Origin of the sequence: Pedobacter ginsengisoli, from assembly GCF_030244015.1 — a bacterium.
Classification (GTDB): domain Bacteria; phylum Bacteroidota; class Bacteroidia; order Sphingobacteriales; family Sphingobacteriaceae; genus Pedobacter; species Pedobacter ginsengisoli.
On sequence record NZ_JASSYX010000001.1, the window covers coordinates 115,344 to 230,686 of the forward strand.

The following is a 115,343-nucleotide window of genomic DNA, read 5'->3' on the forward strand; positions in this document are numbered from 1 at the left end:
GATGAACTCGACCTGAACGGAATGCAGTGCAGATGGGACAAGATCCCTCCTCCGATGCAGCGTGATGAAATTGTAACCCTGCTGGCTGTTTCGGCCGGGGGAACTTCGCAGGCCCTTGCTTTAAAAAAGGTCATGCAGCAAATTGATAACATTTATGGTACACCTGAACAACGGCAGCCGATATCGCTGCCAAAACTCAAATTGACCACTACCTTTAATAAGTTCAGGACGGAGCGTCGTGCGGTAGCAGGATATGCCAGTCCATTCAGGATGGCGGGGATGTGGTTTAAATCGGTACTGGGTTATCTTTATTTTAAAACCCGAACAGGCCGGAAATATCTGCGGAGCCTGATAGAAATGTCAGATACGCTTGTTATCGACGGTAAAATAAATACAGTCATATCTGGTACGGAAGCACAAAGACGTAAGCTCCAGGCCGCTTTAAGTAAACTGGAAGAGCGGGGGGAAATCTTTTACGGTTTGTATGTCAGCCGCGAGTCTGTTATGTCTTGCTATGTGCGCGATATGGACGATGGCCACATTCATTTTGTAGATGGCGGGGAAGGGGGATATACCAAAGCCGCCGGTCTGATGAAACTGAAGCTTCAGCAATCCCCCTGACGATTAGTTTTTCACCCTTTCCACCTCGTTTCCGGCTCCGCCTGTATTGCGCTTCTTTGTTACGGAAGCCCCCTTACTGAAACTGTAGCTGAAAGAGAGGAGGCCTATCCGGTTGTCGAAAATATTGCGGTAAGTGGCCCGGGTCTGTGGAATGTTGAGTATTTCACCCTGCGGCCGGAAGCGGTTCAGCACATCACGTAAAGTAAATTTCAGGGTACCTTTATCTCCGAGGATTTTCTTCTGTATACCTGTGTTGATGTTGTAAAGCACTTTCGTTTTGAACTGCGCACTTTGGTTGGGTGTTACGTACATGGCACTCAGTTCTCCGCTCCATCCCTTTCCAAAATTAAACTGGTTATTTGGACTGACATAAAAGTAAAAGCTCTGTACCGTATTATCCTCATTGCCGGGCAAGCCGCTAAAATCAATTTTGACGGCTTCACTGTACATATTTAACGTATACCAGTTTCCTGCTTTCAGGTTCAGGTTAACGGAACCCCCGTAAAAATGCATCTTCCCGATATTTCCCGTCCTGCTGATGAAAATGCCTTTTTCCTGCTCGATGACTTCGGAAATCTTCGAAGAGGTAACGTTGTAAAAAAGATCAATGCTGATCTTGTTGTTGTGGTTAAAATTGAGATCGATCTTGTGGGCAAACTCCGGCCTGATGTAAGGGTTGCCGGCAAAGTAGGTGAACTTATCCAGTAAGAAAATAAAGGGGTTCAGGTCCTGGTAGTAAGGTCGTCTGACCCGTTTCCCATAGTATAATGTCAGTTTGTTTTTGGCGCTGTCCAGTTTGTAGGAAAGATAAACCGTTGGAAATAGATTGGTATAGTGCTGTGAAAAGGAGGAATCCGGGCGTAACCCATTGCCAAGCTGGTGTCCTTTCATATTGGTCTGTTCCATCCGCAGCCCGGTTTGTACACTCCATTTCTCCCATTCCTTGCTGAAATTCACATAGGCAGCGTTGATGTTTTCTTTGTACCGGAAATGATTGGTCTTTTCGTTGTCTACCAGCAGCGCATCCTCCTGACGGATAAAATAATCTGCAGTATTATCGGTGTTCACAAAGCTGGCCTTCACCCCGGCCGAGAATTTGGCTTTATGTGCCAGAGGCTGCTCGTAGTCGCCCTTTGCTGAATAAATGGCAATGTCTGAAGGAAGTTCAGCCAGCAGGTCTTCAGTCGTGGTACTGTTGTTTGCCGTATTAAAGATCCTGTTGGCAAACGACTGGTCCGTTCTGGCACTATACCTGATGTGGTCAAGATCAAAGCTGAGCTCGCGGCCCAGGCTGTCAAACTTATGGCTGTAATTGAAATTGATTCCGTTGCTGTTCAGTTTCGAACGTTCTGAATTCAGTGCGCTGATCAATGAATCCGTTTGTCCGGCAGGCCCTGTCGCAGCAGCTGTCACTTCTTTCCGGTTGCGGCCTTTGTTGTAGGATCCGGTAAAGACGAAACCCAGCGTGGTCTTTTCGCTGACGTAGAAGTCCATGCCTGCTTTGACATTTGGCGTTTTGTTCCTGTTGCGGAACACCGTACTTTGCATAAAAGCTGAAGTCAGCTGCTGGTCCTGATCGTAAAACCAGCGGTTGATGTCCAGATCCCTCTTGGTATCGGTTTTATTGTAACCGAGATTGGTAAATAAATTGAATTTATTTTTGCGGTAGTTCAGATCGATGCTCTCGTTGTGCCGCCAATTCGGAGAGTACCCTGCACCCATATTTATAGATCCGTTCCAGCCGCTGATCATTGATTTCTTCGTGCGGATGTTGATGACCCCGGCGCCCCCGGCCGCATCGTAGCGGGCGGGGGGATTGGGAATAAGTTCAATCTGGCTGATACTGCCCGAAGGAAGTGATTTCAGGTAGGCGGCCAGCGCGGCTACTGACAGGTAAGTAGGGCGGTTGTCGATGAGTACGACTACACCCTGCTGGCCTTTCAGGCTGATCTTTCCATCCTGATCCACCATCACCCCCGGGGCTTTCTCCAGAACCTCCAGCGCGTTGCTGCCCGCATTGGAGATCAGGGCATCAACGTTGACCACGGTACGGTCTATTTTGTGTTCTATAAAACTTTTTTTTCCGCTGATCTTCACCTCTTTAAGGTCTACCGGTTTCTTCAGGGTATCAGTTTTATGTGCCGTAGTATCTTTTTTTTGAGCAGGGTTGGATTGGGCTGTTGCTAAAATCGGGACAATAGTTATCCAGAGGATGAAAATCATCCTTAAAAAAGAGCTGGTCATATTTGTCTTTGTTTATTTAGTGTGGTAGCTGCTCACTGTACTTACCGATTTACCATCACGGTTATATGAAAAATCAATCGTGTCTTCCGGAGACTTCAGGAAATTCCTGAGTACAGCATTCTTTAGGGCTTCAGTCTGTTTTTTGCCATTTACGGTCAGTTCTTTATTGCTGATGTGGAAGCGGAACCGCTCACCTTTGGTATCAATGCCTGCTTTTTCCAGCGCCTTGATCAGGTCCTGGGTCAGATCTGAAGTCTTTGCTTCGACTTTTGTTAATGGCGAAAGCTTTACCTTTGGGTTTGGAGTGGCTATAGGGTTCAGTTTCACTTGCGGGTCTGCGTTAAGGGTTACCGATGAATAATGCAGACTGCTGTCTAATGCCATATTTATGGCACTGAGCACCGTTGAGGTCAGGTTCGAAGCAAAATTCTCGACGAGCTTATGATCTATGTTTACAGAGACATTGGCAGAGGCATTGGTATCGGTGTTGCTGTTTGAATTGATGCTTACAGAGATTTCCGGTTCGGTCTTATCTTCAACAGCAGCACCGGCTTTTGTTGTGGTTACAGAAGGACTGATTTTTGCGGCAGGTCGTTCCTTCTTTTGTTTTGGGGAAGCAGGTTTCTGCGTTGCAGCTGCAGGTCTGGCCGTGGATTTTTCTTTTTTCACAACAGGATCCTGAAATTTAACAGGCTGAACAGCAGAGTCTGTCGAGCGGAGTACGCTAAAACTGCAGAGCAGCATTACAGCGATCAGCATGCAACCCTTTTCAATAGAATTCAGTGTGACATTTTTTCGGTAAACCATACGTTTTACCCTTGTGATCAGATTGCTTTCTTTGGCAAATGCCATGGCATAGGCAGGGACGTTTAACTGGTATTCCTTAAACGACAGCAGCGCCTGGATATAGCTGTATTTTTCATCTGCATTTTGCAATACCATTTCATCACAGCAGTTTTCCCTTTCTTTGCGGATCATTGCCGAAGTCCACAACACTGCAGGGTTGAAGAAGAACAGCAATTCCAGTACATGCTGCAACATATTGACCAGGAAATCCATCCGTTTGATGTGCGCCAGCTCATGCAGTATCATCATTTCTATTTCCTTTGGTCTGATGGCAGTGATCATACCCAGAGGAATCAGGATCACAGGCTTAAAATGCCCGATGACAAGCGGTACCTGCGTCAGGCCGGATTGTACGATCCCGACAGCTTTATTCAAGCCCATCTGTCTGGACAATCTCAATACCTGGTCCTCCCAGTGTCTGCCTGCCGGATATATTTTCCGGGTTTTCAGATAGTGGAGTTCAAACAGATTGCTGCTGAGTTTGATGCTTTTGACCAGGACAATGAATAGCCAGATGAGCGCGATGGTCCTTGCGTTGTTGTCCATAAAATCCCTGCTCAATGTGATCAGGTCTTTAGTAACAGCACTTAATGGATCCCTGTCTGTTATGACCACATTTGGGGCGCCAGTTTCCTTTTGAGGCAATATTTGAGCGCCGGGAGCTTGTGCAGCAGTGTTCAGGCTGTTGAGCTTAAAAACCCCGGTTGCAACAATGCCCGCAGTAAATAAACCCAGTAATGTGACCAGGATGCGGTAGCGCAATATAGGACTCGCTGAGCGGGTAAGTGCCAGCGTAAGCCCTGTCAGTAAAGCCAGTACCAGGCCAAATGCCAGGGAGTAAAGTAAAATGGTGTTTAAGATCTGTTCCATAATTCAGGTGATTAATAATGGTTATTTTTGTTGATCCAGCTTGTTCAAAATGTCCCTGATGATCTTCAGGTCTTCAGACGAAGCATTCTTGTTGTCCAGCAGCTGCATCACAAGATTCCCTGCTGAGCCATCATAGATGTGGTTCACAAACCTGTCCAGTAAATGGCTTTTGGTTTTGCTTGGTTCTTCGGCAGCACTGTAAATGTGGGTCATGCTGCTTTCATCTCTGGTCAGCAAACCTTTTTCAGCCATGAGCTGCATTTGTTTTAAAGTAGTGGTGTAATTGACCTCTTTGATCAGTGACAATTGGTTGTGCACAAACCTGACTGTATTTGGCCCATGTTTCCAAATGACGGTCAATATGTCTAACTCTGCTTTTGAAGGTTCTATTTTAGGTTCCATAAAACAAACATACGATTAAAATCGTACGATGCAAATTTATTTAACATATTTTTTCTGAATCTGTGAATTTTCTGTCGCACTGAAACTCTTTGAGCGACTGTAAACCTTTCTATGAACGAGTTATTCCATATCTAAGCTGGATAAAACCACGGGTAAAAGTTTTGGTTTCAATCAGCTCAAGATCATTCATTGCACTTCCCTCTGTAAACAACCGGATTCCTTTTTCAAGGATAGCAGGGCAGATAATCAGCGAGTATTCGTCAATTACACCGCTGCCGTACAGGGATCGTACCAGGGTCAGGCTGCCCCAAATAACGATGTCCTTTCCGGGCAATTCTTTAAGCCGTGCGATCTCTTCTCTGGCATCAACAAAACTCAGGGTAGCGGGCTCAAAATCTCCCCATGGCGCCTCATCAAGTGTGCTGGAAAAAACGATCTTCTTAAGCGCATTTAGTTTAGGTGCGATGATTTCGGTCGCCGAAGGCCAGTATTGCCTGAACATTTCATAAGTGTTTCGGCCCATGATCATGGTATCCAGTGTTTCTATAAAACGCAGCTGGTTTTTTTCTGCAGTATTTTCCTGGTCATTCGGTGCCGTTTGGGGCATAAAACCTAATCCTTTGTCTTGTTGAGCCGCGAAGTTGTCTATGGTTACAAATTCCTGAACGATTACTTTTCTCATAACTAATTTTAAGATGTTTAAACGAACCTTAGGATTCTCTACTTAAAACAAACTTAGTGGGTTTTGGTGCTCAGATAAACGGGCAATAGTGACAAAAGCAGGGTAGAATGCGACCAGGGTCGTTGAGTTTATTCTACTTTTTTTTCCTCAACCTGTATAACGTAAGGCCCCCGGCAAGAACCAGTAATATGGAACTTACCATTGAGATCTTGTCTCCAACCAGATAAGAAGCGGGCTCAAACTTGAATTCCAGGATATGGCTTCCCCTTCCTAAACAAACCCCCCTCAAGATATAATTGGCCCTGAAATAATTAATTTTCTTACCATCCACATATGCATTCCAGCCTTTGTCATACCAAATCTCGGAGAATATGGCTTTGGCATCTCCGTCGAGTTCATATTTATACTTCATGTGATCCGGATGGTAGCTGAGCAATTCGATCTTGCCGGTTTTAAAAGGGGTTTTTGAAATGTACGCATTTGCCATAAAATTGGTCTTCTCCACAACGGCAGTCGTTTTCGGATCAAAATTGCCGATGGCTTCCATTTCCTCGTCTGCGTTCTTTACGACTTTCAAATCCTTTACAAACCAGGCATTGCCCAAAGCAGTTGGACGCCGCACAGCTTTCGGTACCGGAGAGGCGCTATCAGTTGCAATGATATACTTCGTGTTGAGCATATCCAGGATTGGTTCGTTGATCTTGCCATTAAACTGTGTGCTGACCATTTCGTCATAGCGCTGCAGCCTTGCTGAATGTCTTCCGCCTACAGATTTGTGAAAGTAGGAAGCTGAAGCATCAAAAAAAGGATTGCTCTGCGATCCCCTGGAAAGGTCAATTACGCGGTAGTTGAGCGCAGGGTCTGCCATAATCTGCTGATCTGCGGTTGTCGGCTGAAAATTCTGCTTCAGTTGGTATTTGTCATAAAAATTGCTGTTATTTAAATACCTGCGGTCTACGGCCCACATGTCGATGAGTATAGCAACGCCCAAAATGATGGCGGCTGCTTCCGTTTTTATTTTTGACTTCATCATGAACCAGAGCGTGCCAAATCCTATGCTGACAAAGATCAGTGAGCGCAGCGCATCTGCACGTGCAAGTGCTATTCTATCGCCGACCAGGCCTTCACCAATGGCGCTTGCAACTGTTGAATTGCCGCCAAAGGCCTGAGTAAGCTGTGCGAGAAATTCCTGGTGCGACGCGGTCTTAAAATCAAATAAAACACCGGGAACGAACAGGATCAGCAATAATATCCCGGCAGTAATGTAAAACGAATGCAGGAGTTTTTTGGGAAGTTCTTTACGCTTGTCTTTTTGGTCAATGAGTTCCTTTAAAGCTAAAAAAGCGAGCAAAGGAAACAGAAACGCAGGTACTGCCAATGCGAAATCAACAGATCTGAACTTATTGTACATCGGGACGTAGTCAAAAAACAGATCTGATACCAGTGGGAAATTCCTGCCGAAGGAAAGAAAGATAAAAAGAAAAGAAGTGCTTGCGATCCACCATTTAAACCGGTTGTTCACAATAAAAAGGCCGAGGATAAACAAGAAGATGACAATGGAGCCAAAGTACCATGAGCCCGCGGTGCTTGGCTTGTCTCCCCAGTAAGGTCTTAATGCACCGCCCTGATTAAGCTGATCTACGATCTGCTGAGCCTGCCCCTGGTCCATTCCGTTTTTAACCAGTGCTTTGGCAACTTCAGATTCTCCCGGAGGGAATTTGTCATTGGAAGCGCCGCCGTACATATTTGGAACCAGGAAGGTTGATATTTCACCGACGCCCTGACTGTACTGATACGCATAATCCCTGTCTAGGCCCGAACTTGCGTTTGGTCCTTTTTGCGTCAGGTTTGACTTGCCGCGGATGGACTCCTGACCATATTCCCAGGTTGACCAAAGCGAGCCGGCATTGATGGCCACCGCAAGCAGGACTGCTCCAGCCAGGCAGGCAACCGCCTTAAAAAATGTTTTACCCTGCTTTGTGGAAATAGCATGGTAGAGTTCTATCAGCATGAATATCAGGATAATGATGAACAAGTAATAGGTCATCTGGACGTGGTTTGTCCTGATCTCCAGTGCTAAAAAGAAGGCGGTGAGCACACTGCCGGGCAACAGATATTTTCCGCCCCGCATAGTCAGCAGGATCGAACCCAGGACAGGTGCAAAAATAGCCATAGCCATGGCGTGGTTGCTATGGCCTGCCAAGATGTAAATGAAGTTATAGGAACTGAACGTAAAGGCAACCGCGCCCGCCGCTGCCAGCCAGGGTTTCATTTTCAATACATTCAGCAGGAAGTAAGATCCCAGAAAAAAACATAGAATGGTGTCAACAGGATCTGGAAATACATTTTTCAGAAAATCGATTACATAGGTAGTCATGTTTCCCGGATATCTGGCCCAGATCTGAAAAGCAGGCATTCCGCCGAACATGGAATTTGTCCACAACGGAGCTGTCCCGGTTTGGGCTTTTACATCCATGATCTCTTTGGACATGGCCTGGGCTTCCATCACATCACTTTGGTAAAGTACTTTGCCCTGCATTGCTGGACTAAAGTAAATGAGGCACAAAGCCAGAAAAATGGCAATGATCACAAAATGAATATAATTGGACTGAAACCACTTTTTCATGGAACGTAATAGAATAAATTAAACTAAATGGGTTAAAACTTTCCGTAAAGAAAGTAAAATAAAATTCAAAACCTTAGCTGCCAGAAGAGTTCTTCAGCATTTTAAAAGAGAACCAACCCAGCAGAATAATGATGACGGCCATTAATCCCCAAAGCCAGGCTTTATTCTCAAATAAAGGTTTTTCAGTTTTTATGATATAAGCGGGGTTGTTTTGCTGCTCACCGACAACGATAGCGCTTACATTAGCCGGGATTTTCTGCTCAAATTTTTCGATGTCGTAACTTGGCGCCGCGACATCCGGGTTTCCATACAACAGGGCATAGGTGTATTTTGGGTCATCAAAGCGGGCTATCAACTCGTAGATATTGCCTTTCAGTTCCAGATCCCTGATGCGTAAAGGCTTGTTGTCATTGTTTTGAATGGTGATCCGTAATCTTGAAGCGGTGGTGTTGTCAAAATTGAACTCAGGTTTTTCCAAAGAGGTGATGTTGCCCTCATATAAGTCTGAATAATTGTATTGAATTCCCTTGTCTGTTTTAAAACTGTCGGTCGCGTATTCAATTTTGACCGCCCTGTAAAAATCGAAATCGCTTTGGACATTGATCTTCAGGTAGGAAACCGGGACCAGGCCATCTAAACTGACATCAATTGTGCTTGCCTTTGTAACGGCGTCTTTTGTGATCCTGAGCGGCCTGTGACTGATTTTTTTATAGACGCCTTTAACGGTGTCTGTTTTCGCAATTTTGGCGGACACCAATACCGGCTGAACAGGGCTTTTCAACAAGATTCTGAAGTATTGAAATTTGGCATCCGGAAAGTTTAATCTGGTAAATTCATAATCAGTATCGCTATTTTTGATCGACAAAATCCGGTAATTGTTCAGGATCTTAAACCATTCTTTATTGTCATTGCTGCCTTCCAGATTTGTTTTCCAATCGAAATTTGCCTGTTTAAAACTGAGGACGATCTGGTTGATGGTGTTTGCCGCGGGCGACTGAAAGGTGAAATAATATCCGTTTTCATTCACCGACTGGTTGAGCTGTTTAAAATCAATTTCAGTGCTGCTGATCTTATCGGCCCTCTGTTTTAAGATATAAGGGACCTCAAGGGTATCTTTCCCGTTGATTCCATAGATCCTGAGGTCTCCAAAACCTGGCTGTATGTGCTTTAGCATCTGGTCCGGCAACTGCAGTGTGTGCCAGGTTGCGGTCACTCCGCTGATCGCGCGTTTATATTTATAACTGTCCGTTTGCGCGCTTAACCCCTGAACAAGTATCATGCACAGTAAAAAAAGGTTAGTCTTCAGCTTTAGCATCATCAGTAATTAAATGTTTGTACTTGTTGTAAAGGAAAGAAATAATGAGCAGCAGTACACCCAGAGACACAAAAACAATGGTCTTTGCGATGGTATCGAGGTAAGCAATGTCATATAAAAAGAGTTTGACCAGCGTGATGCCGAAGAGTACGATGGCCCCTATGCGCAGGTGTTTTTTCTTTTTTGCCAGGCCCATACTGATCAGGAACAGCGCGTATACGCCCCATAAGATACTGAGTCCGAGTTTGTAGCTGCCATCTAAACCTGAGAGGGAAATGATATTGATCAGTTCACTGCTCAGTACCCAAAGCAGTGAAATGTACAGTAAATAGTCAAATGCACTGCGAAGCTTTTGTTTCAATAATTCTGAGCGGCTCAGGCGGTAGCACATGAGCAGGAGCAGGGCTAAAAATGCCAGCGAAACATACCTGATTACAATATTGACCGGGCCGCTGATGAAATACTTATTGCCCTGAAGCAGGTAACTGTCTCTCAGTACACTTAAGTTGTATAAGCCCTGTAGCAGGAAGGCCAGTATAACCAGCAGGCTGATCACGATATTCGCTGTTGCCAGGTTTTCATTCCTAAGCTTTTTCAGGTTGAACAGGGTCAGCGCAGCGGCAAAGAACAAGCTGTAGATAAAGATCCAGGCTGTTTTCAGCAATTCGTAATCGTAGTTGGACGCAAATGATGGATAATCCGTTTTTTGTGAAGGATTGAGCCTTATTTGAGTCTGCAGCAGTCTTCCATCAAAATATTTGACAATCTCGATCCTGAAAGTCATGTAGGCGACCAGCATCAGGATGGAAGGGATGGCAAAGGTCAGTATCCGATCGATCTTTACCGGTCTTTGCGGGTCGTCGATTTGCTTTCTGCTGATGCTGAGCATCCAGGTAAAGGCTGCAATGAAAATACAGGCCGTCAGAAAACCAACATTCAGAATGGGTTTTATCGTTTCCGGTGTATCCTCAAAAGGCTTAAAATATTCGGTCCAGTCTTGCAGCAGACTAAAAAAAGCCAGGAATATCAGCGGGAAAGACAGCCTTTCGTAAATGGTGATCTTCTTCTCACGGCCAAGATAAAACAGAACTGCTGCTTCTATAGCCCAGAATACTGTAACCCAGCCACCATTGAGCTGTACCGGAACCGCCATTGTAATGAAGGTGATCACCATGGCTAAAATCAGGTAGAAGAGCTTTTTATCGGCCAGCTTCTTTTTATAAATGATGAGGCTGACTATGAAATGGACAATGGCATTGATGAGTGTAAATATGCCCAGCAGTTCAGCGCCGGTTTTGTTTTCAGACAAAACAAAATACCCTATTCCATAATAGATGAACGAATTCAGCAGGATAACGACCACATCCCCAAAGGCAAAAGTTTCTGCTTTATTGACTTTGTATGCCAGGTTGGTCACATAGAATATCATAAAGAAAAGTGCGGAGAACAACAAGGAAGTATTGAAGTGGTTATCGTCCGAACCCAGATCAAGACGCCAGGCCAGAAAGATCAGCCAGGTTACCCCAAAAGAGACATAAAATAGTGGTTTCCAGTGTTTTTTAAAGCTCAGAACCAGGATGCCAGTGTTGATGATGGTCATGTAACTGAACAAAACCACTACTTTTCCGGATCCGTCACTCAGTAAAAAAGGCACCGCATATGCACCAACCAGACCAATATGTGCAATGATCTGTTTGTTGTATTGAGTGGCGGCAACGACTGCGAAGGAGGTGAATACCACCATCAGCCCAAAGGCCATCGTCTGGGGGATCAGCGTATAAAAATCGTATGCTGCATAGGTGATGAAATACATAATGGCAATGGCGCCGCTTACCAGTACAGCAGAGAAGCCTTCGTATTTAGCTTTAAGCTTTATAGCAAATGCCATCAGGCAAATACCCACCAGGTAGCCGAGCACAATCCGGGTCAGGGGACTGACCATGTCATGGTCGATGGCGTATTTTGCGCCAACACCTACGCCAAGGATCAGGATCAGGATACCCAGCTTGCTGATCAGGTTTTCACCGATGAACTTCTCAAAATCGGATTTTCCGAGGTTCTCCCGTTTAAACTTATCACTAAAGCTTGTTTGTGCTGAAGCTGCCGGCTGTGAAAAAACAGGTGTTCGTTCTGCCTGAGGCAGGGGTATATCAAGAACAGTTTCTGCGGTTGCAGTATCTCGCGATTGCAATGACCTGATCTCTTGTTTGAGTGCTTTGATCTCTGCTGCAAAACCTTCATTTCTGACCTGAAGGTTCTCCAGCTTGAGCAACAGCAGGTTTATTTGTTCGGAATGATTCATCCTGTTTAGTTTTTTTGAGCATTAACTATATTTCAATAAATATAGCAGGATTTTAACAGATGGCACCTTAACGGTTTTGTGTTTTTATTATTATTGCTTTAAAATACGCGCTCATGATCATTGAAGATAAGAAGGAAATTTCGAAACCCGTTTCAAACACAAAGACTAAAACAATCGGCGCTGTTGTGCTTTTGATCCTGATGATCGCAAGCTGCATTACAGGGATATATGCTAAAGTGATTGTCTCTGCAGGCTTTTTTGTTTTTGCCGGTACATGTGCCATAGCGCTGCATATCCTGCTGACTTTTTTTAAACTTTGGAACCAGCATCCCTGGAAAGCAGCTTTTACTCCAGGTATTGTATTTCTGATCTGGCTGCCTGCGATTTTTGGAATCTCAAAGCTACGGTCCGGCTATGAGAAGGGATTGCTCGCCAGGGAAGGGATGACTACTTATGGAAGGGTCACAGAGGTGTTTAAAAAACGTTCCGGCCGCCGATGGAACAAATATAAACTGGTCGCCAGACTGGAATTTCATGCCAACCACAAGATACTATCAAAAACAATTGGCAATCCAGCTCACTACCTTAATGTAGATGATACAATAGAGCTCATATATGCCGTTACGGATCCGGATATTTTTAGAGTAGTGGCCGTTAAAAAATTTAAGCCTGCATACCTGCAGTGAGAAACAGGTCAGGGGTATCAGCCTAAAATCGACTCACCTCCACAGTTTAAAGGTGGAATGGAGGGTTTTGCAAAATATCTGAGGGATGCGCTCCAATATCCAGCTGAAGCTTACGACAAACATATTGCCGGAAAGGTATACCTGTCTTTTGTGATACAGGAGGATGGCTCTGTTGCCGATGTAATGGTAGTTCGGGGTTTGGGCTATGGCTGCGATGAAGCAGCAGTGAAAGCGATCCGGAATTCACCAGCTTGGGTGCCCGGCATTCAGAACGGGAAAGCTGTAAGGGTGAAATACAACCTTCCCATATCATTTTCAATGCAGTGATTCCTTAAAGGATTCTATTTTATCGCCCCAAATGCGGCGAAACAAGAATTCTTGTGCAAGACTTCTGTGGCCCTGAATCCCACTTTTTTCAACAGTTCTAACTGGTAGTTCAGCGAGCGTGGAGTATCTTCATAAGCAATATAATCAAATACTTTCTGACGGTATTCCGGGCCGCCCAGGGTTTCCAGATAGGCGCCATATTTATCTTCAAAGAGTTTGCTGACTGGTGCGGCATCATGGGCGATCAGGTCTGAGATCCAGATGCTGCCACCGGGCTTCAGTGTTTTGTAGATCTTACTGAAAACAAGTTCCCAATCTGCATCACCACGTAAATGATGAAATGTGGCAGCAGCCAGTACAATGTCAAAATGAGCTTCAGGCAAGTCAAGGTTTCGCATGTCGTCTTGTATGGTAACAACATTGCCCTTAGTCTGCGCACCAGCCCTTTCTTTTGCTTTTTTCAGCATCGGAAGACTCAGGTCATTTAAAGTACAGTTCAGGTCCGGGATCTTGCTGAGCATTTTTAAAGTGTAGTTACCTGCACCGCAACCGATGTCCAATAGTTCTTTCGCATTTGGATTAACATATTTTGCAGCTTCGGTGCACAATTCCATGGTTAGCGGAGCATCAATGGTGGTCTGCTGTCCGGTTTCCAGGTTTGAAAACCGTTCTACATCATTGTCAAACCTTGTCCTGATCTCCTCGTTGTTCGCCTTTTCTGAATAATCTGTTGCCATATTTTTGATCTTTGATCAAAGCTAATGCTTTTATTGTAACTCTCCGTATTGTTACCGGCCAATGGAAATGGCATATTATTTTAATTGTTATATTAGAACGATAAAACCTAAATATAACCATGAATCGCAGAAATTTCATTAATCTTGGCGCAGCTGCAGCCTTAATCTCCGGAACCTCATCACTGGCACTTGGAAATCCCGTTTCGAAAACTGAAAGAAAAGATAAGCGCTACCAAAAAGGCGTAAGCCCGTGGCCAATCTGTCTGGACACCGCTACGATCAGACCGGCATCCTTAAAAGATAAAGTGAAAATTGCGGCGAAAGCAGGTTATGATGCAATTGAACCCTGGGACGGTGAGCTGCAGGAATTTGAAGCTAAGGGTGGAAACCTGAAGGACCTCGGGAAAGAGATCAAAGACCTTGGGCTATTTGTACCAAGTGTTATTGGTCTGTGGAATGCCCTGCCGCCAACCAGAGAACTGTTTGATGCGTCACTGAAAGATACCCGGAACCGGATGCGCATGGCGTCAGAGATCGGTGCACAGCATATTCAGACCATTCCAAATACAGCAGGAGACAACTACAATCAGAAATGGGTTGCCGCCAGATACCGTGACATTATAGAAATTGGCTTAAAAGAGTATAATATACAACCGGCACTGGTTTTTGTGAAATATCAGCCTGTAAAAACGATGGGACAGGCAATGGGTATCGCAATGGATGCCAATCATCCAAAGGCGATGATCATTCCTGATACTTATCACATGTACATTTCCGAAGGTGGATTTGAGGGACTGAAAATGATCGATGGCAAGTCAATCGCTATTTTCCAGTTTGGTGATGTACCATCATCACCATCCGCAATAGAAGATCTCGGTGACCAGCACCGGGTTTATCCCGGAGACGGTATCCTGCCACTGCCGCAGATCTTAAAAGATCTGAAAGCGACTGGCTTTAAAGGGTGTGTTTCGCTGGAACTTTACAACCCGAACTACTGGAAAGAAGATCTGCAGCAAGTTGCTTCGACAGGGTTAAAGAAGACGCTTGAAGTCATAAAAAAAGCCGGGGTATAAGACCCCGCTTTTCTTTTATTGCATCCTGCCTTTTTCTTCGTCCAGGGAATTGTCCCTGTGTTTGCTTTTCCTTGCGAAGGTTTCGCTGCCAAAACTATAGGTAAAGGCTATTCCGAATCTCCTGGTGTCTGATTCGCTGGTCTGATAAGAATAAGCTTGCTTCAGTGCTATGGAACGGTTTTCGTATTTCCAGCTGTGAAAAATATCATCCATATTGAACCTGATGCTCCCTTTGTCTTTCAGGATCTTTTTCTGCAGCCCTGCATTGGCGCGATACATGCCCGCAGTAAACGTTTGGCCGTTTAGGTCCCTGCTGGCATAATAAGCACTCAGTTCTCCGCTCCAGCCTTTCCCAAACTGGAACTGGTTCAGCAGGTTGATCCGTGCGACGTAAGTGCTGGGATTTAATTTTTCACCATAGGCCTGTCCGTCAAGTCCCATCTTTGAAAGCAGGACATCTGTGTTGGAATACCACCATTTGGCTGGCGATAAGGATACCCCGGTATTTAGCAGGAGCATATAACCCTCACTTACGTTTTCAGGTTTGGTAATGAAAATGTTGTCGACTACATTGGTGGTCCTGAAGATCACATTGGTGAAATGGTTATAACTCAAACCTATACGCAGGGTCTGTTTGAACTGATATTTAAGCTCATAGCGGTATTGATACTGAGGCTCCAGCTCAGGATTTCCGGAAGTATACGAATACTGGTCCCGGTAAAATACGAATGGATTGAGTACCTCATAGTTTGGCCGGTTGATTCTCCTGGTCAGGGCAAAGGCCAGTGTATTTCTGGAAACTGTGTCCAGCTTGTAGTTTAAGAATACGCTCGGAAAGAATTGGGTATAGCTCTTTGTAAAACTGCTGCCTGCTGTTGCGGAGTTTCCGAGCTGGATGCCTTCAGCACTCGTATGTTCAGCGCGGAGACCAAGCTGTATGCCGAACTGTTTCCATGCCTTCTGTGTGCTGATATAAGCTGCGCTAAAATCTTCACGGTACTTAAAATGGTTGGACCTGCCATTGTCTATGGTTTGCTGCTGGTCCTCTACCCGGTAATAATCAGATTTATTGTCATTCTTAACGGTGCTCCATTTGAATCCAGCTTCAATTTTTGCCTTGTTCTTTAGTGGATGGACATAATCAGATTTGACGGTGTAAATGTTCATGACGGCCGGGATGTGGTATATAAAATTATTGGTGCTAAAGGGTAGTTCACCGGGCTCGAAAACCTGGTTTTGAAGCGATTGGTTGCCTATACCTCTATAGCGCAGGTAGCTGGCATCAGCACTGAGTTCTTTCCCGCTTTTGCCAAACCTGTGGGTGAAGTTGAAATTGGTATTTAAATTGGTCTTGTCGTCCCCGCCGGTAGTATATCCCCTGCCAAGACTGTCCAGTGTGTCAAAACTGTAGTTATCGCTGCTGGAACTCAGGTAGCCGTTTTTTTTGTTCTTATTTAATCCCAGCTGGATTCCGTAGGTTGTATTTGGTGTTGCGGCATAGTCTATACCCAGGGTGGTATTGAGCCCGTCGTTTTTGTATTCCTGTTCATTGTTCAGAAATACTCTTGAAGCCGGCGCGTCGGCCGGGCTGAAAAAACTTCTGTTGTAGCTGTCTGAAGAATAATTTTTTTCATGGCTGTAGCCGATGTTGCTGAATACATTTATTTTTTTGTAGTTGTAGTTCAGGTTCAAAGAGTTGTTGTTCCTGGCAAATTTTCCCTGAGTGTAGCCCGATGACAGGTTCCCGGTAAACCCGCCGATCCTGTTCTTTTTCATCCGGATATTGATGATGGCATTGCCGGCCGCATCATACCTGGCAGGCGGGTTGTCCATCAGTTCGATCTTGTCCAGGTTCCCTCCGGGAATTGATTTCAGGTAACTGGCCAGATCTGATCCCCCCATATAGGTTGGTCTGCCGTCTATCAGTACCATCACACCGCCTCTGCCATTGAGACTGATGTCTCCGTTTGCATTTACAGTTACACCGGGTGTTTTCTCCAGCACTTCGAGCGTATTGCTGCTGGCGCTGCTGATCATCGAGGCTACGTTTACAACAGTCTTGTCGATCTCCATCTGGATCAGCGGACGTTTGGATTTGATGACCACTTCCTTTAGGTTGATGTTCTGATCAGCTGTTTTTGTAGTGTCTTTTTTCTGTATCGGGTTTTTATCTACTGTTTGCGTTAATCCTGCTATCGGGATGATTAATGCAAGAATAAGAAAGAGGCGTGTTTTCATTTTTATTTTTTTAAGTGGTGATTCGGTTATTGATGATGCAAATATTGAATGATGCGACTGGACGGGGAAAAAAATATGTTGTACCTTGGATACCAGATGACAGAAGCAGCAAATGGGGTGTCGAAAATGCCTGAAACCCATAAACGGTCATCTGTCACTCATTTTGGCTTTTTCGTCCGCTGGATTTTTATTAGAGCAGTGTGATGTCCAGATTTGTGGCATGGTTAAAATTGTTGCAAACAAAAAAGAGATGAATAAAGTAAAAGCGCGGTCGGACTTTGGTTTTTTTGGCAATAAGCTGTATCTCATACTGGCTTGCGTTGCAGGTATTCCAATCTATATCGCTGTAAAAGGATATGTTGAATCCATACAGGTATATGCAGATGATTCGGTTACTTTTGCCGCTACGGTTTTTTTCATCCTGGGCGTTTTTACCGGAAGGTACATTTCACAGGTATGGGCCTCCGGTTTAAAAACCTTTCCGAAGGATGTATTGGCCGGACTGGCTTTACTCATCATCGCCAGCCTGGCCTGGCTTTTCTTTCACGCCGATTTCCCGCTCCCGGGACGTACAGCTATCAATTTACTCTTGTTCTGGCTTCCTTTTTTACTGATCAGTATTGCCTCAGGGGTTATGATCAAGGTGATGCATGCGGTTACCCAAAATCAGCTGACTGAGGCCAAAAGCGAGGCTGCACATAGCCAGAGCGAACTCAATCTTTTGCAGTCCCAGCTGAGCCCTCATTTTTTGTTCAACACCCTAAATAACCTGTACGGGCTTTCCATTACAGACCATCAGAAAATACCTCCTTTATTGCTCAAATTGTCAGAATTACTGCGGTATTCCGTTTATGATGCCAGTGAAATATATGTGCCTTTGAGAAATGAAATGGCCTATATCAAAAACTACATCGAATTTGAAAAGATAAGGATCGGCGACAGGCTGGTGCTGAGCACAGATCTTGAGGAAATGATCGATCCGGAAATTAAGATTGCGCCCATGCTGCTGATCGTATTTATAGAAAATGCCTTTAAACATTCCAAGAACACAGCTTCGCCGGAGATATTTGTAGATATTAGCCTTAGAACATGGGGCAGTTCCATCCTTTTCTCCGTGAGGAACAGCTATGGGCGGGAAGAGGAAGAAAACAATATGCTGGACAGGAGCGGGGGTGTGGGGCTTCCAAACGTGAATAAAAGACTCGAACTGCTATATCCCAATGCGCATGAGCTCAATGTAAGAAGTGATGAGTTGTTTTACACGGTAGAACTTCAGTTAAAAATGAAATAAAGGATGAAGATCAATTGCCTGATTGTCGACGATGAACCCATAGCCAGGGATATTATCAAAAGCTATTGCGAACATTTGGAGATGCTCTATATCGTAGCTTCCTGCGGAAATGCGCTGGAAGCGAAGACCATCCTGCAGTCACAACACATCGACATTTTATTCTTAGACATTAATATGCCGGTCATCGACGGGGTTTCTTTTGCAAAGACGCTTAAAAACCAGCCCCAGATCATCTTTACCACGGCTTATAAAGAATATGCTGCTGATGCTTTTGACCTGGCGGCCTGCGACTACCTGTTGAAACCTTTTTCTTTTGACCGGTTTATCATCGCAGTGGACAAGGCATTTGAAAAGCTTCAGGCCAAACCGGATAAAAAAGACGAACAGGTTATCGCAGGTGCTTCATCAAAGACCGAAGATTTTATTTTCATCAAAACTGATGGCAAGATCTATAAGATCAGGCATGATGAACTGCTTTACGCGGAAGCTCAGGGCAATTATACCAGGATCGTAACGGAAAAAAGTGTCCTGATGCCCAAAATGCCCTTTTCAAATTTTGAGGAATTGCTGCCGGCGTCGCTTTTTTTGCGTACTCACCGTTCGTTTCTGATCAATAAAGCAAAAATTGGCCATATAGAAGGAAACCGTGTATTTATAGGCAATACGGAGATCCCGATAGGGAGTAATTATAAAGAATCACTGTTTAAAGAACTGGGCTTTTCGAAATGATAGTTATTTGAATATATTTACGGAGCAAAAAGAAACCAGTTTATATCCACAGCTATAGAAACCGCTCACTTCAAACAAGTATGAAAGTATTGACACGTCATTTATTGACAGCATTGCTGCTGTTCTTAGTTTGTTTTGCTGCTCCCGACGCAAACGCGCAGCAGAGAACATTAAAGATAATGACCTATAACATCCATCATGGGAATCCTCCCGCAAAGGAAGGCCTGATCGATTTGGAAGCAATTGCTGAGGTCATCAAAGGACAGGCACCCGACCTGGTTGCCCTGCAGGAACTGGATGTGCTGACCAAAAGAAGCGGAAATATAGACGAAGTGAAAAAGCTCACGGAGCTTACCGGCATGCAAGCTTTTTTTTCAAAAGGAATAGATCATGAAGGCGGGGAGTACGGCATTGCCATCCTGTCAAAATTTAAGATCAACAAGAGCGAACGCCATCCGCTGCCTTTTAAAGAAGGACTAAAAGCAGAGCAGCGTTCCCTTGCAGTAATTAATGTCACACTTCCGGGCCGGATCAAAGTTGATTTTGCCTGTACGCACCTCGACCTGAAAGACGAGCACAGGTTACTGCAGGTAGCAGAAATAAACAAAATACTGGGGTCGCGCAAAAACACTGTGATCCTTGCCGGGGATTTTAACCTCACCGCTGCAACCCCCGCCATGAGGATACTGGAACAACATTTCAGCCGGAGCTGCCAGACAGACTGCGCGCCAACCAGTCCCGACCTGAATCCCAGAAATGAAATAGATTTCGTCATGCTGAAAAAGGGAAGCCCCTTTGAGGTCAGCAGTCACCAGGTCCTCCAGAACATCCATGCCTCCGACCACCTGCCGGTAGTGGTCACTTACACAATTAAAAACTAAATATACCCGATATGAAGCGGACTAGCTTATTACTTTTTATCCTATTGTTATTTACAACTTCGGCATTTTCACAGGGTATCCTGAACATGATCGGCCGTTCAGAAGATTTTTTTAAACTCCTTTCAGAAGAAAAGTATACGGAGGCTTATGGTTTTTTTGATGCCAATTTTCAGGCTAAAGTTTCAGAGGACAATGTGAAACAGATCTGGATTAAACTGGCTGAAAAACTGGGCAAACTGGAAAATATCCAGGTGACCAGCAGTAAGAGCGAGGGAGAGCATTTTGTCGTAACCCTCGAGGGCAAGTTTACCAATGACAGTCAGGATTTTCTGCTCGCATTTGATAAAGCAGAAAAGATGGTTGGGTTTTTTCTTCAGCCAAGCCGCAAAGCGGCCGCCTATCTGACACCTGCCTATGCGGATACTACATTGTATAAAGAAAAAGAGATTTATGTGAAAACCGCAAAGCACAGCCTGGTTGGCATATTGACCGAGCCCAAAAAGGCAGCGACTTATCCTATTGTGGTGTTTGTGCACGGATCCGGTCCGCAGGACATGGATGAGACCTTTGGTCCCAATAAACCTTTTAAAGACCTGGCTTCCGGCTTAGCTTCAAAGGGAATTGCCAGTATCCGTTACGTAAAGAGGACCATGCTCTATACACGGGAATTTGCCGGGACATTTACTGTTAAAGAAGAAGTAATGGATGATGCACTGGCTGCAATCGCCCTGGCAAGGACCATTCCCGCTGCAAATAAAAAACAAATTTACCTGCTTGGCCACAGCCTTGGGGGTATGATGGCACCAAAAGCGGCTGTATTGGCGCCTGATCTTAAAGGCGTTATTTTGCTTGCTGCCCCGGCCCGGAAGCTGACAGACCTCATTGTTGAGCAAACCAGGTATATGTTTGAACTGGAGAAAGATACTACAAAAGCAGGCAGGTTACAGCTCGACAGCGTGGTAAAGGAACTGAACAGGTCAAGGATCACAAAGCTGGGGACTTTAAAGCCGGACTCGAGTCTTTTTGGGCTTCCAGCTGCTTATTGGGTCGATCTTAATCTTTACAATCAGGTAGCGACGGCCAAAAAACTGGTCAGTCAGCGGATTTTTGTAGCTCAGGGCGCAAATGATTCCCAGGTTTCCGTTGCGGATTACAACCTGTGGAAAACAGCCTTAGGTACAAAAAAATCCGCCACACTAAAATTATATCCTGAACTCAACCATATGATGATTGCGCAAAAAGATAAAAGCGATTTAAAGCAATACGGCGTACCGGCGAATGTATCTCCGGTTGTGATAAATGACATTGCGGCATGGATAAAATCTAAATAAGGGTAACAAATGCATTCGGTTATCAGATGTGGCAAAATTGTTGCTTAGGTAACAAATGTAAACCAACATAAAACGAATCGACAATGGTAAAAAGAATACATGTGCTTGAAGATGATGAGGATATAAGGTATATAATCGGTGTTTTGTTAAAAGACGAAGGTTATGAACTGCAGTTGTCATCCTCCTTTGCTGAACTAAAAAGTAAACTAAAAGACTCCGTTCCTGATCTGTTTATTCTTGATGTGATGATTCCGGACGGAGATGGTACAGATATTTGTACTGATTTAAAAGGCGATCCTTTTACCAGACACATTCCGATCATAGTTATGTCTGCAAATGATCAGAACAAACAAAAAAGTTTAGATGCCGGTGCCAATGACTACATCAGCAAGCCTTTTGACATTGATTATATTGTTAAGCGGATCAATAACCAGCTTAATAAGTAATATACCCTTGGAAAAAAGCCTTCCGGTGTAAAACCGGGAGGCTTTTTCAGTTTATTTTTTGGTAGATATTATTCAACTGATGATTGTGACGCTGCAGGTGATAGACCAGGAAATAGACCCATTCCAGCCTGGTGAACTTGCCAAATCCGGGCAGTTCAAACGCATTGTAAGTCGCTGAAAGATCTTGTGATGCGATGACCGCGGTCATCTTAGCTAACAAGTCATTTGATTTCTTAAGTAAAGTCTGCTGATCATGTGGCGGAGCGGAAGGCAGTACAAAATCTGGCGAACTCATTTTGGTGTCAACATTTAGGAACAGGTCTTTAATCGCTTCAATTTTTTCGTCCGGTTTTCTTTCTGTCGGTTCGGCCTGATCACTGATGACCTCTAATACACCGCTATAAGATTTCAGAATGTGTTCGGCGACCTGGCCCGCAGTCCAGCTTCCTTCAAAGGGAACGCTGTTGAATTGTTCCGGTTTAAAAGCTGATACCAGGTTTTGGAGATCAGCTGAGGCTTTTTGCAGGTCACTTAATGCTTGTGCTTTCATAATATTGGTTTTAATATCCAAAATTAAGCTGATTTCATGACTGTTTGAAGGCGTAAATGCGCCAAAAACAGGGTAAATTGTGACAACTATAACGCCGCAGGAGATATTAGGATTTTGTTATCTCGGCGGATGTAATTAACTTCATCACTAAATAAAAACGCTGTAATGTTAGACGACGCTATAAAAGGTCTTGTGCCACACGTGCTTAGCCATATAATTTCTGAGTACTGTAAAAATGGATTTATACTTGCCTATGAAAATGAGCTGTCTGACCTGAAAGGGCTGGTACAACCCGATTCTATATCTTCTGATGATTTTGAATTACTGGAATCTGTTGATGATCCGGTCGTTCAGATCCTGCTGAACTCTATTGATAAAGTTATTGATTGCAGTAAAACTTATTTCCTGATCAATAACCTTGACGAAATGGAGGTGATGGAGAACGAGGAATACAACCAGCTGGCATCGGATAATTTCTTTTGCTACATTATAGAATGGGAAAGTAAAACCTATAAAGATGTACTGTACAATCTGAACGCAGTTTATTTTTCTATAGCACAGCTTTTGTATCACACAAGCTGCCAGATCCGGTTAAACGAGATCGAGCTCCCGGAGGAGCTGTATGATGAATTTTTAGAAAAATATTCAGACCTGCTCATGGAAAAAGTCTACTCCAATGACAAAAATGTAGCCTTACTTTATGATCTCATTGTGACCCTGAATGAAGATCTGCTTGAAATTGACAAACTTTCCCGGGAGGAATAAAGCGGTAGAATTGGTTCTTAAAGCAAATTTATCTAAGTTTGGGGATTAAAATAATACCAGTATAAAATGTCAGATCAGAAAAAAGAAATATTTGAAGGAGTAGCACAGCGCTTAAAAATTGAAGGTTTTAATGTAGTGAACCGTGATGAGACCCGTCCATGGGGAGGTTTTTTTGTAATTGATGAAGATCAGGCCCAGCAGTTTGCCAACGTTTATTTTGAAGGACTGAACGTGGAAGAGCTGAAGATCTCCGGTAAACTGAGCCCTAAAATATTGGTCGTTGCTCCTGATACCCGTTTGTCCTGGCAGTACCACCACCGCCGTGCCGAAATATGGAGGGTAGTAAACGGAACCGTTGGCGTGGTAACCAGCGATACAGATGAAGAAGGTGAATTGCAGGAGCTTGCTCCAGGCCAGTCCATCAAGTTGAAGCAAGGTGAAAGACACCGCCTGATCGGTTTGAAGGACTGGGGTATTGTTTCAGAGATCTGGCAGCATACTGATCTGAACAATCCATCAGATGAAAGTGATATTGTACGTGTACAGGACGACTTTGGAAGATAAATAGAACTAAATACCGTTTATCTTCGTTAATACTATATATGATCATTTTACTGTTCTTCCTGGCCCACTGGTTTCTGTCGCTTTTTTCTCAAACATTTTTTCTGCATAGATATGCTTCGCATAAAATGTTTAAGATGAATCCCTTCTGGGAAAAGTTCTTTTACACCATTACCTTCTTGTCGCAGGGATCTTCATTTTTAAATCCCAGGGCGTATGCAATTTTGCACCGCATGCACCATGCATTCAGCGATACAGAAAAAGACCCTCATTCTCCGCATTTCGTAAAGGACGTCTGGGGAATGATGATCCAGACCAAAAATATTTACCTGAATTATGCCAAGTTCAATCACGAACCTGAAGAGCAGTTTAGAGACAAATATCCTTCCTGGCCGATAATTGATAAAATTGGTGACTCATGGTTCACAAGGATCGTTTTCATTGCGTTCTATGTTTGGTTTTACGTTACTTTCGCCAGCGCATGGTGGATGTACCTATTGTTGCCAATTCATTTTCTGATGGGTCCGCTTCATGGCGCTATTGTGAATTGGTGTGGCCATAAATATGGTTATTCCAATCATGACAATGAAGATCATAGCAAAAATTCTCTGCCATTTGACTTTTTAATGCTGGGCGAATTGTTTCAGAACAATCACCATAAAAAGCCCAACAGTCCGAATTTTGCTTCCAGGTGGTTTGAATTTGATCCTACATATCCGCTAATGAAAATGATGCACTGGATGCACATCATCCGCATCAGGAAAACTTAATTTTTCTTTTGGTCCATTAGCTGACGGGATTGTTTCCTTTTGACTTTCATGTGCTCGTGCAATACCGAGGTTTCATAACGCGGATGTTTCCGCAGTTCGTTGACGTTGATCCTCAGCTGGTGCCCCTTGCGCCACAAATATCCGCCTGCTGTTAATGTACTGCCTTTAATGGCGAGGGATATGTTGTCGTTGCCGATCCCCGTCTCCTTTGCTGCTTCCAGCCCGGTTTTGTAAGACTTGATCCACCTGCCGTCCAGGTCATATTGCGATATTCCGGATTTATTAGTGGCAATTTTTGGATCTACCTGGATTTTTTTTCTGATGGTTTTACTCCAGATGAAGCCGCCATAAGTTAAGCCACGTCCCTTGATCACATCACGAATGCCATTTTGATGTACGCCAACCGCCCTTGCTGCCGCTATGGTATTGATATGCGTTCTGATCAGGTTCCCCTGAAGATCATATTGTCCGACTGTTTGCTGTTGGCTTGCAAGCGGCGAAGAGCCATACCATTTTTTCTTTAATATAGGTTTTAAATCAATTTCCGGAGCATTTCCGCGTCTCCATATGTAACCACAAGCGGTATGAATTTTGCCGCTATCCCGGGCTGCGGTAGAAATATGCTGTTGTGAAGAGTTCATAGCCAGGGCGGCAACTCTGGCATTGGGATAAGTCTCCAGCAACTGTCCGCTTAGAGAATAGCGGCTGATATTGAAAGCATTAGTCTGTTTTTTATTTGGCATATCAAGTGTAAATATAAAGAATTCCGTACATTCTCTATTCCGTAAATAAAAAAATGAACTATCGTTTCCTCATTCATTTTGTTCAAGTTCTGCTTAAAACCTTCCTGAATAGCCGTAAACTGAAAAGATAGGTTAAACTTATATACTTTTGTGATATACGGAAGATCAGCTAAAGAACAGTTTATGAATGCTAAAGTTACGGAAGAGGAATATCGTTACGCCCTTCAGGTAATAGACCGTTACCACAGGGAGCAATTGGACAATGGGGAAACCCTGATAAAATTGCTGGAAGATAGCGGTGCTTCGAATCTTCTGATGGACCGGATCACCAGATTTTTGCAGGGCCTGGTAGATCGCGGCTATGTTCCCTTTACTTACATTACAGACATTACGGCATTGTATTTTATGAGTTCCTATACGAGACAGGACCTTTTGATGCAGCGAAGTGTGGGAAAACTTACTGTTGACGAATTTGAAAGGGTGATGTCGGTAAATGGGTATAAATTCGGAAACAGGAAGATTAAATAGACGCTCACATTTCATTTTTCCTTCAGCGAAAGGATATAAGTTACCATCAGCCGGGCATCCTGGGCTGTAATATTAGGATGGGGGTCCATTACAGGGTTGCCCCAGGCGCCAAAACCTCCGCTGATTATTTTTCGGGCAAGTAAATCGACGTACACCTGTTGTACAGGATACCTTTTGGCAATGTCTTTAAAAGCGGGTCCTTTAAACCTTTTGTCTTCTGTATGGCAAGTGTAACAATCGGAATAGGAAATTAAAACCTTTCCTTTTTGCACTGCTGATGCTGATAAGGTGTCGCTTGGCCCCTCTATCTTTTTGATGTAATCTACTACTTTAACAGGCCGTTTTGGCTCGTCTTTTTGGTTGCATGCAAGGATGCAGAACCCAACCGTTATTGTTAAAAAATAACATATTGTATTGATGTTCTTTATAATCTGTGGTTTAAGGTTCATCAACATTGCTAGCTAATACTTTCCATTAGCGCATCAAATTGATTAGGATCATTTTTTTTAATACGGTCCATAACAGCAATCGAAATTTTAGATATTTCGTCTACATCTATTGGTTCCATTCCTCTTTCAAATTGCTCTCCTAAATGCGAATACTCATTTATTACTCTGTTAATCAATGTAGTGGTAATGCTATCTTCTTCAAAGTATTTAATCAGTTTTTCATCTGGCGTCATTTTGTGGCTGGGAAATTTATAAAATAAATATGCCTCTAAAAATTTCCTCATGTTGTTGCCAAAATTATATTGGTGATGCTGAGCTATTGTGCTGGTGTCAGCAATCGAGCACTGATAGATCTGCTCAAATAGGTAATTGAATTCAGTAATATACTTTTTTATATATTCCGGAGCAGCCTTCAAAACGGTTTGATTTTTCTCTTTTCTCTCAATTAAAAAATATTGTACATCATCCACTTTTTTGCCATCAATTTTTATTTTGGGTATTGTCAGCCGTTTGAGATACTTCAGAAAATCCAGATTGTGGGTGGAGATAAAAAGTTGGCCATACTCTTTTTGTTTGGCGATGACACTTTCTATGAGACTATACATGAAAAAAATATGGTTGCTATCCAGACTCGAAATGGGGTCATCGATATAAATCAAAAGTTTGCTCTTATTATGTACATCCTTTAATTCATCCTCCATCTTTGCTATAAAATAACAAAATGAAATCAGGCTACATTCACCTTCGCTTAAATTGCTTGCAGGTTTACCATCCCGTTGGATGCAAAATCTCATGTTGGGAGTCTCGCCTTCTGCTTTTAATTTGAGCTCATTATGTCCAAAGAAATGACTCAGATGCTCGTTGATTAATTCAGCACCTCTGCTTTCATTTTTAGCTTGCGACTCGAGCTCACTTTTGCGATTTAAAATACTAGAGATATTCGTGGTCAGATCTGTAAGATCGTTAAACTCCTTTTGTAACCGCATCCTCTCATTTTCGATCTCCTCAGACTCTCGTGTGTAATTGATACTTGAGATAAAGTCTGCAATGTCGGAGTAGCGTAATGACTTTCTGGTTTCATCCTGATCTTTTGATAACGTATCTGTTTTTCTATTGTGTTCGGTTACTAATTCATTAAAATCTTTTATGGAGTTTAAAATAGATTCAGAAACGTCAGCAATATCTGGAAGCTCACGCTCTTTAAAAATATCTTTTTCTCTTGCTTTTAGCTCTTTTACAAGTTCATTGATACTTTCGTTATAAGTTTTGCTAACAGAGTTCCACTCTTTTAATACGGCTTCGAATCGAATGTGCAGACTTGCATAAAATTGATCTTTCTTAAGCGTTAAGAATTCTGACAGACTTTTTTTCGACTGCTCAAGAATATCAATTTTGCTTTTAATATCTGTTCTTAACTGCTCGGATTCTTTGCTGAAATGTTCATCCAGCTTTTTCCATAATGAGCTGTTTATTGTTCCGCCACAAAATCCGCACGTTGTTCTTTTATCCTTATGCCGGTCTATTCCCTGCCGAACCCATTCCTGCAAAATACTGTCGTTTATCAATTCAGCAATTGCTGCCGTGGGTTTAATCCTTCTAAGCAGAATTTCTTTACAAGAGTTATAGTTGTCAGTGAATCTTGGTTTTGATTCTGGTAAGGGATTAACGTCATCAAGAGCTACTTCTTTAAGTAATTTGAGCTTTTCAGCTACGCTCTCAGGATTTATGCCGTAACTTGATATATCCTTTTGGATTACAGTTATTTCATTTTTAATGTCATTGATTGTAAAACTTTTTTTTGTGGGAGAAGCAAGAAATAGGTTTGAGTTTATCTTAATATGATCATTAGCCCGTTTACGGAGTTTTTCTTCTAGGGCCTCAGCATTTTTACTGTGATGTTTTGTTTTTTCAGCAAAGTCTTTTGTCCTGACTGCATGATGATGAATTAATCCTGTTTGAGAAAATTCACTTCCTAACTCTTCGTCGATTTCAGAAATTAATTTGTCTAATTCTATGTTTTTAGCTCCCAAAATAGTAAATGGCTCAATCGATCCATCATTTTTATGGAGCCAGCTTAAATTTCGTCTAACGAAGTCTGTATTATATACCCTGACCTTGTGTTCGCTGATAAAGTCACCTACATTGCACTCTGTAATTAAATCCCCATTGTCCAGTAACATTGAAAAGTTGCAATCTGGATAGTCTTCATGCAAAATGGCATCTTCTATACATTTGAAAATTCGCGACAAAGTAGTCTTTCCAGAATAGTTTCTTCCATATATTATATTGAGCTTTCTGAACGTCTCCTTCTTGCCCAGAAAAGTTTCCCAGGCATATTCATTAAACAGACCGAATTTTGAGATGTCAATTTTTAAGATCATTAGCCTTAATGGTTTTTGTATTAACAAGTTCTTTTTACTAAGCTAGTTAAACAACTAATTAAAGACAATATACAATAATAGATTACTGTTAAATGCTTTTTTGCTTGTGTACCTTTAATTTAGCAGTCTCCCTAGGCGCTAGATCAAGAGGAATATAAATCAAAGGGATACGCTAGCGTATCCCTTTGATAACATGCCGGCTGATGTGACACATTAATTTCTAAACATCCTTTGAGCGGCTTTAATTTCGCTCGTTGCGATATTAAAGTACCTGTTTGGACCGTCTTGAATAGATTTGAAGCCTTCTAGTTCGAATGCCTTAATCAATGTATCATTGCCGCAATATTTGTAGCCGCCGTGATTTTTAATTATCGCCCGACTAACATGCTCCATAAGATGTTTTAGTCCGTATGAACTACTTGCGTGATAAATATTTTTGGCTTTTGTCGGAAATAATGCCTGAACAACAGCCCTTGCTTGTTCAACGGTATAATGTGGATGGGTTTCCTTTTACTGCAACCAAACTCCAAGTTATAATTCTCTATCATAAAGACGAATGGGGGGAACAATCACGGTGCAATTCATCCACAAATAGCGTTAGATTGACATCTATTGATTTAGAGAGTTTGTGACCTGATTATGGCTAATTATTTCTTTTTTTTAAAGCTGTTCACAATTGAGAATCTTATATTTACATCTCAATAATGAAAAAACTAATTTTTCCTCTGTTGGAATGCACATGTTATATTTTAGGTATAATATACTACATTCTGGCAATCCTGTCTCATTAACAGGAAGAGATTGAACAAACGGTAGGTCAAAACGAACTTGTAACAATACAAGAGAAAAACCCCCAGTGGAGTTATGATTCCACGAATCATAGATCGGAAGGGGCAGATCAATAGATCTGCCTCGACTGTCATTTGTACAACATAACCACGAAAAATTACTTAAATGCTTTCAAATTATTCAATTTTGAATATTAGGGATAGTTAAGCCCCCACCCACACGCTATCACTCACGCTTTTCCTGTCATCGGCCGTAAAAGCAATATAACACTCCATCTGCTTATTCAGCTGATTAGTGCCCAAGCCGACAAACCCCCGGCCTTCCCGTCTCTGCGGGCCACTTAAAACAAAGTCGGCACTACCCTCACCAGGAAAATACACCAGCAACATGGCCCGGTCGTTCCTGATCCCAAAATCCATATCTTCAGAAACCAGCCAGGTAAATTCGATGCCGTTAGCAACCGGACCCGAAGCACCACTAATCAGCGAAACCGCCGCCCCAATGGCAGGCTCCAGCGGCCCCATACTTACCAATGCCTTGCTGTAATCCATCACCAGATCCGGATACTCACCCATCACCGCATTTTTGGTGTTATATGAGGTAGCGGCGTTGTGCGGATGCTGATCTGTGCCGGCCACTATATGTTCAAAGCCCAGATTTATATAAGCCAGCATCGGTTTCAAAAACCGGGATACCACTTTTATCCGCCGTCGTACAGCGAGCTGGGGAAGTGTGGGAGGTTTATTACTTACTCCAATCTTTCTAACTACGGTTTTACCTTTTAGCTGGTACCGGACCAGATTGCCTATTTTTCCTTTAAAATTTCCAAAAGAACCATTGTCTCCAAGTGCCATATCATTTTAATTTAGTTTAATTGTCTGTGGGTTCGCTCTCCTCCTAAGTCTGGCCAGGTGTTAACAAGGCATTCTCCAGGTTTTGCAAGGGACAGATCCAAACCAACCCTTATGCAACACCCTGACAAAACGTACCCAACACCTTGTCAATACTATACGCAATACTAACCAGGCCTAAGCACAGGAGACTTGTTCACCAGCAAGTTTACGCCGCCCTGTCTTTCTAAATTTTTCTCATAATCTATTGGCGGTTTGGTTTATGTCGTTGAAATAGTTTAACATTGATAAACTAATTTGTTAACTTAGTACATAGGGGATACATTCATAAAAACGATGGCGGGTTACAACGCATATATTGATCAAGAACTGATTGTTTTGCTAAAACAAGGTGATCATGCTGCATTTACGGAGATCTTTAACCGTTATGACCGCTTGCTTTTTATTTACGCCTATAAAAAATTAAAGGATAAGGAAGCTGCAAAGGACATCGTCCAGGATGTATTTATCGTATTGTGGAGCGCAAGACAGAATTGGGAAATGAAGGGCTCTTTAGTTTCTTACCTTTATGCTGCTGTGCGCAACAAAGCGTTAAATGTGTTCAGGGATAAAGCTATAGGTGATAAGTACCTGGCATCTTTGGGAGATTTTATAAATAACGGAGCAGCAACAACAGATCATCTTGTACGGGAAAAAGAGATCAGCTCACTTATCGAACAGGAGATTTCGGCATTGCCTGAGAAAATGCGTCTGGTGTTTACATTAAGAAAACATCACTTTATGAGCAACAAAGAAATTGCCGAACAACTGGACATATCAGAGCAAACCGTTGAAACACATATGAAAAGGGCGTTGAAAACGCTTAGATTACGATTGGGTCTGGTCCTTTACCTGGTAGTCTATTTGGATCTGTGGCACTTTAAAAAATAACCTAACAAATATTTATTTTACACAGGAGTACCCACTCTGTACCGGTATTGTGTCTTAGTTGTATTGATGCAATAAATAGCTAAGAATAATGGAGCAGCATGACGCTAAAGTCTTATGGGATAAATACAAGGCAGGTGAAGCCAGCAAGGAGGAAGAGCAGATTATACTGAACTGGTTTCATTCGTTTAATAAAGATGAATTATTTGACCTGAATGAAACAGAGCTGGAACAAATTCATAAAGCGATGCTGCAAAATGTAAGCGAAAATATTTCTGTATTACCAGTTCGCAAAGCCTTGTGGCCGAGGATAGCCGTCGCGGCTGCAGCAGCAGTAGCCATCATAGTTTCCGGGTTATGGTTTTATAACGCTACCAGTGTGGAGAGTCGGCATCCTGAATTTATTTCAGGATCTCAAAACGATGTAGCACCAGGCAAAAACGGGGCAACGATTACACTGGCTAATGGTAAGGTTATCAAATTGAGTGATGCCAGGAGCGGGGTGATTGTTGGCGGTGGTAAAATAGCTTATTCGTCATTGCGAGCCGGCGAGGGAGCGCGGCAACCTCATCAGGATAGTCAAAATGAGATTGCCTCGATACCTCGCAATGAGGTAATGGAGTTAACGGCGAGTACTGCCAAAGGGCAGACGTACCAGTTTACTTTGCCCGATGGTACAAAGGTATGGTTGAATGCTGACTCAAAAATTGAGTTTCCATCCAGTTTTGTGAATAGTAAGACAAGAAATATTAAGCTTTCCGGCGAGGGGTATTTTGAGGTGTATAAGGATAAAGCGCATCTGTTTGTCGTAGAAAGCGAGGGCCAGCGGGTGGAGGTGTTGGGTACCCATTTTAACATTAGTGCTTATAGTGATGATAACGGTATTAAAACCACCCTATTGGAAGGTTCTGTTCGCGTTAATGCGGCATCTAACAAAAGCGCTGTAACCCTTAGGCCCAACCAACAAGCTACAGTTACAGCCAATGCCGGTATAACCGTAAAACAGGTAGACCCGGAAATGACCGTAGCCTGGAAGAACAACAAGTTTATGTTTGAAAGCCAGGGTATTCAGGAAATCATGAAAATGGTAGCGCGCTGGTATAATGTAGAGATAGTGTACGAAGGGGAAATGCCTACTGACAAATTTGGCGGATCTGTATCGCGCTTTGATAATGTATCGAAAGTATTAAGAGCTTTGGAAAAAACAAAGAACGTGCGCTTCCATATAGAAGGCAAAACCATTTATGTAAGCAAATAAAGAAACATCTTCTATTGATATATGCAAACTAACCGAACCATGAATTTTAAAACCGGAGATAGGAGAACGCTACGATAAGAAAGTGCAGAACTGAAAAAAGACAACCAGACCTTAAGAAGACCTGGTTGTTGTTTGGAGTATAATTTAACAAAATCATTTTTTAACCGCGGTTGCAACAAGTTTTCGAGGCAAGATGCAGCTGCAAGAACCAAACTGAACAAATGTACGATATTATATCACACATTGGTGTGCCTATGCGGCTATACCATAAAATACTGCTCATTATGCGACTTACCACCGTATTACTGTTGGCGTCCCTTATTCATGTTAGCGCGGCCGGGCTGGCACAGAAAATAAATTTGAAACAAACCAATGCCCCGCTTAAAACGGTATTGAAAGAACTGCGCTTGCAAAGCAATTTTGATTTTATATATACTGATAAAATGCTGAACGAAGCAAAGCCGGTAACATTGGATGTAAAAAACACAGAGCTTACAGAAGTGCTGAAACTGGTATTTGAAAAACAGTCGTTGACTTATAGCATTGAAGATAAGACGGTTACCATTCAGCTGAAAACGCCTTCCTTTCTGGACAACCTTATTGCTCGTTTTATTGATATTGATGTTCGCGGTAGGGTTGTGGATGAAAAAGGCCAGGGATTAAATGGGGCTTCTGTAAAAATAAAAGGAACAGACAGGGCGATAAGAACCAATGACAAGGGAGAGTTTTATCTACCAAATGTTGATGATAAAGCAACTTTGGTAATTGGTTATCTGGGATATAAAACTATAGAAATAAAAGCAGCGAAAGATGTTGGGCCGTTAAAGCTGGAAATAGAAACCAGTGAATTGGAGGAGGTAAATGTGAATACAGGTTACTACCAAATTCCTAAAGAACGAGCTACCGGATCTTTTGACTTAATTGACAGCAAATTGCTCAACCGCCGGGTAAGTACAAATATCCTAGACAGAATTGACGGAGTGGCCAGCGGGGTAATATTTAATAATGGAAGTTCCAGAAACCAGGGCAATGTCCCGCAAATTAGCGTACGGGGTCGTAGTACCCTGTTTGCAAATGCTGAACCTTTGATAATACTTGACAATTTCCCCTATCAAGGCGATTTCAATAATATAAATCCTAATGATATAGAATCAGTTACGATACTAAAGGACGCCGCTGCTGCTAGTATATGGGGTGCCTTTAGTGGTAATGGCGTTGTTGTTTTAACTTCAAAAAAAGGGAAGCGTAACCAAACAGCTCAAATCTCTTTAAATTCCAATATAACTTTGGGCCGTAAGCCGGATTTGTTTTATCCAAGGCAGCTTTCTAGTTCAGGTTTCATCGAGGTAGAAAAGTTTCTATTTGATAAAGGGGTTTATGACGTTTTTCTTGATTATGTGCCTTACCAACCTCAATCACCTGCAATTGAAATATTGGATTTAAAGAGAAGAAACATAATTGATAATCAAGAAACTGAGCGGAGGTTGAGTATATTAGGACAACATGATGTGAGAAATGATCAATTGAAATATTTCTATCGCACCAGTGTTAACCAACAACATAGTTTAAGTGTTTCTGGAGGAGGGCAAAATAATCAGTATTACATCAGCGGAGGATTTGACGATATAAAATCAAATAACCTTAACGATAATACAAAGCGGTTTACCATCTCTTCCCAATTGACAAATCACTTCTTAAACGACCATCTAGAATTGAATACAAGGATTCTATTTACAAGTCGTAAAGAGTCTCGACCGACAAATGGATATAATCCTACCTATCCTTATGAAAACGTTGCTGATGAAAATGGCAACGCATTGGCCGTCGTTAAAGATTATAGGTTGGGATTTATAGATACTGTTGCCCAAGGTAAGTTATTGGATTGGAAATATTATCCGTTAAACGAAAGGGAAGCCAATAGCGAATCAAATCTTTCTGATTACAAAGTTGAAGCCGGTATTAAGTACAAGATAATAGAAGGGTTAAAATTTCAGGTCAGTTATCAGTATGGAAAAGGTTTTTCTACTGGCAGTGGAATAGATGACGAAAGCAGATATATCTATCGAAATTTATATAACTTGTTTACCTCAATAGACCCCATAACCGGTACAGCAACTTATTCTTTACCAAAAGGAAGTATAAACTATATTGGGAGTTCTGAATATTCAAATACTTTTTTTCGATCTGGCTTCACCTTTAACCGTGTGTTTTCAAGCAAACACGATTTTAACGCAGTTGCCGGTTTCGAAGTTCGTAAAGCTGACCAGTTTGGAAGAAACAGCGTTCTGTATGGTTACGATTCTGTAACAGCGACAAACATTCCAGTAAGCCTTACGGAAGAATTTCCACAATTCTTTGGGGGAAGCGGAAAGATCGTTGATGGAACCTCTCAGAGGGGTACTGCTGATAGGTCGAGGGCATATTATATTAATGCAGCCTATTCTTATAGTGGTAAATATACATTGTCTGCCAGTGCACGTAAGGACGAATCCAATCTTTTTGGGGTTAAAGCCAATCAAAAAGGAGTTCCCTTATGGTCTGCCGGTATTAGTTGGGAACTATCAAAAGAACCTTTTATCAAATCATCTTTTTTTCCTTATCTGAGGGCGAGGTTTACTTATGGTTATAATGGGAATGTTGATAAATCAGCATACGCTGCGACTACTATTTCTTTTACTGATGGCGTTAATCAGTTTATCCAACCTGTAGCGAATGTTTTTAACCCAGCAAATCCATCCCTTCAATGGGAGAAAGTCAAAACTGTTAACGCAGCTATCGATTTTGGCATAAGAAAAAATATAATTAGTGGTAGTATAGAATTTTATAGTAAAGATGGAATAGATCTAATAGGGTATTCTCCCGTGGCTCCCCAGCTAGGTGTTAACCGATATAGGGGAAATGTTGCATCAACAAGTACAAACGGGATAGATGTCACACTGAACAGCATAAACATTAGAGGCTCTTTCCGATGGAATTCAGCTTTGTTATTCTCTTTAGTTAAAGATGAAGTGACAAAAAATTTAACTAAACAAAATAATAACTTTTCGTATGTACGTGTTAATGCATTAAATCCACTAGAGGGTAGGCCATATGCAGCTTTATATAGTTTTAAATGGGCAGGTCTTGATTCTAGTGGCGATCCTCAAGGGTATTCTGAAGGAACAGTCACCAAAAACTATGCACAAATTCTCAATTCTACAAATGCTTCTGAATTGATTTATAACGGATCCTTTTTACCTACACGATTTGGAAGTCTCAAAAATACATTTGGTTATAAAGCAGTGGAGTTATCTTTTAATCTCCTTTACAAAGGTGGACATTATTTCAGAAAAGAAGCCTTGCAATACGGTGCGTTATTTGGTGGTGGATATAAGCTAGCGTATGATTATCCTAATCGTTGGAAACAGATAGGCGATGAAAATACAACAACTATACCAGCAATGAAATACCCTAGTGATACAAGGAGAGATGATTTTTATAAATACGCAGAGATTAATGTATTAAAGGCAGATCATATTCGTCTCCAAGACATACAAATTTCATATGAGATTTCATCAGCTAATATTAAGAAAATAGGGTTTTCTTCAATTAATCTCTATAGTTATATCAACAATGTATCAATTTTATGGAAAGCCAATAAAGAAGGGTTAGATCCTGATGCCGGGAGCATTGGCGTTCCTGCACCAAGAACATATGCAGTCGGAATCAGGGCTGTATTCAAATAAATAGATTATGAAAAAGATACTACTTTTATTATTCATAGCAGCAATTCTGCTTGCTTGTAAGAAAAATTTTTTGGAGGAAAGACCATCAACTACCATAGCTGAGCCTAATACTTTGGACTTGATGATAATACTTTTAGACCATCCATATAACACCATGTTCAATGCCATAAATACAGCGTCTTCCGATGACTATTATATTTCTGACATAAGTGGTTTTGAAAGTCTGCCTATTGTAGATAGAAATGCTTATATCTGGAAAAAGGACATCTACGAGGGAGGAGTTAATGACGACTGGAATTTACAATACTCGGGAATACTAAATGCAAACGTTGTTTTGGGCGCCCTTCAAAAATTTCCACCATCGGTGTCAGATTTATCTGATGCAGATTATGTAAAGGGCTGGGCCTTATTTACCAGAGCTTGGGCACTAAACCAACTTGTTCAAACCTTTTCCCAGGCATACAATCCCGCCTCAGCTAAAACCGATCTGGGGGTGCCTATAAAGCTCACACCGAATGTGGATGAAGTTAATCAAAGGGCTACTTTAGAAAATACCTACGGTCAAATTTTTTCAGATTTACGTCGGGCAATTCCTTTACTGCCTAAAGCAATTCAAACCCAATACTTTAATCGACCAACAAAGGCAGCAGCATATGCGCTCGCCGCCAGAATCTGCCTATCTATGCGAGATTATGAAAATGCACGAAATTATGCTGACAGCTGTTTGAACATTCATTCTACCTTAGTAGATTTCAACAATCTCTCAAAAACAAGCACAAATCCTTTTGCTAATAACACTCAAGAATACTTACTCTACTCTGATAACAGCAACTGGATCATAAATGCATATTCAACAAGATATACCTTTATGTGCGTGGATTCTACGTTATACAATCAGTATAACAATGATGATTTAAGGAAGGTTATTTATTTTAGATTGAATAGTCAGGGAAACCCCTACCAAAAGCGAATTAACCCAATTGGCTTTTCCGCTTGTGGCCTACTTACGACTTCTGAAATGTATTTGATTAAGGCAGAGACAGAAGTAAGAAGAAATGAAGTTGACATTGCTAAAATATACTTGAATCGCTTGCTCGAGAAAAGGTGGGCAACAGGAAAATATCAACCGATTATAACAAGTGATCCTGAAGTTCTTTTGAACAGTATATTAAATGAGCGACGAAAGGAGTTGATTTTTAAAGGATTAAGATGGTCAGACCTGAAACGCTTGAATCTGGAAGGCAGAAACATAACATTACGAAGGTTGCTTAATGGACAAGAATACACGCTGGAACCCAATTCGCCACGCTATGTTTTCCCAATTCCTGATGAAGAAATTAGCCGTTCAGGTATTCAGCAAAATATCCGATAATAAGCACACAATTATGAGATTTAAAATTATTAAATTAACTATTTGCGTTTATGCATTGCTGTCCTTTTTGGGACATATCACAGTTGCCAGTGAATGGAAGCATAAAAAACCTAACTCTACGGAGATATCCTTTACTTTCCAGGAATCATTGAACGATACTATAAGTATTATTATATATGAGTTTGGAGAACCATATGAATATAAAAGCAAGGATATTCAAATGCCCATACATGGAAAAACAACTGTTAGCTTCAAGATTGACTTTTTGAGCATGCCAGGTAGATTTATGGTACAGATAGGCAATAAAATAAAAAGAGGTCCAAGATACTATATTTCCCCCGGTGAAGAATTGAAATTCGACATTAAAAAGCTGGGGGGAATCTATAAAATAACCTCTGCAGATTCCTATTATGCGAGACAATATTTATGTCTTCAAAAACTCTATAGATTAAGTAAGGGATTTGACGTTCTGTTTCGTGATGATTATAGCCTATTAGGGCCTCCTCTACCGAATGAACCATTTGAAGTAATTAAATATGCTGTAAACAATGGTAAAAGAATTTTTGATGCACAGTGGATCGAGCTTAATAAAAATCGAACAGCATTTTCATCTAGTACATTAGAACGTATTAAAGCAGATTTAATTGGAGAATATCTTGCGGATGCCTGTCATACGGTATATGCAAAATTCAAAGACAAAAGAAAAAGTATTGCTTCAACTGAAGCTTATTCTGCACTTGTTAATGAGATTTTGGCAGAAAAAAACATATATGGCATTAAAATTTATTCTAATAGATTTGTTTTTGGATGTTTGAGAATGCTTCGACTTAAAGAGGATGTTGCAGGATTAAATGTAGCAGATATGTCTGTTATGCTGCAAGCTATTGAGAAAAATTATTCGGGCGAGTTACGTGATTTATTGTATGCTCATTATTTATTAGAGGCAACTATAAAGAATCCAACTAAATTTACATATCACGCCAGGGAGACAATTTCGAAAATAACCAATTCTAAAATAAAAAAAGTTTTACGAGAAGATTTAGCTAAAAAGGAAGTGGGGGTAGACTTTTTTCCTTTCGAATTGACAAAGACCGATGGTAAAAAGATAACACTAGCTGATTTGAAAGGAAAGACAGTACTTATTGATGTGTGGTTTACTGGTTGTTCAGGTTGTGTTGGTGCGGCCCAAATGATGGAGGAAAAAATAATCCCTAGATACAAAAATAACAAAGATGTTATTTTTGTATCCCTGTCTACCGATAAGGATAAAGCCAAATGGCTGAAAAGTGTAGAAGGTGGCATCTATACCGCTCCAGAATCGTTAAATCTGTACACAAATGGTGAAGGTATGGAACATCCGCTGATGGAGTATTATAATATAAACGGAGCACCCCATTTTATGCTGATAAATGGAGAGGGAAAAACAATAAGTCCAAAAATAGCCCAGGCTGCAGATAAAATTATCGAAATGATTGATAAAGCTTTGCAAGCCAAATCAGGGACCCACCCTGATAAAGAATCAGACAACTTGGTAATGATTTTCCAAAGCGACAATAATCTAGAATTAGAAAAAATGCTGGGAAAGGATGATGTGAATAAGTGTTATGGTGAATATAGCCTGCTTTCACACGCCATTCGTTACGATGCAAAAAAATGCTTTGATTTTTTAATAAGCAAAAATGCAAATGTAAATCTGGTATGTAATGGTTATTTACCACCCCTCATGCACGCTGCAAAATATGGCCGGTTGGAAATGGCTAAAATCCTTATAGGAAAGGGAGCCAGCCTGAATTACAAGTATGAAGGTAATTATGAGCCTGCGGCTGGAGAAACGCCTTACACCTATGCTGTGAAATACGGAAAAACAGAAGTGGCGGAGTTATTGAAAAGCCAGGCTAAAAATTGACCCGTTAGCGATATGAGAAATCTGTTTATCATTATTCTTGCCTTATTTTTTCAGCAGGGTGCTGCACAGAAATTGCATGATGGGCCTTATGTAGTGTATAAAGAAGAAGAAGCTTTTGTCAAGCAAGTAACGGATTCTGTTGCAACTGAGAAGGAAATACCATTGGGAGGCGATGTTGCTGTAACATTTCCAGGTAACCCCAACTGGAACTTTTCAGTGCCGTTGCGCAAGGATCTGCAAATAGAACCTGTAGAAACACCATTACGCAAAAAACTATTCATTGTTTCAGACATTGAAGGAGAGTTTAAGGGCTTTCGTGAATTGCTGATTGCAAATAAAGTAATCAATGAAACCTATGAGTGGACATTTGGTAAAGGCCATCTGGTAATTTGTGGAGATTTATTTGATAGAGGGCTTAATGTACCTGAGTGCTTATGGCTGATCTACAAGCTTGAAGATTTGGCGAAAGCAAAAGGGGGCTATGTACATACTATTCTGGGCAATCACGATATCATGAACCTTTCCGGTGACCTGCGTTATGTGCAGCCTAAGTACTTTGAAAGTGCCAAACTGATGGAAATTGATTATATGCGCCTATATGATTCAAACACTGAGTTGGGCAGATGGCTACGCACTAAGAATATTATTGAAAAAATTGGTGATAACTTATGTACGCATGCGGGTGTTGCGCCGCAAATCAATAAGCTTGGACTTTCATTAAAGGCCATTAACGAAAAGTGCAGGCCGTATTATGATAAAGCGGGGAATGTTAAGGCTGCTGGTGATACAACTGCGGCTAAGTTTTTTGAAGGTAAAACCTCGTTGTTCTGGTACAGGGGATACTTCAGGGAGCCGAAAGCAACCGAGGAGGAAGTTGACGAAACATTGAAGCTGTATGATGTGAAACGGATTATTGTTGGACACACGATTGTACCCGGTAATGTTGGCCTTCATTACAATGGTAAAGTGTTGGGGCTCGATGTTGATCAGCATTCGGGGGATCATCAGGCTGCCTTGTACGAAAACGGAAAATGGTATAAGGTTAATGATAAGGGAAATAAAATAGAATTAAAAAACTAACCCCGAATTGATGCTCTCAATGAGTGGTTATTGAAAAGAGGTCTGGAGAAATGCCTTCATCCAAAAAGCTTCTCCGGTTTCTTTTAAAAGAAAAAATATGGAAAAACTGATAAAACTGACCAATAACGAAATTTTCAAGATGTTTATTGGCGATAAGCCTTTCAGGGTATATAATAAGGAAGTTGACAGACGGCTGGGGATGCCTGGACTTAGCAAGCTGGTGTTAAAAGTTACTGGCAATGCGTTAAAAGAAGATGAGGCTTACGTGTTCTGCGTGCGCAACCAGAACGCGGTAAAGATTTTGAGCAGGGACTATATGGGCATCAGTATGGCAGAAGTGTATGATTTGGATGCTGCAGGAATAAAGGAAGAATTTGTACAATTAGGCCAGTTGAAATGAAATTGCCAAAAATATAGAATCGCTAACGATAAAAATATGCAAAACGAACTATGCCGGATAGGCCAGCTGATCTATGACCTGAGGCGAAAAGCCTGCTTTAATCCGGGACAGGAAAACTTTGATTTTCTGGACCGGGAATTCGCAAGGATAACTTTGTGTCTTGGTGTGGAATGGGATAAGAAGGTGAGTGGCTTGCCTTACCTGCTGGAGTTTCACAAGGAAGAAACGGTCAGGCTGAGTAACCTGGTGGATGATCTGATCATTGAAGCGGCATTGCGCAGTAGGGTTTATGAGTTTCTGGATAAGGTATACCGGGAGCTGAGCAATCATTTTATAGAACTGCTGAGGCGTATTGACCTGATGATTGTCAATACCAGTTACAATTTGAATTAACAGAATCTTAAAATTAACGGACTCAGATTTGATCAGAAAAGATACCATTAGCGAAGCCAGCTATAAAATGCTGTTTGATTACCTGGCCTCCGTATTTGAAATGCCCTATATGGATTTCCAGCCCCACCTGCGCAAAAAGCTGGCAGGCTATGATTGCAAAGCCCCTGAACATTTGATCTGGGAACTCGATCCCGTGAAAAAGTGCTGGTTTATCGTGAAGGGCATGGTGCTGGTTTATTACAGTGATTTTAAAAAAGGCACGGTAGTGTACCAGCTGTTTGAAGCGGGTGAAATAGCGATACTTCATGACGAGTTTGTAAATGGCAAGCTTGCTGAATCGGGAATGATAGCGGTTGCGGGATCGGAATTGCTGGAAATCACCTCCAGGCAAATGGACGAGATCCATGAAATGTTTCCCAAAAGCATGAAGCTGCAGAATAAAATTATATCGGGTTTGTCTGGAAAGGTGCGCCAGCGTGAGGAGCTGCTGCGTATGGAAGCCAGGGATAAGGTCAGGGCTTTTTATAAGCTCTATCCGCAGGTGATGGGGAAGAAACGTAAGGCAAGGCTGCTGGATAAGGATGCGGCCAGCTATCTGGACATGACCGAGTTTACTTTTAGCCGCTTGGTAAAGGAGATGTATGGGGGGTGAAGATGAACGCGATTGTTTATTGGTAGAGTATTTGTTATATTTGTATTAGATAAATTTTTGTTTTATGCCTCAGGTAAGAAATCGTAAACTTATTTTTGAACTGTCTGCTCGTGAAAAGGCCAGAAAATTTGCAGGGCTGGTGTCAGCGGTTGTGGATAAGGCAAAATCGATGAATCAGCCAATCATTTATAAGAATGATTTATGTATCAAACGGAATATGTTTATTCATCAGTACCCTGATGGTCGAACAGAGCTTATTGAACAGGATATAGATACTTCAGTAGAAAGAATAATTCAAGTCTTGCACGGCTAGATGTCAGCACCAAGGTTATTTGTGGTAGCAGGTCCAAATGGTTCTGGTAAAAGTTTGTTTTCTAAAGAATTAACCGAGTCAGATTTTGAGGTTTTTGACGGAGATAAACATTTAACAGCGTTGCGTAAACAATATCCCGAAACAGGGAGCGACGCGCTACAATCTCACGTAAATGATACGCTGTTTGCAGCCGAAAAAGCCAAAGCAATGGCTTTGCGTCTCAACTATGCTTATGAAACGAATTTCAGCTTTTCTACTTGCATGAACACGCCTCACGACTTCTTGAAAGCCGGATATGAGATACATTTAATATTTATTGGTTTAGAGACTTTAGAAGATTCCATTCAACGTGTAGAGTATAGAGTTAAACTGGGTGGTCATAAAGTGCCGGAAGATTCAATTAGGTTCAATTTTGAGAACGGATTCAAAAATCTGTATAAATATTACTCGGATTTTAACTCTGTTACATGTTTTGACAATTCAATTGGTGAGGGCCCGGAATTTTCAACTCCAGTAGAGTTACTTCATATTGTAGAAGGAAAGCTATTTGTTACCTCCAAAGAATGTCCAGCATGGGCAAAACCTTTTCTGAAAGATATATAGGTATTTCATCCGCAGTTAATTAAACTTGTTTTGGCGCAATTCCCTGGTGCTTTAACATTCTTATTTTGTAAGTAGTCAAAAATTTGATAAATAACCCGATTGATAACTTAAACAGCAAAGCATGATCAGAACTTTTACTTAAAACCTCAGCAATTAACGCTCCTATCCTATCGTGATTTCTGAGGTACTTATGCACGCTCCATTCCCACAATTGAGCTCCGGAAACCACACCTAATTAACTTATTGATACTTACTAAAACGGCTATTAATCTGGCCGCAGGGTTTGCTGTGCCTTTCTTTCAGCAAGCAAGCTCAAAAACTAATTTAACATGGAAAGACTTATTGAGATTGTGCTCAGGATTGAAACGATGATCAGGGAGGTGTTTGAAGAATGGAAAAACAAGAATAGCACGTTGATGATACCTGCTGTAGTACCATTGAAGGAAAAATGGCTCAGCACATCGGAGGTAAAGTTTCTGCTGGACAGAAAGGAGCGGATGCTCTATGAATATGTAAAACAGGGCAAGCTGATTGCCAGGAAACGCGGTGGGGTAAATGTTTACCTGGAGGAAAGCGTGAACCGGTTTTTAAATGGGAATGAACCCTAGCACTGGCAATGAACCGTAGCTGCGGCCGGCAATCTGCCGGTAAAATAAAGCACTGTTCCGGCAAAGTACGGCAGTAAGGTTCTGTTTGTTAGGTTGTTAGGTGTGATCTGAATATGTTTGCATCGTTGACTTGCAAGAAAACGATTTAACAGATTTATTCATTTTAATATTTAACAACATGGGAAAATTAACAGGCGGTATCGATTACGATATGATCGGCCGCACGGGAAACCACGTAGGAAGAAGGGTTAAGGGTGTCAACATCATCTCTATGCGTCCTGCGAAATCAAACAGACCGCCGACGCAACTGCAGCTGAACCAGCGGATTCAGTTTGGCTTGATAACGAGCTGGCTAAGCTGGATCAGTTCTTTTATCAAGATCGGCTTCCAGAATTACGATGCTGACAAGTCACCGATGAATGCTGCGGTGGGCTACAATCTGGAAAAAGCCATTACGGGTGTTGCTCCAAATTACACGATTGATTATGAGAAAGCAGCTTTCAGCCGCGGTGTACTGGCCAAAGCGATGAATTTGGTGATGGCGACTACCGAGGACGCCCAGCTGGATTTCACCTGGGAGGTCAGCACAAATTCGATGCCGGGTGCGGCTACGGATAAGGCAGTGTTTATTGTCTACAATCCGTCAAAGCAGGAGTTTGTGATGTCGGGTACGGGGCCGGTCAGGTCCACGCTTTCTTATGACATGGCATTGCCCTCGAACTTTTCAGGAGACAATGTGCAGGTGTGGATGGTGTTTGTGAGTGCTGATGGTAAGAAGGTGAGTGATACGCAGTTTATTGCTGCGACGGTGGTTCAGTAATTTGTGAGAAAAACTGGTGAACTCCTCCTGGACTGGGACACAGCTTCGCAATGCCCCTATGTCCCATCGGAGTCACCAGTTTTTCTCTCTCACAACAAATTAAAACAACGAGTCGCAACATAAACAATGCGTAGTCACAAGGGGAAGGGGTAGTAGGGTAATTAAAAATTAAAAGAAAATTATGAAAGAGATATTAATGAACGGAGGTATACATCTCTGGAACCTCTTGAATGGGGTGAAGAAAGAGCACAGGTTGATGCTGTCGCTGATGGCATTGTGGAGTGTAGTGACGGAGTTTTTTAGCAGCCCGGAGATCAGTACGGGGATTAACCAGAGTGTGCCGATCATGATCGTGCTGAGTTTGATCAGCTTTTTAGCATTGGTGCATTTGTGCTGGTGGTTGCTTCAACGGTTTTGGCTGAGTGTGGGGTTGCCGGGTTTGAGCAGTATGGTTTTACAGTTTAGTTCGCTTGAGTTATGGAAACAGTTAGGGTTTTTCTGGTTGTCTTTTGCCTTGCTGCTTTTAACAGGTTTGGGATGTCTGGTAGCAATTTTATAGCTTATGAAAGAGGACACAACGCAGGAGCTGTCGTCGAAGCAGCGAGAAAGGAAATCGGCGTTCGTGAGGTTAGCGAGAATGCTGGGGAGAGAGTTGATGAGTATTGTGCGTATGTGGGTGTCAAAAAAGTCGCGTGGTGTGCTGCGTTTGTCTCCTGGTGCTTTGGTCAGGCGGGTTATACCCAGCCGAAGACAGCGTGGAGCCCGGCACTATTTCCCAAGGGACGACTTAGAAGAGAGCCGATTCCCGGAATGATCATGGGTATTTACTTTCCGTCAATGGGCCGCATAGCTCATTGCGGAATTGTGGAGTCGTTGCGCGGAGACTTTATAGTTTCCATTGAGGGCAATACGAATTCAGATGGGTCTAGAAACGGGAATGGGGTTTACAGGCGTGTGCGGCACAGGAGGAATATTGCAAAGTTTGCGAATTGGTTTTAGAAAACAGGATAGTGCAGGTTGCGATAATTAGAGTTATTTGTAATATTGCATGTGCAGCCTGAGCAGGGCTAACCAAATATTCCGATACTGACCGACCCATGAACAGAAACTTCAGTTATTACTGCTTTTTGCTTTGTCTTATTTTATTACTGCCATCGTCCGGATTCTCCGTTCCCGGTCCTCAGGTCATTTCTTTAACGTGTGAATACAGGGCCAATCCCATTGGTGTGGAATCGGCAAACCCCGTGTTGAGCTGGAAGTTTAATGGGCAAGGCCGCAACGTAAACCAGTCTGCCTATCAGATCCTGGTAGCCAGTACAATAACAGAACTCAATAACGATAAAGGCGTCCAGTGGAATTCCGGTAAGGTACTTTCATCTTCCTCGATCCAGGTGCGGTATGCAGGCAAGCCCCTGCAGTCCGGAAAACAATATTTTTATAAGGTAAAGATCTGGGACCATAAAGGCATCAGCTCTGACTGGAGTAAAGCCGCTTCCTGGCAGATGGGATTGCTGAGGAATGAAGACTGGAAGAATGCAAAATGGATTGGTTATGAAGAAATGCCTGAAACAGAAAAAATCATTCCTGCAGTTCACATGCGCGGGAATTTTCCGGAAAAGAATGATGTATTGCCTTTGTTCCGCAAGAAATTTAATGTCAGTAAAACGATCAAAAGAGCCACGGCATTTGTGTCTGGTCTGGGGCATTTTGACCTGAGCCTGAACGGTGCCAAAGTTGGTGATCATTTCCTGGACCCTGGCTGGACCAAGTATGATGAGCAGGCGCTTTATGTAACATTTGACCTGACGCAAAAGATAAAGCAGGGTGGCAATGCCCTGGGTGTGATCCTGGGCAATGGTTTTTACTTCATTCCAAGGGACAAGCGTTACAGGAAGATCACAGGGGCCTATGGTTATCCTAAACTGATCTGCCGTCTTTTACTCGAGTATAGTGACGGCAGTACGGAAGATATAATTACTGACGAAAGCTGGAAAACTGCACGTTCCCCGGTTACTTTCAGCAGCATTTACGGAGGTGAGGATTATGATGCAACACTGGAACAAAAAGGCTGGGATACTCCGGTCTTTGATGATGCACCATGGAAAAATGCGATCCCTATAAGCGGATCTCCGGTGCTGAACTCGCAAATGGCGGAGCCTTTAAAGATATTTGAAAACTTTACACCCATTAAGGTCACCCAGATCAAACCAGGTGTTTGGGTTTACGACATGGGTCAGAATGCTTCAGCCATTCCTGCGATAGCTGTAAAGGGTAAACGTGGTGCGGTAGTGAGGATATCTCCGGGAGAGCTGCTAAACAAGGACGGTTCTGTCAATCAGTCCGCCAGCGGTGATCCGCATTATTACGACTATACGCTGAGCGGGGAGGGCATTGAGCACTGGCAGCCTAAATTCACGTATTACGGGTTCCGGTATATACAGGTAGAGGGCGCTGTTCCGGAAAAGGAAACCAATCCTGATAACAAGCCGGTAATAATTTCTCTTAAAAGTCTGCACATCCGGAATGCCGCCAAACGGGCGGGTACTTTTACTTCGTCAAATGAGTTGTTCAATAAGACCAACACGATCATAGACTGGGCCATTAAAAGCAATATGGTGAGTGTGTTTACCGATTGTCCGCACCGCGAGAAGCTCGGTTGGCTGGAGCAGGCGCATTTGATGGGCGGTTCTGTTCAGTACAATTATGACGTGGCTACACTCAACAAAAAGATCGTCGATGACATGATCATAGGGCAGACCAGGGATGGGCTGGTGCCTGACATCACGCCTGAATATGTACATTTTGATGCCGGCTTTCGTGATTCTCCGGAATGGGGGAGCAGCGGCATCATTGTGCCATGGTACATTTACGAATGGTATGGCGATAGAGATGTGCTGGTAAAAAGCTATCCGATGATGCAGAAATACATCGCCTATTTGCGGGGCAAAGCGAATGACCACATTTTGTCGCACGGACTGGGCGACTGGTTTGACATAGGCCCAAATAACCCGGGCGAGGCACAGCTGACCCCCAAAGCCGTCACAGCGACCGCAATTTATTATTATAACCTGAGCATCATCAGTAAGGTCGCCAAGCTGCTGAATAAAGCGGATGACCTGGCTAAATACCGTGACCTGGCAGGGAAAGTCAGGACTGCTTTCAATACGAAATTCTTTAATAAAAGTACCATGCAATATTCGACCGGGAGCCAGACGGCAAATGCAATGGCTGTATATATGGAACTGGTTGAGCCTGAATATAAACAGGTTGTGGTAGATAACCTGGTCAATGAAATTAAAGGACGCGGAAACGCTTTGACAGCTGGGGATATCGGCTATCGCTACGTGCTGCGTGTGCTGGATGATGCGGGCAGGTCGGATGTGATCTATGACATGAACAGCCGCTCAGATGTGCCGGGCTATGGCTGGCAGCTGGCGCATGGTGCTACCGCGCTGACCGAATCCTGGCAGGCCTATGGTTTCGTTTCCAATAACCATTTTATGCTGGGACACCTTATGGAATGGCTGTACAGTGGAATTGGGGGGATACGCAATGCCAAAGGTGCTATAGCTTACAAGACTGTAGAGATCAGGCCCCAGGCAGTAGGTGACCTGACCAATGCCAGGGCCACCTATGAATCTCCTTATGGTACCATCCTGTCTTCCTGGAAGAAAACAGGGCATGAATTTTTGCTCGAAGCCGAGGTTCCGGCCAATAGCAGGGCTATAGTTTATTTACCCGCCAGTGCTGCTTCGGTTATTCTTGAAGGCGGGAAAGATATTCGCGGATCAAAGACTTTCCGTCTGAGTGCTGCAGGCAATAAGCAGGTTAAAATTGAAATCGGCTCGGGCAAATACAGTTTCAGCGTTAAGAACTAGCTGGTCTCTGCCTGCTCTTGTTGTGCCATTTTCTGCCGCCACCACCGCCGCTGCCAGGAGTTTTCTTTGCTCCGCTCAGGTTGGGCTGTTTTTCTGTACGCTGCGGACGGGCTCCCCTTGAAGGTTTAGACTTACCCTTTGCCTTTGCTTCGGCGGCACCTGCCATTAGGCTTTGCCAGCTCATTGCATAAGGATGGTCTTCTGTTACCGGAACTTTAAGCCCGATCAGCTTTTCAATATCATCGAGGAATTCTTTTTCTTCTCCATCGCAAAATGAAAGTGCGGTACCGCTCAGTCCTGCGCGGCCGGTACGGCCGATGCGGTGTACATAAGTCTCCGGAATGTTTGGCAGTTCGTAGTTGATCACATGTGCCAGCTCATCCACATCAATACCACGTGCGGCGATATCAGTAGCCACGAGTATGCGTGTGGTCTTTGCCTTGAAATTGGTCAGTGCTCTTTGTCTGGCATTTTGTGATTTGTTGCCATGTATGGCTTCCGCTTTTATTCCGGCTTTGATCAGGTCTTTTACGATCCTGTCTGAACCATGTTTGGTACGGGCAAAAACAAGCGCGGTTTCAATCGTTCTGTCTTTTAAGATGTGCAGCAAGAGGTCCTTCTTGTCATTTTTAGAAACAAAGAAGATCTGCTGCTGGATTTTTTCTGCTGTAGAGGATACCGGCGTGACTTCAACTTTAACAGGGTTCTTTAAGATCGTATCTGCCAGGGTCTGGATCTCTTTTGGCATGGTAGCCGAAAAGAACAGGGTCTGTCTGATGGCAGGCAGTTTGGCGATGACTTTTTTGACATCGTGGATAAAACCCATGTCGAGCATCCGGTCTGCCTCGTCCAGGACAAAGATCTCCACATCGCGGAGGTTGATGAATCCCTGGTTCATCAGGTCCAGTAAACGGCCCGGAGTGGCTACCAAAATGTCGACGCCTCTGTGCAGTGCATCGGTTTGTGCCTTTTGTCCCACACCGCCAAATATCACCAGATGACGCAGTGGCAGATTTTTTCCGTAGGCTTTGAAGCTTTCTTCGATCTGGATGGCCAGTTCCCTGGTCGGGGTCAGTATCAATGCCTTAATGGCTTTATGTACCTTGGTGTTTTGGTGTGGCTTGCTCAGCAACTGCAGCATAGGAATGGCAAAAGCAGCAGTTTTACCTGTGCCGGTTTGCGCACACCCGAGCAGGTCTTTACCTTGTAATATAGATGGGATGGATTGTTCCTGGATTGGGGTAGGTTGTGTATAACCTTCTGTTTGCAGCGCTTTTAAAATTGGCTCAATCAGATCTAGTTCTTGAAATAACAATGTGTTGTCTTTTAGTGATTAAATGGAGGCGAACGAATATCGCCCTGCTGCAAAGGTACATATAATACTTAGAGTTGAGAATTTTTAATCGGAATGTGTATTTGTTGAAACTTTATGGTTGATTCCGGTATAATATTCGGTTATGTTTGTATTATACTCATTTACATCATGGCTGAACCGAATTATAACGAAGATAGCATCCGCTCACTCGACTGGAAGGAACACATCAGACTACGTCCCGGTATGTATATCGGTAAACTTGGCGATGGTTCTGCGCAGGACGACGGGATTTACGTGCTGCTGAAGGAAATCGTGGATAACTCTATTGATGAATTTGTAATGGGCTCAGGCCGCACCATAGAGATCACGGTGTCAGAACATAAAGTGAATGTACGTGATTACGGCCGGGGAATTCCTCTGGGTAAGGTGATTGACTGCGTGTCCAAGATCAATACCGGAGGTAAGTACGACAGCAATGCTTTTCAGAAATCCGTGGGACTGAATGGCGTGGGTACAAAGGCCGTGAATGCATTGTCAACTAATTTTGTGGTACAGTCTTACCGGGATGGTAAAACCAAGAAAGTAGAGTTTTCTAAGGGGGAAATCGTGCTGGACAATGAGGTTATTGACACCACACAACGCAACGGTACTTCCATTACTTTTTATCCGGATGAGACCATTTTCAGGAATTACCATTATATATCCGACTTTGTAGAAAGTATGATCTGGAACTATGTGTTCCTGAATACGGGACTGACGATCAATTACAACGGACAGAAGTTCCTGTCTGAACGTGGATTGTATGACCTGCTGCACAAGGTGGCCGATGTAGAGAACATCAGGTACCCGGTAATCCACCTTAAAGGCAATGACATCGAGATCGCGATGACCCACGGACAGCAATATGGTGAAGATTACCACTCTTTTGTGAACGGTCAGCATACCACGCAGGGCGGCACACACCAGGCTGCATTCCGCGAAGCGGTGGTAAAGACCATAAGAGAATATTATAAGAAAGAATTTGATGCCTCTGATGTGAGGTCTTCTATTATCGCGGCGGTTTCTGTACGGGTGCAGGAGCCTGTATTTGAATCGCAGACCAAGACCAAACTGGGTTCCCAGAACATGGGTCCTGAAGGGCCTTCTGTACGTACGTTCATCAATGATTTTGTGAAGAAAGAACTGGACGATTACCTACATAAGCATGCGGAGGTAGCGGACGCATTGCTGAAAAGGATCATGCAGTCTGAGCGGGAGCGCAAGGACATTGCCGGAATTAAGAAACTGGCCAATGACCGGGCAAAAAAAGCCTCGCTGCACAACAAGAAACTGAGGGATTGTAAGGTACATTTCAACACCAATCACGATAAACGATACGAAACTACGTTGTTCATTACCGAGGGGGACTCGGCTTCCGGCTCTATTACCAAATCAAGAGATGTGGATTGCCAGGCAGTATTCAGTTTGAAAGGCAAGCCTTTAAACTGTTATGAGCTGACCAAGAAAGTGGTTTACGAAAATGAGGAGTTCAATCTGCTGCAGCATGCGCTGAATATTGAAGACGGACTGGATGGCCTGCATTACAACAACATTGTGATCGCTACCGATGCTGATGTGGACGGGATGCACATCAGGCTGCTGATGATGACTTTCTTTTTGCAGTTCTTCCCGGACCTGGTCAGGGCAGGACACGTATACATTCTGCAAACTCCGTTGTTCAGGGTGCGCAATAAAAAAGAAACGATCTATTGTTACAGCGATGACGAACGCAAAAAAGCCATTGAAAAACTGGGCAATAAGCCGGAGATCACCAGGTTTAAAGGACTGGGAGAGATCTCACCGGATGAATTCGGATTGTTCATCGGCAAGGACATCAGACTTGATCCTGTGATTCTCAAGGACCAGACCATAAAGAACTTGCTGGAGTACTATATGGGCAAGAATACGCCCGACAGGCAGCAGCACATCATCAGGAATCTGAGGATAGAGAAAGATACGGTAGAAGCACTGATCTCTGCAGATGAAGACGCCGCAACGACTGCGGTGGTACATGACGTAGTTGAGACAGACGAGGATCTGGCGGAGTCGGCCTAGGTTTCGGTCGGATGATCGATCTTGGTATCTTCGGGATGCTGGGGAGGAAGTATATCCACTTTCTTTTCCACCACTACGATTTTGGTATGCACTGCATACTTGCTTGGTGTGATTCCTTTAGCGTACCGCTCTGCATAAGCCTGCGTAAATTCTGCCCCGAAATACAGGATAATGGAGGTATAATAAATCCACAGAAGGATGACGATGATGGAGCTCGCCGCTCCAAAAGCAGAGCCGGGATTGCCTTTTTCTATATAGATACCAATGGCGTATTTGCCCAGACTAAACAGCAATGCGGTAAATAATGCGCCTACCAGCGCTGGCTTCCATTTGAGATTGACATCCGGCAGTACTTTAAATATAATGGCAAAAATACTGGTCACTACTGCCAGGGTCAGGGCGTTGGTCACGATCAGCATCAGCAATTCAGATACTCTTTCAATGCCTATTTTGGTAGCATAACCTTCCAGTCTGTCCCCAATGCCAACTACTATGCTGTTGATTACTAAGGAAACCAGTAGCAGAAAGCCAAGCGAAGCGATCATAGAAAAAGAAAGAAGTCTGTTGGTGATCAGTTTTTTCCAGCCTTTTTTGGGAACAGCCTTTACCTTCCAGATCAGGTTGATGCTGTCCTGAATCTCTATAAAGATGGCCGTTGCGCCCACAATCAGAGTTCCGATACCAATGATCAGTCCGAGGGTACTTTTGCCGGACAGATTCGCGTTATTTACAAAACCCCTTAACTGATTTGCAGCATCTGCGCCCACCATGTCGCTGATCTCACCAAACAATTTGGTGTTGGGGTCCATATTGTCACCCAGAAACAAGCTGGCTGCGGAGATTACAATAATGATCAGCGGTGTTAAAGAAAATATAGTATAATAAGCAAGTGCAGCGCTGAGCTTCATTACCCGGTCTTCCATAAATCCCTTACCCGCGGCTATAAATAAGTGGGCCGTTGCTTTTATAAAATGAGAAGCTTTTTTAAAAAATGTCATGATCAAATATTAAAAAGGATATCCTATGCCAATATTGTAAATCAGGTTCTCTTTGCGCCAGGTGCTGCTGCCAAAATCAACCTGGTCGATTACCCAGCGTTTTCCAGGTTCAAGGTAAGGTTTTCTGATGGGGAAAGCCACGTCTAACCTGATTACAAAAATAGTGGCATCGACACGGAGCCCGGCCCCTGTACCAACGGCAAGCTCGCTTAGTGCATTTTTGAAGTTAAAGCCGGAGCCAGGTCTGCCCGGAGTTGCAGGCTCAGTGTCTGTGGCCGGTGTGCCAAGATCTTCTTTTCTCAGCCAGATATTTCCTGCATCAGTAAATATGGCTCCATGTAATACGCTAACTATTTTAAACCTGAGCTCTGTATTCAGCATCGCCTTGATATCACCCCCCTGGTCGGCGAATTCGGTATCGGATATTTTATAAGTTCCCGGTCCAAGTGCACGGGCCCGGAATGCCCGGATGTCGTTACTTCCCCCGGCAAAGAACTGGCGTACAAATGGCAGTGTGTTGCTATTGCCATAAGCGTAACCATACCCCAGGTTGAGCCTGTTCGCCCATACTACATTACGGGTAAGCTTGTAATAATTTCGCAGGTCTGTCTCCAGCCTGACAAACTGTGTCAGCGGTGTTTTTAAGAAAGATTTATTTCCATCCGCATCTTTGCCAACAAAAAGTCCCCATACATTTCCACCCGTTTCCAGGCTTCCGTTAAAATAAAGGTTGTTTCTTCGCTCTTCCTCCATTTGATTGGTATAAGTGAAGTTATAGTTGCTTCCTATGATGAATTGTTTTTCAAGTGCACCTCTTAGACCGATACGGTACAAACTATCACGCTTCCTGGGGTCGTCAAATTTTGAAGGCTGCACGTAATTGATTGATATTGGATTGAACGTATGTTCTTTGTACTTGCTTTCCTTAAAGTTATAACCATATTCTCCTTTTATGGAGTTTAAATTGTACAATGAGCCTCTGCTCAACAGTTGATAAGAGGCAGAGACAATGGTTTTAGGAATGAAAGCATTGGTACTGTTGAACCTGAAAAAAGGGATAATGAAACGCGGAAAGGTCAGTTTACCTTCTGTGGTAAAGGAGTAGGAGTTGAGCCCTTTGGATTGCCCGCTCACCTGAGTTTCAAAGCCACCGCTCACGCTCACGTCCAGTTGCTCCGCCCCCCTGAACAAATTTCTGGTGGTTTGTGTCAGTTTTACTTCAGAACCCACAAAGTTGTTGGACTTGCTGGTTCCTGTCACGGAAAAGGACAGAGAATTCTTTTTCAGCGGGGTCAGGTAGATGTTCAGGTCGAGCTGGTTGTTTTTAAAACTGTCAAGAGGAAGAAACTCGGCCTTTACGCCCTGAAAAACCCCGATATTGACCATGCGGTTGAGGGATTGGTTGTGGTCTTTCCGGTTGTATAATTCATCCTTTTTAAAAAATACCAGCCGGTCAAACACCCAGGGCTTGAAAGTCCTGCGGTTATCATAAATATTGAAGTCATTGTATTTTACAGGCTCCAGATTTCTCAACACTGAATCCCGGCGCAGGCTATAAGTAGGGTAGATGTTAATGTTGTTGATGGTATAGGGTTTCAGTCCCGCATCCGGCGCGATGTCCTTTACCTTAATGGTGATGTTTACCAGGCTTTTGCCAATGGTACTGTCCACCTGCAGGATCAGGTAATCCGGGCTAAAATAGAAATAGCCCTTTTCCTTCAGGTCGTTGTCAATCCTGATCCGTTCATTCTTATAGGTTTCCAGATCATAAAAGTCCCCGGCCTTCAACAGCGTTTTGTCTTTGTTCTGATTGATGATATTGGCCAGGTTGCCGCTGTCTTTTGAAAAAGTAATGCTGTTGATCTTATATCTGGGGCCGGTCAGTGCGGTATAGATCGCCTTTGCCCTGCGGTTCTTTACTACGGTATCTCCGGTCACTTCTGATTGCAGATAACCCTGGCTGATCAGGTAACTGGTGAGTACATCATTGTTGTATTTCAGCTTGACATCGCTGAGCAGTACAGGTGGTTCGCCGACTTTGGTACGCAACCAATGTTTCAGTCCCTTAGGTTTTTTGGGTTCACCAGCTACGTTGTAGACCCAAAGCTTAAATTTCAGCCCAAGGATCGATTTGTTCGGACGTGGCCTGGTTTTCTCCTCCAATGCGCTTTTTACATCTTTCTGGTCATCAATTTTCCCGGATGAATCCGGATTGATCTTTATTTCAGCGCCGGTGTACAGATTTTGGCCCGGCTTCAGATAGCGGGTATTGCTGCAGGCCGCCAGCACCGCACACAAACAAATGAATACAAGAGGTCTAATTAGTTGTCTCATTGGTAGGTTTTTGTTCTAATGCTTCTTTATTCCTGTTTTCCTGTTCACGCGCCTCGTTCTTCAATCTTCTTTCCCTTCTCTCTTCTCTGGTCATTTTTTTCTGGAAGATTTCCCTGAACTTATTATAGTCTACCACAAGGGCAAAACCAAGTCCCGTTTCGATGATCTGGCCTTCTATCACACCCTCGTTCTGGTTGCGCCTGTATGCCCTCAGCCTGTACCGGCCGTCTGCCGAAAGGGCATATTCCACATTCACGTTCCCTGCTATATTGGTTGACCTCTGGTTCTGGTTGGCAGGGCCTTCCAGCCCGAATGAACTGCCCACAGTTACCGTCAGCCGGTCGTTCAGCAGCTTTTTAGACAAACCTACCTCAAGATCCGTTTTTTGCTCCATGGCTCCGGTCGAGTAATCTTCCGATGAATTGATGCCGAAATTGATGTCTACTCCCTGGATCAGGTCAGAGGCCAGGTTGTTTAACTGCTCGGTCAGCAGTTTACTTACACTGGACCGGGCCAGTGTCGATACACCGCCCCCGCCGCCGGCCAGGCTCTGGAAAGGATTGTCCGCGATGAATCTGTTTAGCGCAAGCAATGCAAATACTTGTTTGTTTAGCTCACTTTCATCCCGGTTTACCTGGAGCAGTTTGGTATATACCTGTCCGCCCAAAGCACCACGCTCATTTTCGGGCAGGTCCAGTCTGAAAGATATTTTCGGCTTCATCAGTTCCTCTTTCATCATCAGGTATACCTGGATGGGCAGCTTTGTTTTTGCCTGCATATTTTCAGCCTCATTCAACAGATCGATCGGTGCGGCATTCACTTCATATAACGCGGTCAGATCTACATTGGCAGACATCGGATCTCCTGTCCAGACGATGCTGCTTCCTTTTACCAGTTTAAATGCTTTCTTACTAAAGGGGCCTACCGACAAGTTGTAAGAGCCATCACTGATCTCATATCTTCCGGTCAGGCTGGTCTTGCTCGGGTCCATAGTGGCCACCAGGTTGGCTTGTCCCCTTACTTTCAGCGCATCACCATTTGAAGGATCGACCACGACGGTCAGTTCAGCTTCAGGGTCTATATGGAGTGTAGCGCCCAGCGTCATTCCCTGTATAGGCGATTTGGTGATGCTGTCCCCGGTTAATGCCTTTTGCCCGTTGTACGGAGCTGCATCGGCATCGATAAACTGCACAATTCCTTCCTGGTCTATCACAGCGGGATCATCCACCGGCAATGCGAAAAAGAATTTTGTTCCCTTCTCTACAGTGACGTTCATGTCCACATCAGGCTGGTTTAAATCTCCTCTCACCTTAATGTTGCTTGTCAGATATACCGTGCCATAGATCATGTCATTGTCCTGTGCAGTAGAATTTAAAGCGCGGAAATTATTCGTCCTGATGTCCATGTTGAACTTAAAGTTCTGGTAGTCGGTGGTCTGTATGCCGCCGTCTATGGTCGCTTTTCTACCGAGGGAATCCAGTATGGTAAAATCATCAAAATTCACGCCCTGTTCTGTAAAGCTAATGGTCTCATCAGGTATTCTCAGGTAGGAATTGACATAACCTGCAGTAAAGGCAATCTGTTTAAATTTCAGGTCTCCGATTACTTTTGGGGAGGCCATTGCACCCTTTACAGTCATTTGTCCAGTAATATTGCCAGATCCTTTTTTGATCTGGCCCATAGACAAGCTTTCCAGTTCTTTCAGATCCAGTTTATCAATATTGACCGTTAGGTCCAGTGCGTTTTCAGTATTGGTATAATAAAATCCATTTACCCTCAGCTCATGAACTCCTGCCAAAGCTACGTTTACTTCGTAAGCATTGGCGATATTGTTATTGACCGCAACACGCAGTGTACCCAGCTGATCTTTTTGATAGCGGAGCTGACCGATGGTCAGGTTGGCCTCAATTTTTGGTGTATCCATCAGTTCCTTTGCGTCAACCGTTCCGTTGATGATCCCGCCAACGAGTGCGCTGTCCTGCTCGGCGAATTTGGTCAGTGTCTCTATCCTGAAATCTTTAAATTCTACTTTTACAGGAGAGTTCGGAGTTTTATCAGTGCTGTTGATGCTCAGCAGCTGGCCGCCCTTGCTCAGGTTAAACTGGTTGGCCAGTATGCCAGACTTGCCAAACTGAAGGTAATTTTCAGGAGATATGGCCCATTTCTCATAGTCGAGCAGCAGTTTATTGGGATCCAGTGAAAACTGATAATCCTTGCTGATAGATTTAAACGTGCCGGCCAGCGTATACCTGTCCTTACGTTTGCTGTCCCTCAAAAACACATTCACACCCAGTAGGTTATTGGCCGCTTGTCCGCTCAGTTCGGTATTGTAGAGCGCGATGGATGAACTCTGGAAACTTCTGATCTGTAATTTATAGTCCAGCTGCCGGTTCTTATTGTTCACATCCAGGCGGGTGCTGTCCACTTTGTAATCGCCATATACCACCCTGGGAAACCAGGCACTCATCTGCAGGCTGTCTTTTTGAGTATCGATCAGCCCGCTCATGTGGGAAGGAGAAAACGTAGTGATTTCCGGCACAAAGTTTTTAAGGAATTTGGGATTGTGCAGGTTTACATAAAACCGAAAGCGCTGGTCAGGAATTTTAGTGACCTCACCAAATTCATAATACTTATTGACCTGGTTAATGAGTGCGCTGCCCAGATTGGTCAACTGATATTTTCCATCCACTTTTACATTGAGGATCTCCGAATTGAGGGTAAGCAGGTTATGGCTGGCAGAGGCTTCGGAATGAACATCAATGGTGTCCATATTGAATTTCTGGCCTTCTTTGACCAGCTGCAGCCCGTGGATACTCACATCACCGTTCAGATAATCGGGATCTGCGGTTTTGATATCGGCGGTGATCAGTCCTGCCAGTCTGAACTCTGTCGTGCTGAAATTGAGCTTTTGCAGGTCGACCTGTACCAGGTTCATGTTTGCCTTTACAGCAGGATATTTGCCGGAGATGTCCACAGCAGCACTGAGTTTAAAGTTGGCGTTGCTGTCTGCCATATTGCTTTTTAGGTTCAGCTTCTGCCTGGAATAATCACCACTTATATTCAACAGTTTGTAGGTATACTTGTTATATTGTGCGCTGACGATCTGCGCGTTGAATTTCACTGCCGCTTTTTTAGCATCCAGTCCTGTTCCGTTTACCGTGGCCCTGGCCGTAATTCTGCCTATTGTGGGCTGTTGTTTCAGAAGCCGCCCTACATTGAAATTGTTCAGATTCACATTTGCGCTATAGTGCTCTCTGCCTTTAGGTCCGCTCATTTTGGCTGCCAGTTTAGCAGCACCCATATCGGTGCTGATGTTAAATCCAGTGGTGAAATTGGTCATTGAACCTTTGAAGATTCCATTGGCGGCGATCTGGTTTGGCAGTTCAATGCTTGCCGGCAATGACTTTTCAGGAATGATGACCAGCAGGTCTTTTTTAGTCAGTGCAAACTTCCTGATCTTGAGGTCAAGTACTGTTTTATTCATATCCGGCAGACCTTTGGCCGTACCGCTGATGTCAATCTGCGTGCTTTTCAGTCCGGTTACCTGCAGTTTCGGAACGACAAGATTGTTTAAATAGCCCCTTGCACTGGCGCTGACCTTTATTTTCTCATTGCGGTAGTTTGCAGGGATGGCGTCACTGAAATAGGCGGCATCTTTCAGGCCGATTACCGTATTGTTTACTGTCATGGAAAGCTTCACCCGTTCCGGATGTTTGGTCAGGTCGTCCATTGAAGTATAGTTGAGTTGCGTGTTATTTTCAATAGAAGTATTCGGCGTTTTAACCTTAAAGTTGCTGACCTTGATCTCTTTCTGGGTATACGCGACATCACCCTGCAGCTGGTTGAGTTCGAAACCACTCTTCTCTTTAAATGTTCCTTCTTTTACATTCACTTTTATGCCGGCATCACTGTAAGAAATCGCTTCTGCCAGCAGTTTCAGATCAGAAAACCGGAGATGGTTAAAATCCATCCCCTTAGCCGTCTTTGTTCCCAGATTGTCAAACTGTACATTGTTTTCAGCAAGCGTTACACGGCCTACCTCCAGGGACAGTGGATCAGATTTAACAAGGGTATTATCCTTTTTTACAGATCCTGCTGATTTCGGACTTGGTTTCATGGCAAACAAAATGTTTGACCTGTTGAGTTTAGCATCGCCAAGTACATATTCACCATGAAGCACATCAGCGGACAGCTTGTTCAGTGACAGTTCCGTCAGCGCCACATCGGCCTTGTTGGCCGCCGAATTGAAATTGATCTTTGTGTTGCTGATACTGGCACCTTCCACTTTATAGTCGCTATTGGTCAGATCCACAAACAACTGATTCAGCGCCAGTTTGTTTAAATCTACATCTGCGCTCATGCCGGAAATCCGATCATCAAAACCAATGCGGATATTGCTGAAAGCAAAATCCTGTACTTCGATCAGCGGCAGCTTGCCCAATTCCGCTTTGGCGGTATCTATACTTTTTTCCAGATGCTCGGCCAACTGTGTCAGAGGCTTTTGCTGCAGGTATTTCACCGAGGTATTCCTGAGCGCAAGTGTTTTGATCACATAATGCTGATTGGCCAGGTCAAACTCTTTAAGTTTTGCTTTAAATTCACCAAGGTGCAGCTTCATGTCATTGCCCGCTACGTCGTCCCGGTAGGTAATTCCGATGTCCTCAAAATTTACTTTATCAATGGCGAACTTCATGGTAGAGGTGGAGTCCTTTTCTACTTCCTCTTCCGGCTTTTTCTGCTCCGACATAAATGCATCTACCAGGAAAGAAAAGTTAAATGCAGTATCCGGATCAATGCGGGTCACATTGGCCCTTATCTTTTTCAGTGTAATGTTGTTGATCTCTACCTTATTGTCCAGCAGCTTAAAAAGACTGATGTCTACAGCAAGCTTTTCCGCATACAGCAAAGTGTCTTTCTTTTGGTCTTCAATGTAAAATTTGTTCAGTACAACATCTTTGGGAAGGGCGATTTTAATACTCTCCAGGCGCACTTCAGTTTTCGTTTTCTTCTTCAGGTAACTGACAACCTCATCTTTTACGAAATTTTGTACAAAAGGAATGTTCAGCGAAAGCGCGACCAATACGACCAGAAGGACAACACTGGCAATTATCCAAAGCAGAATTTTAAGACTTTTGCGTATATATTTATTCAAGTGAAATAGTCTGAGAGATTTATGATATAATTTTAACAACTAAAACCATGCCATAGGGGCCAAAAAATATGTTTATTCTGTATATCTACAATTCATATAAATGAATTGTTTAGAATCCCTTCTGTTTCTTAAAGAACTGTTAAAAACTTCTGTTCCTAAATTTGCTTTCATCCCTTATATTTACAGGATCCAAACCCTTTTTTGATGAGTGACGAAATAGAAAACAACGTAAACGAAGAAAATACGCATACTGTAATCCCTATTAACGGGCTTTACGAAAACTGGTTCCTCGATTACGCCTCCTACGTAATTCTAGATCGTGCAGTTCCGCACATCAACGACGGCCTTAAGCCCGTTCAGAGGCGCATTATGCATTCGCTGAAGGAGATGGACGATGGAAGATTCAATAAAGCGGCCAATGTGATCGGGAATACCATGAAATATCACCCGCACGGAGATGCTTCGATTGGTGATGCCATGGTACAGATCGGGCAAAAGGACATGCTGATCGATTGCCAGGGAAACTGGGGGGATCCGGTCACCGGGGACAGCGCTGCCGCTCCGCGTTATATCGAGGCGCGTTTGTCCAAATTTGCAAATGAGGTGGTATTCAACCCCGATACGACCGACTGGCAGCTGAGCTATGACGGACGTAACAATGAACCCATTACCCTGCCCGTCAAGTTTCCTTTGTTGCTGGCACAGGGCGCTGAAGGTATTGCTGTAGGCCTGGCCACTAAGGTCATGCCACACAACTTCCTGGAGCTGCTCGATGCCTCTATGGAAATACTGAGGGGCAACAGGCCAAACATCCTGCCCGACTTTTTTACCGGCGGCATGGCGGATTTTTCTGCTTATAATGAAGGCATGCGGGGCGGCAAGATCCGGGTCCGCGCCAAGATTACAGAAAAAGACAAAAAGACCCTCGTCATTACTGAGATTCCTTACAGCACGACTACAGGGTCTGTGATCGACAGCATTCTTTCCGCAAATGACAAGGGAAAGATCAAGATCAAAAAGATTGAAGACAATACAGCGGCGCACGTAGAGATCGTCATCCATCTGGCCCCGGGCATTTCTCCGGACGTAACCATTGATGCACTGTACGCCTTCACTTCGTGTGAAGTTTCGATATCGCCCAATACCTGTGTCATCAAGGACGACAAACCACAGTTTTTGAGTGTCAATGACATCCTGACCCAAAATACCCAGCATACCAAAGGGTTGCTCAAACAGGAACTGGAGATCAAACTCCATGAACTCCAGGAAAGGATCTTTTTCAGTTCATTGCTGAAAATATTCATACAGGAGGGCATGTACAAAAACGCCGAATACGAAAATTCGAATAATTTTGACATGGTCGTGGAGGTGCTGAACCGCTTATTTGATCCTTTCAAACCAGACCTGTACAGAGAGATCCTTCCTGAAGATTTTAAAAAGCTGATCGATAAGCCGATGAGCAGCATCACCCGCTTTGACGTGAAGAAGGCGGATGAGCTGATGAAGAGCTTAAACGACGATATCAAAGTCGTTAAAAACCATTTGCGTCACCTTACCGATTATGCCATAGCCTGGTTTCAGAAGCTCAGGGATAAATATGGTAAAGGACGTGAACGTAAGACAGAGATCAGGTTGTTTGACAGGGTAGAGGCCTCCAAGGTGGCCCTTGCTAATGTGAAATTATACATGAACCGCGAGGACGGTTTCATCGGTACAGGCCTGCGCAAGGATGAGTTTGTCGCCGACTGTTCTGATATTGACGAGATCATTGTATTCCGGGAAGATGGCAAGTGCACCGTTACCAAAGTGGCCGATAAAACATTTGTCGGCAAGGGAATCCTCCACGCCCAGGTATTTAAAAAGGGCGATGAGCGGACCATTTACAACATGATCTACAAAGATGGCGCAAGCGGGATCTCTTATATCAAGCGCTTTGCGGTAGTCGGCGTGACGCGGGACAAGGAATACGACCTGACCAAAGGAAGTAAGGGTTCCAAAGTACTTTATTTCACGGCCAATCCAAACGGTGAGGCCGAGATCATCACCGTACAGCTTAAACCGCATACCAAACTCAAGAAACTGCAGTTTGATCTGGATTATGCCGAAATCGCCATCAAAGGCCGCGGTTCGCAGGGCAATATTGTTTCCAAGTATCCCGTCAAAAAGATCTTGTTGAAGAGCAAAGGCGTATCCACCTTGTCTGGTCTGAAGATCTGGTACGATGAGCTGCTGCGCCGGCTGAATGTGGACGGCAGGGGTAAATACCTTGGGGAATTTGACGGAGAAGACAAGATCCTGCAGGTACACAAAGACGGCTGGTATGAACTGAGCACCTTTGAGCTGAGCAACCACTTTGACGCAGACCTGGTGCTGATCCAGAAATTTGATCCGGAAAAACCTTTTGCTGTAGTACAGTATGAAGGCAAGGCCAAAAATTATTTTATCAAGAGGTTTGTATTTGAATCCATATCGGTTGGCAAAAAAGTAAGCCTGATCAGTGAAGAGAACGGTTCCAGGTTCCTTTACCTGACCAGCAACCCGGCAGCGGTACTGACCGTTGATGTGCTCAAAGGCAAGACGCAGATCCCGGAAACGCTGGAGATAGTGCTCACAGAATTTATTGATGTAAAAGGCATTAAAGCAAATGGCAACAGGCTGACACAACACGAAGTCAAGAACATCACAATCGCCAATAACGAAGAACCTGAAGTCGCTGAGCGCAGCAAAGGTGCTGTGGCTGCTGAAGAAACAGAAACTGAGAAAGAACTGATCGATCCGGCATTGAGCAAGGATGCCGATGATGAGGAAAAGCCATTGCCCGATGAAGTTACTGCATCCGGAGAAGAAGAGGGGATTGCTGATGAAAATGAAGGCGCTGATGAAGAAACAGAAACTGAGGCAGCACCGGTCGCAGCGACTGAAACTGCTCCAAAAACGGCGCCGACAGCCAAACAGCCAAAACCAGCGGAAGCATCAAAGCCAACAGAAAAGTCTCCGCCAGCAGGATTATCAAAACCGGCGGCTGAACAGCCGAAACCAACAGCTGAACAACCAAAGAAAACATGGTCGACTCCTGCAAAAAAACCGGATGACATTAAACTGGAGATCACCAACCCGGATGACATCGATATTGACGACAAAGGGCAAACTAAACTCTTCTAGTTCTTCTTCCGCGACTCCTGCATTGGATTTACCCCGGTAGACGATCCTCTGACCACCTCTTTTTGCTTGAAGAGCTCAAACCTGGAAGGCGCAAGCCTTCTGGGCCAGGCATTGTTGTTTTCGTCGATATCTGCCGTTTCCCGGTAGGGATCAAGCTGCACTGAAACTACTTCTTTATCCTTGGTAAAAACCTTGGTGACCTTGTGCTCATCCATTCTCCAAATGTAAGCCGGAATCCTGTCAATCTCTTTGCTGCCGTCCTTGAAGGTCCACTCAATGATGACCGGCATGACCAGGCCGCCGACATTAGATAAACTGAGCTCGTAAAAATTCTTCTTGCTTTCGTATAGCTTTTTCTCTTCAGCTGATAAAGCATTATAATAAGCCTGAAAATCCTCATCAGCCGTCCTTGCTACTTCAAAACGTTCAAACTTATTGTAAAAATCCAGCAGGCTGGTATCCTGTTCCACAGCAAATTTAATTCCTGCAGCGCGGTTGCGCTCCCTGCCGATGTATTTATTGTCCCGTTCGTATACCGCCTTTTTGTCCTGGTTCTCTATGGCCTGTTTCATGCTGTTTATGCGGTAATAACGCACACTGTCCAGGGAAATATCGACCGGGTCAGTGCCGAAGAACCAGCCCCGCCAAAACCAGTCGAGGTCTACTGCCGAGGCATCCTCCATGGTCCTGAACAAATCTGCAGGAGTAGGGTGTTTGAACGCCCAGCGCTTCGTATATTCCTTAAAAGCATAATCAAACAGTTCCCGCCCCATTACAGTCTCCCTCAGGATGTTCAACGCAGTAGCCGGCTTGGCATAGGCATTGGGGCCAAAGTTTACGATCTGCTCCGAATTGGTCATGATCGGCTCCAGCTGGTTTTTGGGCATTTTCATGTAATCTACGATCTTATGTGCCGGGCCCCTTCCCGAAGGATAATTGTTGTCCCATTCTTGCTCCGCCAAAAACTGGCAAAAAGTGTTCAGGCCCTCATCCATCCATGTCCATTGCCGCTCATCAGAATTGACGATCATCGGGAAGAAATTGTGGCCCACCTCATGGATGATCACCCCGATCATGCCCAGCTTGACCGCCTCTGTATAGGTGCCGTCTTTTTCCGCCCTGCCGTAGTTGAAACAGATCATCGGGTATTCCATTCCGTTGGCAGCCTCTACAGAGATCGCTACCGGGTATGGATAAGGGATGGTATGTTTTGAATATACTTTGAGCGTATGCGCCACCACTTTGGTAGAATACCGGCTGTACAGCGGATAAGCCTCTGGGCCATAATAAGACATGGCCATGATCTTCTTGCCGTCTACATTTGTCGCCATCGCATCCCATACGAGCCTGCGGGAAGAGACCCAGGCAAAATCCCTTACATTTTCTGCGGTATAGGTCCAGGTTTTCTTTGCACTGGATTTTTTGGAGAGTCCCGATTTTACTTCATTCAGGGTTACGATCTCCACCGGCGCTTTAGCCGTTTGTGCAGTATTCCATCTTTTTAAAGCGGCTGCGCCCAGTACCTGGGCATAGTTCTGGCACTGGCCTGTGGCACCTACCACATGGTCTGCAGGCACAGTCATATTTACCTTATAATTTCCAAATACGAGCGCAAATTCACCCCGGCCTTCAAACTGTTTGTTTTGCCAGCCCTGGAAATCAGAATAAACCGCCATTCGCGGGAACCATTGGGTAATGGTAAACAGGTAATTGTCGTCTTCGGCAAAATATTCATAGCCACCACGACCGCCAACAGTCATCCGGTCAGAAATCTTATAATTCCAGGAGATGTTCAGGATATATTTTTCATTTGGTTTCAATACCACCGGCAGGTCAATGCGCATCATGGTATTGTTGATGACATAAGGCAGGGCGGCACCACTTCCATTGGTTACTTTAATGATCTTTACACCAAGGCCATTCTCACCACCAACTATAGCCGACAAAGCTTTATAGGTCATTTTATCTGTCATCTTACTGGTTTCAGTAAGTTTATTGTCGCTTGTTGATTTGCTTTGGTTTTCGTCCAGCTGTACCCATAGGTAACTCAGCGGATCAGGAGAATTGTTGTAATAAGTGATGGTTTCTGATCCTGTGATCGTCAGGTTCTTTTCGTCCAGTTCCGCGTTGATGTTGTAATCTGCCCTTTGCTGCCAATAGGCCGGGCCCGGTGCTCCGGATGCTGAGCGGTACGAATTGGGATCGGACAGGACAGTACCCAACTGCTCAAATTTATTACCATGATTGGAACCCGGATTGAGCAATTGCGCATAAGTAGCGAAACTATACAGGATAACTACAAAGAGAAGTATTAGTTTTTTCATCAGTATAAATTATAAATTGCCGGGAGCCTTTCGGCCGCCATCATAAACGCGATCCCAAATATAGCTGAAGAAAGGAAAAAGTTCCAGTCCCAGGCCTTTATTTTTACAATCCAGATCAGGATAAAAGAGAGGAGCATCGCAGTGGCAACAATGAGGAGTTGCCCAAACTCCAGCCCTAAATTAAAGCCAAGGAGCTCCACTACAATATTTGCACTTTTGCCCATAAGGCTCTTCAGGTAATTTGAAAAGCCAAGGCCATGGATCAGTCCAAAGAACAAGGTCAGCAGGTAACGGAACAGCATTTTCTTTGGCTTCTTTTTTTTGCTGATGATATTGGAAGATGCCGTGATCAAAATAGTTACCGGAATGAGGAACTCAATGAGCTTGCTGTTGATGTGAATGTATTGCCAGACACTAAGCGCCAGGGTAATGCTGTGCCCAAGGGTAAACGCTGTAATTAGGATCAATAATTTCTTCAGGTCCTGAGCACCATAAATGCTGCACAGTGCGAGCAGGAACAGAATGTGGTCATAACCCTGCCAGTCCAGAATATGGTGCCATCCGAGGCCAAAATAGAGCTGAAAATCCTGCATTGCCGCTGAAAGTCGTAATTTTTGAAAAAAAATGCAAGTAATAACCTAATTTTGATCGATATAGACAATGATGTTACAACTCCTGCTGGTTATTTTCTTCAATATGTTGCATCCGTTTTACGTGAGTGTCACGGAAATTGAGCAAAATCAAAAAACGGGAACGGTACAGATTAGCACACGTATTTTCTTTGATGATCTTGAAAAGGCCCTGGATAGACGATATAAAACAAATATAAACATCTTAAAACCTGTAAATAAGAAACAGGTCGACGCATTGATTTCAGCTTACGTTAAAGCGCATCTCAAAATAAAGGCGAACAACAAGGAACTTGTTATGAAGTACGTTGGTTATGAAATCGAGGAAGAGGCGGCATGGTGCTATTTTGAAACTGATAAGACAGGCCCAGTCAGAAATTTGAGCGTTCAAAATGACATTTTATTTGAACAGCACGATTCACAGATCAATATGGTGCATGTGATTGTTGGCGGAAAGCGAAAAAGCACGAAACTCGACAATCCCAATGGCCAGGCTGAGTTTTCTTTTTAATCCAGGCTTGATCAGGGTTTAACTTATAAGTAATAGTTATAGGCAGGTTAAACGGATTTTTGACGGAGTTTAAACAGCTTTGTCCGTTCAGTGTCCGGTCAACCTCCGTTGAACCTCCGTTCAAGCACTGGTGATAAATCAGTATCAAATAATTCTATAATAAGAAAATAAAAAGGACGGTATGGATTTTCATGCCGCCCTTTTTATGAAAAATAATTATGACCTATTGATATTGAATGTATACAGGTGCGGGTTTCAGTTTCAGCAATTCCTCAGGTGTCATCAGGCGGTTAGGGGCTTTTTTCAGGTCATTTTTATAGAACAACTTAAATCCGGTGAACTGTACCGGTTCCGAATAGATGAAATGACGATATGTACCTTTCTTTAATTCCGGTTCGCCCCATCCGTCCATATGCATCACGATCTGTACTTCCGGACGAAGTTTGATATTCTGATAATTGGTGACCATCTTTTTCGTAAAGCGGTGGACTGTAAAGACCTTTGGCGGGAGGTTATATTTCCTAACCAGTTTAGCCAGATAATCTGAGCAAAAATTGATATCGGCGGCATCATAGGTTCCGATCCTTCTGCCAGGTAACGATCCGTCTTTCATAGAGAATTCAGGATCAATGCCCAGGTGGACATTTGGAAGTTTCAGATACTGCTCCAGTTGAGGCAGTTCGTCTCTGATGGAGCCAAGTGCAACCTGTATATCAAGGAATACGATCAGGTTCTTGCGCATTCTGGAAATGGTCATAACAGAATCGATCTGTTTGAAAGGCATTCTGGTACGGTATTTTCCCGATTTTCCCGGTTCGCCGGCCGCTACAACCGCTATATAATGTAAGCCGGGCTGTACAGGAGTGGACGGATCTGCTTTTTCCCAGTTTTTTACCTCTCTGTCCAGTCTGGAGAGCATATCCTTTGGTGCATATTCACCAAGGGCACCCATTTTTTTTGAGTACAGGTTACCATAGTAAACTACGATACGTTTAAACGGAAGGATGGCGCCGGCCAGCGGATAGGGCTGTTTTTTTACAGGCCATTTGCCGGTGGTGTCGCCATTGGCCAGTTTCTTTAACAGTGCATCGTATTTTGCAGTATCTACAGGTAGTCTTGAGGCAGTAGTGTCTTCAACAGCAACAGAGTCACCTGCAATGGTAGTTTTAGTTTTTCCTTTAATGTTTTTTCCATCTGATGTGCAGCTTGTACAGATGCCGAAAGCGGTTAGTCCGATTAAAAGAATTCCTGCTAGAGGAGATAGTTTCATTTTGTGTTTGTTTTTATAGGTAAGATACTGTTTTGCACGGTTTAGCCCGTCAATTAAAATCTTACAAGTATAACACTCTTGGTACGAATAAAAAAGCGGGAACCGGAAAGTCCAAAAAAATAAATATTCTATTTGTTTGGAATTATTCTAAATAAGTTCCTATACTTGTATGGTTATTTGAAACGATTCTAAATAATATCCGGATGGATCAGAAGAAATAAATATTTGGTTTAGTTTGGTTAGAAAAAGGAATACTTCCAGGGCTACGCATGCTTTGGAAGTTCCTTTTTTGATTATAGGTGCTGTAGATGGCAGTCTTCATGCCTTAAAAGAGACTATTCAGTAAGGTGTTACTGATTTAGGTGTGTTAAAGGCGTCGGAATAGGTCCCCGACGCCTTATTTATAACATGCCGGTTATTAAAACTATCGGGATTATTATTGAAAGCTGTTGAACTTGCCAAATACCCCCAGTGGCAATTTAATGCCTGAGGTAGCCTGAAGGTACAGTTCCCCTGTTTCCAGGTTGCGCACCTGCGGGAAGGAAGTTTTGATCAGGTTTTCTACAATGACTGAGGAGAAGCCCAGGGAGTAGGTGTTCAGGATCAGGAAATGCTCTTCCTCATCAAGCAATTGTACGACCTCCTGCATCATTTCCTGGATATGGTCCTCCAGTTTCCACTTTTCACCATTCGGGCCATGGCCAAATGCCGGCGGATCGAGGATGATGCCGTTGTATTTTTTGCCGCGCTTGAGTTCTCGCTTCACAAATTTCAACGCATCTTCAACTACCCAGCGTATGTCCTGAAGTTTGGAGAGTTCCTGGTTTTCGTTGGCCCAGTTGACTACTTGCTTTATCGAATCTACGTGCGTGGTATCGGCCCCTGCAGCTTTGGCAATGAGCGAAGCTGCGCCTGTATAGGCAAATAAATTCAGTACTTTCGGGCTGCGGGTCTTCATTTTCCGGATGGAGGAAGAGATATAATCCCAGTTTACAGCCTGCTCGGGAAATACGCCAACATGTTTGAATGAGGTGAGGCCGAGACGGAGGCTGATGCTCACGTCTTCATTTGTATAGTTTACATTCCAGCGATCGGGCAGGTGTGCTGAATTTTTTATCCATTCACCGGAAGTGGCCGAACGACCTTTAAACCTGATGTGTGTCTGTTTTTTCCATTCCTGTTCGGACAGGGTCTTTTTCCAGACGGCCTGGGGTTCCGGTCTCGATAAAACGAGGTTACCAAAACGTTCTAGTTTTTCAAAATCACCACAATCGAGCAACTCATAGTCTTTCCAGTGTGCGGGCGTCAGCAGGCTTATCATAAAAAAGCGGATATATTAAAACTTTCCTTTTGCAGCTTTCATAAAACGGCTTGCAAAAACGAAATCATTTAGTTCTTCAATGTCGGTATGGGCAATGTCTTTATTAGAGCCTTCCCAGAATTTCTTGCCCTCGTGCAGGAACAGGATGTAATCACCTATGCCCATCACTGAGTTCATATCGTGGGTTACCACGATGGTTGTTGTATTGTATTCTTCGGTAATTTCCTTGATCAGTTCATCAATAACAATAGATGTTTTAGGATCAAGACCCGAATTGGGCTCATCCACAAAAAGGTATTTAGGATTCATGGCTATTGCCCGGGCTATGCCCACGCGTTTTTTCATCCCTCCTGATAACTCGGCGGGAAACAGCTTGTTCTTGCCTTCCAGGTTCACCCTGTCCAGGCAAAAATTGACCCGCTCCAGTTTTTCTTTATGGGACTGTTCCGTGAACATATTAAGCGGGAACATAATGTTTTCTTCAACGGTCATGGAATCAAACAGTGCTGAACCCTGGAACAGCATACCTATCTCTTTCCGGATCTCGATCTTCTCCTCGAAGTTCATGGTTGTAAATTCACGGCCATCGTATTCTACACTACCCTGTTCGGGCTGATGCAGGCCGATCATACATTTAAGCAAAGTTGTTTTTCCGGAACCGGAACCCCCGATGATCAGGTTGGTCACACCGGCTTCGAATTTACCGGAGATACCGATCAGTACGTCATTGCTACCGAACGATTTATGGATGTCCTTGATCTCGATCATAATAATAACTGGGTTACAATGTAATCACATGCCAGTATGGAGATACAGCTGACCACTACCGCCCTGGTGCTGGCCTGCGCCACTTCAAGGGCGCCTCCTTTTACATAAAACCCTTCATATGCGGGTACTGAGGTAATGATAAAGCCAAATACAAATGCTTTTACCAGCGCTACAGTGATGGTATATGGATTGAAGTCAGTGGTAATCCCCTGCATATATTCTGCGGGAGTGACTGCACCGGATAATGTACCGCCGATGTATCCCCCGGTAATGCTTAAAAACATAGATATGATCACCAGAATGGGTACCATTGTGATCCCGGCGATGATCTTGGGAAGGATCAAGTACCCGGGTGAGTTGATGCCCATGATCTCCAGCGCATCGATCTGCTCACTCACCCGCATGGTGCCGATCTCTGAGGAGATGGCGGAACCGATCTTTCCGGCAAGTACAATGGCGCTGATGGTCGGACTCAGTTCAAGAATTGATGAATCGCGGTTTACAGAGCCAATAATGGTTTTTGGAATAAAATCACTGACGAGCTGGAAAGCAATCTGTAAGGTCATAACCGCGCCAATGAAGGTCGAAATAATGGATATAAGTCCCAGAGAGCCAACACCGATGAAATCCATTTGTTTAAAAATGGCTTTCAGATAGATCCTAAATTTTTCTGGTCTCCTGAATACTGCCTTTAATAACAGAAGATACTTGCCAAAATTTGTAAAATTCATTCTTGAAAACTTAGCTGTAGTACGGATGCAATATTATTACAAAGAAACAATAAAATTTGAATAAAGACAGCATTGGTACTGGTAACAAATCTTTATGGGGCAAAGTTTTGCGATGTATGGCTTTTTTGTAATATTGCGCAAAATAACCTGTCTGAACATGAATGCTATTATCACAGCCGGTACCAAAGGTATTGGAAAAGCAATTGCCATAAAATTGGCGGAAAACGGATATGACCTGGCGGTATGTGCCAGGAATCAAACAAGTCTTGACCAGCTTTACGAATCATTGAAACATACTGGCAGAAAAGTTTTTTTACATGTGGCGGACTGCAGCGTTAAGGCCGATGTTTATAGCTTCTGTGAAGTGGTACAAAAACAAATGCCCGTGGCCGATGTTCTGGTGAACAATGCAGGGACATATTTACAAGGGGTTATGCTGGATGAGGCTGATGATCAGTTTGAAACACAGCTGAACCTGAACCTGAACGCCGCTTATTATACGAGTAAATTTTTTGGTAAAATGATGCGTACACAACAATCAGGGCATATTTTTAACATCTGCTCGGTAGCCAGTAAACAAATCGTCGAAAATGCAGGGGGGTATAGTGTAACTAAGGCGGCCTTACTGAGTCTTAATCATGTATTTAGGGAAGAGTTATCAAAATACAATGTAAAGGTAACAGCTGTTTTGCCGGGATCAACACTGACGTCTTCATGGGAGGGAACATCAATTCCCGCCGGGCGTTTTGTCCAGCCGGAAGATATAGCAAATGCCATACACACCATCTTGAATTTAAGCAGTGGCGTAAATGTTGATGAGATAACCATAAAACCGGTACAGTTTTAAACATATAGGAGGACATATATTATGGACAAGAGATTATTTAGAAATGAGCACGAGAAGGTGATCGCCGGAGTCTCATCCGGGGTTGCTGAGTACATGGAGGTGGATGTAACGATAATCAGATTATTGTTTGTCCTGTCTACTGTATTTTTGGTGGGTACAGGTGTTTTGGTCTACATTGTGATGTGGATCGTTGTGCCGGTAAACAATGATCCCGCGAAGCGGTTTTCAAAGTTCAATGATTTTTATGCAGGCAAAAATCCTTTCAATTCGCCAAATGCATTTTCGCAGCCGCCAAACACGCCGGAGAATCCTGCTCCCTCGCAAAGCTGGACTTCATCAACTATAAATGAGGATAGCTTTAAAACAACAGGAAAACCACAGGACTTCAAGCCTTATCAGAAGAACAACAATGAAACCGGACGTACCGTGGGTGGGTTGTTCCTGCTGGTCATCGGACTTTATTTCCTGATGAATGAGTTTAATTTCATTCCGTTCTGGTTCAGCATCGGTAAGTTGTGGCCACTGGTATTTGTAGCTATAGGGGTAAGCTTTATCCTCAAGTCCAAACGTAAAAACGCATGGGAAGAATGGAAAGCACAGCAGGATGAAAAGGTGGCGGCTGAAACTGGTCCCGAGGCGACGGAGGGTACCGCAAGCACTACAGCTACTGAAGGAAATGAAGGCCCTGCAAATCCGGAAAGCCCTGAAGGAAGTTCATTGTCAGATCGATTAACCAAAAAAGATATATAATATGAAACTGGATAGAATAATGTGGGGTATCGTTCTGCTGTTCATCGGTGGTATACTCCTTTTGGATAATTTTGACATCATTGAGTTTTATTGGGGAAATGTATGGCGGTTCTGGCCGATATTCCTGATCATAGCTGGTGTGAATATTCTTTTTAACCGGAATAAGTCTCAGATCGGGGGCATCATATCCATTGCAGTGCTGGTGGTTACACTGGGTGTGCTGTTCTATAAAGGGCAGGAACGCCGCGACCACCACAGCTGGATGAGCGAAAACACCCGCATCGATGAGGACAACATGGATGCTGATGAGAACCATCATGAAACACTTGATTTTTCACATCCTTATACAGATTCAGTTTCCGTACTTACGGTTTTAAATATCTCGGGCGGTGGCACGTCGTTTGAACTTAAGGGAGCTACAGATAGTCTCATTGCAGCGCATGTAGAAAGAAAAGCTGGTAATTTTACATTGGAGACTACAAAAAACGACACGCAGACGACTGTAAATTTTAAGATGAAAGGTAAGTCCAACTGGAATATGGGTGATGGCAGCAATGATGTAGATTTCAGGTTAAATACCAACCCAAGCTGGGAGATCCATATGAATATGGGTGCGGGCGAAGTAAATTTTGATCTTTCTGATTACAAAGTGCGTACGTTTAACTTTGATGGCGGCGCTGCTGCACTGGACATTAAGTTTGGGGATTTGCTGCCAATTACTGATGTCAATGTAAAAACAGGTGTAGCAGATGTAAAGATCAATGTACCTGAAAACTCAGGCTGCAGAATTAAAACGAAAACGGGTTTATCGTCTAAAGATTTTGAGGGCTTTACCAAACTGGCGGACGGGACTTTTGAAACTCCGAACTATAAAACATCAGCCAAAAAGATATTTGTCAATTTGGACGGGGGATTGAGTAGCTTTGAGGTCAAAAGATATTAATGCAGTCTGAAGTTACCGAATATACAGTTGTCATCAACGGGAAGCCCGAAGGGCCGTATCTGCTGGAACAACTAAAAACACTGAACATCCAGCCCGGAACTTTTATCAGGAAACCGGGGATGGACGATTATAAAGAAGCTCACGAGTTCCCGGAACTGCGTGAGCTTCTTGGTTTTCGCTTTCAGAAGACCGCACCTCAATACTTCGCTTCTTTTGATCAGCGCCTGCTCGCTTCCGTCATAGATTACTTTTTCATCACTACGGCTTATGTCCTGATCATATTGGTCAGCTTTATTTTCATTGATGAAAAAACACAGCGCGTTGCGGTTGCGCTGGCTGGATTACCGTTGCTCCCCTTTGCTAAATTTATTTACAGCAGTGTAGCCGAGGCCTCAGAAAAGCAAGCCACCATCGGCAAAAGACTGGTCAATATCAAAGTGTCTGATTTAGGGGGCAACCGGATTTCATCAGGAAATGCTTTTGGCCGCAATGCCGCAAAGGTGTTTTCTGCTGTACCTTTCTTTTTCGGGTACCTGTATAGCTTTTTAAACAAAAAACAGCAATGTTTCCATGATATGATCGCAAATACACTGGTGATAAAAGACAGGTTGATTTAAACATAATCTTTATCTTTGCATTATTATTTGCAGGTCAAATGGAAGAAGCAGTGTTTTTAAAAAAATTACAGGGTGGGTATTGTAACAGTCTAAGTCAATATTCGCGGTTTTTGACGCGTGAGGTACAGATTGGCGATGTTCCTATGGGCGGATTGAACCCGATCCGTATTCAATCCATGACCACTACTGATACGATGGACACCAAAGGTACGGTAGAGCAGACGATCAGAATGGTGGAGTCTGGCTGTGAATATGTGCGCATTACGGCGCCAAGCATGAAGGAAGCTGAAAACCTGGCGAATATTAAGAAAGAGCTTCGCTACCGCGGATACGATGTTCCTTTGGTCGCGGATATCCATTTTACACCTAATGCTGCTGAGGCTGCTGCACGGATCGTAGAAAAAGTAAGGGTAAATCCGGGCAACTATGCTGACAAAAAGCGTTTCGAAAATATTGAATATACTCAGCAGGCTTACCAGGCAGAGCTGGAGCGCATTTATAAGAAATTCATTCCTTTAGTTAAGATCTGTAAAGAATATGGTACCGCAATGCGCATTGGTACCAACCATGGTTCGCTGTCTGACCGCATTATGAGCCATTATGGTGACACCCCGCGCGGAATGGTGGAATCGGCAATGGAATTTATCCGGATGTGTGAAGACCAGAACTATTACAACCTGGTGATCTCTATGAAAGCCAGCAATACACAGGTCATGGTACAGGCCTATCGTTTACTTGTGGAGACCATGGTGAAGGAGGGAATGAATTATCCTTTACACCTTGGGGTAACGGAAGCAGGCGACGGGGAAGACGGAAGGATCAAATCTGCTGTGGGGATCGGCACTTTGCTGGAAGACGGGCTTGGAGATACCATCAGGGTTTCGCTGACAGAAGATCCCGAATTTGAAGCCCCTGTGGCTAAAGCGATGGCGCTGAGGTATGAAAGGCGGACAGCTGCGCAGCAGATGACTGAACCGGTACAAAGAGAAAGCATCAGTATAGACGTACTGCCTTATACTCCTTATGAATATAACCGCAGACCGACAATTCCGGTACAGCATATCGGCGGACACCATCATCCCATAGTGATGCTGGATGTTTCCGGACAGAATTTAAAAGACCCTTATTTTTTGACAGCCGCGGGTTATAAATACAGTGCGGGACTGGACAAATACCATATGGCCGATCAGGCCTGTGACCTGGCTTACCTGGGTGATGCATTGCCTTCGTTTTCCTTTCCCGGTAACCTGAAGCAAATCTACAACTACCAGACCTGGCTGGGTTTGAAGGACAGGAACAATTGCCACCCTTTGCTGACTTATGCAGAATACCTGAGGACCGGTATTCAGGATGAGCAGCTGAACCTGGTGCTGGTCAGTGCTTCTGAAGCCGGACAGTATGATCTTTCAGTATTAAAGGACAATGTGATCCTGGTTCTCGAAACCGGGGCTCTGCACGGTATGGCAGAGCAAAGGGAGTTTTTTATTGCTTTGATGAATGCTGGTCTTAAGATTCCGGTAGTCATTAAGCGGGATTATCCGGGCCTTGCAGCTGATGACCTGATGCTGTACGCTGCTACTGATCTTGGGGCTTTGCTGACCGACGGGATGGGCGACGGCGTATGGATTGTTGCGGATGCGGAACTGTCGCTGATCAATTCAACCAGTTTTGGAATTTTGCAGGCCACCCGTACAAGGATCTCTAAGACAGAATATATTTCCTGCCCAAGCTGCGGACGTACGTTATTTGACCTGCAGGAAACTACCCAGCTGATCCGCTCCCGTACAGATCACCTTAAGGGGATTAAAATAGGCATCATGGGCTGCATTGTAAATGGACCGGGTGAAATGGCTGATGCTGATTATGGTTATGTGGGCACCGGACCGGATAAAATAACGCTCTACAGGGGTAAAGAGGTGGTGAAAAAGAATGTAAACACCAGCCGTGCACTGGACGACCTGATTGAACTGATCAAAGAAGACGGCAACTGGACAGAAGTTAAGGCTTAATCACCCGGATCTTTATGTTCCTGAATGAGACCTGACCGCCATGTTCCTGTAAAAGAATGTGACCTTTTTTTACCGAACCAAACGCCGGGACGGTCTTATTGAATTTACTGAGTGCAACAGCTTCCTTAAACCCTTTACTGGTCTTGTTATAATCCAGGATCTTGAATCCATTTAGCCAGTGCTGGACCCTGTCATTTTCCGAAACAATGCGGACGGTGTTCCATACCCCTGTCGGATTTACTTTTTTCATCAATTTTGATGGTGGCAGGATGTCGTATAGGGATCCGGTGAGGTGATTGGCCTTTTTATTGTCTTCAGCCAGTTCATCATCCAGGATCTGATATTCCATCCCAAGGTTTCCTCCTTCATCATACCGGGTGAAAAAATATTTTATACCACTGTTGGAAGCAGAATCGATCCGGTAGTCTATCATCAGCTCGAAATTGGCATATTCCTTTGCCGTGATGATGTCACCGCCCTTGCCCCCGGCGGCTGCTGTCATATTTCCATCCTCAATTTTCCATCCGGCGGGTACAGGCTTGCCATCTGTCGTGGTCCATCCGTTTGCGGTTGTGCCATCAAACAGCAATACCCAGCCTTTCTTTTTTTCTGAACGGGTCAGTTCATTGAGTGTTTGGGCTTGGGTTATTGAAACGAAGCTGATCAGGAGCATTAAAAAACAAAGGTTTTTTCTCAGTTGCATAGTATATCCATCTTTATTAATCAGAGCTGAATATAATAAATGTATCTATTAAGAAATAATTATTAGGATTCTTTTATTTTAGCGGCCGAAGACGAATAAAACTTAGTATGCGTATTTATCTATTTCTACTGGTAATCTTGTGCATTTGCCGTGTTTCTGGCAAAGCACAAACCACAAAACAGAATACCGGCTGGCTGTTTTTGATGAACAGCACCAGGATCAGTAAAGATTGGGGGGTTCATTTTGATGCTCAGTTCAGAAGCCAGGACGAGTGGGACGGACTCAGGCATGTCCTGATCAGGCCAGGAATCACCTATTTTATCAACAGTAATAATGACCTTACTCTTGGATACTTATTTACTCAAACGAATACGGAGCTTACCGGAGTGTCAGACAACACACTAACTGAACACCGGATCTGGCAGCAATACATTCACAAGCACAAGGTCAGCATTGCTAGTGTGAGTCATAGGCTGAGGCTGGAACAACGCTTTATAGAGCGATATGGAAACGATTATATTTTTGCCCAGCGCCTGCGTTATTTTGTGAGGTTTTTAGTGCCTTTGCAAAAACCTGCCCAAAGCTTTGATAAAGGTCTTTTTGCCGCTTTGCAGGATGAAGTGTTTTTCAATGTTCAAAACAAGAATAACTTGAATGGTAGCTTATTTGACCAAAACCGTGCATATTTTGCTATTGGCTACCGGTTCAGCAAAAAAATAGATATCGAAGCAGGATATATGAACCAAAGTCTTAAAGGCCCCACAAACAATACATCGAATAATATTGGTCAGTTGGCAGTGTATACTCGGTTTTAGCTCCCCGCCAGGTATTCTTCTATGGCATCTGTGAGTTCTGGAGAAGTGTTTTCGCTGCTCTTATTGATGAGCTGGTGCTGTGCAGAGTTGAATTTCTCGATAAAGGTACCCTCTTTTGAATTGAATTTTAAATAACCCTGTTCAAAGAAACGTTCTTCTATATGACCTGATGAATCCATCGACTTAAACCAGAGTTGATTTATCATTAGTGATCCTTTATCAATATAAAGCCATTTGTACACATCAGAAAGATCGGCAGTGGCATTCAGGTCTGTTCGTTTAATTTCAAGAATATGGTGTGTACCATTTTCCAGATGATATAAAATTTTAAAAGCAGGTCTCATTGTGCGTTTGGTAGTTGCGGAGCTAAAATACAAAAAAATGCAATTTCGTGATGTATTTCATTATTTTTCCTATGTGCGCTCATGTGATTCAAAACGCCCGGTCCCCTCAATAACCGGAATCTTAAAAACTACAATATGGTTTTGTTGGTCATCTGGAATGGCATGCGAAGAACGCTGAGCGCCGCTATCGGCTAAAGGCATAATACGCTGAATAATCCCTTGCATCGCCTGTTGACGTTCTTCGCCCGTCAGCTCCTGAAAAGTTCCCCACACAATAACGCTTTTCCATCTAAAAGTATCGGAAATTTCGTCTACCTGGAAACAAACTTTAGGGTTCTTACGCATCATATCCAGCTTTTTACCGCTTCCGGTGTGGGCATAAATGGCATCATTGCGATACACATAATTGACTGGTACAACATAAGTTTCGCCATCTGCATAACAACCCAGGCGACCGATTACCTGGCGCTCAAGTAAGTCTATAATTTCCCTTTTATTTAGTTTTCCCAGCATAATTGTTCGGTATATATTTCATTCAATAAAAATTCTGGTTAAAAACAGGTTCTCCTCGCTGATTGACCCTGGTTAACTGACCATTATTGAAAGCACTCCAAATTTAAAGCAAAATACAAAAATTAAAAGTCTGGTCATAACTTACAGCTCACTAAACGACAGTAGCTTTTTCTGCGGAGGTGTACACAGCCATCTTCATACACCGCACGTGGTAGAATAAAGTATGGTGGATGACAAGGCGACTTTATTGTATCTCTATTGAATAATATTTTATTATATTAGTAACAATCAAAAAATTAAATGTTATGAAAAAAATATTTGTATTGTCTCTAATTGTGACTTTGTTTACTGCAGTAACGGTTTCTGCCCAGGATAAACCGAAAGAAGATAAAAGTAAACGCCCGAGTCCGCCTGCAACTGCAAAGGGAACGACTAAATCAGGCACCGCAATTACAATCGATTACAGCTCCCCATCGGTAAAAGGAAGGACTGTAGGTAAAGAAATCGCACCGTTTGACGGTAAAGTTTGGCGTACTGGAGCAAATGAAGCTACTACATTTGAAGTAAACAAAGATGTGACCATCAACGGAAAAGCCTTGCCTGCAGGTAAATATTCATTGCACTCTATCCCGGGAGCTCAGGATTGGGTGTGGATATTTAACAAGACCGCAAATCAGTGGGGTTCTTATGAGTACAAGGAAGCAGATGACGCTCTTCGTGTACCGGTAAAGACCGGAAAAGCAAAGACCTTCGTGGAAAAAATGACTTTTACCATTGACAAATCAGGTAAAGTTGTTTTGGACTGGGGAGACGTTTCGGCCTCATTTACTGTAAAATAAAATCTAATGTTTTTTCGGCTGCCTGCTGTAAGTGATCGGGCAAGCAGTCAGAAGTATAAGGATGGGAGGCGCCATAAACATGATTGGCGCCTTCTATTTTGTAGATCTTTGCCTTGATCTGTCGTTGTGCCAGCTGCTGCGCTACACTAAAGTCAACATTCACATCCTGATCTCCATGCAGGATCAGCCAGGGAACGGAGACCCGTTCTGCTGCCTTTAAAATATCAAATTCCTCCTTGTGTTTTCTGAAATCATGTAAAAGCGTACTGTTCAATGGCATTGCTTCGTGTGTACGGGCGTTTATCACCTTGATCGTGCTGGTACGAATCCATTCTTTCTCCTGTTCTTTTTTCCATAAGCTGGAGAAATCTGCTATGGAGGACCAGGTAATCAGCTTGCTGATCCTCTGATCTTTTGCCGCGGTTACGATGGCTAAGCCGCCGCCCCGGCTATGACCTATCAAATAAATAGGGTTATCAGGGAATTTTTCTGCCGTATAGCTGATCACAGCATCTACATCAAAAAATTCCTTGCTGAAAGTATTTGAGGCGAATGTTTCCATGTCGGTTACGTCAACGGGATTTTCGAGCTTGACACCGCTGTGCGACAGGTTAAATTTTAAATACCGGTAGCCATTGGAGGCAAACCATCCGGCGACCGGGTTATGTGCGCCCCAATCTTTGAACCCTTTGAACCCATGGACAAAAATTATGGTGCCTTTTATTGTGTTTTTATCGTCATAAGTATAATCGCCAAATATGGTTTTTCCTTCCGCACCGGACAGCTTAAACTGCTCTTTTTGTATCATATATAACTGCTGTTATGAGGTTTAGCCAATATAACAAATTTTTTCGACCGATGTTTGACAGATGATGCTGCAATTTAAAATCTTTCTAAATAGCTCTTAATTACAGCTTAATGACAGTGGAACGGCATCCGGTTGTTACTTTTGTTTCGCTAAAAATAAACAGGATAACACATTTTGGAATATTTAAAGATTATTGCTTTTACGCACAAACATATTGACCTGCAATCGCTGGGCAAGTTGGTGATATGTGAGCAGACGCTGGATGATAGGTTGAGAAATATCCAATCTGTACTCGGAGTCAAAGAAATATTCTATGTAGGAACGTGTAACCGGGTCGAGTTCGTATTCACTTCTTCAAATAGTATCGATAAAGATTTCATCCGTCGTTTTCTGACTGTTCTGGATATGGGGCTGCCTGAAAAGTATATGGATGATTTTATTGACAAGGTTTCTGTATATGAGCAGGCTGAGGCTTTCAATCATTTACTGCGCACATCATGTTCGCTGGAAAGTCTCGTGGTAGGAGAGAAAGAGATCCTGGCGCAGATCCGGAAGGCGTACGAAGCGTGTCGTGTGGCCGGTTTCACGGGTGACTATATGCGCATGATCATGAACAGGGTCGTCAAGACTGCCAAGGAGGTTTATACGCACACCAATATCTCCAAGAACCCGGTCTCGATTGTCTCTCTTGCTTATCGCAAGCTCCGGGACCTCAAGATGTGCTCCAGTGAAGCCAGACTCCTGATCATCGGCGCCGGAGAAACCAACAAACTCATTGCCCAGTACCTCAAAAAACACAAATACTCCAACTTTTCTGTATTCAACAGAACTCTTGAAAATGCCACATCGCTGGCTAAAAACCTAAACGGAACAGCTTACCCGCTCTCAGAATTAGAAAATTACGATAAAGGTTTTGATGTCATCATTACCTGCACAGGGGCCACAGAACCTATCATTACTGAAGATATCTATAAAAAACTGCTCAGGGGCGATACCGGTAAAAAGGTAATCGTGGATTTGGCAGTGCCGAATGATACTGCTCCGGAGGTGGTTGAGAATTTTCCTGTTCATTTTATAGAAGTGGAATCTTTGAAAGAGATTGCCCGAAAAAATATCCAGGAACGCTACGACGAGCTTGTTAATGCCGAACACATCATCGAGGAAAACATTAAGGATTTTGAACTGGTATTGCGCCAGAGGGAGATAGAGATCGCTATGAGCTGCGTACCTCAAAAGATCAAGGAAATTAAGCAGACTGCTATCAATGGTGTCTTTGCCGACGAAATCAGCGGATTGGACGAAAATTCAAGGCTTGTGCTGGAGCGTGTGATGAACTATATGGAGAAAAAATACATCAGCGTACCAATGGTCATGGCAAAGGAGATATTGGTAAAGAATAGCTAGATTTGCGAAAAAAATAGCATCAACGTGAAAAGACTTACTATAGGTACGAGAGGCAGTGACCTGGCTTTATGGCAAGCCAACTTCATTAAGGAGAAGCTTGCTGGAATAGGTGTGGAAGCCGATCTGAAGATCATCAAAACTCAGGGTGACAAGATTTTAAATTTACGTCTGGATAAACTGGAAGGCAAAGGTTTTTTTACCAAAGAACTGGAAGAAGAGCTGTTGGGCGGTACCATTGATATTGCTGTGCATTCTCATAAAGATCTGCCTACTGTACATCCTGCGGGGCTGACTATTGCCGCGGTAACTGAACGTGAAGATCCTTCCGAACTGCTCCTGATCCTGAAGGACTGTGTGGATGTAACCCAAAAACTTTCATTGAAGACCGGCGCCATGGTGGGTACTTCATCCAACAGGCGTAAGGCCCAGTTGCTAGCCCTAAGGCCGGATCTCAATATTGAGGATCTTCGCGGTAATGTCCCTACCAGGATCGGTAAGCTGCGTGATGAGGACTATGACGCCATAATGATTGCAAGAGCCGGGGTGAATCGTTTGAATATAGATCTTTCGGAATTTCATGTTGAGGTCGTAGATACAACCGAACTGGTGCCCGCACCTGCGCAGGGAGCCCTTGCCATACAAATCAGAGAACTTGACAACGAATTATTTGAATTGCTTCAAAAGATCCATCATCCGGAAACTGCGGCTGAGATTGCAGTGGAAAGAAAAGTGCTGAACCTTTTTGAGGGCGGCTGTCATATGCCTTTGGGCTGTTATTGCAAAAAAGAAGACGGAAAATTTGAAGTATGGACTTCCAAAGCAGAAACTGACGAAGATTTTCCGGACCGCTTGTTTTACAGGGTGGATAGCCTGGACGGTCTTGCAGAAAAGATAGTGAGCAAATTTGTCGCTGACAGGAAAAGACCCTCAAAGGTGTTTGTATCCAGAGAGATCGGAGAGCACAATTATTTTAGAAAAGCACTTGAGAAACATGGTATTGAAATAGAAGGCAGATCTCTGATCCGGACTTTTCCGATAGTCAATGTACTCGACCCTTTTTATTTGAAAAATATAGACTGGATCTTTTTCAGCAGCAGAAACGCTGTGGAGTACTTTTTTAACTTGAAACCGGTGCTGTCTAAAAAAGTACAGTTCGGGGTGGTAGGGAGAGGATCTGAAGACGCACTGCGTAAGCATGGTGAACTGGCAGATTATGTTGGTGAAAGCGGAGATATAACCGAAGTTGCCGAAGCATTTGCTGAGCTGGTAACCGGTAAAACCGTATTGTTTCCGAGGGCGCAGGACTCCCTGCTAAGCATTCAGAAATTGCTGAAAGCGGATACGAAGATAGTAGACCTTCCCATATACGAAACTGTGGTTGATGATGAAATTGACCAAACTTATGCTGATGTACTGATCTTTACCAGTCCAAGTAATGTGGATGCCTATTTTGCGGATAACTTACTGGATCCAGGGCAGCAGATAATTGCCATAGGCAATTCAACAGGCAAGAAGTTTGACGAAATGGGCGTAACTTATACACTGCCTTATTCTCCTGATGAGATTGGACTGGCTGAGGCTGTATTCGGAATAGATATAAAATAAACCATTGTTATGTTACACCGTCCGCGTAGATTGAGAAAGAACCCTGTAGTGAGGGAAATGATTGCAGAAACCAGGTTGTCTAAGGACATGTTCATCTACCCTTACTTCATTGTGCCGGGCAAGAATGTGGTTCATCCTTTGGAGGCGATGCCGGGTATCAGCCATTTTTCTGAGGATACTTTAATCAGGGATGTGGAGAAGAGCTTGAAACTCGGGGTAAACAAAATCATGCTTTTTGGGGTGGGCGATGAGAAAAGTGAAGATGCGCGTTCTGCATACCACGACCATTCTCTTGTGCCCTCGGCAGTAAGGCTGCTTAAAAAGAATTTTGGGGAAGATTTATATGTTGTAACAGATGTATGTGTCTGCTCTTATACTACGCATGGTCATTGCGGCATTATGGAAAATGACTACGTACAGAATGATACCACTGTGGAATTGATCGCAAAAATGGGACTGACCCATGCGCGGGCAGGGGCTGATATGCTGGCACCATCTGACATGATGGACGGCCGGGTAGGGGCAATGAGAAGTGTTCTGGACGGAGCAGGATTTGTAAATACTGCAATCATGAGTCATGCCACCAAATTTGCTTCTGCTTATTACGGGCCATTCAGGGAAGCAGCAGACTGTGCCCCCGGCAAGGGTGACAGAAAGGCCTACCAGATGGATTTCAGGAACGGACAGGAAGCGCTCCGGGAAGCATTGCTGGATGAAAGCGAAGGCGCTGATGTTTTAATGGTAAAACCTGCTTTGGCTTATCTTGATGTGATCCATAATCTGAAGCAGCACACAGACGTACCCATTGCCTGTTATAATGTTTCCGGTGAATATTCCATGATCAAAGCAGCGGCGCAAAAAGGCTGGATAGATGAACAAAAAGTGGTGATGGAGACCATGCATGCTTTTTCGCGTGCCGGAGCAAGCATCATCACAACGTACCATATAAGAGATATTGTTGAAAAGAACTGGTTGTAAATTATGTTGGAGTCTTTAAAAAAAATGTTTTCAGGGAATGAAGGCGAATTGCCCATGAATACGGGGAGCAAACCGGATATTCCGAGAGAGAAATCGGCGGAGCTGTATGAGAAAGCAAAGAAATATTTTCCAGGTGGAGTAAATTCGCCGGTGAGGGCTTTTAAATCGGTGTACGGTACACCATTGTTCATCCAAAAAGGAGATGGTTGTTTTGTATGGGATGCTGACGGAAATCAGTTCATAGATTTTTGCGGAAGCTGGGGACCTTTAATATTGGGTCATAACCATGCAAAGGTACGGGAGAAGGTAACTGAAGTGATGCAGAACGGAATGAGCTTTGGGGCGCCTACTGCCCTGGAAAATGAACTTGCCGAACTGATCATCAAAAACAACCGGTTTGTAGAGAAGATCCGGTTTACCAGTTCAGGAACTGAGGCAGTGATGTCGGCCATCAGGCTTGCCCGGGGATATACAGGTAAAGATAAGATCATTAAGTTTGAAGGATGCTATCATGGTCATAGCGATTCCCTGCTGGTAAAGGCGGGTTCAGGACTGGTCACCTTTGGTGAGACTTCATCCGCCGGGGTGCCTAAATCCTTTGCAGAAGAAACGATTGTGATTGCTTTGAATGATACAAAGGCATTGGAGCAGGCCTTTATCCAGTTTAAAGATCAGGTAGCCGCAGTGATCATAGAGGGCATACCTGCCAATAACGGGTTACTGATGCAGGATGAGGAATATGTGAAGTTCCTGGAAAAAATCTGTAAAGAGAACAATGCGCTGCTGATCTTTGATGAAGTGATCACCGGATTCAGGTTAGGATTTGAAGGAGCGGCAGGACATTATGGCATAAATCCTGACATTGTTACCTATGGTAAAATTATAGGGGGTGGCTTACCGGTAGGAATGTATGGAGCCTCTGCTGAAATTATGGCCCATATCTCGCCTGATGGCGGTGTATACCAGGCTGGTACTTTATCCGGAAACCCGGTGGCCATGGCCGCGGGAATTGCTCAGCTTACTGAATTACTGCGTTCCGGTTTTTACAAAGAACTGAACAGCAAGGCCACGGAATTTGCAGAGAGTATACAGCGTTTTGCAACAGCCAGGAATTATAAGCTCAAAGTATTTTATGTAGGTTCGATCTTCTGGATAGCTTTTACTGATAAAGATAAGATCCAAACAGCTGAAGATATTGATCCGGCGAGCATGGAGAAATTTAAAATCATGCACAGGGAACTGCTGAACAGGGGTATATACCTTGGGCCATCGGGCTATGAGGTAGGATTTGTGTCTGCAGCGCATACAAAAATTGAACTTGAAAAGGCGAAGAGGGCAATATTTGATAGTCTCGATGTTGTATTCAGGAATAAATAATTAATGGGTATATTTATCTAAGTTTATAATATAAACCACATAGTTTTGAAAAAATCGATCGTTATATTTTACTTTCTGCTGTTGTACTCCCTGGTACAGCTGATCTCCTGGGGAACCCTTGTGGTGAAACTGGAACGCGACAGGATGGCGATGGTAATGGGTGAGGGATCGGTATTTTTGTTCCTGCTATGTGTAGGGGCCTATTTTTTACACCGGGCGATCAGTAAGGAGGATAAGCTGAGAGAGCAGCAGCAGAACTTTTTGCTGTCAGTGACCCATGAGTTGAAATCGCCGCTGGCGGCCATTAAGCTCTCTTTGCAGACCATTGTAAAACGTGACCTGGATAAAGCAAGACAGACTTCTTTGCTGAACAATTCGCTGAAAGATATTGAACGGCTGGATGACCTGGTGGAGAACATGCTGCTGGCTACCAAGATCGAAAACAGGTCTTATTCGTTTCCCAAAGAAGAATTTGACCTTTCTGACCTGGTAACCAGAATCACAGACCGCCTGCAAATCCATTCCTGCGGATGTGAACAGGTGATCAACCCAGTGATTAAACCGGGAGTAAAAGTCATAGGAGACCAGTTTGCACTATCTTCGGTAGTGACAAATCTGGTAGAAAATGCGGTTAAATATTCAGGACCCTGTGCGGAAGTTGGAGTAGAATTGACAAAAAAAGACGGGCATCCGTTTTTGAGGGTAACTGACAAAGGACCAGGTATACCGGATAACGAAAAGATGCTGATTTTTGATAAATTTTACCGTGTTGGTGATGAGAATGTCAGAAAATCAAAAGGAACTGGTTTAGGCCTGTTTATTGTTAAGGAAGTTCTACAGAGTCATGACGCTGACATCAGCGTTAAAGATAACACACCACATGGTGCAATTTTTGAAATAACATTTAACTGATATGCCACAGAAATTAAGAATATTACTGGTTGAAGATGAAGACCATCTATTAGACGCAATCAAATTAAACCTTGAACTTGAAGGCTACAAAGTTCATGCTGTAAAAGACGGCAAAACGGCCCTTAAAGTATTTAAAGAAGAACGTTTTAACCTGATCATCCTGGATGTGATGCTCCCTGAAATGGATGGTTTCCAGGTATGTGAAACGATCCGTCTGGAAAATACGGAGGTACCCATCCTTTTCCTGACGGCCAAAAATACAAGTGAAGATCGTGTATTGGGCCTGAAAAAAGGTGCTGATGATTACCTGGTGAAACCATTTAACCTGGAAGAACTAATCCTGAGGGTCGGTATTTTAGTGAAACGCAGTTTGAAAGCTGATGACCTGAAAGAGCTGAATTCTTATAAGATTGGTGATAAAACCATTTATTTCAATTCATTTGAACTGAAACAGGACGACGGACTGATCGTCCCCCTGACCAAAAAAGAAACCATGCTGCTGAAATTGCTCATCGAGCGCAAGAATGAAGCAGTATCACGCGAGCAGATCCTGGAAACGGTATGGAATTATGACGTATATCCTTCTACCCGCACCATTGACAACTTTATCCTGACCTTCCGTAAGTACTTTGAACCGGATCAAAAGAACCCTGTATATTTTCATTCGATAAGGGGAGTAGGTTATAAATTCACTGATATTCATTAATGTATAATAACAATGGCAGGTATGCATTGATGGCGATTTTTGTATTCGCCGCCGCTGCATGCTTTTTTTATGATCAGATACAGCTGGCCGCATTGGCGGGGCTGTTTTTTGCTTTTGTATTGTGGAGCCATTTTAAGCACAGTTCTGTGGTGCTGGCCTCAAAGTATTTTCAAAAAGGCGATCATGAAAAAGCAACCCGTTTACTTTCTGAGGTACCCAACCCGGACAGACTGGCGAGAAACCGAAGAGGGTACTATGAATTTATGAAGGCCAATATTGCTCTCAAAAAAGAAGAATACGATGTCGCCGAGCATCATTTCCAGATTGCCAGCCGTTTTCCCCTGGGTGGTAAGAACGATAAGGCATTTGTGATGATCCACCTGGCCAACCTTGCCCTGCGTAAAAAAGACGGGGAACGGAGCAGGGCTTATATCGCTAAGGCTAAAGAAATGGCCGGTACCCCAAAAGCACAAGAGATAATTAATAAAATAGAGATAGAAGCAAACCGCTTATAAACCAATTAGAATTTAGATGAACAATTTATTTTTAGACGCAGCATTTTCAAAGCAAACAGAACGCCCGCCGGTATGGATGATGCGGCAGGCAGGTCGTTTTATGCCGGAGTACTGGGAGATCAAAAACAAGTATTCCTTCCTGGAGATGTGCAAAACCCCGGAGATCGCAGCTGACGTAACGATGCTGCCTGTTGACCTGCTGGGTATAGATGCCGCGATCTTGTTCTCTGATATATTGGTGACCGCTGAAGCAATGGGCGGAGATCTAAGCTTTACGCAGGGGGTAGGGCCTAAATTTGCCAATCCTGTACGTAACCTTGCCGATATAGAGGCGCTGGAGGTGGATGTACTGGACCGTTTGCAGTACGTGGCCGACGCCATCAAAGTTATTCAGCAACGCCTGAACGGCAGTATTCCCCTGATCGGTTTTGCCGGTGCGCCATTTACCGTCATGAGCTACCTGGTTGAGGGTGGCTCTTCTAAAGATTTTAAAACCACCAAATTACTGATGCACAATCATCCGGAGCTTGCGCACAAGCTATTGGCAAAGATCGCTAAGGTGACTGCCGGTTATCTGAACCTGCAAATTGCTGCAGGCGTAAACGCGGTACAGATCTTTGACAGCTGGGCGCTTGCATTGTCATGGAACGATTACCAGGAATTTTCGCACCGCTACATTCAGGAGATCATTGGAAATCTGAACAGAAAAGATATTCCTGTCATTTCTTTCTGCAAAGGCAGTTCGGTGTTTGCACCGATCATGGCAGAAGCCAGACCTGATGTGATCTCGGTAGACTGGAACGCAGATCTTTTGAATATTAAAAACAGTCTGCCTGCAGGTATTGCGGTGCAGGGTAACCTGGATCCGCATATTCTGTATGCGGATAAACCAGTGATCAAAAAAGAAATCCTCAGATTGTTTGAACGCATGAGGAATGAGCAGGGTTTTATTTTCAATTTGGGACATGGCATTATGCCTGATATCCCTTTTGATAACGTGAAATATGCGATTGAGGTTGTTAAAGACTTTAAATACTAAAACATAACAATGGACCAGTACTACTATTATGTCCTTTCTGTTCACATCATCTTCGTAGTAAGCTGGATGGCAGGATTGTTTTATAGTGTACGTTTGTTCATTTACCATACCGAAGCCGGTGACCGCCCGGAAATAGAACGTATGATCCTTCAAAAGGAATACGAAAAAATAGAAGCAAAGCTTTGGCACATCATCACTACACCTGCCATGGTACTTACCGTACTGGCAGGTGTGTCGATGATCTTAATCAGGCCTGCGTTGTTACAGCAGCCCTGGCTGCATGTCAAGCTGTGTTTTGTAGTCCTTTTGCTGATCTATCATTTTATTTGTCAGAACATTATGAAGCAGTTAAAAAATGGCACATGCAAAATCAGCTCATTTAAGCTGCGGTTATGGAATGAGGTGGCAACTATACTCCTTGTAGCTATTGTGTTTACAGTGGTGCTTAAAAGCGCTGTAAACTGGATCTATGGTCTGATAGGTCTGATCGTATTCTCCGCAGTCATCATGGCTGCTGTAAAATGGTATAAGCACTACCGAAAAAAGCACGACTGCTAGGTCTGTGCCTCCCCCGAAAATTATTTTATATTTATCTTCATTGCCGTGCAACCTTTTTGAGGATTGCCCCATCTTCTATGTACCAAACACGAAATGAAATTGACGCAATATAGTATAGATGAATTGCTTGAAGGCTGCAAAGCCGGCAACAGAAAGATGCAGGAGGCGCTTTATAAGCAGACTGCAGCTAAGATGATGGCCGTTTGTATGCGCTATGCTAAAAACAGGATGGAGGCAGAAGATACATTGCAGGTGGGATATATTAAAGTTTTTCAAAAGGTGAAAGAATATAGAGGAGACGGGTCTTTTGAGGGCTGGATCAGGAGGATCATGGTCAACACGGCAATTGAAAGCTACCGTAAAAATTTGAAAGCCATGAATGTTGTACCCATTGAGGACGCATATGAGCAGCCCGCAACAGGATTTGATTTTAGCAGGCTGGGTATGCAGGACCTGATGAAGGTCATCCAGAAACTGGCTGACGGATACAGACTGGTATTTAATATGTACATCATAGAAGGGTATTCGCATAAAGAAATAGCAGAAACGCTCGGTATTTCAGAAGGAGCAAGTAAATCACAGTTATCGAGGGCAAGGGCGATATTAAAAGAAGAAATTATAAGAATGGAGGGCATAAATTATGCAACACATGCAGGATAAGGAATTTGACCAGTTGTTTAAAGACAGGTTTGAAGAAGCGGAGGTGCAACCATCTGCAAACCTTTGGGGAAATATAGCGGAACAACTGGAGCCTAAGCGCAAACATGCAGCGCTGGTTTACTGGTGGTCTGTGGCTGCGGTAATATTAATGACAGTGGGCATTGGCCTGCTGACCCCGAAAACGGAGAAAATCAGATTGCAGTCTAAAGGCGAAATTGCAGCAGCTGAAGTTGTTTTAAAAGATACCGTTCCGGTTTCGGCAGACCAGATTTTGATCAGCAGTGTAGCGGCGGCGGATCAGGACACAGCGAACATAAGTACGCCACTGGTCATTGCGCCAAGATACGATGCGGCTGAGGAAAAAAATAATCTGTTTGCAGTGCAACCAAATACCGTGGATAGCCGTCCTGATATTAAGAAACCGGAAGTGCCTGCCGCAGAAAATGCGGAGCCAGAGAATAAAACGGTTGCTGTAAATGAAGTGATGATCGCAAGTGCGGACCTTTCTGACAATGACCCGGAAGCGCTAACAGCATCATCATCGCAGGAGCATAGAGGGATAAGAAACGTTGGTGACCTGGTCAACTTCGTAGTGAATAAAGTAGATAAAAGAGAAAATAAAATCGTTCAGTTTGATACGGATGACGACAACTCATCGCTGGTATCCCTGAACCTGGGAATTATAAGATTTAGCAAAAGATCAAACAAATAAACACACACAACGATATGAAACGTCTGATATTAACAGCACTTATGGCAAGCGGACTTGCCGGTGCTATAGCTCCAAATGCCAGTGCACAGCAGGATACTGTGACCACCACCACTACAACGACCACAACAACCAAGGGCAAACGCAGTACCAGGTTTAGCATGACCCTGGGTATCAAAGACGAAGAGCGCTCCAAAGACGACAGTGTCCGGAAAGCTAAATCAAACAAAGCACGTTTTGTAGGCGGCATTACCTTAACACGTTTTGATCTTGGTTTTTCGAAGCTGATTGATAACGGCAACTTTACCCTGTCCCCGGAAAACGATTTTTTAGATTATAAAGCCAGTAAAACCAGTACCGTTTCATTTGATGTGCTGCAACTCGGTTACCGGTTCAATTCAAACTTTAAGATTTATATCGCCGGTGGCTTCGACTGGACACTGATCCGTCTGAAAAAGAACATCACCATGCAGCCAAATCAACCGGCACTTACTTATGTGACTGATACCATCCAATTCTCGAAGAACAGATTTTCCAACAGTTATGTGCACATTCCGCTCAACTTTGAACTGCGCACCAAAGAGAATGACAATGGTAAGCGTTTTTACTTCGTGTTCGGACCGGAGGTAGCCTTTCTGCTGAATGCAAAAGTAAAACAGATCAGTAATGAGCGCGGCAAACAGAAATTTAAAGACGACTATAATTTTGAGCCTTTCCGCTATGGAGGAACGGTCAGGTTAGGATACGGCGGCCTGGGCATTTTTGCTAAATATTACATGAACGATATGTTTGCCAGTGCACCTCAAAAAGGAATCAGGAATATGTCATTCGGAATTACCCTGGGACTGAATTAAAAATTAACACCTATAAACACACAAATAACACCTGGTCCTGTGGCAGCCTCTGCTACAGGATTTTTTTGTGTCTGCCTATTGCCGGATGTTTATTTATCTTTGAGATGTGGAAGATCAGATCATCAGTGTAAACAACCTTACCAAACAATATCAGACCGATCAGGTATCGGGTGTTCAGGACATTAGTTTTTCAATAAAGAAGGGGAGCATCGTTGCCATTATCGGAGAAAGCGGAAGCGGTAAATCCACCTTGCTCAAATGCATCTATGGATTGCTGAAGGTGGACGACGGTGAGGTGCTCTTCAACGGAAAAAGAATCCTGGGGCCTGACGAACAGCTGATACCAGGTCATAAGGAAATGAAGATGGTGACGCAGGATTTTTCACTGAACATCTACGCCAAGGTTTATGACAACATTGCTTCGATGCTGTCCAACACCGATGTAAGGTCCAAGCAGGAAAAGACCATAGAGATGATGCAGCACCTGCACATAGAACATCTCAGAGATAAAAAGATCACACAGCTCAGCGGAGGAGAGCAGCAGCGTGTAGCCATCGCAAAAGCACTGATCAGCGATACGACTGTTCTGCTGCTGGATGAACCTTTTAGCCAGGTTGACGCATTGCTGAAAAACCAGCTGCGTGCGGACATCAAAAGAATAGCTGCCGAAACCGGGGTTACCGTAGTGATGGTCTCTCATGACCCGGCAGACGGATTGTTCCTATCAGACGAATTGCTGATTATTAAGGAAGGCCGTTTATTGCAAAAGGGGGCACCGGCCCATATTTACAACCATCCTGATCATATTTATACCGCGCAGATCCTTGGCAATGCAGTTGTGTTGGATACAGAAGCGGCAAAGAAGCTTGGGCTCGAGATCAATGACGGGCAAGCCGTATTTTACCCGGAATGGGTAGAGCTGAAAAACTCCTGGAACAGCCGCCGCTTTGAGGTAAAAGATGTTTATTATAAAGGTTTTTATGAAGAACTGCTGCTGGAGCGGAATGGGGTAAAGATCAGGGCGATACAGCTGAACAGGGGTGAGCATAAAAAAAACGACCACGTTCAGGCGAACATTGGCCGTTTTTTAATGTTGTAAAATCCGGTATTAGGTAACGTCCTGTGACGGAATAAGGACCACTTTAAGTCTGATGGGAACTGTTGGTTTGGTTGGGTTCTCAGTGGCAAAAGTAGATCTTTGAATATCTATAGCGATCCCTCCTTCGAAATGCTCATAGCTGTAAGAAGCCCCTTCATATACATAAGGCAGCTGAATATAACTGCTTTGATTTACAGGGTGATCAAGATAAACCAGAATACCTTCAATATCAACATTTAACGCATCAATTTCAGGGATATTTATTTCCGCGGTGAACGTTCGTCCATTTGTCGAAGGTAACCATTGATTCGGCTGAATAGTAATGATAATCGTCCTGTTCGGTGTCTCCTGAACGATGGTGTCTTTTTTGCACGACACCAGGCCCAGCGTGGTGGTACAGAGTAGGATTAAGAGTAATTTTTTCATGATTTGTGTGTTTCGTATAATTAAAGCAAATCTGCTGCCATTAAAATTGGCAGCCCACCATTTCCCCATTCTGTAATTAAAATGTTATGCAAGCATTATGAATTCATATTACAAAACAATATTGGCTGAAAAAAGTTTAAACCAAATATTCAAACAATGTCTGATCATTATTTAGTTCAATAATTTCGAACTTAAATTCCTGCATTCTCAGCACCAAAGCCTCATAATCTGCCCGGTCAGCCAATTCTATACCAACCAGGGCGGGTCCGTTTTCCTTATTGGTTTTCTTGATAAACTCAAACCGGGTGATGTCATCATGAGGGCCAAGGACATGGTTCACAAACAATTTCAGCGCACCCGGTCTTTGCGGGAAACGAACAATAAAATAATGCTTCAGACCTTCATATAGCAAAGATTTCTCTTTGATCTCCTGCATACGCTCAATGTCATTATTTCCACCGCTGATGACGCAAACTACTTTTTTACCTTTTATTTTATCTTTATAAGCATCAAGCGCAGCTACCGATAAGGCTCCGGCTGGCTCCACAACGATGGCATCTTCATTATATAATTTTAATATTGTAGTACAGATCTTTCCTTCGGCCACCAGCAGGATGTCATCCAGCACCCGGATACAAAGTTCATAAGTGAGCTCACCCACACGCTTTACAGAGGCACCATCTACAAAACGGTTAATCTCAGGCAGGGTGACCGGGCCACCGTGCTCAAAAGCTTTCATCATAGAAGGAGCACCCTCTGGTTCCACACCTGCCAGTAATATGCCGGGTCTTTCTTTTTTCAAATAAGTACCGGCTCCTGCAGAAAGACCGCCACCGCCAACCGGCATAATGACCACCTCAACATCCGGAAGATCTTCCAGTATCTCTACACCAACGGTACCCTGTCCCTCGATAATGCTGTAATTGTCAAAAGGAGGGATGAAAGTCATGTTGTTTGCCGCTGTATAAGCCAGGGCCTCCATCAGGCAGTCATCAAAAGTATCACCTACCAGGACCAGTTCCACACTTTTGTTTCCAAACATTTCCGTTTGTTTTACTTTTTGCCTCGGCGTGATTTCAGGCATAAATATGACGCCCTTTGTGCCTAGCTTGTCACAAGAAAACGCAACACCCTGGGCATGGTTACCAGCACTTGCGCAAACAATACCACGGCTCAGTTCTTCAGCACTGAGCTGACTGATCATGTTGTAGGCACCACGCAATTTGTAAGAACGCACCACTTGCAGGTCCTCACGCTTCAGATAGATCTCAGCTTCGTATTTTTCAGATAATTTTGAATTGTATATCAATGGCGTGTGTTTTACCACTTGCGCCAGTCTCTGCGATGCAGCCCTGGAATCGAGCTTAGAATCGAAGTCAGGTTTGGAATGGGTGTCAGGATTAGAATTGGGGTCAGTCATTTTATAAAATAGGAGAGGTTGCTTAAACTTAAGACTGTTCATTAGAATCGTCATTGCGGGCACGAAGCAATCTCATTATAGTGTGAGATTGCTTCGTGCCCGCAATGACGGGTATCTTTTAGCCATACGCGACGAAGGCTATCTTGTCGCCTTACTAAATATTAGCCGCCAGCCAGTCGCCTACCTCACTGGTTTTGTAAGCTTTGTTTTTTCCGGAAAGATCTTCAGTTACGATTCCTTCCGCCAGGGATTTGTTGACAACCGATCTGATCAGCTCTGCTTCTTCTTTCAGTCCGAAAGCGTCTTCAAACATCATGGCAGCAGACAATACCGTTGCCAGAGGATTGGCGATGTCTTTGCCGGCAGCCTGAGGATAAGAACCATGGATCGGCTCAAATAAAGAAGTATGTACACCAATCGAAGAAGAAGGCATCAGGCCCATTGAACCTGAGATTACAGAAGCCTCATCGGTCAGGATATCACCAAAAAGGTTTTCCGTGATCAGTACATCATAAGAGCTTGGCCATTGTACTAAACGCATTGCCACCGCATCCACAAATTCGTAGCTAACTGTTACTTCAGGATAATCTTTCTCCATATCCTGTACGGTCTCTCTCCACAAACGTGAAGTTTCCAGTACATTGGCTTTATCTACACAACATAATTTTTTGCTGCGGGACATGGCCATTTCAAAACCTAATTTAGCCAGCCGCTGTACTTCTTCCCTCGTATAAGTACAAGTGTCAAAAGCAGTATTTCCATCATCTTTTCTGCCCCTTTCGCCAAAATAAATACCGCCGGTCAGCTCACGGAGAATGATCAGGTCTGTACCTTCGATGCGTTCCCTTTTTAATGGTGAATTGTCAATCAAAGAAGGAAAAGTGAACGTAGGGCGTACGTTTGCAAACAAACCCAGTTTCTTGCGCATTTTCAGAAGACCTTGTTCCGGACGGACCGTAGCTTTCGGATCGTTATCAAAACGAGGGTGTCCGATTGCCCCAAAGAGCACCGCATCAGCAGCCATACAGATGTCGTGTGTAGCATCCGGGTAAGGTTCGCCAACTGCATCTATTGCAGCAGCGCCTGTCAATGCAGATGTCCAGACAATTTCGTGATTAAATTTCTTTGCTATAGCATCTGATACTTTTACAGCCTGGTCAATAACCTCCGGCCCGATTCCATCTCCTGCTAAAAGCGCAATGTTAAGTTTCATATATTCTTGGTTGTATTTTAATATTTGTTTAATTATACAGTTAATTGTTTCCGACTTGTCCCGGGCCCTAAATAATATTCAGCATTTTTTGGGTAGCTTTGATGGCACAGACCGTCTGGTCCGAATCCAGTCCCCTGGTGATAAATACCTTCTGGTCGGTTTCCCAGGTGATGATGGTTTCACACAAAGCATCGGAATTACTGCCCGGTGCAATCCTTACCGCATAGTCGATCAGTTTTGGTAAACTTCTTTTTTTCTTGGTATAAACACTCGTCAACGCATTCATAAAGGCATCAAACTGACCGTCACCCTGCGCATTCTCTTCAAATTTTTCGCCATCTATCACTACAGAAATGGTTGCAGAAGGACGAAGTCCCATGGCATTTGTCAGTACATAAGACTCCACAATTACCTTTTCTTCATAAAGGCTGCTGTCCAGTACATCTGAAATGATATACGGCAGGTCCTCTTTGGTTACCGTTTCTTTTTTATCTCCAAGTTCAATCACCCGCTGGGTCACTTTTTTGAGATCTGCATCATTAAGTTTTAAACCCAGTTCCTGCAGGTTCTTTTCAATATTGGCCTTACCAGAAGTCTTTCCGAGCGCATATTGCCTTTTCCTGCCAAATCTTTCAGGCAGCAGGTCATTGAAATACAGGTTATTCTTGTTGTCGCCATCAGCGTGGATCCCGGCAGTCTGGGTAAACACATTGTCGCCGACAATAGGTTTATTTGAAGGAATCCGGACACCGGAAAAAGTCTCGACAAGTTTGCTCACCGTATAAATAGAGGATTCTTTAAGCCTGATCTCTACCTCAGGGGCGAAATCGTTGATGACAGCTACGGCACTGGCCATAGCTGCGTTTCCCGCCCGTTCGCCCATCCCGTTTACCGTCAGGTGCAACCCGCTGATCCCTGCCTTTACCGCTTCCAAAACGTTTGCGGTACCCAGATCATAATCGTTGTGTGCATGAAAATCAAAATGGATGCCCGGATACTTGTCCTGCAGCGCCCTGATGAACTTAAAAGTTTCACCTGGTGTTAAAATCCCCAGGGTGTCAGGCAGCAATATCCGCTCTACGTTTTGCGAAGTCAGGAAATCCAGGTATTGAAACACATATTCCGGAGAATTGCGCATGCCATTGCTCCAGTCTTCCAGGTAAACATTTGTCGAAATATCATGGCTGGCTGCCAGGCCGATCACATGTCTGATCTCAGCAAAATGCTGTTCAGGTGTTTTTTTTAACTGATGCGTCAGGTGGTTGAGCGAACCTTTGGTCAGCAGATTTTGTACTTTAACGCCAGCTTGCAGCATCCAGTCAATAGAGACACCGTTGTCCACAAAAGTCAGCACTTCAATACGATCGGTATATCCATTTGTTTTAGCCCAGTTCATTACGGCCTTAACCGCCTGAAATTCTCCTTCAGACACACGTGCAGAAGCGATCTCGATCCGGTCTACCAGGAGCTCCTCCAATAATAACTGGGTGATGGTCAACTTTTCCGAAATGGAGAAAGATACCCCAGATGTTTGTTCTCCATCACGGAGTGTGGTATCCATTATTTCTATTTTCCTTCTTTCCATTTACCGGTTTTATTTTGTTTTGTGTTGTATAGCCGTTTCTTTTGTTAAATAGGGAGCTGCTTTGCGAACTCCTCAATTTCTGGTTTGATGCTTTGCAGGTAATCGATGTCATCAAAACCATTCAGCATATTGTCTTTTTTATATGGGCTGATTTCAAAAGTCTCTTTTTCGCCGGTTGCCAGCAGTGTAATGGTTTGTGCCGGCAAGTTTACCTCCAGCTCTGTATTTGGATCAGCAAAAATCGCCGAAAAAATCTTTTCAGAAAATTCAGGACTAACCTGCACCGGCAACACGCCAATGTTCAGACAGTTGTTCCTGAAAATATCAGCAAAAAAGCTGGATACCACACACCTGAACCCGTAGTCGTAGACAGCCCAGGCGGCATGCTCTCTTGAAGAGCCTGAACCGAAGTTTTTACCGCCGACCAATATTTTACCGGTGTAAACAGGATTATTTAGTACAAAATCTTTTTTAGGTGTATTGTCAGCATTGTATCTCCAGTCGCGGAAAAGGTTATCACCAAATCCAACGCGTTCTGTAGCTTTTAAAAAGCGGGCAGGGATCAGCTGATCCGTATCCACATTCTCGATAGGAAGGGGAACAGCAGTGCTTTTTAATATATTAAATTTATCGTAGGCCATTTTAATCTTTTATTTGTGTTAGACAAGTTCTTCAATTAAGGTTCTTGGGTCAGTAACCATTCCTGTAACTGCGGCTGCAGCGGCAACCAGCGGACTGGCTAGCATCGTTCTTGATCCGGGCCCCTGTCTGCCTTCAAAGTTTCTGTTAGAGGTACTCACTGCATATTTTCCGGCAGGGATCTTATCGTCATTCATGGCCAGACAAGCAGAACATCCCGGCTGACGTAAAGTAAAACCAGCTTCTGTTAGAATATCCAGCAGACCTTCTTCTTTAATCTGAGATTCCACGATATGAGAACCCGGAACCAGCCAAACGGTTACGCCATCAGCTTTATGTCTTCCTTTTACAATTGAAGTAAAGGCCCTGAAGTCCTCAATCCGTCCATTGGTACAGCTGCCTACAAATACAAAATCTACCTTCTTGCCGATCATCGAATCGCCTTCAGAAAAGCCCATGTAGCCCAATGACTTGGCATAAGTGGCCGCACCACCTTCAGCATGTTCTGCGTCAGGAATCTCATGGGAAATACCCATTCCCATTCCCGGGTTGGTACCATAAGTGATCATTGGCTCAATAGAAGAACCGTCAAAAGTTAATTCCTTGTCAAAAACAGCGTCCGGATCAGTCTTCAATGTTTTGTAGTAAGCCAGGGCTCTATCCCATGCTTCGCCTTTAGGGCTAAATTCACGGCCTTTTACATAATTGATGGTGGTTTCGTCCGGAGCGATCATACCACCGCGGGCACCCATTTCAATACTCAAATTACAAACAGTCATCCGGCCTTCCATGGTCATGTTCTCAAAGACATCACCAGCGTACTCCACGAAATATCCGGTAGCGCCTGAAGTAGAAAGCTGAGAGATGATGAACAGCGCCACATCTTTTGGTGTAACACCAAGACCTAGTTTGCCGTTTACGTTAATGCGCATTTTTTTAGGCTTAGGCTGCATGATACACTGCGTAGAAAGTACCATTTCCACCTCAGAAGTACCAATACCAAAAGCGATAGCGCCAAAAGCACCATGGGTGGAAGTATGTGAATCCCCGCAAACGATAGTAGCACCCGGTTGTGTGATCCCGTATTCAGGACCTACCACATGCACAATACCATTTTTTTGGTGGCCCAGTCCCCAGTGGCTAATGCCATACTCATTCGAATTAGACTCCAAAGCCTTCAGCTGATTGGCAGAAAGCGGATCTGCGACCGGAAGGTGCTGGTTAATGGTTGGCGTGTTGTGATCTGCGGTTGCAAACGTACGCTCAGGATATAAAACTTTGATGCCCCTGCTTTTTAAACCTAAAAAGGCAACCGGGCTGGTCACTTCGTGAATAAGATGGCGGTCAATAAAAAGCACATCAGGGCCACCTTCAATCTTACGTACCACGTGAGTGTCCCACACCTTATCAAATAATGTCTTGCTCATTTTCTTTATTTTTATAATTTTTCCTGCTGAGAGGGGTTAAGCCAATTGCTGCTTGCCCATCATCAACAAAAGATCTTGGTCATTAATATCTAATTTACTGTCGGCTACGGTCAGGAAGCGGTGATAAGCGTCTGAAAGCTCCTCTTTAGTCAGGGTAAAGCCCAGACGCTCCAGGTGAAACTTTAACGCATGTCTTCCGCTGCGTGCTGTCAGCACAATACTTGCATCCGGAAAACCGACATCTTCAGGTCTGATGATCTCATAGTTCTCCCGGTTTTTAAGGAAGCCATCCTGGTGGATACCAGAACTATGCGCAAACGCATTGCTGCCAACGATTGCTTTATTCGGTTGTACAGGCATTCGCATCTGCGAACTCACCATCCGGCTGATCTCGTAAAAGTTCTTCGTATTGATATTGGTATGCAGTCCAAGTGCCTGGTGTGTTTTCAGGATCATGACGACCTCTTCGACAGAAGTATTACCTGCGCGCTCACCAATGCCGTTAATGGTACCTTCAATCTGACGTGCGCCATTTTGCAGACCTGCAATTGAATTTGCAGTCGCAAGGCCCAGGTCATTGTGGCAGTGCACAGAAATAATCGCATTGTCAATATTTTTTACGTTCTCTTTCAGGAATCTGATCTTGCTGCCGTACTGGTCTGGCAGGCAATAACCATTGGTATCTGGTATATTGACCACCGTGGCACCTGCTGCGATCACAGCCTCTACCATCTGCGCGAGGAAATGAATGTCGGCACGGCCGGCATCCTCCGCATAAAACTCAATATCTTCTACATATTGTTTCGCATATTTCACAGCATCAACGGCACGGGCCAGGATGTCTTCCCTGGTGCTGTTGAATTTGTGTTTGATGTGCATATCAGAAGAACCGATACCCGTATGGATCCTCGGGCGCTTTGCGTATTTCAGTGCAGCCACAGCAGAATCAATATCACCTTTATTGGCACGTGTCAGCGCACAGATGATCGGCTCCGATACCGCTTTGGACAGTTCTACAACGCTCTGGAAATCTCCGGGACTGGAAATAGGGAAGCCTGCCTCGATAATGTCTACACCAAGCGCCTCCAGTTCTTTGGCGATTTCTATTTTTTCAGGGGTCGTCAACTGACAGCCCGGCACTTGTTCACCATCACGCAAGGTGGTGTCAAACACATAAACTCTATTCGGATCGTGTAACATATTTCTTAGGGTTTAGTAAGTATTTCAAAGTTTTCAAAATTATCAGCTGTTTCCACAGCCTCAGTCATCGTTTCAATGGACTTTACCGCGCCATTTTCCAGTAAGATCCTTTTCTCTATACAAGAAGGAACAAGCGCATCAAAATGTCCAACGTAGATCAGCGTGGTCCCATTCTTGCACAGCTCATCCACCAGCATATTAAAATATCTCGTCTGATGCAGGTCCAGGCCCTGACAAGGCTCATCCAGTATCAGTAATTCCGGGTTTTTTATGATCGTTCTGGCCAGCAGGGCCAGTCGCTGTTTGCCCAGGGGCAGTTCAGTCATCAGCACATTTTTGTATTCTTCAAGACCAAAATAACTGACCAGTTCATCTGCCTGCGCGTGCTTGGTAGAGCCAGGCTCACAGAACAGTCCCGAGCTGTCATAAAAGCCGGAAGCGATACTTTGCCATACCGTAGCCGAGGGATCAAAATACCAGTGCAGTTCAGGAGAGATCAGGCCGATACGGGCCTTGATTTCCCAAATGCTTTCACCGGATCCCCGCTTGTTGCCAAACAAATAAAAATTATTGGAATAAGCCTGCGGATGGTCACCGCAGATCAGGCTCAGTAAAGTTGACTTCCCGGAGCCGTTATGACCCTGAAGCAGCCACTTCTCACCAGATCTGACCTCCCAGTCCACATTCCTCAATACCTGTTTTTCGCCATAACTGACGTTGATGCCGATCATTTTTACCACAAGCTCCGACGCAGCAGCAGCGGGGTGTTCCCTGAGAAAGGCCGGAACCGGCGGAACAGTTTCCTCCGTAAAGAAATCTGTCATGCGGTCAGAAGCAGAAATTTCAACCAGCTTTCCTTCCCTGATCTCGGCCAAGCGGTCAATGCACGCAGGTATCTCCAGATCGTTGGCGATCAGGATCAGCTGCATGCCCTGTTCAGCAAGCTCATCCAGTAAAGTATTCAGGTTTTCGCGTGAGCGGGTATCGAGGCCATTATAAGGCTGGTCAAGGATCAGCAACTGCGGATTGAGCCATAAAGCCTTTACCAGCTGCAGTTTTTTATGCTCACCGCTCGACAACTGTATCAGCGTCGAATCGATCAGAGCGGCAAAGCCAAGGTCTGACATGATCCTTTCCGCAATACCAAAATTCAGCCCATGTTTCTTGCCGTAGCTTTCCAGCTCCGCCCTTACGGTAGCCGTGACTTCAACAGCCTGTTTGTTGTAACGCTGCTGATAATAAAAATTAGACTGGCCTTCCAGATCTTTGAACTGGTACCAGTTGGCCACATAATGAACAACCGGAGGCTGTGCAGCCTCCGGTTTGAAATTTAATGTGATGCTGCCATTTGCGCGGACCAAACCCGCAATGGCTTTAGCCAATGTCGTTTTACCACTGCCGCTTGCTCCGTATACCAACCAGTTCTCCGATGGATTTATGGTCCAGTTCAGATCCTGTAATACCGCTTTCTGGCGGTACCAAAGGTTAAGGTTGGTGATATGGACGACGGGCTCTGACATTACTATGCAGTTTTTATAGCTTTCATCGCAGTCATTGCCTTTCTCAATACCGCACCGATCTGTTCTACCTGATGTCCGCGGATCGCTTCATTCACTTCGATCAATGCCCTGTTGTCAACCGCTCCGTCTTTACCTTCATTGAAGTTTTTACCGACAAGATCAGTGTCCACTTTTTTCATGAAATCAGCCAATAGAGGTTTACAAGCCTGGTCAAACAAATAACAGCCATATTCAGCAGTATCAGAGATCACACGGTTCATTTCAAACAATTTTTTACGGGCGATCGTATTGGCGATCAGCGGGGTTTCATGCAATGACTCATAGTATGCAGACTCCGGTTTGATACCAGCCTGAACCATAGTTTCAAAAGCAAGCTCAACACCAGCCCTTACAAAAGCAACCATTAAAGTATAGTTGTCAAAATATTCCTGCTCACCGATCTTCACATCACCGGCAGGGGTTTTTTCAAAAGCAGTTTCACCTGTTTCAGCACGCCATGCCAGCAGGTTTTTATCACCATTGGCCCAGTCTTCCATCATGATCCGGCTGAATTCACCACTCATGATGTCATCCTGGTGTTTCTGGAACAAAGGGCGCATGATGTCTTTCAATTCTTCTGACACTTCAAAAGCTTTGATCTTGGCTACATTACTCAGCCTGTCCATCATTGCAGTGATGCCACCTTGTTTCAAGGCTTCAGTGATCACTTCCACACCGTACTGAACCAGTTTAGAAGCATACCCTGCATCAATTCCTTTTTCGATCATTTTATCAAAAGAGAGGATAGAACCGGTTTGCAACAGACCGCAAAGAATGGTCTGCTCACCCATTAAGTCAGATTTTACCTCAGCTACAAAAGATGATTTCAAGACACCAGCCCTGTGGCCGCCGGTACCAACGCAATACGCTTTAGCCTGCAGCAGACCTTTTCCTTCAGGATCGTTTTCCGGGTGTACAGCGATCAAAGTAGGAACACCAAAGCCCCTTACATATTCAGCCCTTACTTCACTTCCCGGACATTTAGGAGCCACCATGATCACCGTAATGTCTTTACGGATCTGCATGCCTTCCTCTACAATGTTAAAGCCATGTGAATACAATAAGGTAGCACCTTGCTTCATCAAAGGCATTACCGCATTTACAACAGCAGTATGCTGTTTATCAGGAGTCAGGTTGATCACCAAATCAGCCGAAGGGATCAGTTCTTCATAAGTTCCTACAGTAAAACCATTGTCTGTAGCATTTTTCCAGGAATCTCTTTTGCCCTCGATAGCTTCTTTACGCAAAGCATAAGAAACATTTAAACCACTATCTCTTAAATTTAAACCCTGGTTCAGGCCTTGTGCGCCACAGCCAACGATTACCAGTTTTTTACCTTTCAGCACATTTACGCCATCAAGGAATTCAGCGCTGTCCATGAAATCGCAAACACCCAATTGGTTTAATTTTTCTCTAAGAGGCAGTGTGTTAAAATAATTTGACATCTTTTTTATTTTTTTGATTAAGGTTCGTTTTAATTTTTATTTATTATTTAATGCTTTTTTAATTGACGAGGCACATCCGTAATGGAAGGCATCGTGGACCGGAAAAAACCTGATGGCATCAGCCGTACTGTTCAGCGCCACCCCATAAGTGGTCATAAACCCATGGTAATTTACAAAATTACCCGCATTCAGGTCACTTTCCAAAACATCTACAGTGCTTAGCATGAGCGCCTTTAAAGCTTCCACTTCCGTTTTGTCAATGAACCGTTCCGGCTTTGTCCCCTTCTGGTACTCCAGCGTCATCTGGTCGCTGATCTTTAGCTCCAGGCCCGCCAGCTTATAGCAAAGCAATTGCTGGCTCACAATGATGTGCCCGAAATTCCAGATCATATTGTTGTTAAAGCCTGCCGGTACCTGGTTTAATTCTTCGATAGAAGCACTTTCTATCAACTGAATGAAATTCTTCCTGGTCTGCCTGATGATGGTGAATAAATGTTCCATTGCGTTCAAAGCGGCCTACATGCTAAAAACATTCTTCGCCTTGTCAAGATATTCATTTTCAATAACGTCTTCACCAGGTTCTCTCCGTTCAAATTCCCTCAGCTTCCGGTTAAAACCCTCACTGTCTTTAATGATCGCCACCCTTGCACTCCTGACAAATTCGATCAGTCCGTATGGCTGCAGTACTTCGATCAGCTTGTCTGTTTCTTCCCTGTGCCCTGTAGTTTCAAATACGGTATAATCCTTACGGATCACTACTGCTCTTGCACCATTTTCACGGAGCAGGCGCTCTACCGAAACCAATTCGGCAATGGTATCCGTAGGCACTTTATACAAGGCCATTTCCTGCCAGATGATATCTTCATTGGTATTGTAATATACCTTCAACACCTCCACCTGTTTTTCAATCTGACGGGCAAGCTTGCGCACTACCTCTTCAGTTTCATGGATCAGGATGTTGAAGCGGTGAATGTGCTCAATCTCCGATGGCGATGTATTCAGGCTTTCAATATTGATCTTTCTTCTCGAGAAGATAATCGCTATACGGTTCAGGATACCTATGCGGTTCTCCGTATATACCGTGATCGTAAATTCCTGTTTGCTGTTTGATTCTATATCGTTTGAATTGCTCATGATCTGCTAATTATTTAAGTCTGATTTCACTAACACTGCTGCCCTGAGGTACCATCGGGAATACATTGTTCTCTTTGGCCACCATCACTTCCAGCAAATAAGAGCCTTTGTGGTTCAGCATCTCCGCAAGCGCTGCTTCCAGGTCTTCACGTTCTGATACCTTTTTACCGGCAATACCATAGGCATCCGCCAGTTTAACAAAATCAGGGCTGGTAATGTCCACAAAGGAGTAGCGCTTGTCGTGGAACAGCTGCTGCCATTGGCGCACCATTCCAAGGAATCTGTTGTTCAGGATCATGATCTTAACGTCAATGCCGGTCTGCATGATAGTACCCAGTTCCTGGCAGGTCATTTGAAAACCACCGTCGCCGATAATGGCCACTACAGTCCGGTCCTGGGCACCAAACTTAGCACCTATTGCGGCAGGCAATCCAAATCCCATAGTACCAAGACCACCACTGGTGATATTGCTTCTGGTCTGCTGGAAATGTGCATAGCGGCAGGCCACCATCTGGTGCTGGCCTACGTCAGTTACAATCACCGCTTCTCCTTTAGTCAGGTCATTCAGCTTATTCACTACCTCACCCATGGTCATTTCACCACTTACAGGGTTCAGTTCATCATGAATAACGGTTTCGTACTCTGTTTTGTCGTATGCCCTGAACTCGGCCACCCAGGCGTCATGTGTCTTTGCTTCGATCAACGCTGTAAGCATCGGAAGGGTTTCCTTACAGTCGCCCCAAACCGGAACATCCGCCTTAACATTCTTATCAATCTCGGCAGGGTCAATGTCCAGATGGATGACCTTTGCCTGTTTTGCATATTTATCCAGACGGCCGGTTACCCGGTCATCAAAACGCATACCGATGGCGATCATGACATCGCAGGCATTGGTCTGTACATTAGGCCCGTAATTGCCATGCATACCCAGCATTCCGACATTCAGCGGATGATCAGTAGGAATTGCACCGGCACCCAGTATAGTCCATGCAGCAGGAATTCCACTTTTCTCTACGAATGCCTTAAACTCTGCCTCTGCGCTGCCCAGCAAAACTCCCTGGCCAAATAAAATGAAAGGTTTCTTCGCAGAATTGATCATAGCCGCCGCTGCTTCTATATATTCTTTTCTTACCAATGGTCTCGGACGGTAACTGCGGATGTGCTCACATGGAACATAACCTTCGTATTCAAACATTTGCAGCTGCGCATTCTTAGTAATATCGATCAGTACAGGGCCAGGTCTGCCACTGCGGGCGATGTAAAAAGCTTTGGCCAGTACACCTGGAATTTCGGTGGCATCAGTGATCTGGTAATTCCATTTGGTAACCGGGGTAGTGATGTTGATCACATCTGTTTCCTGAAAAGCATCAGTTCCCAGTAAGTGGGCAAAAACCTGTCCGGTTATACAAACCATAGGCGTGCTGTCGATCTGGGCATCAGCTAAACCTGTCACCAGGTTGGTCGCACCCGGGCCGCTGGTGGCAAATGCCACACCGACCTTGCCGGAAGTACGGGCATATCCCTGCGCCGCATGTGTGCCGCCTTGTTCATGACGTACTAAAATATGTTTTAATTTATCGCTGTAATCGTAAAGTGCATCATAGATCGGCATGATGGCACCGCCCGGATAACCGAAAATTGTATCGGTACCCTCGGCTATTAATCCTTCCAACAAAGCTACAGAACCCGAAACCGTTACAGTCTTTTTAGGTTCCGTTAAAGTATTTGCTTCTGCTTGTACTGTATCCATTGTATAGTGTTTTATAGGGGTTTCCAATTTTGTTAATGCGTGTACGAATCGGTAACGCAGCCTTCGCTGGCATTGCTTACCTGTTTCAGGTATTTATAAAGGACGCCGCTTTTGACGGGCGGAGGCAGCTGTTTCCAGACCGCCCGGCGTGTAGCCAGTTGTTCTTCAGTCAGGTGCACGTCAATAGCGTTCTTTGCCGCATCAATGGTAATGATGTCATCATCATGCACCAGGGCAATATTTCCGCCCTCCCATGCCTCAGGGGTAATGTGTCCGACCACGAAACCGTGTGTGCCGCCTGAAAAACGACCATCCGTGATCAGGGCTACAGATTTACCCAAACCTGCGCCAATAATCAATGAAGTAGGTTTCAGCATCTCCGGCATACCCGGAGCACCTTTAGGACCAACCTGTCTGATCACAACAACATCTCCGCTTTTCACTCTGCCGCTCTGGATACCTGCCATCAAAGATTTTTCTCCGTCAAAAACACGCGCAGGGCCTGTAAATTTCTCGCCCTCTTTACCGCTGATCTTTGCAACTGAACCTTTTGTTGCCAGATTGCCGTACAGCATTTGTAAGTGACCGGTTTCTTTGATCGGATTTTCTATAGGGAAGATGATCTTTTGGGTATCAAAATCCAGATCTGCGGCGTCAGCCACATTTTCTGCAATGGTTTTTCCGGTTACGGTCAGACAATCGCCATGGATCAACCCCACTTTTAATAAATATTTCAATACTGCAGGTACACCGCCGATCTCATGCAGGTCTTCCATCAGGTAAGTTCCGCTGGGCTTCAAATCTCCCAATACCGGAGTGCTGTCGCTCACCTTCTGGAAATCTTCAAGCGTCAGGTTCAATCCAACAGACTTGGCTATCGCTATCAGATGCAAGACCGCATTTGTCGATCCTCCCAATACCATTACTGTTACAATCGCATTGTGAAACGCTTTCTCAGTCATGATGTCTGCAGGCAGAATGTTTTTTTCCAGAAGAATACGGATATACTTTCCTGCCTCCACACACTCTTTCTTTTTCTCTTCACTCACCGCCGGGTAAGAAGAGCTGTACGGCAAACTCATACCCAGCGCCTCAATAGCAGAAGCCATCGTATTTGCTGTATACATACCACCGCATGAACCCGCTCCGGGACAGGCGTTTTTGATTACGCCCTGAAAATCCTCTTCTTCTAAATTGCCGGCCAGTTTTTGTCCTAAAGCCTCAAATGCCGACACAATATTTAATGAAGCACCTTTATACTTTCCTGAATGTATACTTCCGCCATACACCATGATTGAAGGACGGTTCAGGCGGCCCATCGCCATGATGGAACCTGGCATGTTCTTATCACAGCCGGGAATTGTGATCAGGCCATCATAATACTGGCCGCCGCAGATGGTTTCAATAGAATCCGCGATAACGTCTCTGGAAACCAGAGAATAGCGCATCCCGTCAGTTCCGTTGGACATGCCATCACTTACACCGATAGTGCCAAAAGTCAAACCGACCATATCATTTTTCCAGACACCTTCTTTCACGATCTGCGCCAGATCATTCAAATGCATATTGCAGGTGTTTCCATCATAACCCATGCTGGCAATACCAACCTGGGCTTTGTCCATGTCTTCTTTGGTCAATCCAATTCCATAAAGCATAGCCTGAGCAGCCGGCTGGGTAGGATCCTGGGTAAATGTTTTACTGTAACGGTTGATTTCTGATGTTTGTGACATATATTAGGTCTGTAGGTGTGTTATATGATTACTTCTGTGTTATATGATTACTTCGTAATTTTGTTTTTCTAATGCCAGTGATTTATAGGTGCGCTGTATCGTTGCGCCCACACTGTCCGGCCATCTGAGCGGAAATTTATATTCGTCAACAGATCCGATTCCGGCTATTTCCGTAGCAGTGCCGCAAAAAAATGCACTGTCGGAATGTTTTAAGTCCTTTATGGTCAGATGTTCTTCAATCAGTTCAATATCGAGTACATGGCACAATTCTATCACGGTCTCCCGGGTGATTCCCGGCAGAATATTTCCAATAGGAGGGGTGTATAAACGGCCGTTTTTCTCAATAAATATATTAGCACCCGGTGCCTCAGCAACATTACCGTAACTGTCCAAAAGTAAGGCCTCGTCAAATCCTTTGCTTTTGGCTTCGGTAGTCGCCAGTATGGAATTTACATAGTTACCACTTACCTTAGCTTCTATAGGTGTCGACTTAGGGCTTGGCCGCTCATAGCTGGATACCATAACCTTCAATAACTTATGTCCCAGATAGGCATCCCACTCAAAAGCACAGATCATGATCGATACATCTTTTGCGGCAATTAGCGACATATTGGGTGCGCAGTAAATCAGTGGCCGGATATATGCGTTCTTTAAATTATTGTATTCCAGTAATTTATAAGTCTTCTTGATCAGTTCGTCAATGTTCCATTTAAATGGAATGTGTACCAGTTCGGCAGAACGCCTCAATCTTTCAAAATGCTCCCTGGCTTTGAAAATGCGTGTACCGTTGTGCGTGTGGTATGCCCTTAAACCGTCAAATACCGCATATCCATAATGCAGCGACTGTCCGTATAAACTAGTGGTTGTATCACTGGCTTTTTCAAACCTGCCGTTTAAATAAAGTACGGTATTTGAATTGAAGTACTGCATTTTTGTATGGGTATGTAGGGTATTAAATTTATATTAAGTGTTTCATTAAAAAAGCGCCACTTTTGGGTGGCGCTTTGTATATTTTGTATTAAATATTCAATTATAGCGCCATGTCCTTCCGAATAATCAGCAGGAGAATCACATTTGTGATGACTGTAAACAAGGTGCTAACTGAATTGCTCATGTTAATAATTATTATCGTTGGTTTATAGAATCCAATTTACCGTTTGAAGTTTAAACTATCAATAGGCTATTGAAAATAATTGAAAAAAAATATAATTTCAAAATTTAAAGAATATAACAAATTAAATACTTATATATGCGCATATTACATTTCTTAAAGTGGACGTCTCTATACCAAATATGAAATCGGTATTCAGTATAGGTTTTATGCAAGCATTATAAATTGTGCCATTTTCTTCCTAAAATGCTTAAAGTGTTAATAAAAGTTGACAAAATTACGATCGTTTTACTGTCTGTTGTCCCGCACTTTAGCCATCGCTATTTTGCTCATTACCGCCATGCCCATTACTGCTCTGCTCCTCATCACCCGGACCTGGTCATACCGCTCATCATCACCCCGCTCATCATCACCCCGCCCTGATCACGCCGCTCCTCATCGCCCTGTCCTGGTCACGCCGCTGCTCATCACCCCGCCCGTCATTGCGAGGCACGAAGCAATCTCCCGGAGCGGAGCTCTGCGGACCTTGCAATTTTTATTATTGTAGTGTAGATTGTTTCGTGCCCCGCAATGACGAAACCGGAGGCCGCTTAAATAAAAAAGCCCTTTGAAATTTCAAAGGGCCTTTCAATATTGAATAAATTAAATATTAAGCTACCCCTTCGGCCAGCACAATAATTTTGTTTTTTAAAACTTCCACTACGCCACCTTTGATATTAAAGGTATCCTCACCGGCTTTGCCTTTTACAATTACAGGGCCATCTTCCAAAGTGGAGATGATGGGCGCGTGGTCTCTCAAAATCTGGAAAGAACCCATTGTGCCGGGAACTGTAACAGCGGTTACTTCGCCTTCAAAAACTTTCTTGTCTGGGGTTAATATTTCTAGTGTCATTGTTTTTGTGACTAGTTTGCTTCAGCTAATAGTTTTTTACCTTTTTCAATTGCCTCTTCAATGCTTCCTACAAGGTTAAATGCAGCCTCAGGATACTCATCAACTTCGCCATCCATGATCATGTTAAATCCTTTGATGGTATCTTTGATGTCAACCAAAACACCTTTTAAACCTGTAAATTGCTCTGCTACGTGGAAAGGCTGAGATAAGAAACGCTGAACACGGCGTGCGCGCGATACCACCAGTTTATCTTCCTCAGAAAGTTCATCCATACCCAGGATGGCAATGATGTCCTGAAGTTCTTTATAACGTTGTAACGTTTCTTTCACGCGCTGAGCAGTGTTGTAGTGTTCATCACCCAAAATAGCCGGAGAAAGGATCCTTGAAGTAGAATCCAAAGGATCCACAGCAGGGTAGATACCAAGCTCAGCAATTTTACGGGACAATACTGTAGTCGCGTCCAGGTGGGCAAAAGTAGTCGCCGGAGCAGGGTCAGTTAAATCATCTGCGGGTACATAAACTGCTTGTACAGATGTAATGGAACCGCGTTTGGTTGAAGTAATACGCTCCTGCATCAGACCCATCTCAGTAGCCAGCGTTGGCTGGTAACCTACCGCCGAAGGCATACGGCCCAATAGTGCCGACACCTCAGAGCCTGCCTGAGTGAAACGGAAAATGTTGTCAACGAAGAAAAGGATATCTTTTCCTGCGCCCTGACCATCACCGTCACGGAAATATTCAGCAACAGTTAGTCCTGATAAAGCCACACGTGCACGTGCACCAGGAGGCTCATTCATTTGACCGAATACCAATGTTGCTTTAGATTCTTTTAATTTTTCAGTATCAACTGTTTTCAGGTCCCATCCGCCTTTTTCCATTGAATGGAGGAAGTCTTCGCCATAGTTGATTACACCAGATTCGATAAACTCCCGCAAAAGATCATTACCCTCACGTGTACGTTCACCCACACCGGCAAATACAGAAAGACCTGCATAAGCTTTAGCGATGTTGTTTACCAATTCCATGATCAATACCGTCTTGCCAACACCCGCACCACCAAACAAACCGATCTTACCGCCTTTTGCATAAGGTTCAAGCAAGTCAATCACTTTAATACCGGTAAAGAGCACCTCAGTTTCAGTAGACAGCTCGTCAAATTTAGGAGGAGCATTGTGGATAGGGCGGCCACCGGTTTTGTCAACCGCATTGATCCCGTCAATAGCTTCACCAACAACATTGAACAAACGACCTTTGATCTGGTCGCCTACCGGCATTTTAATAGGAGCTCCGGTGTCCACTGCGTCCATTCCGCGAACCAAACCGTCAGTCGAGTCCATCGCAATCGCACGTACACGGTCTTCACCAAGATGTTGCTGAACTTCTAAAATGATCTTCTGTCCGTTTTCTTTTTCGATCTCTAAGGCAGAGAAGATTTGAGGTAAATGAGCAGCGTCAGCAAAACTCACGTCAACTACCGGTCCTATAATCTGCGCTATTTTTCCAATGTTAGGCATATATTGTTTTGGGTAAAATTATAAATATCAATTTGTTAAAGGCGCTTTTATAAGCTCACAATTCGGTTTGCAAAGTTAAAATTTAAATACAAGAATTACATATATAAATAAAAAATTTTTCCACAGTTTTTTATTCGGTAATTTGGTAGCTGAAAAAGGGCCTTTATCATACTTCGTTTTGGCTGTTTAAAATCATTTAGCATTTTTGAAATTTGAAATCTTATCGAGCCGGTCAATGAAGAAGATATTAGTAACAGGCAGCAACGGTCTTTTAGGTCAGAAGATCACAGAACAGATCCTGCAGACCCGGCAGTTTGATTTGATCGCCACGTCCAGGGGCGCAAACCGTTTTCCGGTGCAGGAAGGGTATACCTATGCCGAGATGGACATTCTGGATCCCCTGAATGTGAGAAATGTGGTACATCATTATCAGCCGGATGCAATTATTCATACTGCTGCCATGACCAATGTTGATACCTGCGAGGCACAGCAGGATCTCGCGAACCGCTTAAATGTGGATGCAGTTAAAACGCTCATCTCCGTTTGTGAAAAAAACCAAATACAGCTGGTCCACCTTTCAACCGATTTTATATTTGACGGTGCCAGCGGACCATATGACGAAGCTGCGGAGCCGAGTCCGGTAAGTCATTACGGTCTTACCAAGGTTCGGGCAGAGGAAGCAATAGCCGCATCGTCCTGCGACTGGGTCATCATCCGGACTATATTAGTATATGGTATTGTGAGCGATATGAGCCGGAGCAATATTGTACTGTGGGCCAAAAATGCACTGGAAAAGGGTGACCCTATAAACGTAGTAAATGACCAGTGGCGCATGCCGACGCTGGCAGAGGATCTTGCCATAGCCTGTCTGCTTGCTGTAGAAAAGAAAGCACAGGGCATTTACCACATTTCAGGAAAGGATATGATGAGTGTGGCTGAACTGGTAACACGGGTGGCAGATTACTGGCAGCTGAACCAGTCGGGCGTTACCGAAATCAGTTCTGCCTCTTTAAACCAAAAAGCCAGAAGACCTGTAAAAACAGGCTTCGTGCTGGACAAGGCCATAAAGGATCTGGGATATGTTCCTCACAGTTTTGAAGAGGGGCTTGAACTGTTTGACAAGCAGATCAAATCACGGTAACTGCGCCGAGGTATTCGTTGGTCGAGGCAATGCTAAAAGCTTTTGAATAAAAACTCAGATAACAGTGGACTACCTGTCCGCTAAACTTTCCGGGGAAAATTAAGCGGCTGCCCTCATCGGCCCTGACGCCGGCATCTGTTAGTTTCGCAAATTTCAAACCTTCAGGGCTGTAGGCCACCAGACTGACCTGGTCTTGCGCACCGCGATAGTTATTGAAATCACCGTTTTGCCAGGTAAAATCGATGGTATTTGTTTCGGTTGAAACCACTTTCAAGGATGATGCGCTAAGCAGATCTCCTTTACTGTACAGGAGATTTGGAAAATCGATGTTTAGATCCGGATAGCTGCCCGTCACCGCATACTGCATATTGTAAGAAAGCGCAGAATTCATCGGTGTGGTCTTTTCGTAATTTTGATAGCAGTTCTCAATGATCTGGTCCACTCCTAGTAAAAATCCCCTGAAAAGCACCATCTTCAGGCGCTGAGCTAACTGCAGAGCGGTTGCGGGCTTGTTGCTGGGTTCGGGCAAGCCCCTAATGTAGTCAATTCCTCTCCAGGATGCGCCGACTACTGTGCCTACTTTTCCTGAGAAACCACCGAGGATTCCGTTTGTAATTCTTGCCATACTTTGTAATTTCTATTTACATTGATTTTTGTCTTTGCTAAATTCATTAATTTTGATGTTATAACTATAAAAGAGATGAGAGTTTTTTTTAAAGTGAAGGGTGAAGAATGTAGTAAAACCGCATATTGATCAAGGTCTTGTTAAGAGCAAGTCCTCACATGAAACACACCTGAGTCACACTTTCTTCACAAAAAGGTACCTGTTTGTGGCTTTGGTGTGAACAAGGTGTGAAGAATGTGTGAACCTGGATGGATGGCGATGTAATTATCTGTGTTATTAGCTTCAATGATGTAGTACAGGCTTAGCTTACAGTTTATTAATACAGCCTCCGGAATAAATTGCTTAAAAAAATTGCTAAATTGAATTTCAAGCATTACTTTTGCATTCCGTTAACGAAACGGAAATGCATTTGTAGCTCAATGGATAGAGCATCTCACTACGGATGAGAAGGTTTGGGGTTCGAGTCCCTACAAGTGCACAGAAGAAAGCCTTAGAGAGATCTAGGGCTTTTTTGTTTTTTGAATTTAGGAAACGGGCTGTTTCCTAAATTCCATAGGGAAATGTAAATAAAATCTACGGCTTTGATATGTATTAGGAATTTAACTTTTTTATATTAGTTATGTACTGTTTAATTGAGGCTGATAAATTCGGTAGTCCCGATTTAATCCAGTTTTTCTTTAGTGCACTTTTTAAGGCAAACTTAACTTCACCATTTTCCAGTTTTGCGAGTAGTGTTGGTATTTTTGTGCCATCATAAAGTTCAATAACTTTAAAAGATGACGTGAAATCGTTGATGAAGCGTAGATTTTGTTCGTAAACACCTTTAATTGTTGAAGGCTCTACATAATGTCCGCCTTCCATTACTCTTTGACCAACCCTTGCCACGCAATCACTAACTTTGTCCAGACACAAATAATTTAGTTGGATTTGGTAGCTGTTATTTTCAAACAAGTCAATGTATCTCCAATAGTCTGGATGTGATAATGGCGTTTCCAGAACAAAGTGTTTACGTTGTTTAATGGCACTTTTCATTTCTTCTACCAGTTTCTCTTCCATCATTCTGGTCGCTTTTGGTAGTAACTCTTTAGCGTTTACTCCGGTCTTAGATAGTTTCTTTTCGAATTCAATACGGGTATTATCTCTATCAAATGACCAAATGCCATTAAATGCTTCTGGTAACATGGTTTGAATATGCGTTGATTTTCCAGCTCCATTTGGCCCCGAAATGACCAATAAGGTTGGCTTAGAGTAATCCATGTACTTTCCTGACTTGATTTGCTTCGATATTAGATAAGGTTTTTATAACACGGTATTCGAATACTCCACCTTTAGAACTTACTTCCTGAAGTTCAATGTGACCGTCGGCGAATTCCCTGTAAACTTGACCATCAGGCAGCTTATCAGAAAGGATTAAAAATGGAAGGTTTTTGCTGAAGTTTTTTGTACGGAGTGCCTTTATAGTACTCAGATAATGCTCCTTCTTGATTTCGAATTCAATAACTGCGGACATAATTATTTCTTTTATTAGACTATAAATTTACCAATGTAAAAATACGAATTTTATGCCTTAAGTGCAAAATCTCGGTGCTTTTCAGCCGTAAAAATCCCTACTAGAGAAGAGTTCATTTTACCGCATCTCTAGTAGGGATGATTTTGTAGTTTCGTCACTAGCAAAATCATCCCAATTTGAAAAAGTTGAAATTTTAGCACATTAATCAGTCTTGTATTTTGTAAATCCATTTTCAGCCCAAATCTGTGTTAAAGGCTTATTTCTCCTTTCCTGATCCGTATAACATCGTTTATATCGAAGCTTGAAATCTCTACTAAGGGGTTCGCTGTTAAACAACGTGTCCAAGTTTGCAATTTTCTTCAAATCATCGATAAAATGATGCGAGAACAGTCCCTCGATGGGCGCAAACAAAGTTTCCCATATGGGAAAGACTGTTTAAAAAAGTATTTCTGAAAGCCTTTGGAGAGCATCTAAAGGCTTTTTTGCGTATCACATCTTAATTGTGTTCTGACCACAAGCATGGGACAGACGTCTAAATTGCCTTTAATATACACCAGCGATATATATTGGTTATATTCGAATAGCCAATTATTAACAATCTCGGTCCGGTCATAATAGCGCCTTTGTAGTTTTAAAACAAGTGGTATTCTGGCCGGCGTTGAATATTCAGTATGTACTTAAGGCCGTTAAAGAAGAGCAAATGGACTGGTCACAACTTTCAGATTTGAAGGGGTTTAAGGGTTCACTTTGACTTTTAGATTCATGGCTATTTGATAACAACAAACTGATCTTTACATTTAAGAGTGGTAATTCAATTGAGCTCGGTTCAATCATTCTAAA

General features: G+C 43.7%; 103 protein-coding genes and 1 tRNA gene (2 of these 104 cut by a window edge). 55 read left to right on the plus strand and 49 right to left on the minus strand.

The annotated features are described in order from the left end of the window. Positions 1–621, plus strand: partial view of a DUF3095 family protein gene (locus QEP08_RS00410; protein ID WP_285054456.1) — the 3' portion only. Its footprint begins 534 nt before the window's first position; the window shows 621 of its 1,155 coding nt (coding positions 535–1,155); the start codon falls outside the window, past its left edge; its stop codon occupies positions 619–621. A 3-nt stretch (positions 622–624) separates the two neighbouring features. Here the strand turns inward: QEP08_RS00410 and QEP08_RS00415 are convergent, their stop codons facing one another. The 7 genes from QEP08_RS00415 to QEP08_RS00445 form a co-directional block, all read right to left on the minus strand. Continuing rightward, positions 625–2,865, minus strand: coding sequence for an outer membrane beta-barrel protein (locus QEP08_RS00415; RefSeq protein WP_285054458.1), 2,241 nt, complete (start codon positions 2,863–2,865; stop codon positions 625–627). A gap of 12 nt (positions 2,866–2,877) precedes the next feature. After that, a complete protein-coding gene (locus QEP08_RS00420) occupies positions 2,878–4,581 on the minus strand; it encodes a M56 family metallopeptidase (protein WP_285054460.1) in 1,704 nt (567 codons plus the stop codon). A 21-nt stretch (positions 4,582–4,602) separates the two neighbouring features. Beyond that, entirely contained in the window at positions 4,603–4,983 is a 381-nt protein-coding gene (locus QEP08_RS00425; protein WP_285054463.1) for a BlaI/MecI/CopY family transcriptional regulator, read from the minus strand. A gap of 109 nt (positions 4,984–5,092) precedes the next feature. Then, positions 5,093–5,665: a dihydrofolate reductase family protein gene (locus QEP08_RS00430; RefSeq protein ID WP_285054466.1), complete on the minus strand. Its 573-nt coding sequence runs from the start codon at positions 5,663–5,665 to the stop codon at positions 5,093–5,095. A 133-nt stretch (positions 5,666–5,798) separates the two neighbouring features. Next, positions 5,799–8,291 carry a YfhO family protein gene (locus QEP08_RS00435; RefSeq protein WP_285054468.1) on the minus strand — a complete coding sequence of 831 codons (2,493 nt, stop codon included), beginning with the start codon at positions 8,289–8,291 and terminating at the stop codon, positions 5,799–5,801. Between the two features lie 73 nt (positions 8,292–8,364). Further along, positions 8,365–9,570 (minus strand): DUF3999 family protein, encoded by a 1,206-nt coding sequence (locus tag QEP08_RS00440; RefSeq protein WP_285054469.1) that lies wholly within the window; start codon positions 9,568–9,570, stop codon positions 8,365–8,367. A gap of 16 nt (positions 9,571–9,586) precedes the next feature. Then, a complete protein-coding gene (locus QEP08_RS00445) occupies positions 9,587–11,908 on the minus strand; it encodes a DUF2339 domain-containing protein (RefSeq protein ID WP_285054472.1) in 2,322 nt (773 codons plus the stop codon). A 113-nt stretch (positions 11,909–12,021) separates the two neighbouring features. Here QEP08_RS00445 and QEP08_RS00450 point away from each other — a divergent pair, with 113 nt between their 5' ends. Both QEP08_RS00450 and QEP08_RS00455 read left to right on the plus strand, forming a co-directional pair. Then, positions 12,022–12,594 (plus strand): hypothetical protein, encoded by a 573-nt coding sequence (locus QEP08_RS00450; protein ID WP_285054475.1) that lies wholly within the window; start codon positions 12,022–12,024, stop codon positions 12,592–12,594. A gap of 57 nt (positions 12,595–12,651) precedes the next feature. Then, on the plus strand, positions 12,652–12,921 hold the full coding sequence (locus QEP08_RS00455) for an energy transducer TonB (RefSeq protein WP_285054478.1): 270 nt from the start codon (positions 12,652–12,654) through the stop codon (positions 12,919–12,921). A 14-nt stretch (positions 12,922–12,935) separates the two neighbouring features. Here the strand turns inward: QEP08_RS00455 and QEP08_RS00460 are convergent, their stop codons facing one another. Next, positions 12,936–13,658 carry a class I SAM-dependent methyltransferase gene (locus QEP08_RS00460; RefSeq protein ID WP_285054481.1) on the minus strand — a complete coding sequence of 241 codons (723 nt, stop codon included), beginning with the start codon at positions 13,656–13,658 and terminating at the stop codon, positions 12,936–12,938. Between the two features lie 119 nt (positions 13,659–13,777). Between QEP08_RS00460 and QEP08_RS00465 the strand changes: the two genes are divergently transcribed. Further along, on the plus strand, positions 13,778–14,731 hold the full coding sequence (locus QEP08_RS00465; protein ID WP_285054482.1) for a sugar phosphate isomerase/epimerase family protein: 954 nt from the start codon (positions 13,778–13,780) through the stop codon (positions 14,729–14,731). Positions 14,732–14,746: 15 nt separating this feature from the next. Here QEP08_RS00465 and QEP08_RS00470 read toward each other — a convergent pair whose 3' ends face one another. Further along, positions 14,747–16,969, minus strand: a complete 2,223-nt coding sequence (locus QEP08_RS00470) for an outer membrane beta-barrel family protein (RefSeq protein ID WP_285054484.1) — start codon at positions 16,967–16,969, stop codon at positions 14,747–14,749. 250 nt (positions 16,970–17,219) lie between these two features. Between QEP08_RS00470 and QEP08_RS00475 the strand changes: the two genes are divergently transcribed. From QEP08_RS00475 to QEP08_RS00495, 5 genes are all read left to right on the plus strand, one after another. After that, positions 17,220–18,260 (plus strand): sensor histidine kinase, encoded by a 1,041-nt coding sequence (locus QEP08_RS00475; protein WP_285054487.1) that lies wholly within the window; start codon positions 17,220–17,222, stop codon positions 18,258–18,260. A 3-nt stretch (positions 18,261–18,263) separates the two neighbouring features. Then, entirely contained in the window at positions 18,264–18,989 is a 726-nt protein-coding gene (locus QEP08_RS00480) for a LytR/AlgR family response regulator transcription factor (protein WP_285054489.1), read from the plus strand. 80 nt (positions 18,990–19,069) lie between these two features. Further along, positions 19,070–19,870 (plus strand): endonuclease/exonuclease/phosphatase family protein, encoded by an 801-nt coding sequence (locus QEP08_RS00485; protein ID WP_285054492.1) that lies wholly within the window; start codon positions 19,070–19,072, stop codon positions 19,868–19,870. Positions 19,871–19,881: 11 nt separating this feature from the next. Then, the gene (locus QEP08_RS00490; RefSeq protein ID WP_285054493.1) at positions 19,882–21,201 is read left to right on the plus strand and encodes a DUF3887 domain-containing protein; all 1,320 of its coding nucleotides are present in this window, start codon (positions 19,882–19,884) and stop codon (positions 21,199–21,201) included. An 83-nt stretch (positions 21,202–21,284) separates the two neighbouring features. Then, a complete protein-coding gene (locus QEP08_RS00495) occupies positions 21,285–21,647 on the plus strand; it encodes a response regulator transcription factor (RefSeq protein ID WP_285054495.1) in 363 nt (120 codons plus the stop codon). A 46-nt stretch (positions 21,648–21,693) separates the two neighbouring features. On the opposite strand, the gene QEP08_RS00500 is transcribed toward QEP08_RS00495, so the two are convergent. Further along, positions 21,694–22,197, minus strand: a complete 504-nt coding sequence (locus QEP08_RS00500; protein ID WP_285054497.1) for a DinB family protein — start codon at positions 22,195–22,197, stop codon at positions 21,694–21,696. 165 nt (positions 22,198–22,362) lie between these two features. Between QEP08_RS00500 and QEP08_RS00505 the strand changes: the two genes are divergently transcribed. The 3 genes from QEP08_RS00505 (at position 22,363) to QEP08_RS00515 (ending at position 24,293) form a co-directional block, all read left to right on the plus strand. Then, positions 22,363–22,962, plus strand: a complete 600-nt coding sequence (locus QEP08_RS00505; RefSeq protein ID WP_285054500.1) for a hypothetical protein — start codon at positions 22,363–22,365, stop codon at positions 22,960–22,962. A 66-nt stretch (positions 22,963–23,028) separates the two neighbouring features. Continuing rightward, positions 23,029–23,526, plus strand: a complete 498-nt coding sequence (locus QEP08_RS00510) for a cupin domain-containing protein (protein WP_285054502.1) — start codon at positions 23,029–23,031, stop codon at positions 23,524–23,526. A 38-nt stretch (positions 23,527–23,564) separates the two neighbouring features. After that, positions 23,565–24,293 carry an acyl-CoA desaturase gene (locus QEP08_RS00515; RefSeq protein ID WP_285054504.1) on the plus strand — a complete coding sequence of 243 codons (729 nt, stop codon included), beginning with the start codon at positions 23,565–23,567 and terminating at the stop codon, positions 24,291–24,293. Here the strand turns inward: QEP08_RS00515 and QEP08_RS00520 are convergent. Continuing rightward, the gene (locus tag QEP08_RS00520) at positions 24,290–25,036 is read right to left on the minus strand and encodes an NUMOD1 domain-containing DNA-binding protein (RefSeq protein ID WP_285054507.1); all 747 of its coding nucleotides are present in this window, start codon (positions 25,034–25,036) and stop codon (positions 24,290–24,292) included. The genes QEP08_RS00515 and QEP08_RS00520 overlap by 4 nt on opposite strands. 183 nt (positions 25,037–25,219) lie before the next feature. On the opposite strand from QEP08_RS00520, the gene QEP08_RS00525 reads away from it, so the two are divergent. After that, positions 25,220–25,564 carry a hypothetical protein gene (locus tag QEP08_RS00525; protein WP_285054508.1) on the plus strand — a complete coding sequence of 115 codons (345 nt, stop codon included), beginning with the start codon at positions 25,220–25,222 and terminating at the stop codon, positions 25,562–25,564. An 11-nt stretch (positions 25,565–25,575) separates the two neighbouring features. Here QEP08_RS00525 and QEP08_RS00530 read toward each other — a convergent pair whose 3' ends face one another. The 3 genes from QEP08_RS00530 to QEP08_RS00540 all read right to left on the minus strand — a co-directional run bounded on the left by QEP08_RS00530 (position 25,576) and on the right by QEP08_RS00540 (position 30,037). Further along, positions 25,576–26,013: a c-type cytochrome gene (locus QEP08_RS00530; protein WP_285054511.1), complete on the minus strand. Its 438-nt coding sequence runs from the start codon at positions 26,011–26,013 to the stop codon at positions 25,576–25,578. A gap of 8 nt (positions 26,014–26,021) precedes the next feature. Beyond that, positions 26,022–28,394 (minus strand): AAA family ATPase, encoded by a 2,373-nt coding sequence (locus QEP08_RS00535; protein WP_285054512.1) that lies wholly within the window; start codon positions 28,392–28,394, stop codon positions 26,022–26,024. Between the two features lie 992 nt (positions 28,395–29,386). Beyond that, positions 29,387–30,037 (minus strand): DUF6266 family protein, encoded by a 651-nt coding sequence (locus QEP08_RS00540; RefSeq protein ID WP_285054513.1) that lies wholly within the window; start codon positions 30,035–30,037, stop codon positions 29,387–29,389. Between the two features lie 333 nt (positions 30,038–30,370). Between QEP08_RS00540 and QEP08_RS00545 the strand changes: the two genes are divergently transcribed. The 16 genes from QEP08_RS00545 (at position 30,371) to QEP08_RS00620 (ending at position 47,969) form a co-directional block, all read left to right on the plus strand. Then, entirely contained in the window at positions 30,371–30,964 is a 594-nt protein-coding gene (locus QEP08_RS00545) for an RNA polymerase sigma factor (protein WP_285054515.1), read from the plus strand. Positions 30,965–31,052: 88 nt separating this feature from the next. Continuing rightward, on the plus strand, positions 31,053–32,219 hold the full coding sequence (locus tag QEP08_RS00550) for a FecR family protein (RefSeq protein ID WP_285054517.1): 1,167 nt from the start codon (positions 31,053–31,055) through the stop codon (positions 32,217–32,219). A 284-nt stretch (positions 32,220–32,503) separates the two neighbouring features. Next, positions 32,504–35,944 (plus strand): SusC/RagA family TonB-linked outer membrane protein, encoded by a 3,441-nt coding sequence (locus tag QEP08_RS00555; RefSeq protein ID WP_285054519.1) that lies wholly within the window; start codon positions 32,504–32,506, stop codon positions 35,942–35,944. Between the two features lie 7 nt (positions 35,945–35,951). Then, entirely contained in the window at positions 35,952–37,316 is a 1,365-nt protein-coding gene (locus tag QEP08_RS00560) for a RagB/SusD family nutrient uptake outer membrane protein (RefSeq protein WP_285054521.1), read from the plus strand. Further along, a complete protein-coding gene (locus QEP08_RS00565) occupies positions 37,273–39,222 on the plus strand; it encodes an ankyrin repeat domain-containing protein (RefSeq protein ID WP_285054524.1) in 1,950 nt (649 codons plus the stop codon). The genes QEP08_RS00560 and QEP08_RS00565 overlap by 44 nt, the downstream gene beginning before the upstream one ends. Before the next feature lie 12 nt (positions 39,223–39,234). After that, complete coding sequence (locus QEP08_RS00570) at positions 39,235–40,302, plus strand: metallophosphoesterase (protein ID WP_285054528.1); 1,068 nt, start codon at positions 39,235–39,237, stop codon at positions 40,300–40,302. A 97-nt stretch (positions 40,303–40,399) separates the two neighbouring features. Then, the gene (tnpB, locus tag QEP08_RS00575; protein ID WP_285054529.1) at positions 40,400–40,702 is read left to right on the plus strand and encodes an IS66 family insertion sequence element accessory protein TnpB; all 303 of its coding nucleotides are present in this window, start codon (positions 40,400–40,402) and stop codon (positions 40,700–40,702) included. A 36-nt stretch (positions 40,703–40,738) separates the two neighbouring features. Further along, positions 40,739–41,095, plus strand: a complete 357-nt coding sequence (locus QEP08_RS00580; RefSeq protein ID WP_285054532.1) for a hypothetical protein — start codon at positions 40,739–40,741, stop codon at positions 41,093–41,095. A gap of 28 nt (positions 41,096–41,123) precedes the next feature. Further along, positions 41,124–41,747, plus strand: coding sequence for a Crp/Fnr family transcriptional regulator (locus tag QEP08_RS00585; protein ID WP_285054535.1), 624 nt, complete (start codon positions 41,124–41,126; stop codon positions 41,745–41,747). Positions 41,748–41,811: 64 nt separating this feature from the next. Next, on the plus strand, positions 41,812–42,060 hold the full coding sequence (locus QEP08_RS00590) for a hypothetical protein (RefSeq protein WP_285054538.1): 249 nt from the start codon (positions 41,812–41,814) through the stop codon (positions 42,058–42,060). Continuing rightward, on the plus strand, positions 42,061–42,663 hold the full coding sequence (locus QEP08_RS00595) for an ATPase (protein ID WP_285054541.1): 603 nt from the start codon (positions 42,061–42,063) through the stop codon (positions 42,661–42,663). Positions 42,664–42,992: 329 nt separating this feature from the next. After that, a complete protein-coding gene (locus QEP08_RS00600) occupies positions 42,993–43,271 on the plus strand; it encodes a helix-turn-helix domain-containing protein (RefSeq protein WP_285054544.1) in 279 nt (92 codons plus the stop codon). A gap of 178 nt (positions 43,272–43,449) precedes the next feature. Continuing rightward, a complete protein-coding gene (locus tag QEP08_RS00605) occupies positions 43,450–44,091 on the plus strand; it encodes a DUF6266 family protein (RefSeq protein WP_285054546.1) in 642 nt (213 codons plus the stop codon). 181 nt (positions 44,092–44,272) lie between these two features. Beyond that, on the plus strand, positions 44,273–44,650 hold the full coding sequence (locus QEP08_RS00610; protein ID WP_285054547.1) for a hypothetical protein: 378 nt from the start codon (positions 44,273–44,275) through the stop codon (positions 44,648–44,650). 113 nt (positions 44,651–44,763) lie between these two features. After that, positions 44,764–45,090 carry a C40 family peptidase gene (locus tag QEP08_RS00615; protein ID WP_285054548.1) on the plus strand — a complete coding sequence of 109 codons (327 nt, stop codon included), beginning with the start codon at positions 44,764–44,766 and terminating at the stop codon, positions 45,088–45,090. A gap of 98 nt (positions 45,091–45,188) precedes the next feature. Continuing rightward, on the plus strand, positions 45,189–47,969 hold the full coding sequence (locus QEP08_RS00620) for a family 78 glycoside hydrolase catalytic domain (protein WP_285054552.1): 2,781 nt from the start codon (positions 45,189–45,191) through the stop codon (positions 47,967–47,969). On the opposite strand, the gene QEP08_RS00625 is transcribed toward QEP08_RS00620, so the two are convergent. Further along, positions 47,959–49,284: a DEAD/DEAH box helicase gene (locus tag QEP08_RS00625; RefSeq protein WP_285054555.1), complete on the minus strand. Its 1,326-nt coding sequence runs from the start codon at positions 49,282–49,284 to the stop codon at positions 47,959–47,961. The genes QEP08_RS00620 and QEP08_RS00625 overlap by 11 nt on opposite strands. A gap of 168 nt (positions 49,285–49,452) precedes the next feature. Between QEP08_RS00625 and QEP08_RS00630 the strand changes: the two genes are divergently transcribed. Continuing rightward, complete coding sequence (locus QEP08_RS00630; protein ID WP_285054557.1) at positions 49,453–51,378, plus strand: DNA topoisomerase IV subunit B; 1,926 nt, start codon at positions 49,453–49,455, stop codon at positions 51,376–51,378. Here QEP08_RS00630 and QEP08_RS00635 read toward each other — a convergent pair. From QEP08_RS00635 to QEP08_RS00645, 3 genes are read right to left on the minus strand one after another with little or no spacing between them, the layout of a single operon-like run. Beyond that, positions 51,375–52,376, minus strand: a complete 1,002-nt coding sequence (locus QEP08_RS00635) for a YihY/virulence factor BrkB family protein (protein WP_285054560.1) — start codon at positions 52,374–52,376, stop codon at positions 51,375–51,377. The genes QEP08_RS00630 and QEP08_RS00635 overlap by 4 nt on opposite strands. 9 nt (positions 52,377–52,385) lie before the next feature. After that, positions 52,386–54,710 (minus strand): translocation and assembly module lipoprotein TamL, encoded by a 2,325-nt coding sequence (tamL, locus tag QEP08_RS00640; RefSeq protein ID WP_285054563.1) that lies wholly within the window; start codon positions 54,708–54,710, stop codon positions 52,386–52,388. Next, on the minus strand, positions 54,694–59,862 hold the full coding sequence (locus QEP08_RS00645; protein WP_285054565.1) for a translocation/assembly module TamB domain-containing protein: 5,169 nt from the start codon (positions 59,860–59,862) through the stop codon (positions 54,694–54,696). Before QEP08_RS00645 ends, tamL begins: the two co-directional genes overlap by 17 nt. 204 nt (positions 59,863–60,066) lie before the next feature. Here QEP08_RS00645 and QEP08_RS00650 point away from each other — a divergent pair, with 204 nt between their 5' ends. After that, positions 60,067–63,024, plus strand: a complete 2,958-nt coding sequence (locus QEP08_RS00650) for a DNA gyrase/topoisomerase IV subunit A (RefSeq protein ID WP_285054568.1) — start codon at positions 60,067–60,069, stop codon at positions 63,022–63,024. Here the strand turns inward: QEP08_RS00650 and QEP08_RS00655 are convergent. Further along, positions 63,021–65,348 (minus strand): M1 family metallopeptidase, encoded by a 2,328-nt coding sequence (locus QEP08_RS00655; protein ID WP_285054570.1) that lies wholly within the window; start codon positions 65,346–65,348, stop codon positions 63,021–63,023. The genes QEP08_RS00650 and QEP08_RS00655 overlap by 4 nt on opposite strands. Next, positions 65,348–65,941: a HupE/UreJ family protein gene (locus tag QEP08_RS00660; RefSeq protein WP_285054573.1), complete on the minus strand. Its 594-nt coding sequence runs from the start codon at positions 65,939–65,941 to the stop codon at positions 65,348–65,350. The genes QEP08_RS00655 and QEP08_RS00660 overlap by 1 nt, the downstream gene beginning before the upstream one ends. A 67-nt stretch (positions 65,942–66,008) precedes the next feature. Here QEP08_RS00660 and QEP08_RS00665 point away from each other — a divergent pair, with 67 nt between their 5' ends. Further along, entirely contained in the window at positions 66,009–66,488 is a 480-nt protein-coding gene (locus QEP08_RS00665; RefSeq protein WP_285054575.1) for a DUF6702 family protein, read from the plus strand. A gap of 223 nt (positions 66,489–66,711) precedes the next feature. Here QEP08_RS00665 and QEP08_RS00670 read toward each other — a convergent pair whose 3' ends face one another. The 4 genes from QEP08_RS00670 to QEP08_RS00685 form a co-directional block, all read right to left on the minus strand. After that, a complete protein-coding gene (locus QEP08_RS00670) occupies positions 66,712–67,758 on the minus strand; it encodes a hypothetical protein (protein ID WP_285054577.1) in 1,047 nt (348 codons plus the stop codon). Between the two features lie 436 nt (positions 67,759–68,194). Then, positions 68,195–69,079, minus strand: coding sequence for an RsmD family RNA methyltransferase (locus QEP08_RS00675; RefSeq protein WP_285054579.1), 885 nt, complete (start codon positions 69,077–69,079; stop codon positions 68,195–68,197). 15 nt (positions 69,080–69,094) lie between these two features. Beyond that, a complete protein-coding gene (locus QEP08_RS00680; RefSeq protein WP_285054582.1) occupies positions 69,095–69,847 on the minus strand; it encodes an ABC transporter ATP-binding protein in 753 nt (250 codons plus the stop codon). Further along, positions 69,844–70,578 (minus strand): MlaE family ABC transporter permease, encoded by a 735-nt coding sequence (locus QEP08_RS00685; RefSeq protein WP_285054585.1) that lies wholly within the window; start codon positions 70,576–70,578, stop codon positions 69,844–69,846. The genes QEP08_RS00680 and QEP08_RS00685 overlap by 4 nt, the downstream gene beginning before the upstream one ends. A gap of 157 nt (positions 70,579–70,735) precedes the next feature. Here QEP08_RS00685 and QEP08_RS00690 point away from each other — a divergent pair, with 157 nt between their 5' ends. The 5 genes from QEP08_RS00690 to ispG are packed head-to-tail and all read left to right on the plus strand — an operon-like array spanning position 70,736 to position 75,744. Continuing rightward, the gene (locus tag QEP08_RS00690; RefSeq protein WP_285054587.1) at positions 70,736–71,425 is read left to right on the plus strand and encodes an SDR family oxidoreductase; all 690 of its coding nucleotides are present in this window, start codon (positions 70,736–70,738) and stop codon (positions 71,423–71,425) included. Between the two features lie 21 nt (positions 71,426–71,446). Next, positions 71,447–72,175: a PspC domain-containing protein gene (locus tag QEP08_RS00695; RefSeq protein ID WP_285054590.1), complete on the plus strand. Its 729-nt coding sequence runs from the start codon at positions 71,447–71,449 to the stop codon at positions 72,173–72,175. A gap of 1 nt (position 72,176) precedes the next feature. Beyond that, on the plus strand, positions 72,177–73,118 hold the full coding sequence (locus QEP08_RS00700) for a toast rack family protein (protein ID WP_285054591.1): 942 nt from the start codon (positions 72,177–72,179) through the stop codon (positions 73,116–73,118). Further along, complete coding sequence (locus QEP08_RS00705; RefSeq protein WP_285054593.1) at positions 73,118–73,735, plus strand: RDD family protein; 618 nt, start codon at positions 73,118–73,120, stop codon at positions 73,733–73,735. The genes QEP08_RS00700 and QEP08_RS00705 overlap by 1 nt, the downstream gene beginning before the upstream one ends. Positions 73,736–73,773: 38 nt before the next feature. Beyond that, positions 73,774–75,744 (plus strand): (E)-4-hydroxy-3-methylbut-2-enyl-diphosphate synthase, encoded by a 1,971-nt coding sequence (gene ispG, locus QEP08_RS00710; protein WP_285054595.1) that lies wholly within the window; start codon positions 73,774–73,776, stop codon positions 75,742–75,744. On the opposite strand, the gene QEP08_RS00715 is transcribed toward ispG, so the two are convergent. Next, complete coding sequence (locus QEP08_RS00715; protein WP_285054597.1) at positions 75,734–76,447, minus strand: 3-keto-disaccharide hydrolase; 714 nt, start codon at positions 76,445–76,447, stop codon at positions 75,734–75,736. The genes ispG and QEP08_RS00715 overlap by 11 nt on opposite strands. Positions 76,448–76,554: 107 nt before the next feature. On the opposite strand from QEP08_RS00715, the gene QEP08_RS00720 reads away from it, so the two are divergent. Next, positions 76,555–77,262: a DUF2490 domain-containing protein gene (locus QEP08_RS00720; RefSeq protein ID WP_285054600.1), complete on the plus strand. Its 708-nt coding sequence runs from the start codon at positions 76,555–76,557 to the stop codon at positions 77,260–77,262. Here the strand turns inward: QEP08_RS00720 and QEP08_RS00725 are convergent. Both QEP08_RS00725 and QEP08_RS00730 read right to left on the minus strand, forming a co-directional pair. Then, positions 77,259–77,606: a hypothetical protein gene (locus QEP08_RS00725; RefSeq protein ID WP_285054602.1), complete on the minus strand. Its 348-nt coding sequence runs from the start codon at positions 77,604–77,606 to the stop codon at positions 77,259–77,261. The genes QEP08_RS00720 and QEP08_RS00725 overlap by 4 nt on opposite strands. Positions 77,607–77,675: 69 nt before the next feature. Beyond that, entirely contained in the window at positions 77,676–78,119 is a 444-nt protein-coding gene (locus tag QEP08_RS00730) for a pyridoxamine 5'-phosphate oxidase family protein (RefSeq protein ID WP_285054604.1), read from the minus strand. Positions 78,120–78,424: 305 nt separating this feature from the next. On the opposite strand from QEP08_RS00730, the gene QEP08_RS00735 reads away from it, so the two are divergent. After that, complete coding sequence (locus QEP08_RS00735) at positions 78,425–78,958, plus strand: DUF2911 domain-containing protein (protein WP_285054605.1); 534 nt, start codon at positions 78,425–78,427, stop codon at positions 78,956–78,958. On the opposite strand, the gene QEP08_RS00740 is transcribed toward QEP08_RS00735, so the two are convergent. Beyond that, on the minus strand, positions 78,945–79,766 hold the full coding sequence (locus QEP08_RS00740) for an alpha/beta hydrolase family protein (protein ID WP_285054608.1): 822 nt from the start codon (positions 79,764–79,766) through the stop codon (positions 78,945–78,947). The genes QEP08_RS00735 and QEP08_RS00740 overlap by 14 nt on opposite strands. Positions 79,767–79,940: 174 nt before the next feature. Between QEP08_RS00740 and hemA the strand changes: the two genes are divergently transcribed. The 13 genes from hemA (at position 79,941) to QEP08_RS00805 (ending at position 92,182) form a co-directional block, all read left to right on the plus strand. Then, positions 79,941–81,170, plus strand: a complete 1,230-nt coding sequence (gene hemA / locus QEP08_RS00745; protein ID WP_285054609.1) for a glutamyl-tRNA reductase — start codon at positions 79,941–79,943, stop codon at positions 81,168–81,170. A gap of 24 nt (positions 81,171–81,194) precedes the next feature. Next, the gene (gene hemC, locus QEP08_RS00750; RefSeq protein WP_285054611.1) at positions 81,195–82,775 is read left to right on the plus strand and encodes a hydroxymethylbilane synthase; all 1,581 of its coding nucleotides are present in this window, start codon (positions 81,195–81,197) and stop codon (positions 82,773–82,775) included. A 9-nt stretch (positions 82,776–82,784) separates the two neighbouring features. Beyond that, positions 82,785–83,753: a porphobilinogen synthase gene (gene hemB / locus QEP08_RS00755; RefSeq protein WP_285054614.1), complete on the plus strand. Its 969-nt coding sequence runs from the start codon at positions 82,785–82,787 to the stop codon at positions 83,751–83,753. A 3-nt stretch (positions 83,754–83,756) separates the two neighbouring features. Then, the gene (gene hemL / locus QEP08_RS00760) at positions 83,757–85,130 is read left to right on the plus strand and encodes a glutamate-1-semialdehyde 2,1-aminomutase (protein WP_285054617.1); all 1,374 of its coding nucleotides are present in this window, start codon (positions 83,757–83,759) and stop codon (positions 85,128–85,130) included. A 45-nt stretch (positions 85,131–85,175) separates the two neighbouring features. Next, entirely contained in the window at positions 85,176–86,042 is an 867-nt protein-coding gene (locus QEP08_RS00765; RefSeq protein WP_285054619.1) for a sensor histidine kinase, read from the plus strand. Between the two features lies 1 nt (position 86,043). Further along, positions 86,044–86,748: a response regulator transcription factor gene (locus tag QEP08_RS00770; protein WP_285054621.1), complete on the plus strand. Its 705-nt coding sequence runs from the start codon at positions 86,044–86,046 to the stop codon at positions 86,746–86,748. Beyond that, the gene (locus QEP08_RS00775; RefSeq protein WP_285054623.1) at positions 86,748–87,263 is read left to right on the plus strand and encodes a hypothetical protein; all 516 of its coding nucleotides are present in this window, start codon (positions 86,748–86,750) and stop codon (positions 87,261–87,263) included. Before QEP08_RS00770 ends, QEP08_RS00775 begins: the two co-directional genes overlap by 1 nt. Before the next feature lie 16 nt (positions 87,264–87,279). Next, positions 87,280–88,302, plus strand: coding sequence for a uroporphyrinogen decarboxylase (hemE, locus tag QEP08_RS00780; protein WP_285054625.1), 1,023 nt, complete (start codon positions 87,280–87,282; stop codon positions 88,300–88,302). 9 nt (positions 88,303–88,311) lie between these two features. Further along, positions 88,312–88,860, plus strand: a complete 549-nt coding sequence (gene hemJ, locus QEP08_RS00785) for a protoporphyrinogen oxidase HemJ (RefSeq protein WP_285054628.1) — start codon at positions 88,312–88,314, stop codon at positions 88,858–88,860. A 93-nt stretch (positions 88,861–88,953) separates the two neighbouring features. Then, the gene (locus QEP08_RS00790) at positions 88,954–89,520 is read left to right on the plus strand and encodes an RNA polymerase sigma factor (protein WP_285054630.1); all 567 of its coding nucleotides are present in this window, start codon (positions 88,954–88,956) and stop codon (positions 89,518–89,520) included. Next, positions 89,510–90,232: a hypothetical protein gene (locus tag QEP08_RS00795; protein WP_285054631.1), complete on the plus strand. Its 723-nt coding sequence runs from the start codon at positions 89,510–89,512 to the stop codon at positions 90,230–90,232. The genes QEP08_RS00790 and QEP08_RS00795 overlap by 11 nt, the downstream gene beginning before the upstream one ends. Positions 90,233–90,246: 14 nt before the next feature. Then, complete coding sequence (locus tag QEP08_RS00800; protein WP_285054633.1) at positions 90,247–91,083, plus strand: outer membrane beta-barrel protein; 837 nt, start codon at positions 90,247–90,249, stop codon at positions 91,081–91,083. A 106-nt stretch (positions 91,084–91,189) separates the two neighbouring features. After that, a complete protein-coding gene (locus QEP08_RS00805; protein ID WP_285054636.1) occupies positions 91,190–92,182 on the plus strand; it encodes an ABC transporter ATP-binding protein in 993 nt (330 codons plus the stop codon). Positions 92,183–92,191: 9 nt separating this feature from the next. Here QEP08_RS00805 and QEP08_RS00810 read toward each other — a convergent pair whose 3' ends face one another. The 14 genes from QEP08_RS00810 to QEP08_RS00875 form a co-directional block, all read right to left on the minus strand. Further along, positions 92,192–92,608 (minus strand): hypothetical protein, encoded by a 417-nt coding sequence (locus tag QEP08_RS00810; RefSeq protein WP_285054639.1) that lies wholly within the window; start codon positions 92,606–92,608, stop codon positions 92,192–92,194. A gap of 136 nt (positions 92,609–92,744) precedes the next feature. Further along, entirely contained in the window at positions 92,745–94,028 is a 1,284-nt protein-coding gene (gene ilvA, locus QEP08_RS00815; protein WP_285054642.1) for a threonine ammonia-lyase IlvA, read from the minus strand. Positions 94,029–94,182: 154 nt separating this feature from the next. Continuing rightward, complete coding sequence (gene leuB / locus QEP08_RS00820) at positions 94,183–95,241, minus strand: 3-isopropylmalate dehydrogenase (RefSeq protein WP_285054645.1); 1,059 nt, start codon at positions 95,239–95,241, stop codon at positions 94,183–94,185. Between the two features lie 67 nt (positions 95,242–95,308). After that, on the minus strand, positions 95,309–96,826 hold the full coding sequence (locus QEP08_RS00825; RefSeq protein ID WP_285054647.1) for an alpha-isopropylmalate synthase regulatory domain-containing protein: 1,518 nt from the start codon (positions 96,824–96,826) through the stop codon (positions 95,309–95,311). 44 nt (positions 96,827–96,870) lie between these two features. Then, positions 96,871–97,467 (minus strand): 3-isopropylmalate dehydratase small subunit, encoded by a 597-nt coding sequence (gene leuD, locus QEP08_RS00830; protein WP_285054650.1) that lies wholly within the window; start codon positions 97,465–97,467, stop codon positions 96,871–96,873. An 18-nt stretch (positions 97,468–97,485) separates the two neighbouring features. After that, positions 97,486–98,892: a 3-isopropylmalate dehydratase large subunit gene (gene leuC / locus QEP08_RS00835; protein WP_285054653.1), complete on the minus strand. Its 1,407-nt coding sequence runs from the start codon at positions 98,890–98,892 to the stop codon at positions 97,486–97,488. A gap of 36 nt (positions 98,893–98,928) precedes the next feature. Then, positions 98,929–100,092, minus strand: coding sequence for a 2-isopropylmalate synthase (locus QEP08_RS00840; RefSeq protein ID WP_285054655.1), 1,164 nt, complete (start codon positions 100,090–100,092; stop codon positions 98,929–98,931). A gap of 5 nt (positions 100,093–100,097) precedes the next feature. Beyond that, on the minus strand, positions 100,098–101,612 hold the full coding sequence (locus QEP08_RS00845) for an ATP-binding cassette domain-containing protein (RefSeq protein WP_285054658.1): 1,515 nt from the start codon (positions 101,610–101,612) through the stop codon (positions 100,098–100,100). Positions 101,613–101,614: 2 nt separating this feature from the next. After that, positions 101,615–103,096, minus strand: a complete 1,482-nt coding sequence (gene ilvC / locus QEP08_RS00850; RefSeq protein ID WP_285054660.1) for a ketol-acid reductoisomerase — start codon at positions 103,094–103,096, stop codon at positions 101,615–101,617. A 36-nt stretch (positions 103,097–103,132) separates the two neighbouring features. Continuing rightward, a complete protein-coding gene (locus QEP08_RS00855; RefSeq protein ID WP_285054661.1) occupies positions 103,133–103,597 on the minus strand; it encodes a DinB family protein in 465 nt (154 codons plus the stop codon). Between the two features lie 15 nt (positions 103,598–103,612). Next, positions 103,613–104,230: an acetolactate synthase small subunit gene (gene ilvN / locus QEP08_RS00860; protein ID WP_285054662.1), complete on the minus strand. Its 618-nt coding sequence runs from the start codon at positions 104,228–104,230 to the stop codon at positions 103,613–103,615. A gap of 10 nt (positions 104,231–104,240) precedes the next feature. Beyond that, the gene (gene ilvB / locus QEP08_RS00865; protein ID WP_285054664.1) at positions 104,241–105,980 is read right to left on the minus strand and encodes a biosynthetic-type acetolactate synthase large subunit; all 1,740 of its coding nucleotides are present in this window, start codon (positions 105,978–105,980) and stop codon (positions 104,241–104,243) included. A gap of 32 nt (positions 105,981–106,012) precedes the next feature. Next, entirely contained in the window at positions 106,013–107,710 is a 1,698-nt protein-coding gene (gene ilvD, locus QEP08_RS00870) for a dihydroxy-acid dehydratase (protein WP_285054667.1), read from the minus strand. Positions 107,711–107,749: 39 nt separating this feature from the next. Then, positions 107,750–108,640: a branched-chain amino acid transaminase gene (locus tag QEP08_RS00875; RefSeq protein ID WP_285054670.1), complete on the minus strand. Its 891-nt coding sequence runs from the start codon at positions 108,638–108,640 to the stop codon at positions 107,750–107,752. Between the two features lie 436 nt (positions 108,641–109,076). On the opposite strand from QEP08_RS00875, the gene QEP08_RS00880 reads away from it, so the two are divergent. Beyond that, positions 109,077–109,244 (plus strand): hypothetical protein, encoded by a 168-nt coding sequence (locus QEP08_RS00880; protein WP_285054672.1) that lies wholly within the window; start codon positions 109,077–109,079, stop codon positions 109,242–109,244. Here the strand turns inward: QEP08_RS00880 and QEP08_RS00885 are convergent. From QEP08_RS00885 to atpD, 3 genes are all read right to left on the minus strand, one after another. Beyond that, a complete protein-coding gene (locus tag QEP08_RS00885; protein WP_285054675.1) occupies positions 109,231–109,353 on the minus strand; it encodes a hypothetical protein in 123 nt (40 codons plus the stop codon). The two genes, QEP08_RS00880 and QEP08_RS00885, sit on opposite strands and share 14 nt — an antisense overlap. A 117-nt stretch (positions 109,354–109,470) precedes the next feature. Then, positions 109,471–109,713 (minus strand): ATP synthase F1 subunit epsilon, encoded by a 243-nt coding sequence (gene atpC, locus QEP08_RS00890; RefSeq protein WP_285054678.1) that lies wholly within the window; start codon positions 109,711–109,713, stop codon positions 109,471–109,473. An 11-nt stretch (positions 109,714–109,724) separates the two neighbouring features. Then, positions 109,725–111,227, minus strand: coding sequence for a F0F1 ATP synthase subunit beta (gene atpD / locus QEP08_RS00895; RefSeq protein ID WP_285054680.1), 1,503 nt, complete (start codon positions 111,225–111,227; stop codon positions 109,725–109,727). Between the two features lie 235 nt (positions 111,228–111,462). Between atpD and QEP08_RS00900 the strand changes: the two genes are divergently transcribed. Then, positions 111,463–112,368: an SDR family oxidoreductase gene (locus QEP08_RS00900; RefSeq protein WP_285054682.1), complete on the plus strand. Its 906-nt coding sequence runs from the start codon at positions 111,463–111,465 to the stop codon at positions 112,366–112,368. On the opposite strand, the gene QEP08_RS00905 is transcribed toward QEP08_RS00900, so the two are convergent. Further along, the gene (locus QEP08_RS00905; protein WP_285054685.1) at positions 112,355–112,993 is read right to left on the minus strand and encodes a DUF6266 family protein; all 639 of its coding nucleotides are present in this window, start codon (positions 112,991–112,993) and stop codon (positions 112,355–112,357) included. The two genes, QEP08_RS00900 and QEP08_RS00905, sit on opposite strands and share 14 nt — an antisense overlap. Before the next feature lie 405 nt (positions 112,994–113,398). Between QEP08_RS00905 and QEP08_RS00910 the strand changes: the two genes are divergently transcribed. Beyond that, positions 113,399–113,471: transfer RNA gene (locus QEP08_RS00910), tRNA-Arg, on the plus strand. Positions 113,472–113,584: 113 nt separating this feature from the next. Here QEP08_RS00910 and QEP08_RS00915 read toward each other — a convergent pair. From QEP08_RS00915 to QEP08_RS00925, 3 genes are all read right to left on the minus strand, one after another. Beyond that, entirely contained in the window at positions 113,585–114,250 is a 666-nt protein-coding gene (locus QEP08_RS00915) for a zeta toxin family protein (RefSeq protein WP_285054686.1), read from the minus strand. Further along, a complete protein-coding gene (locus tag QEP08_RS00920) occupies positions 114,237–114,503 on the minus strand; it encodes a hypothetical protein (RefSeq protein WP_285054688.1) in 267 nt (88 codons plus the stop codon). The genes QEP08_RS00915 and QEP08_RS00920 overlap by 14 nt, the downstream gene beginning before the upstream one ends. 835 nt (positions 114,504–115,338) lie before the next feature. Further along, positions 115,339–115,343: the 3' portion of a DinB family protein gene (locus QEP08_RS00925; protein ID WP_285054689.1), read on the minus strand. 472 nt of this gene lie beyond the right edge of the window; only the last 5 of its 477 coding nucleotides appear in the window; its start codon lies off the right edge, out of view; it ends in the stop codon at positions 115,339–115,341.

What these genes read in the sequence shown, in the direction of transcription:
- ilvA (WP_285054642.1), bottom strand. Translation starts at nt 94,028, where the DNA reads ATGACTGACCCCAATTCTAATCCTGACACCCATTCCAAACCTGACTTC.
- QEP08_RS00455 (WP_285054478.1), top strand. Translation starts at nt 12,652, where the DNA reads ATGGAGGGTTTTGCAAAATATCTGAGGGATGCGCTCCAATATCCAGCT.
- QEP08_RS00495 (WP_285054495.1), top strand. Translation starts at nt 21,285, where the DNA reads ATGGTAAAAAGAATACATGTGCTTGAAGATGATGAGGATATAAGGTAT.
- tnpB (WP_285054529.1), top strand. Translation starts at nt 40,400, where the DNA reads ATGGAAAAACTGATAAAACTGACCAATAACGAAATTTTCAAGATGTTT.
- tamL (WP_285054563.1), bottom strand. Translation starts at nt 54,710, where the DNA reads ATGAGACAACTAATTAGACCTCTTGTATTCATTTGTTTGTGTGCGGTG.
- QEP08_RS00720 (WP_285054600.1), top strand. Translation starts at nt 76,555, where the DNA reads ATGCGTATTTATCTATTTCTACTGGTAATCTTGTGCATTTGCCGTGTT.
- QEP08_RS00685 (WP_285054585.1), bottom strand. Translation starts at nt 70,578, where the DNA reads ATGAATTTTACAAATTTTGGCAAGTATCTTCTGTTATTAAAGGCAGTA.
- QEP08_RS00540 (WP_285054513.1), bottom strand. Translation starts at nt 30,037, where the DNA reads ATGGCACTTGGAGACAATGGTTCTTTTGGAAATTTTAAAGGAAAAATA.
- QEP08_RS00905 (WP_285054685.1), bottom strand. Translation starts at nt 112,993, where the DNA reads ATGGCAAGAATTACAAACGGAATCCTCGGTGGTTTCTCAGGAAAAGTA.
- hemE (WP_285054625.1), top strand. Translation starts at nt 87,280, where the DNA reads ATGAACAATTTATTTTTAGACGCAGCATTTTCAAAGCAAACAGAACGC.
- QEP08_RS00695 (WP_285054590.1), top strand. Translation starts at nt 71,447, where the DNA reads ATGGACAAGAGATTATTTAGAAATGAGCACGAGAAGGTGATCGCCGGA.
- QEP08_RS00440 (WP_285054469.1), bottom strand. Translation starts at nt 9,570, where the DNA reads ATGATACTTGTTCAGGGGTTAAGCGCGCAAACGGACAGTTATAAATAT.
- ilvD (WP_285054667.1), bottom strand. Translation starts at nt 107,710, where the DNA reads ATGTCACAAACATCAGAAATCAACCGTTACAGTAAAACATTTACCCAG.
- hemB (WP_285054614.1), top strand. Translation starts at nt 82,785, where the DNA reads ATGTTACACCGTCCGCGTAGATTGAGAAAGAACCCTGTAGTGAGGGAA.
- QEP08_RS00650 (WP_285054568.1), top strand. Translation starts at nt 60,067, where the DNA reads ATGAGTGACGAAATAGAAAACAACGTAAACGAAGAAAATACGCATACT.
- QEP08_RS00920 (WP_285054688.1), bottom strand. Translation starts at nt 114,503, where the DNA reads ATGTCCGCAGTTATTGAATTCGAAATCAAGAAGGAGCATTATCTGAGT.
- QEP08_RS00470 (WP_285054484.1), bottom strand. Translation starts at nt 16,969, where the DNA reads ATGAAAACACGCCTCTTTCTTATTCTTGCATTAATCATCCCGATAGCA.
- QEP08_RS00600 (WP_285054544.1), top strand. Translation starts at nt 42,993, where the DNA reads ATGGAAAGACTTATTGAGATTGTGCTCAGGATTGAAACGATGATCAGG.
- QEP08_RS00675 (WP_285054579.1), bottom strand. Translation starts at nt 69,079, where the DNA reads ATGATAAGCCTGCTGACGCCCGCACACTGGAAAGACTATGAGTTGCTC.
- QEP08_RS00565 (WP_285054524.1), top strand. Translation starts at nt 37,273, where the DNA reads ATGAAGAAATTAGCCGTTCAGGTATTCAGCAAAATATCCGATAATAAG.
- QEP08_RS00665 (WP_285054575.1), top strand. Translation starts at nt 66,009, where the DNA reads ATGATGTTACAACTCCTGCTGGTTATTTTCTTCAATATGTTGCATCCG.
- ilvC (WP_285054660.1), bottom strand. Translation starts at nt 103,096, where the DNA reads ATGTCAAATTATTTTAACACACTGCCTCTTAGAGAAAAATTAAACCAA.
- ispG (WP_285054595.1), top strand. Translation starts at nt 73,774, where the DNA reads ATGGAAGAAGCAGTGTTTTTAAAAAAATTACAGGGTGGGTATTGTAAC.
- QEP08_RS00415 (WP_285054458.1), bottom strand. Translation starts at nt 2,865, where the DNA reads ATGACCAGCTCTTTTTTAAGGATGATTTTCATCCTCTGGATAACTATT.
- QEP08_RS00465 (WP_285054482.1), top strand. Translation starts at nt 13,778, where the DNA reads ATGAATCGCAGAAATTTCATTAATCTTGGCGCAGCTGCAGCCTTAATC.
- leuD (WP_285054650.1), bottom strand. Translation starts at nt 97,467, where the DNA reads ATGGCCTACGATAAATTTAATATATTAAAAAGCACTGCTGTTCCCCTT.
- QEP08_RS00420 (WP_285054460.1), bottom strand. Translation starts at nt 4,581, where the DNA reads ATGGAACAGATCTTAAACACCATTTTACTTTACTCCCTGGCATTTGGC.
- QEP08_RS00655 (WP_285054570.1), bottom strand. Translation starts at nt 65,348, where the DNA reads ATGAAAAAACTAATACTTCTCTTTGTAGTTATCCTGTATAGTTTCGCT.
- QEP08_RS00435 (WP_285054468.1), bottom strand. Translation starts at nt 8,291, where the DNA reads ATGAAAAAGTGGTTTCAGTCCAATTATATTCATTTTGTGATCATTGCC.
- QEP08_RS00605 (WP_285054546.1), top strand. Translation starts at nt 43,450, where the DNA reads ATGGGAAAATTAACAGGCGGTATCGATTACGATATGATCGGCCGCACG.
- QEP08_RS00680 (WP_285054582.1), bottom strand. Translation starts at nt 69,847, where the DNA reads ATGATCGAGATCAAGGACATCCATAAATCGTTCGGTAGCAATGACGTA.
- QEP08_RS00700 (WP_285054591.1), top strand. Translation starts at nt 72,177, where the DNA reads ATGAAACTGGATAGAATAATGTGGGGTATCGTTCTGCTGTTCATCGGT.
- ilvN (WP_285054662.1), bottom strand. Translation starts at nt 104,230, where the DNA reads ATGAGCAATTCAAACGATATAGAATCAAACAGCAAACAGGAATTTACG.
- QEP08_RS00460 (WP_285054481.1), bottom strand. Translation starts at nt 13,658, where the DNA reads ATGGCAACAGATTATTCAGAAAAGGCGAACAACGAGGAGATCAGGACA.
- QEP08_RS00545 (WP_285054515.1), top strand. Translation starts at nt 30,371, where the DNA reads ATGGCGGGTTACAACGCATATATTGATCAAGAACTGATTGTTTTGCTA.
- QEP08_RS00900 (WP_285054682.1), top strand. Translation starts at nt 111,463, where the DNA reads ATGAAGAAGATATTAGTAACAGGCAGCAACGGTCTTTTAGGTCAGAAG.
- QEP08_RS00475 (WP_285054487.1), top strand. Translation starts at nt 17,220, where the DNA reads ATGAATAAAGTAAAAGCGCGGTCGGACTTTGGTTTTTTTGGCAATAAG.
- hemJ (WP_285054628.1), top strand. Translation starts at nt 88,312, where the DNA reads ATGGACCAGTACTACTATTATGTCCTTTCTGTTCACATCATCTTCGTA.
- QEP08_RS00485 (WP_285054492.1), top strand. Translation starts at nt 19,070, where the DNA reads ATGAAAGTATTGACACGTCATTTATTGACAGCATTGCTGCTGTTCTTA.
- QEP08_RS00580 (WP_285054532.1), top strand. Translation starts at nt 40,739, where the DNA reads ATGCAAAACGAACTATGCCGGATAGGCCAGCTGATCTATGACCTGAGG.
- QEP08_RS00620 (WP_285054552.1), top strand. Translation starts at nt 45,189, where the DNA reads ATGAACAGAAACTTCAGTTATTACTGCTTTTTGCTTTGTCTTATTTTA.
- QEP08_RS00845 (WP_285054658.1), bottom strand. Translation starts at nt 101,612, where the DNA reads ATGTCAGAGCCCGTCGTCCATATCACCAACCTTAACCTTTGGTACCGC.
- QEP08_RS00610 (WP_285054547.1), top strand. Translation starts at nt 44,273, where the DNA reads ATGAAAGAGATATTAATGAACGGAGGTATACATCTCTGGAACCTCTTG.
- QEP08_RS00735 (WP_285054605.1), top strand. Translation starts at nt 78,425, where the DNA reads ATGAAAAAAATATTTGTATTGTCTCTAATTGTGACTTTGTTTACTGCA.
- QEP08_RS00535 (WP_285054512.1), bottom strand. Translation starts at nt 28,394, where the DNA reads ATGATCTTAAAAATTGACATCTCAAAATTCGGTCTGTTTAATGAATAT.
- QEP08_RS00730 (WP_285054604.1), bottom strand. Translation starts at nt 78,119, where the DNA reads ATGCTGGGAAAACTAAATAAAAGGGAAATTATAGACTTACTTGAGCGC.
- QEP08_RS00480 (WP_285054489.1), top strand. Translation starts at nt 18,264, where the DNA reads ATGAAGATCAATTGCCTGATTGTCGACGATGAACCCATAGCCAGGGAT.
- QEP08_RS00775 (WP_285054623.1), top strand. Translation starts at nt 86,748, where the DNA reads ATGTATAATAACAATGGCAGGTATGCATTGATGGCGATTTTTGTATTC.
- QEP08_RS00595 (WP_285054541.1), top strand. Translation starts at nt 42,061, where the DNA reads ATGTCAGCACCAAGGTTATTTGTGGTAGCAGGTCCAAATGGTTCTGGT.
- QEP08_RS00715 (WP_285054597.1), bottom strand. Translation starts at nt 76,447, where the DNA reads ATGCAACTGAGAAAAAACCTTTGTTTTTTAATGCTCCTGATCAGCTTC.
- QEP08_RS00515 (WP_285054504.1), top strand. Translation starts at nt 23,565, where the DNA reads ATGATCATTTTACTGTTCTTCCTGGCCCACTGGTTTCTGTCGCTTTTT.
- QEP08_RS00795 (WP_285054631.1), top strand. Translation starts at nt 89,510, where the DNA reads ATGCAGGATAAGGAATTTGACCAGTTGTTTAAAGACAGGTTTGAAGAA.
- QEP08_RS00550 (WP_285054517.1), top strand. Translation starts at nt 31,053, where the DNA reads ATGGAGCAGCATGACGCTAAAGTCTTATGGGATAAATACAAGGCAGGT.
- QEP08_RS00510 (WP_285054502.1), top strand. Translation starts at nt 23,029, where the DNA reads ATGTCAGATCAGAAAAAAGAAATATTTGAAGGAGTAGCACAGCGCTTA.
- QEP08_RS00635 (WP_285054560.1), bottom strand. Translation starts at nt 52,376, where the DNA reads ATGACATTTTTTAAAAAAGCTTCTCATTTTATAAAAGCAACGGCCCAC.
- QEP08_RS00800 (WP_285054633.1), top strand. Translation starts at nt 90,247, where the DNA reads ATGAAACGTCTGATATTAACAGCACTTATGGCAAGCGGACTTGCCGGT.
- QEP08_RS00425 (WP_285054463.1), bottom strand. Translation starts at nt 4,983, where the DNA reads ATGGAACCTAAAATAGAACCTTCAAAAGCAGAGTTAGACATATTGACC.
- QEP08_RS00530 (WP_285054511.1), bottom strand. Translation starts at nt 26,013, where the DNA reads ATGAACCTTAAACCACAGATTATAAAGAACATCAATACAATATGTTAT.
- QEP08_RS00500 (WP_285054497.1), bottom strand. Translation starts at nt 22,197, where the DNA reads ATGAAAGCACAAGCATTAAGTGACCTGCAAAAAGCCTCAGCTGATCTC.
- QEP08_RS00520 (WP_285054507.1), bottom strand. Translation starts at nt 25,036, where the DNA reads ATGCCAAATAAAAAACAGACTAATGCTTTCAATATCAGCCGCTATTCT.
- ilvB (WP_285054664.1), bottom strand. Translation starts at nt 105,980, where the DNA reads ATGGATACAGTACAAGCAGAAGCAAATACTTTAACGGAACCTAAAAAG.
- QEP08_RS00525 (WP_285054508.1), top strand. Translation starts at nt 25,220, where the DNA reads ATGAATGCTAAAGTTACGGAAGAGGAATATCGTTACGCCCTTCAGGTA.
- QEP08_RS00740 (WP_285054608.1), bottom strand. Translation starts at nt 79,766, where the DNA reads ATGATACAAAAAGAGCAGTTTAAGCTGTCCGGTGCGGAAGGAAAAACC.
- hemL (WP_285054617.1), top strand. Translation starts at nt 83,757, where the DNA reads ATGTTGGAGTCTTTAAAAAAAATGTTTTCAGGGAATGAAGGCGAATTG.
- QEP08_RS00560 (WP_285054521.1), top strand. Translation starts at nt 35,952, where the DNA reads ATGAAAAAGATACTACTTTTATTATTCATAGCAGCAATTCTGCTTGCT.
- QEP08_RS00450 (WP_285054475.1), top strand. Translation starts at nt 12,022, where the DNA reads ATGATCATTGAAGATAAGAAGGAAATTTCGAAACCCGTTTCAAACACA.
- leuC (WP_285054653.1), bottom strand. Translation starts at nt 98,892, where the DNA reads ATGAGCAAGACATTATTTGATAAGGTGTGGGACACTCACGTGGTACGT.
- QEP08_RS00670 (WP_285054577.1), bottom strand. Translation starts at nt 67,758, where the DNA reads ATGAAACTATCTCCTCTAGCAGGAATTCTTTTAATCGGACTAACCGCT.
- QEP08_RS00630 (WP_285054557.1), top strand. Translation starts at nt 49,453, where the DNA reads ATGGCTGAACCGAATTATAACGAAGATAGCATCCGCTCACTCGACTGG.
- atpD (WP_285054680.1), bottom strand. Translation starts at nt 111,227, where the DNA reads ATGCCTAACATTGGAAAAATAGCGCAGATTATAGGACCGGTAGTTGAC.
- QEP08_RS00875 (WP_285054670.1), bottom strand. Translation starts at nt 108,640, where the DNA reads ATGCAGTACTTCAATTCAAATACCGTACTTTATTTAAACGGCAGGTTT.
- leuB (WP_285054645.1), bottom strand. Translation starts at nt 95,241, where the DNA reads ATGAAACTTAACATTGCGCTTTTAGCAGGAGATGGAATCGGGCCGGAG.
- QEP08_RS00725 (WP_285054602.1), bottom strand. Translation starts at nt 77,606, where the DNA reads ATGAGACCTGCTTTTAAAATTTTATATCATCTGGAAAATGGTACACAC.
- atpC (WP_285054678.1), bottom strand. Translation starts at nt 109,713, where the DNA reads ATGACACTAGAAATATTAACCCCAGACAAGAAAGTTTTTGAAGGCGAA.
- QEP08_RS00705 (WP_285054593.1), top strand. Translation starts at nt 73,118, where the DNA reads ATGCAGTCTGAAGTTACCGAATATACAGTTGTCATCAACGGGAAGCCC.
- QEP08_RS00430 (WP_285054466.1), bottom strand. Translation starts at nt 5,665, where the DNA reads ATGAGAAAAGTAATCGTTCAGGAATTTGTAACCATAGACAACTTCGCG.
- QEP08_RS00445 (WP_285054472.1), bottom strand. Translation starts at nt 11,908, where the DNA reads ATGAATCATTCCGAACAAATAAACCTGCTGTTGCTCAAGCTGGAGAAC.
- QEP08_RS00770 (WP_285054621.1), top strand. Translation starts at nt 86,044, where the DNA reads ATGCCACAGAAATTAAGAATATTACTGGTTGAAGATGAAGACCATCTA.
- QEP08_RS00570 (WP_285054528.1), top strand. Translation starts at nt 39,235, where the DNA reads ATGAGAAATCTGTTTATCATTATTCTTGCCTTATTTTTTCAGCAGGGT.
- QEP08_RS00690 (WP_285054587.1), top strand. Translation starts at nt 70,736, where the DNA reads ATGAATGCTATTATCACAGCCGGTACCAAAGGTATTGGAAAAGCAATT.
- QEP08_RS00490 (WP_285054493.1), top strand. Translation starts at nt 19,882, where the DNA reads ATGAAGCGGACTAGCTTATTACTTTTTATCCTATTGTTATTTACAACT.
- QEP08_RS00590 (WP_285054538.1), top strand. Translation starts at nt 41,812, where the DNA reads ATGCCTCAGGTAAGAAATCGTAAACTTATTTTTGAACTGTCTGCTCGT.
- QEP08_RS00505 (WP_285054500.1), top strand. Translation starts at nt 22,363, where the DNA reads ATGTTAGACGACGCTATAAAAGGTCTTGTGCCACACGTGCTTAGCCAT.
- QEP08_RS00915 (WP_285054686.1), bottom strand. Translation starts at nt 114,250, where the DNA reads ATGGATTACTCTAAGCCAACCTTATTGGTCATTTCGGGGCCAAATGGA.
- QEP08_RS00855 (WP_285054661.1), bottom strand. Translation starts at nt 103,597, where the DNA reads ATGGAACATTTATTCACCATCATCAGGCAGACCAGGAAGAATTTCATT.
- QEP08_RS00660 (WP_285054573.1), bottom strand. Translation starts at nt 65,941, where the DNA reads ATGCAGGATTTTCAGCTCTATTTTGGCCTCGGATGGCACCATATTCTG.
- QEP08_RS00825 (WP_285054647.1), bottom strand. Translation starts at nt 96,826, where the DNA reads ATGGAAAGAAGGAAAATAGAAATAATGGATACCACACTCCGTGATGGA.
- QEP08_RS00810 (WP_285054639.1), bottom strand. Translation starts at nt 92,608, where the DNA reads ATGAAAAAATTACTCTTAATCCTACTCTGTACCACCACGCTGGGCCTG.
- QEP08_RS00555 (WP_285054519.1), top strand. Translation starts at nt 32,504, where the DNA reads ATGCGACTTACCACCGTATTACTGTTGGCGTCCCTTATTCATGTTAGC.
- QEP08_RS00790 (WP_285054630.1), top strand. Translation starts at nt 88,954, where the DNA reads ATGAAATTGACGCAATATAGTATAGATGAATTGCTTGAAGGCTGCAAA.
- QEP08_RS00840 (WP_285054655.1), bottom strand. Translation starts at nt 100,092, where the DNA reads ATGTTACACGATCCGAATAGAGTTTATGTGTTTGACACCACCTTGCGT.